The organism is Acinetobacter sp. ACIN00229 (genome assembly GCF_016106645.1).
In the GTDB taxonomy this organism is placed as follows: Bacteria; Pseudomonadota; Gammaproteobacteria; order Pseudomonadales; family Moraxellaceae; genus Acinetobacter; species Acinetobacter oleivorans.
Genome location: NZ_JADWOM010000011.1, coordinates 1 through 115,343, shown reverse-complemented (window position 1 = coordinate 115,343; position 115,343 = coordinate 1). Strand labels below are relative to the sequence as shown.

General features: G+C 37.6%; 116 protein-coding genes (1 of these 116 running past the window's edge). 49 read left to right on the top strand and 67 right to left on the bottom strand.

Going from position 1 to position 115,343, the window contains the following annotated elements; all coding sequences use genetic code 11:
• On the top strand, positions 1-871 hold the 3' portion of the coding sequence (locus tag I7H67_RS12060) for an acyl-CoA dehydrogenase family protein (protein WP_198307967.1). Its footprint begins 413 nt before the window's first position; only the last 871 of its 1,284 coding nucleotides appear in the window; the start codon falls outside the window, past its left edge; it ends in the stop codon at positions 869-871.
• Between the two features lie 23 nt (positions 872-894).
• On the top strand, positions 895-2,100 hold the full coding sequence (locus tag I7H67_RS12055) for an acyl-CoA dehydrogenase family protein (protein WP_191899184.1): 1,206 nt from the start codon (positions 895-897) through the stop codon (positions 2,098-2,100).
• A gap of 107 nt (positions 2,101-2,207) precedes the next feature.
• Here the strand turns inward: I7H67_RS12055 and I7H67_RS12050 are convergent, their stop codons facing one another.
• Positions 2,208-3,431, bottom strand: coding sequence for an alkane 1-monooxygenase (locus I7H67_RS12050; RefSeq protein ID WP_198307941.1), 1,224 nt, complete (start codon positions 3,429-3,431; stop codon positions 2,208-2,210).
• A 189-nt stretch (positions 3,432-3,620) separates the two neighbouring features.
• Between I7H67_RS12050 and I7H67_RS12045 the strand changes: the two genes are divergently transcribed.
• Positions 3,621-4,565, top strand: a complete 945-nt coding sequence (locus tag I7H67_RS12045; protein WP_013198047.1) for an AraC family transcriptional regulator — start codon at positions 3,621-3,623, stop codon at positions 4,563-4,565.
• Between the two features lie 48 nt (positions 4,566-4,613).
• On the opposite strand, the gene I7H67_RS12040 is transcribed toward I7H67_RS12045, so the two are convergent.
• The 3 genes from I7H67_RS12040 to I7H67_RS12030 form a co-directional block, all read right to left on the bottom strand.
• Positions 4,614-6,479, bottom strand: a complete 1,866-nt coding sequence (locus I7H67_RS12040) for a SurA N-terminal domain-containing protein (RefSeq protein ID WP_107880057.1) — start codon at positions 6,477-6,479, stop codon at positions 4,614-4,616.
• A gap of 131 nt (positions 6,480-6,610) precedes the next feature.
• Complete coding sequence (locus I7H67_RS12035) at positions 6,611-6,883, bottom strand: HU family DNA-binding protein (RefSeq protein ID WP_001043034.1); 273 nt, start codon at positions 6,881-6,883, stop codon at positions 6,611-6,613.
• Positions 6,884-7,051: 168 nt separating this feature from the next.
• Positions 7,052-7,507, bottom strand: coding sequence for a phasin family protein (locus I7H67_RS12030; RefSeq protein WP_005304825.1), 456 nt, complete (start codon positions 7,505-7,507; stop codon positions 7,052-7,054).
• A gap of 208 nt (positions 7,508-7,715) precedes the next feature.
• Here I7H67_RS12030 and I7H67_RS12025 point away from each other — a divergent pair, with 208 nt between their 5' ends.
• The 8 genes from I7H67_RS12025 (at position 7,716) to fdx (ending at position 13,826) form a co-directional block, all read left to right on the top strand.
• Positions 7,716-8,363, top strand: coding sequence for a hypothetical protein (locus I7H67_RS12025; protein ID WP_013198050.1), 648 nt, complete (start codon positions 7,716-7,718; stop codon positions 8,361-8,363).
• 109 nt (positions 8,364-8,472) lie between these two features.
• Positions 8,473-8,946, top strand: coding sequence for an Rrf2 family transcriptional regulator (locus I7H67_RS12020; RefSeq protein WP_004792640.1), 474 nt, complete (start codon positions 8,473-8,475; stop codon positions 8,944-8,946).
• A gap of 1 nt (position 8,947) precedes the next feature.
• Positions 8,948-10,165, top strand: coding sequence for an IscS subfamily cysteine desulfurase (locus tag I7H67_RS12015; RefSeq protein WP_005304823.1), 1,218 nt, complete (start codon positions 8,948-8,950; stop codon positions 10,163-10,165).
• A 67-nt stretch (positions 10,166-10,232) separates the two neighbouring features.
• Positions 10,233-10,619, top strand: coding sequence for a Fe-S cluster assembly scaffold IscU (gene iscU, locus I7H67_RS12010; RefSeq protein WP_004792646.1), 387 nt, complete (start codon positions 10,233-10,235; stop codon positions 10,617-10,619).
• 30 nt (positions 10,620-10,649) lie between these two features.
• The gene (gene iscA, locus I7H67_RS12005; RefSeq protein ID WP_004792648.1) at positions 10,650-10,970 is read left to right on the top strand and encodes an iron-sulfur cluster assembly protein IscA; all 321 of its coding nucleotides are present in this window, start codon (positions 10,650-10,652) and stop codon (positions 10,968-10,970) included.
• Between the two features lie 83 nt (positions 10,971-11,053).
• The gene (hscB, locus tag I7H67_RS12000) at positions 11,054-11,572 is read left to right on the top strand and encodes a Fe-S protein assembly co-chaperone HscB (RefSeq protein WP_198307940.1); all 519 of its coding nucleotides are present in this window, start codon (positions 11,054-11,056) and stop codon (positions 11,570-11,572) included.
• A 38-nt stretch (positions 11,573-11,610) separates the two neighbouring features.
• Positions 11,611-13,470, top strand: a complete 1,860-nt coding sequence (hscA, locus tag I7H67_RS11995; protein ID WP_198307939.1) for a Fe-S protein assembly chaperone HscA — start codon at positions 11,611-11,613, stop codon at positions 13,468-13,470.
• 17 nt (positions 13,471-13,487) lie between these two features.
• On the top strand, positions 13,488-13,826 hold the full coding sequence (fdx, locus tag I7H67_RS11990) for an ISC system 2Fe-2S type ferredoxin (RefSeq protein WP_004792653.1): 339 nt from the start codon (positions 13,488-13,490) through the stop codon (positions 13,824-13,826).
• Between the two features lie 53 nt (positions 13,827-13,879).
• Here fdx and I7H67_RS11985 read toward each other — a convergent pair whose 3' ends face one another.
• The 8 genes from I7H67_RS11985 to I7H67_RS11950 all read right to left on the bottom strand — a co-directional run bounded on the left by I7H67_RS11985 (position 13,880) and on the right by I7H67_RS11950 (position 23,138).
• Positions 13,880-15,346, bottom strand: coding sequence for an adenylate/guanylate cyclase domain-containing protein (locus I7H67_RS11985; protein ID WP_151823029.1), 1,467 nt, complete (start codon positions 15,344-15,346; stop codon positions 13,880-13,882).
• A gap of 56 nt (positions 15,347-15,402) precedes the next feature.
• Positions 15,403-15,837, bottom strand: a complete 435-nt coding sequence (locus I7H67_RS11980; protein ID WP_004792657.1) for an HIT domain-containing protein — start codon at positions 15,835-15,837, stop codon at positions 15,403-15,405.
• A 201-nt stretch (positions 15,838-16,038) separates the two neighbouring features.
• On the bottom strand, positions 16,039-19,500 hold the full coding sequence (gene mfd / locus I7H67_RS11975) for a transcription-repair coupling factor (protein WP_198307938.1): 3,462 nt from the start codon (positions 19,498-19,500) through the stop codon (positions 16,039-16,041).
• A 134-nt stretch (positions 19,501-19,634) separates the two neighbouring features.
• On the bottom strand, positions 19,635-19,991 hold the full coding sequence (locus I7H67_RS11970) for a hypothetical protein (protein WP_004792661.1): 357 nt from the start codon (positions 19,989-19,991) through the stop codon (positions 19,635-19,637).
• A gap of 82 nt (positions 19,992-20,073) precedes the next feature.
• Positions 20,074-21,006, bottom strand: a complete 933-nt coding sequence (locus I7H67_RS11965) for a Dyp-type peroxidase (protein WP_198307937.1) — start codon at positions 21,004-21,006, stop codon at positions 20,074-20,076.
• Positions 21,007-21,149: 143 nt separating this feature from the next.
• A complete protein-coding gene (locus I7H67_RS11960; protein ID WP_198307936.1) occupies positions 21,150-21,932 on the bottom strand; it encodes a glutathione S-transferase N-terminal domain-containing protein in 783 nt (260 codons plus the stop codon).
• A gap of 21 nt (positions 21,933-21,953) precedes the next feature.
• Positions 21,954-22,460, bottom strand: coding sequence for a ribonuclease E activity regulator RraA (gene rraA / locus I7H67_RS11955; RefSeq protein ID WP_032003543.1), 507 nt, complete (start codon positions 22,458-22,460; stop codon positions 21,954-21,956).
• A 12-nt stretch (positions 22,461-22,472) separates the two neighbouring features.
• On the bottom strand, positions 22,473-23,138 hold the full coding sequence (locus tag I7H67_RS11950) for an NAD(P)H-binding protein (protein ID WP_198307935.1): 666 nt from the start codon (positions 23,136-23,138) through the stop codon (positions 22,473-22,475).
• 212 nt (positions 23,139-23,350) lie between these two features.
• On the opposite strand from I7H67_RS11950, the gene rpsT reads away from it, so the two are divergent.
• Positions 23,351-23,617, top strand: a complete 267-nt coding sequence (rpsT, locus tag I7H67_RS11945) for a 30S ribosomal protein S20 (RefSeq protein WP_004792670.1) — start codon at positions 23,351-23,353, stop codon at positions 23,615-23,617.
• A 57-nt stretch (positions 23,618-23,674) separates the two neighbouring features.
• Here rpsT and I7H67_RS11940 read toward each other — a convergent pair whose 3' ends face one another.
• Entirely contained in the window at positions 23,675-24,409 is a 735-nt protein-coding gene (locus I7H67_RS11940) for a histidine phosphatase family protein (RefSeq protein WP_192833436.1), read from the bottom strand.
• A gap of 57 nt (positions 24,410-24,466) precedes the next feature.
• A complete protein-coding gene (locus tag I7H67_RS11935) occupies positions 24,467-25,324 on the bottom strand; it encodes a 3'(2'),5'-bisphosphate nucleotidase CysQ (protein WP_198307934.1) in 858 nt (285 codons plus the stop codon).
• A 296-nt stretch (positions 25,325-25,620) separates the two neighbouring features.
• Between I7H67_RS11935 and I7H67_RS11930 the strand changes: the two genes are divergently transcribed.
• Entirely contained in the window at positions 25,621-25,989 is a 369-nt protein-coding gene (locus I7H67_RS11930) for a hypothetical protein (RefSeq protein ID WP_004792677.1), read from the top strand.
• Between the two features lie 58 nt (positions 25,990-26,047).
• Here the strand turns inward: I7H67_RS11930 and I7H67_RS11925 are convergent, their stop codons facing one another.
• The 7 genes from I7H67_RS11925 to I7H67_RS11895 all read right to left on the bottom strand — a co-directional run bounded on the left by I7H67_RS11925 (position 26,048) and on the right by I7H67_RS11895 (position 36,313).
• Complete coding sequence (locus I7H67_RS11925) at positions 26,048-26,707, bottom strand: SOS response-associated peptidase family protein (protein WP_198307966.1); 660 nt, start codon at positions 26,705-26,707, stop codon at positions 26,048-26,050.
• A 107-nt stretch (positions 26,708-26,814) separates the two neighbouring features.
• Positions 26,815-28,548 (bottom strand): ABC transporter ATP-binding protein, encoded by a 1,734-nt coding sequence (locus tag I7H67_RS11920; protein WP_198307933.1) that lies wholly within the window; start codon positions 28,546-28,548, stop codon positions 26,815-26,817.
• Between the two features lie 12 nt (positions 28,549-28,560).
• On the bottom strand, positions 28,561-29,703 hold the full coding sequence (locus I7H67_RS11915; protein ID WP_111853781.1) for an ABC transporter permease: 1,143 nt from the start codon (positions 29,701-29,703) through the stop codon (positions 28,561-28,563).
• 7 nt (positions 29,704-29,710) lie between these two features.
• The gene (locus I7H67_RS11910; protein ID WP_005304778.1) at positions 29,711-30,649 is read right to left on the bottom strand and encodes an ABC transporter permease; all 939 of its coding nucleotides are present in this window, start codon (positions 30,647-30,649) and stop codon (positions 29,711-29,713) included.
• 12 nt (positions 30,650-30,661) lie between these two features.
• Positions 30,662-32,695: a M3 family metallopeptidase gene (locus tag I7H67_RS11905; protein WP_198307932.1), complete on the bottom strand. Its 2,034-nt coding sequence runs from the start codon at positions 32,693-32,695 to the stop codon at positions 30,662-30,664.
• Entirely contained in the window at positions 32,696-34,516 is a 1,821-nt protein-coding gene (locus I7H67_RS11900; protein ID WP_198307931.1) for an ABC transporter substrate-binding protein, read from the bottom strand.
• Positions 34,517-34,534: 18 nt separating this feature from the next.
• Entirely contained in the window at positions 34,535-36,313 is a 1,779-nt protein-coding gene (locus I7H67_RS11895; RefSeq protein ID WP_198307930.1) for an ABC transporter substrate-binding protein, read from the bottom strand.
• 528 nt (positions 36,314-36,841) lie between these two features.
• Between I7H67_RS11895 and I7H67_RS11890 the strand changes: the two genes are divergently transcribed.
• The 6 genes from I7H67_RS11890 (at position 36,842) to I7H67_RS11865 (ending at position 42,405) form a co-directional block, all read left to right on the top strand.
• Positions 36,842-37,000 carry a hypothetical protein gene (locus tag I7H67_RS11890; protein ID WP_198307929.1) on the top strand — a complete coding sequence of 53 codons (159 nt, stop codon included), beginning with the start codon at positions 36,842-36,844 and terminating at the stop codon, positions 36,998-37,000.
• Positions 37,001-37,093: 93 nt separating this feature from the next.
• Positions 37,094-39,793: a TonB-dependent receptor gene (locus I7H67_RS11885; RefSeq protein WP_198307928.1), complete on the top strand. Its 2,700-nt coding sequence runs from the start codon at positions 37,094-37,096 to the stop codon at positions 39,791-39,793.
• Between the two features lie 108 nt (positions 39,794-39,901).
• On the top strand, positions 39,902-40,615 hold the full coding sequence (locus I7H67_RS11880; protein WP_198307927.1) for an energy transducer TonB: 714 nt from the start codon (positions 39,902-39,904) through the stop codon (positions 40,613-40,615).
• Positions 40,616-40,655: 40 nt separating this feature from the next.
• The gene (locus I7H67_RS11875; protein WP_004642645.1) at positions 40,656-41,534 is read left to right on the top strand and encodes a MotA/TolQ/ExbB proton channel family protein; all 879 of its coding nucleotides are present in this window, start codon (positions 40,656-40,658) and stop codon (positions 41,532-41,534) included.
• A 15-nt stretch (positions 41,535-41,549) separates the two neighbouring features.
• Positions 41,550-41,972, top strand: a complete 423-nt coding sequence (locus tag I7H67_RS11870) for an ExbD/TolR family protein (protein ID WP_192835936.1) — start codon at positions 41,550-41,552, stop codon at positions 41,970-41,972.
• A gap of 19 nt (positions 41,973-41,991) precedes the next feature.
• Positions 41,992-42,405: an ExbD/TolR family protein gene (locus tag I7H67_RS11865; RefSeq protein ID WP_198307926.1), complete on the top strand. Its 414-nt coding sequence runs from the start codon at positions 41,992-41,994 to the stop codon at positions 42,403-42,405.
• Between the two features lie 51 nt (positions 42,406-42,456).
• On the opposite strand, the gene I7H67_RS11860 is transcribed toward I7H67_RS11865, so the two are convergent.
• The 4 genes from I7H67_RS11860 to I7H67_RS11845 form a co-directional block, all read right to left on the bottom strand.
• The gene (locus I7H67_RS11860) at positions 42,457-42,918 is read right to left on the bottom strand and encodes a GNAT family N-acetyltransferase (RefSeq protein WP_198307925.1); all 462 of its coding nucleotides are present in this window, start codon (positions 42,916-42,918) and stop codon (positions 42,457-42,459) included.
• A gap of 100 nt (positions 42,919-43,018) precedes the next feature.
• Positions 43,019-45,184, bottom strand: a complete 2,166-nt coding sequence (locus tag I7H67_RS11855; RefSeq protein ID WP_111853776.1) for a malate synthase G — start codon at positions 45,182-45,184, stop codon at positions 43,019-43,021.
• A 367-nt stretch (positions 45,185-45,551) separates the two neighbouring features.
• A complete protein-coding gene (zapE, locus tag I7H67_RS11850; protein ID WP_005304748.1) occupies positions 45,552-46,694 on the bottom strand; it encodes a cell division protein ZapE in 1,143 nt (380 codons plus the stop codon).
• 77 nt (positions 46,695-46,771) lie between these two features.
• Complete coding sequence (locus tag I7H67_RS11845; RefSeq protein ID WP_013198070.1) at positions 46,772-47,794, bottom strand: AraC family transcriptional regulator; 1,023 nt, start codon at positions 47,792-47,794, stop codon at positions 46,772-46,774.
• A 121-nt stretch (positions 47,795-47,915) separates the two neighbouring features.
• Between I7H67_RS11845 and I7H67_RS11840 the strand changes: the two genes are divergently transcribed.
• On the top strand, positions 47,916-49,463 hold the full coding sequence (locus I7H67_RS11840; RefSeq protein WP_198307924.1) for a flavin-containing monooxygenase: 1,548 nt from the start codon (positions 47,916-47,918) through the stop codon (positions 49,461-49,463).
• Positions 49,464-49,511: 48 nt separating this feature from the next.
• Positions 49,512-50,423 (top strand): lysine exporter LysO family protein, encoded by a 912-nt coding sequence (locus tag I7H67_RS11835; RefSeq protein ID WP_198307923.1) that lies wholly within the window; start codon positions 49,512-49,514, stop codon positions 50,421-50,423.
• On the opposite strand, the gene pyrF is transcribed toward I7H67_RS11835, so the two are convergent.
• The 28 genes from pyrF to I7H67_RS11695 form a co-directional block, all read right to left on the bottom strand.
• Complete coding sequence (gene pyrF, locus I7H67_RS11830; RefSeq protein ID WP_198307922.1) at positions 50,420-51,118, bottom strand: orotidine-5'-phosphate decarboxylase; 699 nt, start codon at positions 51,116-51,118, stop codon at positions 50,420-50,422. The genes I7H67_RS11835 and pyrF overlap by 4 nt on opposite strands.
• A gap of 185 nt (positions 51,119-51,303) precedes the next feature.
• Positions 51,304-51,669 (bottom strand): lipopolysaccharide assembly protein LapA domain-containing protein, encoded by a 366-nt coding sequence (locus tag I7H67_RS11825; protein ID WP_002121360.1) that lies wholly within the window; start codon positions 51,667-51,669, stop codon positions 51,304-51,306.
• A gap of 25 nt (positions 51,670-51,694) precedes the next feature.
• Entirely contained in the window at positions 51,695-51,997 is a 303-nt protein-coding gene (locus I7H67_RS11820) for an integration host factor subunit beta (protein ID WP_003651488.1), read from the bottom strand.
• Positions 51,998-52,153: 156 nt separating this feature from the next.
• Positions 52,154-53,827: a 30S ribosomal protein S1 gene (gene rpsA, locus I7H67_RS11815; RefSeq protein ID WP_004792715.1), complete on the bottom strand. Its 1,674-nt coding sequence runs from the start codon at positions 53,825-53,827 to the stop codon at positions 52,154-52,156.
• A gap of 111 nt (positions 53,828-53,938) precedes the next feature.
• Positions 53,939-54,619, bottom strand: coding sequence for a (d)CMP kinase (gene cmk, locus I7H67_RS11810; protein ID WP_192833447.1), 681 nt, complete (start codon positions 54,617-54,619; stop codon positions 53,939-53,941).
• Positions 54,620-54,629: 10 nt separating this feature from the next.
• The gene (locus I7H67_RS11805) at positions 54,630-55,070 is read right to left on the bottom strand and encodes an SRPBCC family protein (RefSeq protein WP_013198075.1); all 441 of its coding nucleotides are present in this window, start codon (positions 55,068-55,070) and stop codon (positions 54,630-54,632) included.
• 67 nt (positions 55,071-55,137) lie between these two features.
• Entirely contained in the window at positions 55,138-55,641 is a 504-nt protein-coding gene (gene tadA, locus I7H67_RS11800; RefSeq protein ID WP_198307921.1) for a tRNA adenosine(34) deaminase TadA, read from the bottom strand.
• 4 nt (positions 55,642-55,645) lie between these two features.
• Entirely contained in the window at positions 55,646-56,770 is a 1,125-nt protein-coding gene (locus I7H67_RS11795; protein ID WP_198307920.1) for an enoyl-CoA hydratase/isomerase family protein, read from the bottom strand.
• On the bottom strand, positions 56,767-57,480 hold the full coding sequence (gene ung / locus I7H67_RS11790) for a uracil-DNA glycosylase (RefSeq protein WP_004792723.1): 714 nt from the start codon (positions 57,478-57,480) through the stop codon (positions 56,767-56,769). The genes I7H67_RS11795 and ung overlap by 4 nt, the downstream gene beginning before the upstream one ends.
• Positions 57,481-57,533: 53 nt before the next feature.
• A complete protein-coding gene (locus I7H67_RS11785; protein WP_198307919.1) occupies positions 57,534-58,130 on the bottom strand; it encodes a 6-pyruvoyl trahydropterin synthase family protein in 597 nt (198 codons plus the stop codon).
• 228 nt (positions 58,131-58,358) lie between these two features.
• Positions 58,359-59,318 (bottom strand): type II secretion system minor pseudopilin GspK, encoded by a 960-nt coding sequence (gene gspK / locus I7H67_RS11780; protein WP_005304719.1) that lies wholly within the window; start codon positions 59,316-59,318, stop codon positions 58,359-58,361.
• On the bottom strand, positions 59,318-60,073 hold the full coding sequence (gspJ, locus tag I7H67_RS11775) for a type II secretion system minor pseudopilin GspJ (RefSeq protein ID WP_192835941.1): 756 nt from the start codon (positions 60,071-60,073) through the stop codon (positions 59,318-59,320). The genes gspK and gspJ overlap by 1 nt, the downstream gene beginning before the upstream one ends.
• Positions 60,073-60,453 carry a type II secretion system minor pseudopilin GspI gene (gspI, locus tag I7H67_RS11770; protein WP_004792732.1) on the bottom strand — a complete coding sequence of 127 codons (381 nt, stop codon included), beginning with the start codon at positions 60,451-60,453 and terminating at the stop codon, positions 60,073-60,075. The genes gspJ and gspI overlap by 1 nt, the downstream gene beginning before the upstream one ends.
• Positions 60,443-60,997, bottom strand: a complete 555-nt coding sequence (locus tag I7H67_RS11765) for a type II secretion system protein (protein ID WP_005304714.1) — start codon at positions 60,995-60,997, stop codon at positions 60,443-60,445. Before I7H67_RS11765 ends, gspI begins: the two co-directional genes overlap by 11 nt.
• 9 nt (positions 60,998-61,006) lie before the next feature.
• Positions 61,007-61,615, bottom strand: a complete 609-nt coding sequence (locus tag I7H67_RS11760) for a TetR/AcrR family transcriptional regulator (RefSeq protein ID WP_034591080.1) — start codon at positions 61,613-61,615, stop codon at positions 61,007-61,009.
• Positions 61,616-61,651: 36 nt separating this feature from the next.
• Entirely contained in the window at positions 61,652-62,425 is a 774-nt protein-coding gene (locus I7H67_RS11755) for a TatD family hydrolase (protein ID WP_049836519.1), read from the bottom strand.
• Positions 62,426-62,442: 17 nt separating this feature from the next.
• Positions 62,443-62,784: a PilZ domain-containing protein gene (locus I7H67_RS11750; protein WP_198307918.1), complete on the bottom strand. Its 342-nt coding sequence runs from the start codon at positions 62,782-62,784 to the stop codon at positions 62,443-62,445.
• Between the two features lie 10 nt (positions 62,785-62,794).
• The gene (locus I7H67_RS11745; protein ID WP_198307917.1) at positions 62,795-63,775 is read right to left on the bottom strand and encodes a DNA polymerase III subunit delta'; all 981 of its coding nucleotides are present in this window, start codon (positions 63,773-63,775) and stop codon (positions 62,795-62,797) included.
• A gap of 13 nt (positions 63,776-63,788) precedes the next feature.
• Positions 63,789-64,550, bottom strand: coding sequence for a 3-deoxy-manno-octulosonate cytidylyltransferase (gene kdsB / locus I7H67_RS11740; RefSeq protein ID WP_198307916.1), 762 nt, complete (start codon positions 64,548-64,550; stop codon positions 63,789-63,791).
• Between the two features lie 9 nt (positions 64,551-64,559).
• Positions 64,560-65,570 (bottom strand): tetraacyldisaccharide 4'-kinase, encoded by a 1,011-nt coding sequence (lpxK, locus tag I7H67_RS11735; RefSeq protein WP_198307915.1) that lies wholly within the window; start codon positions 65,568-65,570, stop codon positions 64,560-64,562.
• A gap of 2 nt (positions 65,571-65,572) precedes the next feature.
• Complete coding sequence (msbA, locus tag I7H67_RS11730; protein ID WP_049836516.1) at positions 65,573-67,300, bottom strand: lipid A export permease/ATP-binding protein MsbA; 1,728 nt, start codon at positions 67,298-67,300, stop codon at positions 65,573-65,575.
• The gene (locus tag I7H67_RS11725; protein WP_004642621.1) at positions 67,297-67,725 is read right to left on the bottom strand and encodes an ExbD/TolR family protein; all 429 of its coding nucleotides are present in this window, start codon (positions 67,723-67,725) and stop codon (positions 67,297-67,299) included. Before I7H67_RS11725 ends, msbA begins: the two co-directional genes overlap by 4 nt.
• Positions 67,726-67,739: 14 nt before the next feature.
• Complete coding sequence (locus I7H67_RS11720; RefSeq protein WP_198307914.1) at positions 67,740-68,375, bottom strand: MotA/TolQ/ExbB proton channel family protein; 636 nt, start codon at positions 68,373-68,375, stop codon at positions 67,740-67,742.
• 50 nt (positions 68,376-68,425) lie between these two features.
• Positions 68,426-69,313 carry a ParB/RepB/Spo0J family partition protein gene (locus I7H67_RS11715; protein ID WP_198307913.1) on the bottom strand — a complete coding sequence of 296 codons (888 nt, stop codon included), beginning with the start codon at positions 69,311-69,313 and terminating at the stop codon, positions 68,426-68,428.
• Positions 69,310-70,092: a ParA family protein gene (locus tag I7H67_RS11710; RefSeq protein ID WP_003651453.1), complete on the bottom strand. Its 783-nt coding sequence runs from the start codon at positions 70,090-70,092 to the stop codon at positions 69,310-69,312. Before I7H67_RS11710 ends, I7H67_RS11715 begins: the two co-directional genes overlap by 4 nt.
• 21 nt (positions 70,093-70,113) lie before the next feature.
• Positions 70,114-70,746: a 16S rRNA (guanine(527)-N(7))-methyltransferase RsmG gene (gene rsmG / locus I7H67_RS11705; protein ID WP_003651451.1), complete on the bottom strand. Its 633-nt coding sequence runs from the start codon at positions 70,744-70,746 to the stop codon at positions 70,114-70,116.
• An 87-nt stretch (positions 70,747-70,833) separates the two neighbouring features.
• The gene (murU, locus tag I7H67_RS11700; protein WP_198307912.1) at positions 70,834-71,523 is read right to left on the bottom strand and encodes an N-acetylmuramate alpha-1-phosphate uridylyltransferase MurU; all 690 of its coding nucleotides are present in this window, start codon (positions 71,521-71,523) and stop codon (positions 70,834-70,836) included.
• Positions 71,523-72,536 (bottom strand): aminoglycoside phosphotransferase family protein, encoded by a 1,014-nt coding sequence (locus I7H67_RS11695; RefSeq protein WP_151987963.1) that lies wholly within the window; start codon positions 72,534-72,536, stop codon positions 71,523-71,525. The genes murU and I7H67_RS11695 overlap by 1 nt, the downstream gene beginning before the upstream one ends.
• 120 nt (positions 72,537-72,656) lie before the next feature.
• Here I7H67_RS11695 and I7H67_RS11690 point away from each other — a divergent pair, with 120 nt between their 5' ends.
• Complete coding sequence (locus I7H67_RS11690; protein ID WP_198307911.1) at positions 72,657-75,095, top strand: LPS-assembly protein LptD; 2,439 nt, start codon at positions 72,657-72,659, stop codon at positions 75,093-75,095.
• Positions 75,095-76,405, top strand: a complete 1,311-nt coding sequence (locus I7H67_RS11685; RefSeq protein ID WP_198307910.1) for a peptidylprolyl isomerase — start codon at positions 75,095-75,097, stop codon at positions 76,403-76,405. Before I7H67_RS11690 ends, I7H67_RS11685 begins: the two co-directional genes overlap by 1 nt.
• A 115-nt stretch (positions 76,406-76,520) precedes the next feature.
• On the opposite strand, the gene fba is transcribed toward I7H67_RS11685, so the two are convergent.
• The 3 genes from fba to I7H67_RS11670 form a co-directional block, all read right to left on the bottom strand.
• A complete protein-coding gene (fba, locus tag I7H67_RS11680; RefSeq protein WP_005304678.1) occupies positions 76,521-77,558 on the bottom strand; it encodes a class II fructose-bisphosphate aldolase in 1,038 nt (345 codons plus the stop codon).
• Between the two features lie 121 nt (positions 77,559-77,679).
• Positions 77,680-77,925, bottom strand: coding sequence for a hypothetical protein (locus I7H67_RS11675; protein WP_013198094.1), 246 nt, complete (start codon positions 77,923-77,925; stop codon positions 77,680-77,682).
• 124 nt (positions 77,926-78,049) lie between these two features.
• Entirely contained in the window at positions 78,050-79,237 is a 1,188-nt protein-coding gene (locus tag I7H67_RS11670) for a phosphoglycerate kinase (RefSeq protein WP_198307909.1), read from the bottom strand.
• Between the two features lie 138 nt (positions 79,238-79,375).
• Between I7H67_RS11670 and I7H67_RS11665 the strand changes: the two genes are divergently transcribed.
• From I7H67_RS11665 to putP, 14 genes are all read left to right on the top strand, one after another.
• On the top strand, positions 79,376-79,759 hold the full coding sequence (locus tag I7H67_RS11665; RefSeq protein ID WP_003651438.1) for a DUF2237 family protein: 384 nt from the start codon (positions 79,376-79,378) through the stop codon (positions 79,757-79,759).
• The gene (locus I7H67_RS11660; RefSeq protein WP_198307908.1) at positions 79,759-80,352 is read left to right on the top strand and encodes a Maf family protein; all 594 of its coding nucleotides are present in this window, start codon (positions 79,759-79,761) and stop codon (positions 80,350-80,352) included. Before I7H67_RS11665 ends, I7H67_RS11660 begins: the two co-directional genes overlap by 1 nt.
• A gap of 31 nt (positions 80,353-80,383) precedes the next feature.
• Positions 80,384-81,547, top strand: coding sequence for a cupin domain-containing protein (locus tag I7H67_RS11655; RefSeq protein WP_198307907.1), 1,164 nt, complete (start codon positions 80,384-80,386; stop codon positions 81,545-81,547).
• Between the two features lie 368 nt (positions 81,548-81,915).
• Positions 81,916-82,479 carry a TetR/AcrR family transcriptional regulator gene (locus I7H67_RS11650; protein ID WP_004792769.1) on the top strand — a complete coding sequence of 188 codons (564 nt, stop codon included), beginning with the start codon at positions 81,916-81,918 and terminating at the stop codon, positions 82,477-82,479.
• A gap of 464 nt (positions 82,480-82,943) precedes the next feature.
• Positions 82,944-83,255, top strand: coding sequence for an ArsR/SmtB family transcription factor (locus I7H67_RS11645; protein ID WP_002121379.1), 312 nt, complete (start codon positions 82,944-82,946; stop codon positions 83,253-83,255).
• A 398-nt stretch (positions 83,256-83,653) separates the two neighbouring features.
• On the top strand, positions 83,654-84,856 hold the full coding sequence (gene sstT, locus I7H67_RS11640; protein WP_013198098.1) for a serine/threonine transporter SstT: 1,203 nt from the start codon (positions 83,654-83,656) through the stop codon (positions 84,854-84,856).
• Between the two features lie 4 nt (positions 84,857-84,860).
• A complete protein-coding gene (locus tag I7H67_RS11635) occupies positions 84,861-85,541 on the top strand; it encodes a YoaK family protein (RefSeq protein WP_151768069.1) in 681 nt (226 codons plus the stop codon).
• 3 nt (positions 85,542-85,544) lie between these two features.
• Positions 85,545-86,081 carry a DUF2058 domain-containing protein gene (locus I7H67_RS11630; protein WP_198307906.1) on the top strand — a complete coding sequence of 179 codons (537 nt, stop codon included), beginning with the start codon at positions 85,545-85,547 and terminating at the stop codon, positions 86,079-86,081.
• Positions 86,082-86,447: 366 nt separating this feature from the next.
• Complete coding sequence (locus I7H67_RS11625; RefSeq protein ID WP_198307905.1) at positions 86,448-88,295, top strand: ABC transporter ATP-binding protein; 1,848 nt, start codon at positions 86,448-86,450, stop codon at positions 88,293-88,295.
• Positions 88,295-88,735: a MaoC family dehydratase gene (locus I7H67_RS11620; RefSeq protein WP_004792778.1), complete on the top strand. Its 441-nt coding sequence runs from the start codon at positions 88,295-88,297 to the stop codon at positions 88,733-88,735. Before I7H67_RS11625 ends, I7H67_RS11620 begins: the two co-directional genes overlap by 1 nt.
• A 107-nt stretch (positions 88,736-88,842) precedes the next feature.
• On the top strand, positions 88,843-89,868 hold the full coding sequence (locus tag I7H67_RS11615) for an AraC family transcriptional regulator (RefSeq protein ID WP_004792780.1): 1,026 nt from the start codon (positions 88,843-88,845) through the stop codon (positions 89,866-89,868).
• 37 nt (positions 89,869-89,905) lie between these two features.
• Positions 89,906-90,280: a glycine cleavage system protein GcvH gene (gene gcvH / locus I7H67_RS11610; protein WP_005069578.1), complete on the top strand. Its 375-nt coding sequence runs from the start codon at positions 89,906-89,908 to the stop codon at positions 90,278-90,280.
• Positions 90,281-90,370: 90 nt separating this feature from the next.
• Positions 90,371-91,078 (top strand): SIR2 family NAD-dependent protein deacylase, encoded by a 708-nt coding sequence (locus tag I7H67_RS11605; protein ID WP_198307904.1) that lies wholly within the window; start codon positions 90,371-90,373, stop codon positions 91,076-91,078.
• Between the two features lie 400 nt (positions 91,079-91,478).
• Complete coding sequence (putP, locus tag I7H67_RS11600) at positions 91,479-92,969, top strand: sodium/proline symporter PutP (protein WP_005304658.1); 1,491 nt, start codon at positions 91,479-91,481, stop codon at positions 92,967-92,969.
• A 33-nt stretch (positions 92,970-93,002) separates the two neighbouring features.
• Here the strand turns inward: putP and I7H67_RS11595 are convergent, their stop codons facing one another.
• The gene (locus tag I7H67_RS11595; RefSeq protein ID WP_005304655.1) at positions 93,003-93,491 is read right to left on the bottom strand and encodes an Lrp/AsnC ligand binding domain-containing protein; all 489 of its coding nucleotides are present in this window, start codon (positions 93,489-93,491) and stop codon (positions 93,003-93,005) included.
• 124 nt (positions 93,492-93,615) lie between these two features.
• Here I7H67_RS11595 and putA point away from each other — a divergent pair, with 124 nt between their 5' ends.
• From putA to I7H67_RS11575, 4 genes are all read left to right on the top strand, one after another.
• Entirely contained in the window at positions 93,616-97,368 is a 3,753-nt protein-coding gene (gene putA, locus I7H67_RS11590) for a trifunctional transcriptional regulator/proline dehydrogenase/L-glutamate gamma-semialdehyde dehydrogenase (RefSeq protein WP_198307903.1), read from the top strand.
• A gap of 105 nt (positions 97,369-97,473) precedes the next feature.
• A complete protein-coding gene (locus I7H67_RS11585) occupies positions 97,474-97,947 on the top strand; it encodes a GrpB family protein (protein ID WP_198307902.1) in 474 nt (157 codons plus the stop codon).
• Positions 97,948-98,053: 106 nt separating this feature from the next.
• Positions 98,054-99,139, top strand: a complete 1,086-nt coding sequence (gene trmA, locus I7H67_RS11580; protein ID WP_198307901.1) for a tRNA (uridine(54)-C5)-methyltransferase TrmA — start codon at positions 98,054-98,056, stop codon at positions 99,137-99,139.
• Between the two features lie 248 nt (positions 99,140-99,387).
• Positions 99,388-99,618 (top strand): hypothetical protein, encoded by a 231-nt coding sequence (locus I7H67_RS11575; protein ID WP_003651412.1) that lies wholly within the window; start codon positions 99,388-99,390, stop codon positions 99,616-99,618.
• Between the two features lie 35 nt (positions 99,619-99,653).
• Here the strand turns inward: I7H67_RS11575 and I7H67_RS11570 are convergent, their stop codons facing one another.
• The gene (locus I7H67_RS11570) at positions 99,654-100,400 is read right to left on the bottom strand and encodes a phosphodiester glycosidase family protein (RefSeq protein WP_198307900.1); all 747 of its coding nucleotides are present in this window, start codon (positions 100,398-100,400) and stop codon (positions 99,654-99,656) included.
• Between the two features lie 192 nt (positions 100,401-100,592).
• Between I7H67_RS11570 and I7H67_RS11565 the strand changes: the two genes are divergently transcribed.
• On the top strand, positions 100,593-101,183 hold the full coding sequence (locus I7H67_RS11565; protein WP_013198108.1) for a lecithin retinol acyltransferase family protein: 591 nt from the start codon (positions 100,593-100,595) through the stop codon (positions 101,181-101,183).
• A 45-nt stretch (positions 101,184-101,228) separates the two neighbouring features.
• Here the strand turns inward: I7H67_RS11565 and I7H67_RS11560 are convergent, their stop codons facing one another.
• Complete coding sequence (locus I7H67_RS11560) at positions 101,229-101,819, bottom strand: YceI family protein (protein WP_005304638.1); 591 nt, start codon at positions 101,817-101,819, stop codon at positions 101,229-101,231.
• Between the two features lie 216 nt (positions 101,820-102,035).
• Here I7H67_RS11560 and I7H67_RS11555 point away from each other — a divergent pair, with 216 nt between their 5' ends.
• On the top strand, positions 102,036-102,443 hold the full coding sequence (locus tag I7H67_RS11555; protein ID WP_198307899.1) for an OsmC family protein: 408 nt from the start codon (positions 102,036-102,038) through the stop codon (positions 102,441-102,443).
• 57 nt (positions 102,444-102,500) lie between these two features.
• On the opposite strand, the gene tkt is transcribed toward I7H67_RS11555, so the two are convergent.
• On the bottom strand, positions 102,501-104,489 hold the full coding sequence (tkt, locus tag I7H67_RS11550) for a transketolase (RefSeq protein WP_198307898.1): 1,989 nt from the start codon (positions 104,487-104,489) through the stop codon (positions 102,501-102,503).
• A gap of 538 nt (positions 104,490-105,027) precedes the next feature.
• Here tkt and metK point away from each other — a divergent pair.
• The gene (gene metK / locus I7H67_RS11545; RefSeq protein WP_004792802.1) at positions 105,028-106,194 is read left to right on the top strand and encodes a methionine adenosyltransferase; all 1,167 of its coding nucleotides are present in this window, start codon (positions 105,028-105,030) and stop codon (positions 106,192-106,194) included.
• Positions 106,195-106,319: 125 nt separating this feature from the next.
• Here metK and I7H67_RS11540 read toward each other — a convergent pair whose 3' ends face one another.
• On the bottom strand, positions 106,320-106,568 hold the full coding sequence (locus I7H67_RS11540) for a hypothetical protein (protein ID WP_005304620.1): 249 nt from the start codon (positions 106,566-106,568) through the stop codon (positions 106,320-106,322).
• Between the two features lie 258 nt (positions 106,569-106,826).
• On the opposite strand from I7H67_RS11540, the gene I7H67_RS11535 reads away from it, so the two are divergent.
• A complete protein-coding gene (locus tag I7H67_RS11535) occupies positions 106,827-107,021 on the top strand; it encodes a hypothetical protein (protein WP_005304619.1) in 195 nt (64 codons plus the stop codon).
• Positions 107,022-107,086: 65 nt separating this feature from the next.
• Here I7H67_RS11535 and I7H67_RS11530 read toward each other — a convergent pair whose 3' ends face one another.
• Positions 107,087-107,650 (bottom strand): FxsA family protein, encoded by a 564-nt coding sequence (locus I7H67_RS11530; protein ID WP_151823111.1) that lies wholly within the window; start codon positions 107,648-107,650, stop codon positions 107,087-107,089.
• 497 nt (positions 107,651-108,147) lie between these two features.
• On the opposite strand from I7H67_RS11530, the gene blaOXA reads away from it, so the two are divergent.
• Positions 108,148-108,969: an OXA-213 family carbapenem-hydrolyzing class D beta-lactamase gene (blaOXA, locus tag I7H67_RS11525; protein ID WP_151827819.1), complete on the top strand. Its 822-nt coding sequence runs from the start codon at positions 108,148-108,150 to the stop codon at positions 108,967-108,969.
• Between the two features lie 77 nt (positions 108,970-109,046).
• Here the strand turns inward: blaOXA and I7H67_RS11520 are convergent, their stop codons facing one another.
• Together I7H67_RS11520 and I7H67_RS11515 are read right to left on the bottom strand one after the other, a co-directional pair.
• Positions 109,047-109,592: a GNAT family N-acetyltransferase gene (locus I7H67_RS11520; RefSeq protein WP_107880112.1), complete on the bottom strand. Its 546-nt coding sequence runs from the start codon at positions 109,590-109,592 to the stop codon at positions 109,047-109,049.
• Positions 109,589-110,182: a helix-turn-helix domain-containing protein gene (locus I7H67_RS11515; protein ID WP_107880113.1), complete on the bottom strand. Its 594-nt coding sequence runs from the start codon at positions 110,180-110,182 to the stop codon at positions 109,589-109,591. The genes I7H67_RS11520 and I7H67_RS11515 overlap by 4 nt, the downstream gene beginning before the upstream one ends.
• Positions 110,183-110,380: 198 nt before the next feature.
• Here I7H67_RS11515 and ruvC point away from each other — a divergent pair, with 198 nt between their 5' ends.
• Positions 110,381-110,926 (top strand): crossover junction endodeoxyribonuclease RuvC, encoded by a 546-nt coding sequence (gene ruvC / locus I7H67_RS11510; protein ID WP_002121356.1) that lies wholly within the window; start codon positions 110,381-110,383, stop codon positions 110,924-110,926.
• Positions 110,927-110,933: 7 nt separating this feature from the next.
• On the opposite strand, the gene I7H67_RS11505 is transcribed toward ruvC, so the two are convergent.
• On the bottom strand, positions 110,934-112,391 hold the full coding sequence (locus tag I7H67_RS11505) for an NAD(P)H-hydrate dehydratase (protein WP_198307897.1): 1,458 nt from the start codon (positions 112,389-112,391) through the stop codon (positions 110,934-110,936).
• A 26-nt stretch (positions 112,392-112,417) separates the two neighbouring features.
• Here I7H67_RS11505 and queG point away from each other — a divergent pair, with 26 nt between their 5' ends.
• A complete protein-coding gene (gene queG, locus I7H67_RS11500; RefSeq protein ID WP_198307965.1) occupies positions 112,418-113,518 on the top strand; it encodes a tRNA epoxyqueuosine(34) reductase QueG in 1,101 nt (366 codons plus the stop codon).
• 87 nt (positions 113,519-113,605) lie between these two features.
• Positions 113,606-114,595: a biotin synthase BioB gene (gene bioB, locus I7H67_RS11495; protein ID WP_004792815.1), complete on the top strand. Its 990-nt coding sequence runs from the start codon at positions 113,606-113,608 to the stop codon at positions 114,593-114,595.
• A gap of 47 nt (positions 114,596-114,642) precedes the next feature.
• Here the strand turns inward: bioB and I7H67_RS11490 are convergent, their stop codons facing one another.
• Positions 114,643-114,855 carry a hypothetical protein gene (locus tag I7H67_RS11490; protein ID WP_005304605.1) on the bottom strand — a complete coding sequence of 71 codons (213 nt, stop codon included), beginning with the start codon at positions 114,853-114,855 and terminating at the stop codon, positions 114,643-114,645.
• Between the two features lie 63 nt (positions 114,856-114,918).
• Positions 114,919-115,269 (bottom strand): hypothetical protein, encoded by a 351-nt coding sequence (locus I7H67_RS11485; protein ID WP_004792817.1) that lies wholly within the window; start codon positions 115,267-115,269, stop codon positions 114,919-114,921.
• Positions 115,270-115,343 lie beyond the last annotated feature (74 nt).

The window sequence follows — 115,343 nt, the reverse complement described above, 5'->3', positions numbered from 1 at the left end:
TGTAAGTAATCTATTAATAGCTGAAAAACTAGCTGAAGGTGATTTTAGCCTCACAGCAGGATTACTCAGTACATTTAGCGTTATCAATGCAATCACACGTTGGGGTTCTGCTGAAGTTCAGTCAATGTACCTACCCTGTTTTGCAGAAGACTCAGACATTACAGCAACCTTTGCAGTTCAAGAAGCAACTCCGGCATTTAATCCTTATGCTTTAAAAACAAAAGCATCACTTGAAAATGATCAGTTTTTTATTAATGGCGAAAAAACATTAGTAATTTTAGGTGATTTAGCTGATGTATTTTTAGTAAGTGCAGACTTTAACGGCAAGCCAGACGTATTTGTCGTGCAATGCGGTGACACAATTTCAATTAAAAATACTCCAGCCATGGGCCTTAAAGCCACAGAAACAGCAACTCTTCGCTTTAATCACACACCTGCTCTACGCTTAGGTGCAATAGATTTTGATTACACTGCTTTTTTAGATTTGGGTAACTTAATGTGGTGTGCAATGGCTGTAGGTACATGTGAAGCTGTTAAAGCTTATTGTATTAAATATGCCAATGAACGAACTGCTTTCGGTGAACCAATTTCTCATCGCCAAAGTGTCGCTTTCATGATTGCAGATATGGCTATCGAAATTGATGCGATGCGTATGTTGATTTTAAATGCGGCAAGTCTTGCAGAGTCAGGCAAGCCATTTCACCGCGAAGCTTATCTAGCCCAACTACTCTGTGCTGAAAAATCCATGAAAATCGGTACAGATGGTGTGCAAATTCTTGGTGGACATGGTTTCACAAAAGAACATCCAGTTGAACGCTGGTACCGTGATCTACGCGCTACTGCAATTTTACAATCTGGCTTACATGCTTAAATGATCAATCAGAGGATACTTTAATGAATTTACAAAATCCTAAAAAATTCAAAATGATGATTGATCAAGCACATGATGTTGCGATCAATGTTTTACGCCCCATTTCTCGTAAATATGATAAGGCTGAGCATGCGTATCCCAAAGAGCTGGATATGCTCGCTTCACTCATTGATGGTATGAATGAAGGTGGCGAAGGTATTAATGCTGGAGCTGCAGGTGCTGGAAAGCGCGGTGATACAGACAGTGAGGGTGTTCGTAACGGAACCAACATGTCGACCGCTCTTGGTATTATTGAGATGTGTTATGGCGATACAGGCTTATTGCTGAGTATGCCACGTCAGGGGCTTGGGAACTCAGCAATTGCTGCTGTCGCAAATGATGAGCAATTAGAGCGGTTCAACGGAACATGGGCAGCAATGGCAATTACTGAGCCAGGATGTGGCTCTGACTCTGCTGCTATCCGCACCACTGCAACAAAAGATGGCAATGACTATATTTTAAATGGTGAAAAGATTTTTGTGACCTCTGGCGAACGTGCAGATTCTGTCGTCGTTTGGGCCACGCTTGATCGCAAACTTGGACGTGCAGCTATTAAGTCATTTGTGGTACCCAAAGGTACACCGGGAATGAAGGTTGAACGTCTCGAACATAAATTAGGAATTAAAGCTTCAGATACGGCAGTGATTAGTTTTATTGATTGCCGTGTGCCAGCCGAAAACCTTTTAGGTAATGCCGAAGTAGATGTCGCTAAAGGTTTTGCTGGAGTAATGGAAACTTTTGACAATACTCGCCCCTTAGTTGCAGCAATGGCGATCGGTTGTGCCAAAGCTTCACTAGAACGTATTAAAGAGATTTTTAAAGATCAACTCGATCCTAATTACTCTACCCCCTACCTACATGCTTCTAACCTTGCAGCTCAAATCTACCGTATGGAAGCTGAGTGGGAAGCCGCTCGCCTACTCATGTTAAAAGCAACGTGGATGGCAGATAACAAAAAACCAAACTCTAAGGAAGCTTCTATTGCAAAAGCAAAAGCAGGTCGTGTGGGTAATGAGATCACTTTAAAATGTGTCGAATTGGCAGCAAGTGTTGGCTATAACGAAGATGAGTTACTTGAAAAATGGGCACGTGATTCGAAGATTCTCGATATCTTTGAAGGTACTCAGCAAATCCAGCAATTAATCATTGCCCGCCGAGAACTGGGTAAATCCTCTAGCGAACTAAAATAATAATTAAGGGAAATTTCCCCTTCTTTTATTAGTTTTTATGTAAAAACTTAAAAGCCCTCTAGCGATTAAACTAGAGGGCTTCGTATTTCAGGAATTAAATTTTTTATTTATTCGGTAGTTGTACTGTCTAACGCTTTATCAACTACACCAAATTTCTTAAAGATTTTTGCACGTCGTTTTGACGAAATATTTGCTTTGTTTAAATCACCTTTATAATGATCAAAAACTCGCTTATCCATTATTTTAAACCATAATGAAGGGATTAATGCTGGTAATAACATACTGGCATAACCGCTTGGTAGCTCTGGTGCCTCATCAAAATGACGCAATGCTTGGAATGGACGAGTCGGATAAGCATGATGGTCTGAATGACGCTGCAATTGGTACAAGAATAAGTTTGTTACTACGTTATTATTGTTCCAGCTATGCTCTGGCATTGTACGTTCATATTGACCATTTTCTTTTTTCTGACGTAATAAACCATAATGCTCAATATAGTTAATAATTTCAAAAAGACTAATGCCATAAAATGCTTGTGTCGCTAAATATGGAATTGTACTTTTACCAAAAATTCCAACCATAGAACCATGAAAAGCAGCAGTCATTCCCCAACCTTGTAATAGTTCATTATCTGAAGACCAGAACTCTTTACCTTTACGTTTTAAACGATTTTTTTCAATTTCAATTGCAGACTTAAAAGAACCAATAACAGTACGTGGCCAGAACTCATAGAATGTTTCACCCATACGTGATGAAGCTGGATCTTCTGGTGTTGCTGCACGCTTATGATGACCGTAAGGATGCTCAATACGGAAATGATTATAGCCAGTTGGAACTAAAGCAAGATGAGACAGAATATGGTCTATACGATCATGCTTATGACTTAACTCATGGGCTGTATTAATCGCAATACCATTGATTGCACCCATTGAGATACCAAGTAAAATCTTATCAATAAAAGATGTTGTTTTACGACTTGTTAAATAACATGCATAAACATTTGCAGCATACTGTAGAGGAATAAAGCTCTTCACAAGACGTGAGTAATATGGGTCTTTTTCTAAAAGCTTAATTTCTTCATCTGTCGGATTTCGAGCATCTTTCCCAATAATAGTATCAATTGCAGGAATCACGACATGTAATAAAAGTGGACCACCTAATGCGAAGACTTTCTTCAAAGGGCGTGGACCAAACTGATAACCAGCTAAAATAGCTAAACCGATAGCAGGTAAAGCAGGACTAATCATCCATAAAAAGCGTTTGCGATCTATTTCACGCATAGACGCAGGCACTGGCATAAGTTCTTGATGAACATTTACTGGTGCATTCATAGCTATATTTCCTTTTTCTATATGTCTATATAGTTAAAGAAATAGTGTTTAGTTAACAGTAGTAACCGTCCAAAAAACCTATGTTAAAGTCTTTGGCATTTTCTTCCACTTTTCTGTCCTAAAAACACATGTTGATCTATTCTTATAGCTCACTATAATTTTATTAAAATAATGATTGATCATTTAAATATGGATGCACTAAGTAAATTTTTTGATGATATTCACCTGAATAAGTCTGAATACATCTATTTAAAAGCGCAAGGAGAATGGGCTTTTAAAACACAAGATCAATCTGCTTTACTTGCTTATATTGTTTTAACTGGTTCAGTATATATTCAACTTAACACTTCAGAAAAAATAACTGCGACTGCTGGCGATATTATTTTGATTCCTTCGGGGAAAGCACATAGTGCGACTGACTCAAAATCAACAGCGAGTAAGTTGGTAGATTCTTTAGATATAACGTCGCTTTTTAATGGTCATAGACAGGATGCCATCGAATTTGGTACTTCATCTCCAGATAATACATTATTGCTATCTTTACGCTGCCAAATCGATACTCATATGGCTGGGCCACTCATTAATGCCTTGCCGTCCATCATGCATATTCAGCATGAAAATCAAACTACCCCACCTGAATGGCTACAAATTGGACTTTATTTTCTAGCAATTGAAACTCAAAAAATCAGGCCAGGTCACGACAAAATTATTGATCACTTAGTCAGTATTTTGCTCATCGAATGCATTCGTGATCATATTCAACAAATGACAGATCAACAAAACTGGTTAAGTGCTTTAACTCATCCCGAACTAAGCAATGCGCTATCTGCTATTCATAGCCAGCCAGAAGTCACATGGACAGTTGAATCTTTAGCTGAACAATGCTGTATGTCACGTTCTAAATTTGCAAACTTATTTAGCAGTATTATTGGTGAGCCCCCCCTAACTTATTTACAGCATTACCGTTTCCGTTTAGCCAGTCAGTATTTACGCACAAGTAACTTATCAATTCAGCAAATATCAAATAAGGTTGGCTATTCATCCGAAACAGCATTTAGTCAGGCATTTAAACGAATTTTTGATTTATCTCCTAAACAATATAGACAGCAATATATTGGGCACAGCTTAGATTAACTGCCAATAAAAAAAGCGCCGAGGCGCTTTTTTTATTGAATCAAATTATTATTTAATTTTCGCATGTGATTTTAAATATTGACTGTAATCTTCCAATATTTGTTGACCACGTGACTGACGATAAAGTTGCTTTAATTGCTGTAACTGATCAGCAGGAATAGCATTAGCAGCAGATGAATTTACATTTGAAACCGCAACAACAACTAGCTCATTTGGTAAATTTGCAGTTGTAACAGACCACATACCAGGCTTAGGTGTAGCTGCACTAAATGCCGCGCGCTCAATTTCACGCTTTAATCCTTGTGAACGACTAAATACGCCAGCCGATTCAAATGCTACTTTATTTTTAGCAACTACTTGATCTGCTGGTTGAGTTTTAAATTCAGCTAGCATTGTAGCAATTTTAGCTTGAACAGCTTTACGCGCTTTTTCATCGATAACTTTTGCTTTTGCTTCATTCATCGCCTGTGCTAAAGGTTTTACACCAGCAGCATGATAATCACGTACTTTAACCCATACCGTATCACCATTCGCTAACTGAATATTAGATGATGCATTACGATCACCATTTTTCACGTCATCATTAAACAATTTAATTTTAACGTTTGGATCGCTTAAATATGGATTTTGTGTAGCTAAAGTTACGCCATTTAATGATTCAACTTTTGTACCTTTTACTTCTTGTACAACAGCTTCTAAAGAGTCATTACCAACAATCGTTTCATTTAAACTGTTTACGGTATCTGAATAAACAGTCGCAACTTTATTCTTTTCAACCTCAGCAGTTAAACGCGCCTTTTCAGCTTCAAATGAAGGGATTTGATTAGCTTGAGTTTCTGCCTCAATAATATGATAACCATATTGAGTTTTTACTGGTTGAGAAATCTGTCCATTTTTCAGGCTCACTACAGTTTTATCAAATGCATCGGAAAAAACACCTGGTGCATATGCTTCAACTAAACCACCTTTTGCTTTCGAACTTGGATCTTCAGAGAACTGAGATGCAGCTTGTGCAAATGTCAGACCGCCTTGAATTTTCGCATATACTTCTTTAGCAAGTTTTTGAGCTGCGGCATCATCACGAGCATCTGTAGTAATTAAAATATGCTTCACAGTACGTTTAGCATCTTTTTTCTGAGTTTCAACAAACTTGCTATACGCTTGTTGAAGTTCAGCTTCAGTTGCAGGAGCTGGTTTAGCCATTAGTGATGGCGACACAACCACATAATCCACATCAACAGAAGATTGTTGTTTAAACTCATTTTGGTGTTTGTTGTAATAATCTGTAGCTTCTTGATTAGAGGCAGTTAAACCAGTTTTATAACCATCTAATTTTATACTAGCCAAATGTAATGTACGTTGTTCAGTTTGCAAATTCGCAATTTGCATTAAATCAACTTTACTTACTAAAGAGTAATCAGAAAAAGTTGACGTTAGCATTTTTAAAGCATGATCTTGACGAAGACTAGCAATTAAGCCCTGACTTGTCATACCAATAGAACGTAAGTAATTTTCATAGAGTTTTTGCGAGAACTGTCCATTCTCTTGCAAACTAGGCTGTTGAGCTAACATTTGCTCAATTTGAGTATCACTAAGTGAGATACCTAATTTTTCAGCTTGTTGAATTAGTAAATTACGTGACACTAAAATATCGAGTGCCTTAGCCTGAATAACAGGCAAATTAAGTAAACTCTCATCGCCTTTAACAGCAGCTAAATATTGTTCTTTGTAAGACTGAGTTAAAGTTTCAAGGTCTTTTTTAGATATTTCTTGACCATTTACTGTTTTTGCAACATCAGCCTTGTTTCCCCTATTAAAATATCCTTCAATACCTACAAGTGCTAAAGGGGTCAAAAACAAAATTAGAAGGACTTTGCCGAGCCAACCCTTAATGACTGTACGAAACGATTCCATAAGTATTCCAATATTTTATTTCGAGGAGAATTTTAACTGAAAAACCACAATCAATGAATGAGCAATATTGGTCAATTCAGATTTTTAATAAAAAACGCGCCTATATTGGCGCGTTTAATCATCTTAAAAGATTAAGCTACTGAATCTTTAAGACCTTTACCAGCTTTGAAGCTAGGTACTTTTGTTGCTTTAATTTGAAGCTCTTCACCAGTTTTAGGGTTACGACCAGTGCGTGCAGCACGTTCTTTAACACTGAAAGTACCAAAACCAACTAAAGTTACTGTGTCACCTTTTTTAAGTGCTTCAGTAATTGACGCAATTGTCGCATCGAGTGCCTTGCCTGCATCAGTCTTAGATACTCCCCCTTTTTCAGCAATTGCATCGATTAATTCTGATTTATTCATGAATAAAACATCCTCTTAATATCGTTTGTTTAAGGTCCAAGGCTATAGTTTAAAAGGCCATGACGCCTTTATAGCAATGCTTTGGGGGGAAACGCAATACTAGAGCAGGGCTTTTAGCGAAAATAAATGCTAAAAAACTGTTATATATTTGCTAAATCCCAACATTTTTTACTTTTTATTCAATTTTTCTTTCAATTGCTGGTTTTCTTCTATTAAAGCATCCACCTTAATATGAAGCTGTACTAAGAGCTGTTCAATGTGCTGTAAATCCTTCGGAGTGACCAATCCAATCCGGTTTAAAGAATGGTTCACACTGGTATCAAGAATTTTCTCTACTTTATCTTTTGTTTCAGATACAGATTCTTTTGCTTTTTCTGTGACTTTGCCTACAGTGTTATCTGCTAAGTCTCCAGTTTTTGACTCTAGTTCTTCACCAACTTTGACTAAGGAATCAAAGAGTTTGTTGCCCTCTTCTTCTGCGCGTGAAAAAGCTCCTAGTCCAGCTAGCCAAATTTGCTTAGTATATTTTCTAAAATCCAGAGCTGATTTTCTTGAACTTCTTGATTTTAATTTATTTTTTTCTTCTGACTCTTCTGCCTGCGTATCTATATTTGCATTATCCATTAATCTAAACTCCTAATCAGATGAGAGAGATGATGACTGATTTGACCACAAAATATTTCTATAATATCAAAGTAAAGACTTGATCCATTTACAAAACTGTTCTACAAAGCAATTAAGTCATGTAAATATATTTAACACGACATTGTGTTAAGTTTGGGATAGGATGTCTCATTCTTCGGTTAACTGCTATTTGTAAGGATAAACTTTTATGAGTGAAACGCAACAAAGACAAAAACATCCCCGTCTGTTGCTGAATATCGTTCTAATTATTTTAGAAACTTTCTTTTCATTTATTCTTACCCACGATGGTGTTCTTCGCTTGCAAGCGAAAAAGTTTATTTCAAACAAAACGACTATTCGTATCAATAGCTATCTACCTTTTTTTGACTTTTATGTTCAATTTACAGAAAAGGGTTTGTTGTTCGATATCCATTCTTTTGACCGACGTATTGATCTTGAAATCAATAGTACACTTATCGATTTAATTAAGATTTTCGCTTTTTCAAACCAGCGCAGTCTTAAAAATATGCGTATTGATGGGGATGAAGAAACTAAAAAAGAGTTATTAGACTTAATTTCACACCTTACTCTGCCTAAACTTCTAGCAGATTGGAAGCAATGGTTTAATACACCTGATGATGAGGCTGAAGCCCTTGCTTCACGCAAAAGAATTGCCCCTTTGCTTGAAAAAATTGATCAACAACGATCAGAAATCAATTCACTTCATGTGGAAATTAAACAATATCAAAATCGAATTACTCGCTTACAGCAGCGTCAACGGAATATTAACTTCTCCTTTGGTATAATTAGCCTGATATTTATTGTTTATTTCATATATAATTTGTGGGTTGCTTAAATTATTTTTCCATTTTGTTCCTGCACTTGAATTAAAAATAAAAAAACTTGACTATTTTAGTCGGGATTCATAAAATCCTATTATCTAGTCTTAACATGTGTATCGAATCATGCGCCTTACAACTCGCGGTCGCTACGCAGTGACTGCTCTACTTGATTTAGCTTTGCAGCCAACTGAACAAACGATCACGCTCGCCGAAATTGCAGCTCGCCAATCCATTTCAGTTGCTTATTTAGAACAGTTATTCGCAAAACTTAAGCGTCATGGGTTAGTTTCTAGTGTTCGTGGTGCAAATGGTGGTTATCATTTGGCTCGAAATGCTGATGAAATTACTGTGTTAGAAATTATTGAAGCTGTAAATGAAACTGTTGATGCAACTCGTTGCGACCATAAAGGTAACTGCCAAAATGGTGCAATGTGTCTCACACACGATTTATGGCAAGAACTCTCTCATCATATTGCCGACTATTTAGCAAAAATCTCTCTTGCCGACCTCATTAGCCGAGACAACGTTCAAACTGTTGCATTACGCCAAAATGTGACTGGCATAGATTCAGCTCTTTTATCGGGTACAGGTATTTGATATGAAACGTCCAATTTATCTTGATTACGCAGCAACCACTCCAGTAGATCCGCAAGTTGCAGAACGTATGATGGAGTGTTTAACTTTCGACGGTACCTTTGGTAATGCTGCATCTCGTTCCCACGCTTATGGCTGGCAGGCAGAAGAGAAAGTTGAATATGCACGTGAGCAAGTTGCAAATTTAATTAAAGCTGATCCACGTGAAATCGTTTGGACTTCTGGTGCAACTGAATCAGATAACCTTGCTCTAAAAGGTGTAGCACAATTTTATGCATCTAAAGGCAAGCATATCATTACAAGTAAAATTGAACACAAAGCTGTTCTAGATCCTTGTCGTGAATTAGAAGACCAAGGTTTTGAAATTACTTATTTAGAACCAGAACCACAAACTGGTTTAATTACACCTGAAATGGTAAAAGCTGCCCTTCGTCCTGATACTGTTCTTGTTTCTCTTATGATGGTAAACAACGAAATCGGTACAGTTACAGATGTAGCAGCAATTGGTGAATTAACACGTGCCAATAAAACCTTCTTTCATGTAGATGCTGCTCAAGCTGCTGGTAAAGTTGAAATTGACCTATCTACTATGAAAATTGACCTAATGAGTTTCTCAGCTCATAAAATTTATGGTCCAAAAGGTATCGGTGCATTATATGTACGTCGTAGTCCACGTGTTCGTTTAAAAGCACAAATTCATGGCGGTGGTCATGAGCGTGGTATGCGTTCTGGTACTTTGGCGACTCATCAAATTGTAGGTATGGGTGAAGCTTTTGAAATTGCTGGCAAAAGAATGCAAGCAGAACAAGAGCGTATTCGCAAGCTTCGCGACAAGCTTTGGAATGGTTTACAAGATCTTGAACAAGTTTTCTTAAATGGCCATCCAACTCAAAACGTTGCTAACTATTTAAATGTCAGCTTTAACTTTGTTGAAGGTGAATCTTTAATGATGTCGCTCAAAGATGCTGCTGTATCAAGTGGTTCTGCTTGTACTTCTGCAACTTTAGAGCCTTCATACGTTCTTCGCGCATTAGGTTTATCTGATGAGCTAGCACACAGCTCTATCCGCTTCAGTTTTGGTAAATACACAACTGAAGAAGATATTGACCATGTGCTTACAATTACCAAAGCCGCTGTTGAGAAATTACGTGAACTTTCTCCGCTTTGGGATATGTACAAAGAAGGTATCGATCTTTCTACAGTTGAATGGGCTGAACACTAATTCATTGAAATTAGTGTTTTTACCCTCATATTAATATTAGGCTGACCCCGAGGTTTGGAGAAGCGAAATGGCTTATAGCGAAAAGGTAATTGATCATTACGAAAACCCTCGTAATGTTGGTGTTTTAGACAAAAACTCTGAAAATGTAGGTACAGGCATGGTGGGTGCACCAGCATGTGGCGACGTGATGCGATTACAAATTCAAGTAAACGATAGCGGTGTGATTGAAGAAGCACGCTTTAAAACTTATGGCTGTGGTTCAGCAATTGCTTCTAGCTCACTTGTAACTGAGTGGTTAAAAGGCAAAACTCTTGATGAAGCTCAAGCAATCAAGAATATTGATATCGCAACTGAGCTTGCTCTTCCACCAGTAAAAGTTCACTGCTCTGTACTAGCTGAAGATGCGATTAAAGCTGCGATTGAAGATTACCGCACTAAAAAATCAAAAGCTTAATTTGTTATTACTGTAAACGTTGGAGTTTTCATGATTCATTTAACTGAAAATGCTGCGACTCATATTAGCAATTACCTCAAAAACCGAGGTAAGGGTGAAGGCATTCGCGTGGGTGTGAAAACTTCTGGCTGTTCTGGGTTGGCTTACGTTCTTGAATTTGTTGATTCTGTCGATGAACATGACGAAGTTTTCGAACAATTTGGCGTTAAGGTATTTGTAGATCCAAAAAGTCATGTCTATTTAGAAGGCTTAGAAATGGACTACGTCAAAAATGGCCTTAATGAAGGGTTCGAATTTAACAACCCCAATAAAAAAGGTGAATGTGGTTGTGGTGAGTCTTTCACTGTATAACCCTTCTCCTTCCATCTCTCATTAAAACAGTGTCTTTTATAGCACTGTTTTAATGTATTTAATTAACGTGGACCTCCTTTCTAATGAATCATTTTGAGTTGTTCAATTTACCCGTAGAACTCGATATCGATTTGGCGAGCTTAAAATCTAATTTCTTGAATTTGCAGCAGCAATATCATCCAGATAAAGCAGAAGATAAAAATCAGGCATTGATCAAATCAAGTGAAATCAATCAAGCTTTTAAAACATTATCGCAAGTAGATAGCCGCGCAGCTTATCTTTTAGCATTAAAAAAGCAAGATCATCACCTTGATCAATCTATTAGCGATTTTGAGTTTTTACAATCAGCTTTGGAACTTCGTGAGCAACTTGATGAAGCAACCTCCCCAGAACATCTAAGCACTCTTAAACAAGAAGTGTTTCAATGGATAGAAAGTTTAGTTCGCGAATTTAAAATTGATTACTCAGATGAAGACTGGGGTGAAGCTCGCGATACTGTACGTAAATTACGGTTCTTTCAGCGCGTTCTTAATGATATTGAAAAAGCAGAAGATCAAATGTTAGATGACGAAGACAACTTTGATTTAGACGACGATTTTTAATTTTGCTTTTTCCATTTTATATTCAAGGGATTTAACTCATGGCACTTTTGCAAATTGCTGAACCGGGTCAATCCAGTGCCCCACACCAACACCGCATTGCGATTGGTATCGACCTAGGAACAACACACTCCTTAGTTGCGACAGTGTTATCAGGCAAGCCTAAAGTACTCAATGATGAAAAAGAAAGAAGACTCCTTCCTTCTATTGTGCACTATGGAAATGATGCAACTCACTACGGTGAAGAAGCAAAGCCTTTCCTTATTGCCGACCCGAAAAATACAATTGTTTCTGTAAAACGCTTTATGGGTCGTTCAAAAGCAGATATCAAATTTCAGCATCCATATGAGTTAATCGGTTCTGAAAATGAGATGCCAGCTTTTGAAACACGTGCTGGTCGTAAAACCCCTGTTGAAATTTCTGCAGAAATTTTAAAACAATTAAAAGATCGTGCTGAAACTAGCCTACAAAATCCAGTAAATGGTGCAGTTATTACTGTTCCTGCCTATTTTGATGAAGCTCAGCGCCAAGCAACTCGTGATGCAGCACAACTTGCTGGTTTGAATGTATTACGTTTATTAAATGAGCCAACCGCTGCTGCTGTGGCTTATGGTTTAGACCAAGAAACTAATTTAGCTACAGATCATAACTATGTAATTTATGATTTAGGTGGTGGTACTTTTGACGTATCAATCTTGCGTTTTTCACAAGGTGTCTTTGAAGTATTAGCTACAGGTGGCCACACTGCTCTAGGTGGTGACGATTTAGACCGTCTCATTGTTAAATGGGCTAAAAAGCAGTTAGATATTGATACTTTGAGTGATGAAGCATATGCAGTATTTATGGTTGCTGCTCGTCAAGCTAAAGAACAATTATCTACTCAAGAATCAGTTCAGTTAAAATTACTTGAAAATGTATTAACACTGGACCGTCCAACTTTTGAAAGTATTATTCAAGTTGCTTTAGATAAAACAATCAGTGTTTGTAAGCGTGTTTTACGTGATGCAAAACTTGAATTATCAGATATTCAAAATGTTGTTTTAGTGGGTGGCTCTACGCGTTCGTATGCTGTTCAACAAGCGGTTCGTAATGTATTTAACCAAGAACCCCTTTGCACGATCAACCCTGATGAAGTGGTTGCAATTGGTGCTTCGATTACTGCCAACCAATTAATTGGAAACAGTCAAGACGGTTCATTACTTTTAGACGTAACTCCTCTTTCACTTGGTCTAGAAACCATGGGTGGACTAGTAGAGCGCCTTATTTCACGTAATACTGCTATTCCTGTTGCTCGTCGTCAAGAATTCACAACTTATCAAGATGGCCAAACCGCCATGCTTATTCATGTGGTTCAAGGTGAACGAGATTTGGTAGAACATTGTCGTTCATTAGGAAAATTTGTCCTTCACGGCATTCCACCAATGACTGCTGGTCAAGCACGTATTGAAGTTACCTTTCAGGTAGATGCAGATGGTCTACTTACTGTTTCAGCTCGTGAAACAACTTCTGGTGTACAAGCTCAAATTGATATTAAACCATCTTATGGCTTATCAGAATCTGACACTGAGCGCTTATTAATTGAAGGTTTCCAACACGCGGAAGAAGATAAAAATCTACGCCATTTAAAAGAAACCAAAGTTGAAGCCCAACGTGAACTTGAAGCATTAGAACAAGCTCTCAAAGTTGATGCTGATTTGCTTAATGATGAGCAGCTTGAAGCACTTAAAACTGCTGAAAATTTGCTAAAAGTTCAGCTTGAAGGCAATGATATTCAAGCAATTGAAAAAGCTGTAGAACAACTTAAAGTACATAGTGATGCTTTTGCCGCACTACGTATGAATCGACATATTGACCACGCCTTAAAAGGTACAAAACTTGAAGATTGGTCAAATTCAAACTAAAGGTATAGGTGATCAATATGCCCCGTATTAAAGTACTTCCTCATGCTCAGTTCTGTCCTGAAGGTGCAGAATTTGAAGTTGAACAAAATGCAAATCTTTGTCAAAGTTTGCTTGATCGAGGAATTAAAATTGAACACGCTTGTGACATGTCGTGTGCATGTACAACTTGTCACGTAGTCGTTCGCAAGGGTTTTGACAGCCTAGAAGAAATGGATGATGTTGAAGCAGATCTTTTAGATCGCGCTTGGGGTCTTGAACCAGATTCTCGACTCTCTTGCCAAGTGAAGATTGTTGATGAAGATTTAGAAATTGAGATTCCTAAATATACAATCAATCACGCATCTGAAAGCCATTAAAAATAAAAAAGCTGCTTTTAAAAGCAGCTTTTTTTTACTTCACATTTTAAGCTTTAAACCTGATCTTGCTGATCAATTTCAATAGGTTTAATTTCATCTTCAAGTCTTAAACGTGCAATACCTTGAGTATTAATTAAAGTTTGTTGAACTTTAAGTCGTTGAATCATTTTCTCGAGTACTTCTACTAATTCAGGATACTCATAGTTTTGTACTTCTTCTAAATTAAGTACTAAATGAAAGCCTTTATATTCATAGTCGAACCATTGCTGATGATCTGACTTATTCCCTGTATATTTCTCCATTACCTGCCATGTCTTCACAGCACCTTGAATACCTTTTAAGTAAATTGGTGTTTTTGGAGCACAAAGAAAATCACTTTTGATTAATTGATAAGTATCGTCTGAAATTAAAATTTCATCTATTTCAGCAGCATATTGTAAACGAGCTGCTAAATTCACATCACGACCTACAATAGTATACGCCATACGATGTGTTGCCCCATAATTCCCTACGTGGCAGTAACCAGTACTAATTCCCATGCGAATATGTAAGGCTGAGTAGCCCATTTTTTTCCAGCGCTCACGCAGTAATTTCATTTGCTGACGCATAGCAATTGCCATTTCTACACAGGCTTTTGCATCTTGCTCTACACCCTGAGAGTTCGGATCACCAAAAAATATGAGGATCGCATCCCCCATAAATTTGTCGACAGTAGCCTCATACTGCTTAGCAATTTCTGTCATATGGCTTAAATAGTCATTAAGCAAAAATGCTAAATCATCAGGAATTAAAGTTTCTGATAATTCTGTAAAACCCTGAATATCAGAAAAAAATACTGTCATTTTTTTTCGTTTATATTCAATTTTTGCTTCTGCCTCACCGCGCATGATAGATTGCCACAACTGTAGTGGCGCATAACGGCTTAACTGATTAGCAAAAGCAATATAGCGGGTCATTTGGTCATAGTAATGTTGACGCTGCTGACTGATTTTTTTAACCCAACGATGCTGGTAGTAATTTCCAATCGTAATAAACATGACCAAACCCAAGAGTGTAATTACAGTTAACTCTTGGCTAGTAGGTTCAAAATATGTATAAAAACCAAATAGAAAAAAAGTACTTAAATAAAAAATAATCGCGCCTAATAGGCTCGTCAAACAAATAACTGCGAAAGAAATACGACTATTAATTGCAGAATAAAATAATGCGAATACCGCAATAAATGTAGGCACTAAATTAAGATGCAACCCTGCCAAGGTAACCGCTACAACAATTGCATCAATTGCAAAAAAGACACTTTTTTGGGTTTTCTTATCGAATTGGTATTGAAGCCAATGTTCTAACTTCGAACTAATAAAAAGTAAAAAGAGAAAAAAAGGTGGAACGTAGATCTGATAATTTGTATTTGGTGAGGTAAAAGCATAGATCACTAAAATTAAGGACAGAATTGAATATCCCATCAAACGATGAAAATATGCAAACTGCTTAGGCTCTCTATCGATAAACCTCTCTAATTGCACCCTGTCCTCCATACCTCAATGTAGCCACATTCATATAAATGTGGCATTGCATTGATTTAATCCATGCGCCAATCAAAAGGCATATCACCTTGACCACGTAAAGCAAGCATAAGAGTTTGACGCATATGAGCCAGTACATCATTCGTGTATGGAACTGCAGGTGTTCCCCAAACTGGCTTAGGCCATGCAACATCATTTTGATAACGTACAACATGATGGAAATGCAACTGAGGTACCATGTTACCTAAAGCTGCAACATTCATTTTATCAGCACGGAATACTCGAGCTAGCTGGCTAGATAACCAACTTGATTCACGTAAAAACTGTTCTTGATCAGCTTGGCTCAATTCATATAATTCTGTGATTCCCGGTACACGAGGGATTAAAATCAACCACGGGAATTGCATATCATTCATTAAACGACATGTTGAAAGCGGAAAATCGCCGACAAAAAAAGTATCTTGAGCAAGTTGTGGATGCAAACTAAACATATCTTTTATAAATGACAATAAACAATAATGGCTAATACTATCACATCAGTTTTGATGTGAGTATTGCTAGTGGCTGGTTTGATTACAAATAACAATGATTTTATGCACTTATTCCTCCTATGATCCGAGAAATCGTGCATAAAATTCTGATATCAGCTTTTAAAAAATTTGTATGGGATTAAAATCACTTTGAAACATTATTTAAGCATGTAATTCATTTAATAATTTAGCTAATAAATCATTAATAAATTGAATGCGCTTTTCCTGTTCTTCTAACTGAACCATAACTTTTAAACGCTGTCCGCCCTCCATACGATAATAGGTCGGATGCTTTTGCATCAGCTGAATAATGCTAATCGCTTGAACAGGTGTATCAGGTGAAAATTCAATATTACCACCTTGAGTATTAATATCGATTTTTGTGATACCCAGTTGCTCTGCTTTCAAGCGGATCTGATGGACAGTAAACAAATGTTTAACCGATTGCGGAGGAACCCCAAAACGATCAATGAGTTCCATACGGATATTATCGAGTTTTTCTTGTGTATCTGTATTACTAATACGCTTATAGAATAATAAACGCTGATGCACATCTCCTAAATACTCATCTGGAATGAGTGCCGGAATATGTAAATTAATTTCCGCAGTCAGCGATAAAGGTGCATCAAAATTCGGTGTTTTTCCTTGCTGAATCGCCTTAGTGGCTTTTTCGAGCATTTCCATATACAAACTATATCCGATTGCCTGCATTGAACCGCTTTGTTGTTCACCTAAAAGCTCACCAGCACCGCGAATTTCTAAATCCTCTGTAGCTAACATAAAGCCAGCACCGAGTGTAGAGGCACGTTGGATTGCATCCAAACGTTTTTCTGCATCACCTTTCAAGTGCTTTATAGAAGGAACTAACAAATAAGCATACGCTTGGTGATGTGAACGCCCTACACGTCCACGTAATTGATGTAATTGAGCCAAACCGAGTTTGTCAGCCCTTTCTATCAAAATTGTGTTGGCATTTGGAACATCAATTCCGGTTTCAATAATGGTTGAACATACCAATACATTAAACTCTTTGTGATAGAACTGCTGCATCACTTGTTCGAGCTCTCTTTCTCGCATTTGTCCATGAGCAACGGCCACACGAGCTTCAGGTACAAGAACGCGGATGTTTTCAGCAGCTCTTTCAATCGTATCGACTTCATTATGTAAGAAATATACTTGGCCACCACGTAATAGCTCACGCAAAATCGCTTCTTTAACAGAGGCTTCTGTATGCTCTTGCACAAAGGTTTTAACAGCTAATCGACGGGCTGGCGGTGTAGCAATGATAGATAGATCACGCATTCCCGAAAAAGCCATATTTAAAGTTCTTGGAATAGGCGTTGCTGTAAGCGTCAACATGTCTACATCTGCTCGTAATGCTTTGATACGCTCTTTATCACGCACACCGAATCGATGTTCTTCATCGACTACCATTAGGCCCAGATCTTTAAATTGCACATTTTCTTGTAAAAGTTTATGTGTTCCCACCACAATATCAACTTTACCAGCAATTAGATCTTCAATATTTTTTGTATGGGTTTTACTTGAGCCAAAGCGTGATAGCACTTCTATACGCACAGGCCAATCAGCAAAACGATCTTTAAAAGACTCATAATGTTGTTGTGCAAGTAAAGTCGTAGGCACTAAAACAGCAACTTGCTTGCCATTTTGCACAGCAACAAATGCGGCTCGCATTGCCACTTCAGTTTTACCAAAACCTACATCACCACAAACAAGTCGATCCATAGGTCTAGATTGCTGCATATCGTGAAGCGTCGCTTCAATAGCATTCGCCTGATCGAGTGTTTCTTCGTAAGCAAATCCACTGGCAAATTGCATATAAAGCGATTGATCGAGTTCGAAGCCAAAACCAGGTTTTGACTGACGACGTGCTTGTATATGTAATAATTCGGCTGCAACATCATGAATTTGTTCTAAAGCTCTACGTTTAGCTTTACTCCACGCATCACTTCCAATTTTATGAAGTGGTGCTAGATCGGGATCGCCACCACTATAGCGACTGATAAGATGCAAATTAGTCACAGGAACATAAACTTTTGCCCCTTCAGCATAATTGAGTTGCAAGAATTCATAATCTTGCCCTTCAATTGCTAAAGTAACTAATCCTGCATAACGTCCCACACCATGATCAATGTGAACAACTGGGGCATCAATACTGAGTTCAGTCAAACTGCGAATTAAGAACTCTTCTGAAACTTCTTGCTGACGTTTACGACGACGCTGAACTACCCGATGTTCATATAACTGATTTTCTGAAATAACCGTTAATTGGTCTGTTAAAAGTAAGCCACGGTCAAGCGGTGCATTTGTAATAGCAATCGCAAACTGACTCGTTTGAAATTGTTCAAAACTGTCTACACTAGGGATATCTCCCAGACTGGCACGCAAACCATCTCTTAGGCTTTCACGTCGGCCTGCACTTTCTGCAACCAATAAAACGGGATGATTGGCTTCATCAATATATTTTTTGACGACGGTAAACGGTTTTTCTTTTTTCGGATCGACTGCTAACTTTGGTGGCTGCTCAGCCTTAAGATTTAATGCGCCAGCTTTTTCTTCAACCAATTCGGCACTTACAAGCATACGCGGAAACTGGTTTAAAGCACTGAGTAAATGGTTTGGAGCAATAAATAATTCTTCAGGAGGAAGAATTGGCTGATCTACATTATGACGTCTGTCTTCGTAGCGACGGACAACTTCTTTCCAAAAATTAGTTAAATCAGAGTCTACATCATTGGTTGTAATTACAATGCAATTCTTTGGTAAGTACGTTGTAAGTGTACTTTGCGATTGCATTTGTGCTTTATCAAAAAATAATGGTAAATAAAATTCAATTCCTGGTGAAGCAATTCCCTCTAAGACATCTTGATAAATCGGGTTTTTCTTAGGATTAGCGGTAGGAAAAAGTTCAGAGTACCGATCTCTAAAAATTGAACGAGCTTCTTTTAATGGGAATTCTTTTGCAGGTAAAACTGTAAAACTTTTTAAAGCTGTAGTTGTTCTTTGTGTTTCTGGATCAAAGAATTTTAACGTATCAATTTCATCATCAAACAGATCAATACGGATAGGTGCTTCTTGTCCTGAGGCAAAAATATCCATAATACTGCCACGCACAGCAAACTCACCGTGATCATAAACAGTATCTACCAAATGATAACCAGCTTGTACCAAACGTAATTTTTGCTGTTCTAAATCAAATTTTTGACCTACACGAATATCAAAATGTTCACCCAAAACCCATGAATATGGCGCAACTCTTTGAGCTAAAGTACTTGCTGAAAGGAGTAATACACCCTTCTGAGGCATATTAGATAAAATTGCGAGGCGTTCTGAAACAATATCTTGATGAGGTGACAAACGATCATACGGTAAGATTTCCCAATCAGGGAAAATTGTTGGTTTTATGCCATAAAATTCAAGTTCACTTTCTAATTGAGCTACATGCTGGTTATTTCTGGCAACCACAACAAGTAAAGACGAATGCTGAACAGCAATTTCCTTAAATAGTAATGCAGCAGATGAACCTAATAACGACCCCACCCAACGCTTTTCACCGGCCTTGAGCTGTTGTAAATTCAATTGAGAGATTTCTTGTTGAAACATGTATATGGCTTTTATCAGCTAAGAAGATATAGGCCTAATAGTAGCATGATGTTTTTAGTGAATTGAGTTATTTTTTTGAAAATCAAACTACTAGTTAGCTCTACTTTTTATATTTTTTAATCAATCAACTATGATTATTTATCACGCAAAAACAAAACGTAATATTGATTTAATATTTGTATAATCGCTTTAAGCTGAAGTAGCTTTTCTTGCGTATTTCCTAATCTTTCTACATAACGCTGTGTTGCGATTTCCAGATCAATTTTTTCATTAATTTGTGGAGTAATGAGGAATAACTTCTGAAGATTATCAAAATTTTGTAATTTACGGTTTGAGAAATACTCAAGATGTTCTGACCATTTCTCATTGATTACTACATCGTTAATGATAGGTCCTCGTTCAGAATCAAATTTTAACTGATTCTCTTGCAAGTAAAGTTGTTCTGGCGTCTCTTTTGAGCCTTGAAAAAGCTGAGTTATCTTCTTAAACATTTCATCACATCATATTAATTTTAAATTTAAGTCATGGAAGCAACCTAATTACGTCCATGACTTAAGCCTTCTAATTTAACGACTATTCATCGCCTAAATCATCAAGAAAATCGACAGTCGGTACAAAAAACAAGGTACCTGTCTCGGCAGTACTAAAGTCAAGTAACCGATCAAGATTACCCTCCTCATTGCCTAAAAACATGTTTTCAAGCATTTGTCGGGTTGTACTAAATTTACGAGAGTAACCAATAAAGAATGTGCCATATTCATTTCTAGACGGATTTGAAAAAGGCATATTAGCTCGCATAATTTTAAGTTCATTGCCTTCTGCATCATGAGCTTTACTTACAACATTATGGGCAGTTAAAGGCTTTTCATCATCGCCGAGTTCAACATCATTGAATTTTTTGCGCCCAATGACTTTTTCTTGCTCTTCATCGGTTAATAAACGCCATTTTTCCATGTCATGTGTATATTTTTGAATAAAAGCATAACTTCCCCCGATAAAATCAGGATCTTCATTCCCCACTAACGCCCACTGCGCTGCAATAACGGGTTCAGGGTTCTCAGTCCCATCAACAAAGCCAATAATTGCACGTCCGTCAAAATAACGAAAACCATGAACTTCATCAATTGGATACGTTACTTTACCAAGCTGTTGATTAATTATATTGCCCAGCTCGTAACATAAAGCCTGGCGATCGGCACGAATATGAAAAAATAAATCACCCGGAGTTGATACAGCCGTATATTTCGGGCCTCTAATTTCTTGAAATGGCTGTAACTCTTGAGGCTTCGCTTGCTCTGGGAATAAAATATCCCATGCATTTGAACTAAAACCCAACGTCGCATTAAATTTACTTTCTGGGTAACGATTAGACAGACTTCTGGTTAGCGCTGAAAAATTAGCAGCAAAATCTTTTACTTTTTCTATTACAGAATCACCTTGAGCTAGTCCCAATACAATAAATAATGCATTTTCACCAGGAGCGCTCGTTACAGGCTGAATTCTCATACATTCCATAAAATATGCCTTTTAGGTATTTAACCTTATTAATTTAGCATACTCACTTTCTTTTCATACATTTTGTAATGAAATCTGATGTTGTAAAGAGTTTAAGTAAAGCACCTTAAGCTCTTACCAAATATAGATATTAATTAACGCCCATATTGCTTCTTTAAATATTTTACGATTTGAGCAGACTCAAACATCTTCACTCCTGTATTTGGATCTACCAAATACGGCACCTGCATTTTACCTTGCATAACAGGCAATATTTTTTCTCTTTTTCCATCTTTTAAAGGTATATATTTACCCGGCTTTAAACGAAGTATGGCAGGTCCCATATCTTGCCATCTTTCTTTTGCCACATTATGTAAAATATATGGAAGCTCAAGTTCACAAAGTAAACCTCTTACGACTCTTGAATAAGGACTTGCCTCAAAACTCCATAACTCAAGTTTTTGCTCAGGCGCAGCTCTATCAACAATTTTTTTATTTATCCAAACTCCACGAGCACCATTTAATATGGTCCCTGCAAATGCCACATAAGGCATGTTCGGGTAACTCGAAAATTTCTGAGGTGTCTTTCCAGTCTTACCGTAGTGTTTAAATAGATGATAAATAATATCTTGTGACTCATATAGCTCATCACCAGTATTTTCATCAATTAAAAAAGGAAATTGTAATTTCCCGCCTTTTTCTTTTACAACTGAACGATACTTTGTGCCCCCTTTAGGACATGGATAAATTTCGACATCCAGATTTAAAAGTGTAATCACTTCACGAACGCGGCGGCAAAATGGTGAACCTTCAAATTCATATAGTTTCAAAGCTTTCACAGGTTGCTGAGGAAAAGCAGTGCCTGTTACGCCCCTACCACCTTCAGCAATTGCAGATACAACTGCTTGAAGTACTTTAATTTGATGAATCACCATCATGCGTTCCTTTATATGAGAGAATTAGACTAATTTTTCTTTTGCAATCACAATTCCATTATTATCAGCATAGATAAAATCACCAGATTGAATTGTGACACCACCAAAATACAAATTAATATCTACTTCACCAATGCCTTTACGATTACTTTTTTGCGGAATTGCAGCCAATGCATGTACGCCTAAATCCAAAGTTGCAAGCGCATCTACATCTCGTACACAACCGTAAATCACGACACCGTTCCAGTTATTTTTAACCGCTGATTCAGCAATCATATCTCCCATAAGCGCACAGCGCATAGAAGCACCACCATCTACCACTAACACTTTATCTGTACCATCTGTTGCTAATAACTCTTTTACACGTGAGTTATCTTCAAAGCACTTTACTGTCACGACCTGTCCGCCAAAAGTTTTACGTGCTCCATAACTTTGAAAGAACTTTCCATCCATTGAAGGAATTACAACTTGTAAGTCTTTTTCAGGGTTATCATCTAATAAATCACATGTTACGAATGGTACTGTCGACACTTTTATTCTCCCTTATCGAGTTTTCTGTATGCTCAGATTATCATATCGTTTAAAGGCTTCAATTTGCGTTAGCGCCGCTACGACCATCGTATGAGCCAATTGCTCCGCAGTTACAGGTTTATATTTGAATGGTTTTTGTAATTTATTCTCAATAAATTTAAATAGACTTTGCCCTAAATCTTCTATAAACCGTACGTCACTGCGTTTACCAATAAGTAAAGATGGTCTAAAGATAGATAATTTCTCGAGTTGTAGACTTTCAATATAATCTTCTAGTTGTCCTTTCACTTTATTATAAAAAATCGGTGAATTGGCATTTGCCCCAAGTGCACTCACTAACAATAAATGAATATGTTTATCTTGTACTAAATCTGCCAAATGAGCATTGATTTCATAATCCACAGCGTAAAAGGCCTCTTTTGAGCCTGCATTTTTTAATGTTGTTCCCAAACAGCTAAATGCATGGGTATGACCGTTCACATCTTCATCATTCAACATTAAGAAATCTTCTACAACCAGCTGATTAACTTTTTTATATGTATTAAGTAGTTGTGATTCTTTTCTTACCACAACAGTAATCTCTTCAAATTCTGGTATTTGCTCAAGCTGTTCGACAAGAGCTAAACCCACAAGTCCTGTAGCACCTATCACAATTGCTTTTTTCGTACTTATAGTCATTTTTTATCCAACCCTATTTAAGTTTGTATCAAATTTAACCTTTTCTTACGGTTTTAGCAGCCCCTAAAACCGCTTAAAATGCTCTCAAGGCTTGACTTCACGGTGTGTATTCATCACAATATGGCACTTGTTTACGGGCTGGTGATGGTTGCACCAGTTTACTGGATTGACCACAGCCCGCCCAGACCAACTTATTTTCAAGGAGTGCAAGAGTGGCAAACTCTGCTCAAGCTAAAAAACGTGCGCGTCAAAACGTTACTGCACGTAAACACAACGCAAGCTTGCGTTCTATGGTTCGTACATACATCAAACGTACTTTAAGTGCAATTGCTGGTGGTGATCATGCTGTTGCTACAGAAGCTTACAAAAAAGCTGTTCCTGTAATCGACCGTATGGCTGATAAAGGCATCATCCACAAAAATAAAGCTGCTCGTCATAAGAGCCGTTTAAATGCTCAAGTTAAAGCGTTAGCTAACTAATTGAAGCATGTAAAAAAAGCCCTATTGGGCTTTTTTTATTACCTATCTTTTTTGACCTTATAGCCCTGTGTTAAATTTGGCTACATTCAGCTCATAGGCCTTACCTCGCCAAATCCATTTCAATTTACAATTTGGAAATTCATCCCCTTCAAACCACACAAACAGGCCTTCCATCATTTCTGGCCAATCTGCTTTTTGTATTTGATTGTTGCCTGAAATTACGGCAACTATGGCAGCAATAATTGTGTCATGACTAACAGCTAAACTCAGCCCACTTTTTGTTTTAGGATGAGTCTGATAAATAAGTTCCAACACATCTAAAACCCCGGTAATGGGATGTTTCATACCAGGTAATGCATTATTAACAAAACTATTAATAAAACCCAAAGCGCCTTGTTTTTTAAAATAAGGAGCAGCTTGCTGTATATCTAGTACAAAGCTACCGGGTTCAACCAATAGTCCTTGCTCAATAATTTCAATAGTATGCGTATTAGATTCGGGACTTACATCATCAGCCCCTTCAATCATGAGCGCAGCCGTATCGACACAACGTTGTATTGGACTTGAAATACAATGCTGGATAACACGATCTGTATTTTTAATTAAATAATTACCCCATGCCTGCGCAAGCTCACGCCCTTGAGGAGTAAGTTGGAGGTCATATCCTGCTAAACCCTGCCCATCCACAAGTTCTCTTAAAGAATGGCGCGTAAATAAGGTCACGGGAGTTGAAGCATCGGGCAATAAATCAATTGCTTCAAACATACTTTTAGGCAATAAATCGAGTGCCATTGTTATCTTGTCATCTTTTTTCAATACTTTGCCACTATAACATGTCTGGCATAACTCTCAATCTATAACACCTGATTGGGCTAATGCTTCAAATGCTATTTTTTTGCTTTCCTGATCACGAAATGCGATAAAGCCCTTATTTAAAACCGTGTGTCTCTGGTTATATTCAAAAGGTTTTCCATCAAGAGTAAGTAAACCACCACCTATACTTTCCAACAACCCTTGACCAGAACTTGTATCCCATTCAGAAGTTGGATGGAATCGCGGGTAAATATCTATTTCACCTTCCAGCATCATGCAAAATTTATAGGCACTTCCTGCTTCTCTTCTAATAATGTTATGTTCTTTTTCGATAGGCTGAATAAATCTTTGATATTTCGGATTTTTACTGCCATGACTAAGTCCTATTTGTATAGGTGCATCTAGCGAAGGCGAAATTATCTGATATTGATACCACTGCTTTTGACTAAAACTATATTTAAAAGGTAAATCTTGCAGATATCCTAAATACACGACTTGTTCACATGGCACCGCAATAACTGAAAAGATTGTCTCTTTACCCTTAATCAAGCTTAGGTTTATCGTAAATTCATCACGCTCATGAATAAACTCTTTAGTTCCATCAAGAGGATCTAACATCCAGCATGTAGACCAGTCATGGCGAGAACTATAATCGCTTTCTTCAGACAAAACAGGCAAGTCTGGGGTAATCTCTGCCAAGTGCTTTAATAAGAAAAGATTCACTTTTAAATCTGCTTGAGTTACAGGTGAATCGTCTTGTTTTTCATGAATAGTAAACTCATAACCCGCAGAATAATTTTGATATTCTTGTAATAGGATCTGACTCGCTTGTTCCAAGACTGGAAGAAGCTGATTAATCAAAGTATCTTGTGGGCGCGTAGTTGTTATAAACATAAATATGCTCTACATAGTTTCATTTCTATTATAGGTGAATTATGAACAATTCAATATTCGCCAACAGTTTGATTTACTAAAAAAGTAATTTATCTTAATGATTAGATGAACGAGACTTTGTATGCACACTATATAGTTAATATGAATAATGATGAGGTTAAAAAAACTATTATTGTGTACAAAAAACAATCTATAAGTTATGAAAAATAAACAACTTAAATCAGATTCATCCATTTCCTTTTCATTTATTTCTTGTTATGTTCAATCACACAATAACAAGATGGAAGAAAGCGCACATGATGCTATATGGATATCATTTCTCAACAATAGAACGTAACTGGGAAGAACTTACGCCCTTAAATGAGTTCCTACAAACATTTGCAGATGATGATGGTGACGTTTCAACAAGAGATAAAGAATCTCTTAAAGAAATCATTGCAAAATCAGATACAGCTTTAGCTTTAGCAAGAGAAATGGGTTGGGATGGTAGTTATACAGGATGTCCTTATCTATTCTGGTTACCAAACAAAAGTAGCCAGTCTTTTGAATATGGTTTTGTATTTAAACAAACCTCAGATAATACAACTTTTGTTATTTCACCCATTGAATTGAGTTATCTAGCTCAAGATTCTGAAGTACAAACATTAAGTAAAAATATTGAATAAACAATATAGGTTATTGATTCAGAGTTGATATCAATAACCTCATCTTATTTTAGATAGATTAGTCAAACATGCTTAACTGTGGTGTCGGTTTTATAACTTTTTCTTTTGGCACATGAGAGCATTCAAATTCTTCAACCGGAAAGCCTTCGATAAAGCTGGAAATATCAGGTGATTCTAAACTTAACCACTCTTCTAGTCGGTCATGTGGAATCACAATCACTGATCTTTTGACATCGCCTGGTTCGTGAAAGTCTTTCATCATGGGATGGTCGATGGCATCCATAGTTAACATGCTTGCAGAACGAATAACCGTCTCATTAATTTTGCAAATTTCATAAATCGCTGCAATGAAAAAAGCTTGCCCATCTTTACGGCGTACACCCCATCGTTCCGGCTTATCATTTATATATTTACTTTCATAAAACTCGGTCACTGGAATTACCCCAAACTTACATTTAAGAGCAGCTTCTTGAAAACTCGGTTTTTGGAAAATCGTTTCATGACGGGCATTGTAAGTATGTTTCGCTATGTTGGTATCTTCAGCCCACTTTGGAACCAAGCCGAACATGACTTCACGCCATTCAAGACCTTGTGGTGATTTGAATAATAGTGGCATTGTTCCCGCAGGATAAACCTCTTCGGCATAGCTAAAGCCAACCAAAGGCAACTGAAATTGCTGTAATTGAGCAAGAGTTAAAGGTTTAAAGTTGGCACACATAGCAAGAATAAAATACTCTATATTTACTTCTGTTATTTTATAAGCATTTAGGCAATAAACCAAATAAAAAGGCACTCGAAAGTGCCCTTAACGACATAACTTTACGCTTATGAAATGTGTTGAATCCCTTGAGGAATCGCCTGCAATAGACGTTTAGTGTAATCATGTTGAGGATGTGCATAGAGCTCATCCGAATTGGCAATTTCCACAACCTCTCCATGATTCATGACCATCACCTGATCAGAGATATATTTCACAACCGATAAGTCATGTGAAATAAAGATATAACTCAGCCCAAACTCATCTTGTAAATCTTGTAATAAGTTAAGTACCTGCGCTTGGACTGAAACATCGAGCGCTGAAACAGATTCATCACAAATCAAAATTTCAGGCTTTAGCGTTAAACAGCGTGCAATCGCAATACGTTGACGTTGCCCACCTGAAAACTCATGCGGGTATCGATAATAAGCTTGTTCAGGTAAATTCACTCTATCAAGTAAACCAAGCGCAATTTGTTTGCGCTCAGCATCATCTTTACCAATACCATGAATTTGCATAGGCTCTAATAATATCTGCCCAATGGTAAAACGTGGATTAAGAGAGGCATATGGGTTTTGAAAAATGATCTGAATCTTTCGTTGATATTTAGCAAACTCTTTTTCAGTTAATGAAAGGATATCTTTACCTTCGATGAAAGCCTGCCCACCAGATGCCTGATGTAAGCGCATGAGTAATAGCCCAACAGTCGTTTTACCTGAACCTGACTCACCGACTAAACCCAAGGTTTTTCCTTTAGCAAGTTTAAAAGAAACTCCTTTAACGGCCTGAAACTCTTCTTTGCCAAATAGGCCTTTACGGCTATAAAAGCTTTTTTTCAGGTCTTTTACTTCTAAAATGATTTGTTCATCACCATTTAAGCCACGTTTGCGCTCGGGAATTTCTGAAGCATCAAAGCTTTGTTCGACCAAGATGTTGTCTTCTTGACGCATAAAATCGCTGGTCACTGGTAAACGATAAGGTCGTTGCGACATTTGCGGGCGACAATAAAGTAATGCTCTCGTATATACATCTTTAGGCTGTTCAAGAACCTCTTCAGCAACGCCTTGCTCTCTAATCTCGCCATGACGCATCACAATGACTTTATCTGCAATTTCACCAACCAACGCTAAATCGTGAGTAATGAAAAGCATCGACATTTGACGGCGCTTACGCAATGACTCAAGTAAATCAATAATCTGTTTTTGGATCGTGACATCAAGTGCCGTAGTCGGCTCATCGGCAATGAGCAGTTTAGGCTCACACGCAATCGCCATAGCAATCATGACACGTTGTTGTTGACCACCCGAAAGTTGGTTTGGATAGGCATCAATTTTAGTTTCAGGTGAAGGAATACCTACTTCTTTAAGCAACTCTAAAACGCGTTGTCGGGCCTGTTTACGGCTCAATCCCATATGCAAACACAACACTTCTGCAATTTGATTGCCAACCGTAAAAACAGGATTTAATGATGACATCGGCTCCTGAAAAATCATCGCAATATCTTTGCCACAAATTTTACGCATCTCTGTACGAGATAAGCTCAGTAAATCTTTACCTTCAAATATAATTTTACTTTGCTCATCAATTTTACTCTGACCTACCGGCAGTAATCCCATAGTTGCCAAGGAAGTAACCGATTTTCCGCTACCCGACTCACCTACTAAAGCAACCGTGGTGTTTTCTGGAATGTCAAAGCTAATTCCTTTCACAGTTTCAATATATTGTTTATCTTCATCTTTAAAACTTACTCGTAGATTTTTAACATGCAGTAACGGCGCATTCTTATTTTCATGTTCTGACATTAGGATTTCCTCTTATTTTAGTTTTGGATCTAATGCATCACGGAGTGCATCAGTAAACATTGAAAATGCCGTTACCAAAACAGCCATCGCGACAGAGGCTGCGACAAGCTGCCACCACTTACCTAAAAGAAGTTCACTTTGTGCTTCATTTAACATACTCCCCCAAGACACTACGCCTACTGGCACACCAAAACCTAAGAAACTCAAGATGACCTCAGATTTAATGAAAGACACCACCAAAATTGACATTTGGACCAAAGCGATATGGCTGACATTAGGGAAAATATGAATAAACATACGACGGAAGTGTCCAACGCCAATTGCTTTAGCAGCAAGAACATACTCACGTGCAGTATGTTTCATATATTCGGCACGAATTAAACGATAAACACCCGTCCAGCCCGTTAAACCTAAAATCAGAACAATGGATAAAATGCCTTTTTGTTGAAGTACGGCAGCAATAGCAAGCACTAATAATAAATATGGGATTGAAGTAAAAATGTTATAAAACCAGTTGAGAATGTCATCAACCCAACCACCAAAATATCCAGAAATTGCGCCTAAAAGTGTACCGATGCCTACCGCAAGTAAAGCGGATATCACCCCAACAATAATTGATGTTTCAGCACCTTTAATGGTCTTTTTAAGGACGTCTTGTCCCCATTTGTCAGCTCCAAATATAAGTGTGCTTTTAAGTTCACTTTGCTGATCAAGTAAATGTCCTCCCAGTTGCTGATCAATTGCTTTCATATCATCAGCTAAAGGGTCAGCTACACCATAATAATCAATTGCACTTCCAGCACTCTTTTCTTGTTTAATTTCAGCCTTGAGTTGGTGAATTACATCTTTTAAAGGATCAACTGGATTTATCGGTAACTCTTCTTCAATCGCTGCTGCATTTTGCCCTGCACCTGTTGTCTTATCTGCGCCTATAAATGTAGGTGGTGCATAACTTACCGCAACCTCTTTATTCCAGTCAGATGCAATCACACCCGTCATTGATAGAACTAAGATAATAAAATAAAGCAATACAATCACTAGCGATGACATTGCGATCTTGTCGGCCCGAAGACGACGCATGGCAAGTTTCCACAGGCCAGATGAATGAGCTTCGGCTTTTGTTTGTTGTTTTCTTTTTGATAAAACGCTCAGCATAGCCCACCTACTTCAACTGTACACGTGGATCAACCACTTTGTAGACCAAATCGGCAATCAGGTTAAAAATCATAGTTGCAGCGGCGATGTAAACTGTAATTGCCTTAATTACAGGAAAATCACTCCGCTCAACTGCAATAATCACCTCTCGACCAATCCCGGGAATGCCAAAAAAACGTTCAATTAAAAATGCGCCTATGAGCAATGCAGGTAAAGTTGACATCACATCGGTAATAATAGGAATTGAAGCGTTCCGCAGTACATGTACACCTAAAATTCGGCTTTCACCTACACCTTTAGCACGTGCTGTTCGAACATAGTCCTGATTAATTTCATCAAGCACAAAGCTACGATATAAACGTAAAGTCGGTGCAATACTCACCACCAGCATGATTAGAATCGGCAGTAAGGCAAACTTAAATAAATTATCAGTAAAGCTATCGCTCCAGCCTTGTACAGGAAACCAACTTAGCTGATAAGCCAGAACATATTGAAAAACGATAATGTAAACTAAGATGCTGATCGACATGCCGATGGTACATAACATCATGACCATACGGTCGGTTAGAGAACCACGTACAGCTGCAACAGCTAATGCCAAAATAATTGAAATAACCGTCTGTAAAATAGTCAGTGGAATTAAAAGCGTGAGCGATGGCCCTAATCGAGTTAAAATAATTTGAGAAACAGGTTCGCCAGTACTCCAACTTGCACCATAGTCAAAAGTCAGTATTTGTTTAATGAAAATCCAGAGCTGAACGTAATAAGGCTGATCGACACCAAGCTGCTTACGAATGTTTTCAATCTGCTCAGGATTAGACATCTTGCCCGCTAAAATATAAGCAGGATCGCCACCTACCCAGTTAAAAAGAATAAAAATAAGTAAGACTACCCCCAACATGGTTGGAATCATCTGCCATAAACGCCGAATAACATATGCCAGCATAGTGATAATTCCTTATTTAACCCGTTGTCCGGTAATTTCATTAAAGAACGCTTTGTTATCAGGTTCACGGCCAAGGAAATCTTTAACTAATTCAGCTGCCGGTTTTTGGCTACCTTGTGACAAAATGGTTTGACGGTAACGCTGTCCAACTTGCGGGTTATTAAGGTTGTCCCCATAGGCAGAAAGCATGTCTAAAGCTAAAACCTCAGACCACATATATCCGTAATAACCTGCTTGATAACCACCCATCAAATGCCCAAACTGCCCCGGGAATTCGGTTGTTGGTACATAACCTAAAGCTGTAGCAGCTTCCATTTTTTGCCAATTTTCTAAAGGTTTTACTTTTAAGGCATCAGCAGTATGCAATGACATATCGTACTGTGCATAAAGAGTCTGACGCGCATAGCGCAAGCCACGACCATAGTTATGTACAGCTTTTAAACGGGCAATTAGTTCATCATCAACACGTGGACATGCTGGATCACAATAATCGGCCACTTTAGATAAAGTCTCTTTACGGCGTGCCCACTCTTCATACATTTGAGACGGCGCTTCTACAAAATCACGCTCTACGGATGTTCCTGACTGACTGGCATAACGTGTATTTGATAAAATGCCATGTAAGGCATGACCAAACTCATGAACAAAAGTTTCAAGCTCGTCACTGTTTAAACCTTTACGGTTAAAATTGGTGACCAAAGCCGAAATGGGCAATCGATTGGTTAAAGTGCTGCCACCGTATACTCCCCAAACGGCAGCATGGCCATACTTCCCTTCACGAGGAAATTTATCCATATATAAGCCGCCAAGAAGCTTTCCTGTTTTTCTGTCAACTACATCGTAATATTCAACTTCATCCTGCCATGCTTTCACTTTGACAGGTTTAAAATCAATGCCATAAAGGTCAAATGAAATGGCAAATAACCATTTTTGAGAAGCTAAAGTGGGGAAATAATCACGAAGTTTTTCCTGATCAATCTGATATTTATTCTTACGAAGTTTTTCACTCCAGTAAGCTTCACTCCAACGTGTGATCACGGTTTTTTCTAATGGCGTTTTTAAAATTTGTGCTTTAAATGCACGGAGTTCTTCTACTTCTTTACGTTCAAGTGGTGCTACCGTTTTTTGGACTTCTGCTAAAAATTGATTTACAGCTTCAGGCGTTTTAGCCATACGGTCTTTTAAAACCCAATCTGCATAACTTGCTTTTCCAAATAACTGAGCAAGCTCATAACGCAAATCAATTGCTTGTTTAAGTAGTTTTAAATTTTGCTCAGTACCACGTCGAGTAAAGGCAATTTGATATCTTTTCCGAGCATCATCATTATCTGCCAACTCCATAAAAGGACGATATTCAGGATATTCAAACCCTAATAAATAATTGCCTTTAGCATTTTTCTTTAATGCTAAAATATAACTTTGAGGTAAGCCTTTCATCTCTTCCGGAGTAAACTCAAGTTTCTCCGGATTATCACGGACGTTACGGGCATATTCTTGTTCGAGTTTGGTCAGCTCATCCAGAATGGCCTTCATTCGTGCACGCTTCACTGGTTCAAGTTGAACACCTGTGTCTTCAAACTGATCTAGAATATCTTGGCGGTATTTTTGGTCAATTGGGTCTGTTGCTTGTGTATTTTTAATTAAGTTATATAGCTTCGGGTTCTGAAATATATCAGTGTGAAACTGATTAATTTTGATTTCACAGTCTTCAGATGCCTTACGTAACTTTGCATCTGGATCTACATTACTATATAGACTTATCGGACCTGAGAAATCTTCAAAATGCGCAAAAATTTTATCCCATTTTGCCAATATAGGTGCCGCTGCTGCATTATCTTTCACAGGCGTTTTTTCAAAAATAGTAATCTGTTGTTGAATCTTTTTTAAATTAGCATCACACCATGCTGGGAGTTGTTGTGCTTTAAGTAATGGCAAAGTAGGACGTGTTGTCTCTGCCGTTGCAAACTGACTTATACCTATGGTTAACATACATAAAGTTGTCATTTTTAATGCATTATTTTTCATCATATCTCCAATTTTTTTCATTTAATGATTAGATTTAGTATGTGTATCGATATCAAAATACATCCACTCAGCATGTAAAATTGGATGCTTTTTATATCCAATGATTTGTGGTTGAGCCAGCATATTTCGGTAGCGTGCATAAGAGACCTGAACAGGCATATACACTTCTAATAAACGTGTCATTTTTCGATAAAGCGCATCTCTCTCAGGACCTGCTTGCATTTGTTGTGTCTGACGATATAACTGATCAAACTCTGGTGTCGAACCACAAGACCAGTTCGTCATATGCGTATTGGGTCCATAAAAATTCTGCATAAAATTATCCCCATCTGGATAATCTGCTATCCATGCAGAAGAACCAAACATACCTTCACATTGTTTTTGCGCTCGAATGAGGTCTGCAAAAAGCATGGGTTTAAAGACCATGCGAATATTTAAACTATCAAAGTTCTTTTTCCAAAGTTCAGCACTTTGCTGCCCGATACTGTCATTACGCGCCATATATTCAATGACCAGAGGCTTACCATTTGGCTGTGTACGCCAACCTGAGGCATCTTTTTTATAGTGATATCGATCTAATAGTAAATTTGCTGCTTTCACGGAATATGGTGTACTGCTTCTATACTGTGGATCGTTACCCACTACCCCAGGTGGAACTGGAAAATCTAAATGCTGAGCATCATCATTTCTTACTAATTTAATTTCTTGATCTATTGAACGAGACATTGCTATTGCACGGCGCAAAGCAATCTTTTCTTTACTCATTCCGCCAACGACCGGATTTTTAAGGTTCCAATAGATATAGCTAATTTCAGGATCAACAATACGAGATAGCTGCACACCTTCTTTAGCAAGTTCAGGTCTTAATTTACCGTCTTTAATTGCTTTTGCGATCAGTTGACCTTCAAGTTGAAATATATCAACTTCACCACGCTGAAATGCCAGCCATCGTGATTGATTTTCTTCCATAACCTGAATATCAATTGTGCCTATTTGAGGCATTTTTTTACCTTTAAGGCGTTTTACAATTGCCTCATCCTCAGGGCTACTGGCAGCAAAGTTCCAAGTAAAACCACGGAAATCAGGATTCGCTTTTAAAACAATTCGTGATGCTGGTACCCATTTACTGAGTACATAAGGTCCAGTCCCTACAGGATGGCCCATTACATAACCTGCTTTATCTTTATATTTTTCGATGACTTCACGTGCCACCGCACCTGTAGGGTCATGTGCCAGTAACAAAGGAAAGTTATAATCTGGCTTAACTAAACGAATCACCAAGGTATATCTATCTGGTGTTTGTAAACCAATTACCTTTTCGTCATAGTTAAATTTTCCAGTTTTATTGGCTGCATTTATTAATGCATCCATACCTTCAATTTTGTTCTCTAACAACCAGCTATTTGGAGAACGTAAATTCGGGTCCAATAAACGCTTAAAAGAATAAGCATAATCATTGGCTGTTAATTCTCGTGGTTTACCTTTAAAAACAGGGTCCGGTGTAAAATAAATACCCTTTTTTATGTGAATGGTATAGGTCAGACCATCGGCACTAACTTCTGGCATGGCTGTGGCTATTTTCGGAACAAGTTTTGCTGGCCTTGCTAAGTAGTCATAGGTATATAAAGTTTCAAATATTGAAGTGGTTACATGTGCCGAATATAGATCATGGATATAAGCTGGGTCGAAACCTGTTTCTGCTGTCGGGAATACGTAACGTAGAACTTTATTGGGATCGGCTGGGCTTTTAGCACCTAGAGCTGTAGAACCAGTTAATGCCATGCTAGCAAGTAAAAAACCGACACCACAATGCTTGAGCTGTTTTATCAAATTTTCAGTCATATTTATCTTTATCTAAAATTATTTTTTAACAGGGGTAATATCAAGATATTGCCAGTTTGTGTTCATTATTGGATGAGGTTTAAAACCCTGAACTTGTGGCCGTATCAACCAATTACGAATTCGCGTTACATGAATAATCCAGGGATTATCAGCTTCAATCTGGCGGTTAAGCTTTTCATAATATGGTAGACGTTGTTGGGGTGGTAAATGAGTGGCTTGATTATAAAGGGCATCATATGTTTTAGACTGGTAACAAGCATGGTTTCCCTGACCAGCATTTGGTCCATACAGTAATTGTGCAAAATTGTCTCCTTCAGGATAGTCAGCAATCCATGCGCCGCTCCAAATCATATATTTACATTGAGTTGCAGCCTTTAAGTTATCTGCAAAATTACTCACTTTGAATTCTGCGCGAATACCAATCGCGTCTAGATTTTTTTTCCAGAGTTCAGAGTGAATAACCGATGCTGAGCTATTTTCATTATTAATTTTTAAAACTAAAGGTTTTCCGTTTGGCAAGTTTCGATAGCCATCAGCCCCTTTTTTATAACCATAATAATCAAGTAATTTATTTGCCAATAATGGATTGTACCCTACACTACTTCTGTACTTGGGGTTATATCCATTTACACCTTCAGGTATGAACATTTCTGCTCTAACAGCTTGGCCTTTGTAAGCCAGTCTTATACTTTCTTTTTGATTATATGCCAACGTAATTGCTCTACGAAGTGCAATCTTTTCTGGGCTAAAACCACCAATGACCGGATCACGCATGTTCATCATCGTATAGGTCATTTCAGGTTCTTTATTTGGAAAATGCTTAATTCCCCTTTTCTGAAAAGAAGTCTTAAGTTGATTTCCATCTAAAGCTTGAGGAACAGCATCTGCTGTAAGTCTGTCAAAATCTAATTGACCAGACTGAAAAGCTAACCATCGTGACTGTTGTTCCTCAATAATACTGACTACAACCTTACCAATTTGGGGCATTTTCTTACCGCTCATTTCTTTAATAAGCTGGTTATCCCACGGCGTGCCTGTTGACTTAAAATTCCAGACAAAACCTCGATAATCAGGATTGGCAACTAATTCGACCTTACTTCTCGGTACATATTTACTTAACATGTAAGGTCCTGTACCTATCGGATGCATGCCGATACGGTCACCGTAATAGTCAACAGCCTCTTTAGCAACGGCCCCAAATGCAATATAAGCAAGAATATAAGGAAGATTAAAATCTTGGCGAGTCAAAGTAAATTGTAGAGTATATCGATCAAGTGCTTTGACCCCAGCAATTGGAGTAGCATAATTAAACTTTCCCGTTTTTTTTGCTTGAGCTACAACTGCATCTGCACCTAACAACTTACCCTCAATAAAAGAAACTGAAGGTGCCCTATTTTCAGGATCTAAAATGCGTTTAATTGTATAGACGTAGTCTTCAGCTACCAGCTCACGGCGTTTACCTTTAAAAGCAGGGTCATTGGTAAAATAAATACCAGACCTAATTTTAAATGTATAAACTTTACCGTCTTGTTCCACCTTAGGCAGGCTTTCAGCCGTATATGGAACTAACTGTACGGGACGAGCTAAATAATCATATTTGAGTAAAGGCTCAAATATAGTTTCCGCGATACTGGCACTATAAAAATTGGTGGTTTTAACCATGTCAAAACCATCATCAGGGGCTTCATAGGCAACGTGTAATATTTTGTTTGGTTGCGCAGGCGTTTGGGCGAAAGCACAAGAAACTGATGTAATAGCCAGACTTAAAATGGCGAGCTTAAAAATTTTTAATTTCAAGTTCCTACCTACTTAATTAATTTTTTAAAGATATTATCCTTTTGAGTAACATCTAAATCCGAATAAGAAAAGTTCTTTCTCAATGGACTACTTTCTTCTTTGTAAATTATTAACCTTTCTATTCAATCTTTTATTTGATCGAATGGAAAACATCATAATGAAATTAGAAAGCTGTAACTATCTAATATAAAGCGAATTTCATGCCATATTTTATGATCAAGAATAATTCATATAGAAATATTTAAAATTTACATTTTAATTAGGCACTTAAAACTTCTGGGACTATATAAATAAAAGTAAGTTTTTGCCAAATATTATATTTATATAACTTATCCATTATTAGCCCATAATGCACAATTAAAAGTCATGAATGTTTCATTCTAGTTCATAATTTTTTTATAGATCAAACAAAAAATATCAACCTAAGGCACTAATTTATATTAAAAAATAATAAAATAAAAGAAATGTTACATTATACAATTACATTTAATAAAGTTCTAAAAAGATACAAAAGATACGAATCGATACATGAAAAATCCAACAATGATTACTTTTTGTACAAATATTTTTGGAACTTTTGGCCACTGTATAAAAACTTACCAAATGGAAAATTTTTTAGGTGAAGATAAAACACTAAATCCTCACCACAAACATAATAAAATAAATATATATCAATATTTTGCATAAACTAAAAAAAGAAAAATATATAGTTGGCACTTGCTTTGCTTAAAAACTTTCCAGCAATATCGCTAACTACAACAAAAAGGGATCAAATCCACGATGAAAAAAAAATACAATGTTCGATCTCAGGTAACCCCCAAGATTGGCAAAACAATTCTTAAATTAAGCACCCTTAGTTTAAGCATAATGTGTCTTACCCTGGCACAAGCAGCAGAAACTGAACCATCAAGTAATGATGATAAACCAACAAAAGTTGTCAAAGTTGCCGTTACAGGTTCTTCAATCAAAGGGGTTGCAGCACAAAGTGCTTCACCCATTACCATTATTAAAGGCGAAGATCTCGCAAATGCTGGCGTTACTACAGTTGAAGAAGCATTAACCCGTGTAAGTTCAAATCAGGCAGGTTTTTCAACTGACCAGAACGTGGGTGCCACTAATACTGATGGCTCTACCGCTAACCTCCGGGGTTTAGGTAGCGATAAAACACTCGTTTTACTTAATGGACGACGCCTCGCAGCGAACCCTTTTGGTACTTCCACCGTAAACCTAAATATTATTCCTTTAGCAATGATTGATCGTATTGAAGTTTTACGTGATGGTGCTTCAGCTGTATATGGTGCTGATGCTGTTGCAGGGGTTATTAATTTCATTACAAAAAAAACATATCAAGGTTTGGGTATTAGCGCAGGCTTATTACAACCAGAACACCAAGGTGGTGACAAACAAGATATTTCTATCTTTGGTGGCTACGGTGACTTAGATGAAGATGGTTTTAATATTTTCGGTGTTATAGATTATCGTCGTACTAACGGCATTATGGCAAAAGACCGAAAAATTTCTGAACGTGGAGGAGTATTACCAGAACTCGGTCTTGATGGACGCTCTGCTAATGCCTTTACCTCAAATTTTTATGACCCTATATCTGGAGTTTCAGGAAATCCCTATGCTCAAAATGGTCAATGTTTGGGCCCTACAGAGTCAGCAGAAGATGGATTCTGTTATGCAAATACTCAAGCTTTGATAGGTATCAAACCAGACGTAGAAAACGTTTCTGTTCTGGGACGTGGTACATTCAAAGTTAATGATAATTTAAATGCTATTGGTGAATATATTTATTCACGTAGTGAAGTTATCACCTCTGTTGCCCCTGACCCATTTAGTCGTAGCAATCTTTCAACTCGCGTCACCCTTCCAAGTGATAGTCCATATTATCCAGGCAATGGTATTGTTCCTAGCGTTAATGGGTTAAGTGGTGCCCCCCTAGAACTCTATTTACGCTCACATGCAGGGAACCGTATAGCTAAATCAATTAATGAATCACATAGGCTTTTTGCTGGTCTGGAAGGTGAAGTATGGGGATGGGATTTAAATACAGGTGTTACCTATGCAAAAAGTGAAGCCTCAGATAATTTCGTTACTGGTCAATTAAATAAGACTAAATTACAAGATGCCTTAAATAACGGAACATTAAACCCATTTGGTGAAAGTAGTGTTCCTAATATCTGGAATACTTTATCAGTTAAAGGAAAATACAATGAAGCAACTTTAGAATCCACTACTGCTGACTTCAGTATTAGCCGCCCTATATTTACTTTACCTGCTGGTGAAGTTGGTTTTGCCTTAGGAGGGAGCTTTACTAATCAAGATTGGAAACAACATATTAATGCAGATTTAGTCCGTCAAGCTCCTAGTAGTGGTACAGATCCTAATACACCCGATAATTCTGGTGACCGAGATATTACCTCTGCATTTGCAGAATTACAAATACCTATAACCAAAACGATCGAAGCACAACTTGCAGCCCGTTATGATGACTATAGTGACTTTGGCGATACTTTTAATCCTAAATTCGCGATCCGTTGGGAGCCATTAAAACAACTCATGTTCCGTACCTCATATAGCACAGGTTTCCGTGCACCAAGCCTATATGAGATTAATGCGGCTCAAAGCAAAACTTATACTGGTGCAAAATATAATGACCCACTTTACTGCCCAGGCGGTGAGGTCGTAGAAGGTAAAAATAAAAATGACTTTTGTAATACTCAATTTATGAAATTACAGGGAGGCTCAAAAGATTTACAACCAGAAGAATCAAAATCATTTACTGCCGGCTTTGTTTTCGAGCCAATTAAAAACCTTGTACTAACGGTTGACTATTTCAACATTAAAATTGACGACCTGATTGCTCAGGTGGGAGAAGCCACCATCTTTGGAGAACCTGAAAAATACTCTGCTCTTTTTGTAAGAAATGCTGATGGTACTATCGACTATATAAAAACCAACTTATTCAACTCTGGTGGTATGAAAACAGAAGGTTTTGATATTAGCCTGAATTATTTAACTCCAATGACATCCACTGGCCGTTTTGGCTTTGGAATTGATGGGACTTATGTATCCAAACTAGATTATCGCGACTCAAAAGGTGAGCCATGGACAGGACAGGTTGGCCTATATGAAGACCCTGCTGTTGTCCGATGGAAACACACAGCTAATATTAACTGGGCATATGAAAATTGGAGATTAGTTTTTGAACAACAGTTTGTACGTGGTTACGATGATCAAAATCAGATAGGTGAAGAACAATATGATCATCACAAAGTTAGTGATTATACCCTCTACAATATTTCTGGTACCTATAAAGGCTTTAAAAATCTTGAGCTAACAGCGGGTATTAAAAACATTTTCGATGAAGACCCGTCTGCTTCAAACGTTTTAGATAATTTCCAATACGGATATGACCCTCGGTATGGTGACCCAACAGGACGTACATACTATTTACGTGGTACATACAAGTTCTAATTGGTTATTTTGCAAACACGACTTTAGACATCGTGTTTGCAGACCGAATACTCACCCTTAGTCAAACATTAATTTAAGAATTGTTTGTCTCAAGTTTCAGGAGTAACTATGGGCATGACTTTTACAGACATAGAAAATAAATCTGCAAAGCGCCTTATTGGTATTGCCGCAGTACTTTTTCTGCATCTTATTGTTGCCTATATTCTGATGTCAGGTTTAGCAAACAATATTCAAAAACCAGCAGAAAAACCTGTGGAATTACAAATTATTCAAGATATTAAACCACCTCCTCCACCTAAACCAGAGGAGCCAAAACCTAAGGAAAAACCGCCTGAGCCACCTAAAATGGTAGAAAAAGTTGCCAAAGTTCCTGAGCCGCCTAAACAAGTAGAGAAAATAGCGACACCGGTACAAAAAACGGCACCGGTAGCTCAACCAACTAAAGTGGCTACTCCAGCTCCTGCTGCACCTAGCACCCCATCACCAAGCCCTGTTGCCGCACCTGCTCCAGTGGCTGCTGCGCCGGCACCCAAACCAGCTGGTGTAAGTCGTGGTGTTTCAGAGGGTTCTGCTGGCTGTGAAAAACCGGAATATCCTCGTGAAGCATTGATGAATGAAGAACAAGGGACAGTGCGTATACGTGTTCTGGTTGATACATCCGGCAAAGTTATTGATGCCAAAGTAAAAAAATCGAGTGGCAGCAAAATTTTAGATAAGGCGGCAACTAAAGCTTACAGCTTATGTACGTTCAAACCAGCAATGAAAGATGGCGTGCCTCAGCAAGACTGGTATGAAATTGAATATCCATTCGTAATTGAATAATCAACTGAATTAGCAAGAAATTAAAAATATTGGAGATAATATGATGAAAAAACCAACTCAACACCTAGTACGCTTCGCTTCTGCAAGTTTAATCGCAGCATGCTCTTTACTTCCATTAAGCTCGGTTTTTGCAGAAGAAACGAATACTCCTGTTGCAACAGCAACTACTGAAGCCACTTCAAATGCAAATACTCCAACTCCACCACCAAAGCCAGCAACTAGCGAAACTGTTAAAAATCCCTATGGCCTAGAAGCGCTTTGGCGTGAGGGAGATTTAGTTGCTAAATCTACTTTATTTATATTAGTACTCATGTCGATTGGTACGTGGTACATCATTATTTCTAAATTCTTACAGCAAGCTAAAGTAAAGCGCCAAGGTAAAGAAGCAGAGAAAAGTTTTTGGGAAGCAACTTCACTAGATAATGCAGCCGACAATCTAGAGCAAAGCAGTGCATATCGCTTTATTGCAGAAAAAGGCATTAATTCAACCAAATCACACGGCGGCTCTTTACTTGAACGTATTGACTTTAATACATGGGTAAGCATTTCAATTCAACGCGCAATTGAAAAAATTCAAAATCACTTAGGTGGTGGTTTAGCTTTCTTGGCAACAGTTGGATCAACGGCACCATTTGTTGGTCTTTTTGGTACGGTTTGGGGAATTTATCACGCATTAACAGCTATCGGCATTTCAGGTCAGGCATCTATTGATAAAGTTGCTGGTCCTGTCGGTGAAGCTTTAATTATGACAGCTATTGGTCTTGCAGTCGCAGTACCCGCTGTACTTGGTTACAACTGGCTAACTCGCCGTAATAAAGCAGTTATGGAAAATGTCCGTTCGTTTGGTTCAGATTTGCATGCGGTTTTATTAAGCGGAGAAATTAATACCAATAACTCCATTAACCGCAGCATTAAATAATCAGGAGTAAACATTATGGGTATGAGTGTTGGCTCTGAAGATGATGATGAAATGATTGGCACAATTAACACGACGCCTCTCGTGGATGTCATGTTGGTTTTACTTATTATTTTTCTCATTACAATACCGGTAGTTACACATACGGTTCCTGTGAAACTACCAGAAGAAAAAAATACGCCATATGCCACCACACCTGAAAATATTCAACTTTCTGTGAACAAGAAAGGAGATATTTTCTGGAATGAAAACTATGTGCCTAATAAAGAAATATTGCTATCAAAGCTTCAAGCAGTTGCACAAAAAAGGCCTCAGCCAGAGGTACACATTCGTGGAGATCAGCTTACCCATTTTGAGGCAATAGATCAGGTTATTAGCACCACCAAACAAGCCGGTATTGGCAAAATTGCCTTTGTTACTAGCCCTCCAGCCTCCCCGTAATTAACTTAAGGAGAATTTTATGGGTATGAATGTCGGCTCAAATAATGATGATGACGTGATGTTAGAAGTCAACATGACACCTCTTATTGATGTCATGCTGGTACTCATTATTATGTTTATTATTACCATACCTGCGCCAAACAACGCGATTAATATTAATTTGCCAAATGGTACACCGCCACCAACAAATGAAAAGCCACCTGAAGTCATTGATGTTCGTATTGATGCTGCTGGCAAAGTATTTTGGAATAACCAACAGGTTTCTGACCGCAAGGCACTAGAAACTTTATTTCAAGGTGTTATTGCCAAAAAAGATCAAGACCAGATCAAACTTAAACCTGACCAAATGGCTGAATATAAAAACGTAGCAATGGTTATGGCTACAGCACAGCGTTTAGGTGTCACTAAAATTGGAATTGTGAGCAGTAACTAATATTGCTTTTAAATCTATTCTATTACTTCATACGCTAACTGGAATTTTCGGTTAGCGTTTTTTTTGAAGGGAAATATTCAACTCTAAAATAATATCTCCACATTCATCATATTCTCCAGTTTCTATAAAACCCAATTTTTTATAAAGTTTTCCAGCATAATGATTAGATGATTTATACATAGTTCGAATTCGTTTAGCTCCTTTTGTAAATATTTCATCAATTGCAATTTGTAATGCTTCGGTACCATAACCTTTAGCTTGATTATTTTTATCAATCATAAAACGAAATAACCAGAATAATGTCTCATCAGGTGGATCAATTTCGACGCAATACATTAAGAACCCAATGACGTCATTATTGAAACAGATCACTCTTGGACAGTAATGTTCTTCCACTTTAGACTCAGCAATAGAATAAACATTTGGTTCAACATAGTCTTTTTGAGATTCATCCAATGATAATTTTGCGCATAGAAGCCAATTCTCACGATCTAGACTTTTCAAGTTAATCAAATTCAAAAATCCTTTAGAGATACATTTTCTTAGTTTAAGCAAAAAATATACCGAGAATAAAAAAAGCCTCCGAAGAGGCTTTTTTTATGACAGGTTAAAATTAGTCACCTGTATAACCTTTTAACTTTAAACGAGCAGCATGAAGTAACGGCTCAGTATAACCTGAAGGCTGTTCACAACCTTTAAAGATGAGATCAGAAGCTGCTTGGAAAGCAATGTTAGTTTCAAAATTAGCAGCCATTGGTTTATACAATGGATCATTCGCATTTTGCTCATCAACAATTTTTGCCATGCGTTTAAGTACTTCTTCAACTTGTTCACGAGTCACAATACCGTGACGTAACCAGTTTGCTACGTGTTGAGAAGAAATACGTAATGTTGCACGGTCTTCCATTAAGCCTACATTATTAATGTCAGGAACTTTCGAACAACCCACGCCTAAGTCAACCCAACGAACAACGTAACCTAAAATACCTTGGCAGTTATTTTCAAGCTCATTGTTGATTTCTTCTGCTGACCAGTTTGTTTCTGGTGCAAACGGAGGAGTTAACAAGTCATCTAATGACAACATTTCTTCAGCTTTCAACTGATCTTGACGTGCTTTAACATTCACTTGATGGTAATGCATCGCATGAAGTACTGCACCTGCTGGAGATGGAACCCAAGCACATGAAGCACCCGCATTTGGATGTGCAGCTTTAGTTGCCAACATATCTTTCATGCTATCTGGTTTTGGCCACATGCCTTTACCAATTTGTGCTTTACCTTGTAAACCAGTCTTCAAACCAATTGCAACGTTACGGTTTTCGTAAGCAGCAATCCATTTTTGTGTTTTTACGGCTTCTTTACGAACAACTGGTGCAGCTTCCATTGAAGTATGAATTTCATCACCAGTACGGTCCATGAAACCAGTATTAATAAAGATCGTGCGGTCTTTTGCAGCAGCAATACAGTTTTTCAAGTTTACAGATGTACGGCGCTCTTCATCCATAATACCGATTTTTAACGATTTAGGTGGTAAGCCAATCGCCTGTTCAGCACGTTCAAATAGCTCTACAGCAAACGCAACTTCTTCTGGACCATGCATTTTCGGTTTAACAATATACATAGAACCTTTACGAGAGTTCTTGTTTTCGTTTTCACTACGAATGTCCGCAACTGACAACAATGGCGTTACCAATGCATCCATAATACCTTCGAAAATCTCTTCCCCATCTACTAAAATTGCTGGGTTAGTCATTAAATGACCTACGTTACGAAGCAACATAAGTGAACGACCATGAAGTTTCGTTGTACCACCAATTAAATTTTTAATTTCGCGATCTTTATTTAAATCACGAACAATCGTTTTACCATTTTTCTCGATAGATTCTTGAAGCGTACCCTTCATTAAACCTAACCAGTTACGGTAACCTTCAACTTTTTCTTCAGCATCTACTGCCGCAACAGAATCTTCTAAATCCTGAATAGTAGTTACAGCCGCTTCGAATGTTAAGTCTTTAACACCCGCTAAATCAGTTTGACCAATTGGGCTAGATGCATCAATTTCGATAATGACATGAAGGCCATTACTTAAAAGAACAACTTCTGTAGGGTTCGCTTCTTCACCATTGAAACCAACGAACTGAGCTTCATGAGCTAAACCTGTTTTTGAACCATCTTTCAAAGTCACAACAAGTTTGTTTTGCTCAATCGCATATTTTGTCGCATCTGCATGTGAGCCTTGTGCAAGTGGGAAAACTTCATTTAAGAAGTTTTTAGCGAACTCAATCACTTTTGCACCACGTACAGGGTTATATCCTTTACCTTTTTCAGCGCCACCTTCTTCAGAAATTACATCGAAGCCGTAAAGTGCATCATATAAAGAGCCCCAACGCGCATTTGCTGCATTTAAGCTATAACGTGCATTACGTACAGGTACAACTAACTGTGGCCCTGCCAATAATGCGATTTCTTCATCAACGTTTTCAGTTGTAATTTGAAAATCTTCAACTTCTGGCAATAAATAACCAATTTCAGTTAAGAACGCCTTATAAGCACCCAATTCAAATTTATTGTTACGGTGCCATTCATCAATTTTTGCTTGTAATTCATCACGCTTAGCCAATAATGCTTTATTTTTTGGGCTAAGATCGACAACAACTTGCTCAAAGTTCTTCCAGTAAGTTTCACTATCTAAACCAGAACCTGGTAAAGCTTCATTTTCGATAAAATCGTAAAGTTCTTTAGCAATCGCTAACTTGCCTTTTTGAATACGTGCAGTCATTGTCTTTCCTGAAGTTGCTACTTTTTATACCAAGAGAATCCTAGTATACCGATTTAAATTAAGCTGAATACTAATATCACATTCCTAAATAGTAAGCATTTTCCCTTGTAAAACTATTGACAAAGATAAATTTTCCTATATAGGAAATATTAAAATTCTAACTAGGATTCCCAACAATTTATTCAATATTTAAAGATACTGAAACTAGACTTTTTGTTAACAGACAAAAAATTTCACTATCTTATTTTTCTAAAGCGTATTTAGTTATATCAAACTTTGCAGTCTGAAAAAGCATTATTTAACTAAATTTATCTATTTTTGTTGTAAAAAAAAACGCCCTATAAAGAGCGCTTTTCATATCTATTTTTTATGCGTTTTTAGTTTCATCAATATGGCGATGTTCAGAATGCAAATATTCATCCGATTGCATTTCCAATAAACGCGAACGAGTACGCTCAATCTCAAAGGCTAATTTTTCACCTTGATAAATATCAATAATACTATCTTGCGAAGTTAAAAGTAACTTTACTCCACGATCATAAAACTCATCGACTAGATAAATAAAACGACGTGTACCTTCAGATAAGAAATCTGTTAAATGCGGAACATTACTTACCAGAACCGTATTATAGATATTTGCAATTTCAATAAAATCTGCTGGGCTACGTGGTTTAAAGCAAAGTTCAGAAAACTCACACCACAACACATCTTCTGTATGTCCTAGAGTCTCGACAACACGATTATTAATCACAATCGGTTCTTGAGAATGAGCTTGTGTGTGTGTTAAAGCACTAAAACGTTCCGCCATCCAACTTTGCACTTCATTACTTAATGGTGATTTAAATAATTGAGCTTGTTTTAAGACACGTAAACGATAATCCACACCTGCATCTACGTTTAAAACAGTACAGTTCTTTTTAACCATTTCAATTGTTGGCAAGAAACGGTCACGATGAATACCGTTTTTATATAAACCGTCTGGTGCAATGTTTGATGTAGCAATCAATGTCACGCCACGAACAAACAATTTTTGGAATAAATCACTTAAGATCATTGCATCAGTTACGTTTGATACAAAGAACTCATCAAAACAAATAACGACTGCATCTTTATAAATTTGGTCAGCCACAATTTCAAGTGGATTACGTTGACCAGAAAGCTTGTTTAATTCTTTATGAACATGTTGCATGAAATGATGAAAATGCATACGTGTTTTACGACGAAATGGCACTGACTCATAAAATTGATCCATAAGCCAAGTTTTTCCACGGCCTACTCCACCCCACATATAGACACCTTTAGGTGAGGTTTGGCGGCGAAAACGACGGAAAGCTTTTTTAGAGGCTTTATAACGGTTTAAAAGTTCTTTCCATACACGGTCTAATTCTTGCACTGCCTGTGCTTGCGCTTCATCTGCCATAAACTGGCCTGAAGCTAAAGCCTCAGCATAGCGTTCTGCTGGGGAAGAAGGTGAGAATGCAGTACTATGAGAAGATTTTAAATTTAACATATCGTTTTATTTCAATTTTAACTGATAGGAGTATAGCGAACATTTTGTTCAACCACATTAGCTTTTAGCATCAAGAATTACGAAGATGACTCTTTGCCATATTGTCGAGGACTCTGTCCAAACCATCGTTTAAATGCATGATTAAATGCCGCTGGTTCAGAATAACCGAGTAAGTCGGCAATAACTTCTATTGAGTATTCTCTATATTCCATAAGCTTTAATGCCTTATTCTTGATAATTTGTTCACGAATTTGCTTATAACTCGTATTTAACTGTTGCAATTGATGCCTTAAAGTCCTTTCAGGCATTTTCAATGCAAAAGCTGTTTCCGCCATGCTCGGGATAATTCCTTGTTGCAACTCAAGATAATCTTGCACACATTGTATGATATGTGGAGTTTGGTGATCTTGTTGATTTAATCTTGTTATTTCTGTAATACATTTTGATTCATAAATACGATGTGTAATGATATCCGCAGAAGGAATTTTGATTTCAAGCACATCCTTGCTTAGGCTAAATGCTGCATATTTACCATTAAAGTGCACATCATCGCCATAGTATGCAAAATAGCGAGATAAGGTCTCTGAATCTGTTGGTTTTTCAAATGGAAGTTCTATACGCATAGCGGGCATTTCTAATCCCATCATCATATAAATATCTTGAATAAATTTATAAGTTCCTGAAACTTCACATTGTGCCCGCAACTGTCCCACTTGGGTTTTCAAATCAACAGGCAAATAATTTAAGATGGTACGCTCATCCGTTTCATAAAGCCCTAAAGCACCAAACAAATGTGTAAGTCTTTGATATTTTATCCCTTTACTTAATGCAGTTTGAACATCATTACTTGTTACAAGCAACATAAGTAGTGGTCCGTAACCGGCCAAAGCATAATGCTGTCCAATGAATAGACCCTTTTCAGGTTCAACATTTTCGCTAATAATTTGTTGTATATCCCATTCTAGGCGATCATGAATTGTGGAGCTCGGATCTAAAGCATCAACCTTAATTCCTATACCAGCCAAACGTGAGTCGACATCAATGCCCGCATTGCGCATTCCTTGAATTAAATACATTAAACCAAGTATCGACCGTTTCATTCTTCTATCAATTTCCCTAGACTCAAATGTTTTACTATAAAGAAGAAAGAAAATTAATTGCCGAATCTATCAATTTTCACGTCGATACAATCATGTTTAAACTGATCAAAAAACGTTAGTCTTGCCTGCAATCCTCTTTTCAGCTTATGCAGGGTTTCCAATGCTAAACACAAAGCAAGATGCTATTCAAAAAACTAAAATCGCTATTATTGGTGCTGGATTTGGTGGCCTAGCAATGGCAATTCGCTTACTGCAAAATCAACAGCAAGACTTTGTTATTTTAGAAAAATCAGACGATGTCGGCGGAACTTGGCGCGAAAATCGCTACCCTGGTGCGGCATGTGATGTTCAATCTCATATGTATTCTCTCTCATTTGCCCCTAAAACAGACTGGTCGAAACGTTATGCTGAGGGACCAGAGATATTTGAATATATTCAAGATATTACAGAAAAATATAAGATTAAAAATTACTGTAAGTTCAACCACGATGTAACTCATGTCCAATATGATGAAATGCGTCACGTGTGGACTCTTGATTTTAAAAATCAGCCTTCGATTAAAGCTCAATTTGTTGTTTTTGCATCAGGCCCCCTACACATCCCACAAATCCCCCATATTCAAGGCATCGAAAAATTCACAGGAAAAGTTTTTCATTCCTCACAGTGGGAACACGACTATAACCTAAATGGTAAATCAGTCGCATCTATTGGTACTGGTGGTAGCGCGATTCAATATATTCCAGAAATAGCTGGAGATGTTAAACAGCTCTATGTATTCCAAAGAACGGCAGCTTGGGTAATACCACGAGATGAACGTAAATACTCTCGTTTGAGTAAAGCATTATTCAAATCTTCTAATCTTTATCGTCAAATTCATCGTAGTCGTCTTTATTGGAGTAATGAGTCGCGCGTTGTACCCATTGTTCAACCCCAAATTATGAAATATGGTCAAAAATTGGCAGAAGCTTTCATTCGCTTCCAAGTGAAAGATAAAGAAGTAGCCAAGAAACTTACACCTGACTTTGTGATGGGATGTAAACGTATTCTTATTTCAAATAAATATTTCCCTACATTTAACCGTAAAAATGTTGAGCTAGTAACGGATAATATTCAAGAAATTAAAGAAAACAGTATTATCACTAAAGATGGTAAAGAACGATCTATTGATTGTTTAATTTACGGTACAGGTTTTATTACTGACCCACGTATTTATTTGAAACATTTCACATGTATTGGACGCAATCAAATCGAGTTAAAACAGGCGTGGAAAAAAGGTGCTGAAAGTTATTATGGCATTATGACTAAAAACTTTCCTAATCTGTTTCAATTGGTCGGCCCTAATACAGTATTAGGTCATAATTCGGTTATTTTTATGATTGAATCTCAAGTAAATTACATTTTACAACTCATTCAACTCGTAGAAAAGTCTGGGCAAAAAGCAATTGAGATCAAACCGGAAGTTCAAGATGCTTTTAACGAACGGGTTCAAACTCAGCTTCAAGGAACTGTGTGGCAAGCTGGAGGTTGTAGTAGTTGGTATCAATCTGCCGATGGAAAAAACTTTTCACTATGGCCCACCTATACATGGAAGTACTGGTTAGAAACGCGCAAAGTTAATCCTAAAGATTATTTACTCTTAAATAAAAGCGCACAGAGCTATGCAGCTTAAAATGTTCAAGACATAATAGGTGGGTTAAAACAATCCACCTATTATTATATGCAATCTTTTTATCTCATCATTCAAATTTTTTTAGCACTCGCTTCCGGCTATTTTCTAGCACCCAAACTATCTTTAAATATCCAAAAGTTTATTTTTAAAATACTGCCCTATTTTTCGTATATTCTCTTAGCTAGTGTAGCTTTAGAATTAACACTAGCACTTGATCAAATTGAGAATCCTTCTGCCATAATTCCACCCGCTATCATTATTGCACTTACAACATCTTTTGGTTCTTTCTTTACCTGTTTATTAGCTTATACAATTTTTGATAAACAGAGTGTCAAAGGCAAAATTTCACTTCAACTTTTTGTAAATGCTTTAAAAAATATTGCAAAGGCCTTTCTTGCTTTAGGCGTCGGTGTTCTATTAGGAGCTATTGCCACTCAATTCAACTCACATATAGCCTTTAATAGTTGGTATTTATTATTACTATTTATTTTCTTAATTGGTATTGAACTTGCCTTCACTCATTTCAACCGTATGTGGTTAAGCTGGAAGATTTTAATTGTACCTTTGGCTGCATTTATCGGCTCATGTATAGCGGGCTTCTTTAACTACTTTTTTCTTAGCAAGCATTTTGCACTGAATGAGACGTTAGCATTAGCGCAAGGTTATGGCTGGTATTCAATGTCAGGGATCTTATTTACGCAATTACACTCGGCAGAACTAGGTGGTATTGCATTATTAACTGATTTATTTAGAGAAATTGTGGCTATATTTTTAATGTATACAATGGGATGGCGTTTTCCACGCCCTGCTATCTCAAGTGCTGGCGCAACATCAATGGATGTTACTTTAGCCATGGTAAAACAGTCATGTGGTACACATTATGTACCACATGCCATGATGAGCGGCTTATTATTAAGCCTACTCGCCCCGCTATTAATTAGCTTATTCCTAAATTTTTAAGCAATTGAAGTAAGAATAGACTTCAACATTTCTGTTGGATTTTCTGCTTTAGTAATCGGTCGACCAATAACCAAGTGTGTAGAACCATCAAGCATAGCTTGCTTCGGAGTCACAATACGTTTTTGGTCATCTGCATTTGAACCTTCCGGACGAATACCGGGTGTTACTAAAGAGAAGTCTTGTCCAATCAAGTCGCGAAGAATTTTAGCTTCTTGTGCAGAACAAACCACACCATCTAATCCACTTTCTTTAGTGAGTTTAGCTAAGCGTTTTACCTGCTCTACTGGCTCAATATCTAAACCAATATCTTTTAAATCTTCACGTCCCATTGAAGTTAACACAGTAACCGCAATTAGTTGAGTTTGATAGTTACCTGCTTTTAAGCGTTCTACACAAGTTTCCATCATTTTACGGCCGCCTGAAGCATGGACGTTGACCATCCACACTCCTAAATCAGCTGCTGCACAAACAGCCTGAGCGGTAGTATTTGGAATATCATGAAATTTAAGATCAAGAAAAACTTCAAAGTTTTGTTCTTGAAGTTTTTTTACAACAGATGGGCCTTCATGAGTAAAAAGCTCTTTACCCACTTTTACACGACATAAAGTAGGATCAAGTTGTTCAACAATTTTTAAAGCGTCATATTGGCTTTTTGCATCTAACGCAACAATGATACTCAAGAGACTTTCTTCCATCACATAAAATCAGCATCATTATAATAGACAAGTCATCAAGTAATAAAGGAATGTATAAGGAAGGCTTTCAAATTTAGAGACAATAATGTTATAGAGACTTATTTTTAGAAAAATACAAAGAAGAACAGTCTAATAAATTAAGGAAAATACTACTCTTTACTCATTAATAAAGAGTAGTACGGGGATTATAGCGGAGTAGAGTTTTTATCTTGCGGATAAATATCTACAACGGTTTTTTCATGTCTTACATTTGCAGCTGCCTCAGCTGCTGCTAATTGAGCACTTTGGATTTGTTCTTTTCTTAAATGGTCAATATCTTTACGCAGGCGTTTAATTTCCCAACCTTTTTGGAATACTCTGAAAACCTGCACACCTAATAAAAGACCAACCACAGTTCCTAGTACCAATGTGAGTAGCAATAATAAGCCTAAACGCATAGCTGGAACTTGGGTAAATAACAAATCAACAGAAAGTTCTGTTGGATTCTGCAAAACAAGTGCTAAAGAATAGCCAAATACAACAATAAGCAATGCAATTAAAATATAACGCATAGGCACCCCGCTTATAAATTTTTATTTATTTCCCGGATTCGTTGACTGCATCACGCAGTGCTTTACCGGGTTTGAAATGTGGAACAGCTTTAGCTGCCACTTCTACTGATCTTCCTGTTTTAGGATTACGACCAACTCTTGGATCACGGTGGTGTAAAGCAAAGCTACCGAAACCACGGATTTCAATTCGATTATCAGTTGATAGGGCCTCTATCATTTGATCAATCATAATTTTAACCGCCTCTTCCACCAAAGGTTCAGCTAAGTGTGGGTTTTTCAGCGCAATGCGTTCAATCAAATCAGACTTATTAAGAGCTTCAGTAGTCATCTACGACCTCGTTATTTATTGCTACTCTATGTCGTCTGATAATAACCTGTTTAAATACAAAACGGTAGCGCAGTATGTTGAATACTAGGCTACCGTTTACAGTAATTTGTATAAAAAGTACAATTCCGTTACATGAAACTGTACTTTGTTAACCTATTACTTCATTTGTGCTTTAATCAAATCACCAATAGTCTTAGGACCATTTTCTTGATTTGTTGTTGCTGTACGCAAGCTAGCAACTGCTTCTTTCTCTTCAGCTTCATCTTTTGCTTTAACAGACAAGTTAATAGAGCGAGATTTACGATCAACGTTGATGATTTTCGCTTCAACTTCTTGACCAACTTCTAAGAATTTAGTTGCATCTTCAACGCGGTCACGGTTGATTTCAGAAGCTTTAAGAGTAGCTTCTACTTCGTCAGCCAACTTAACAGTTGCGCCACGAGCATCAACTGCAGTTACAGTACCTTTAACTAAAGCACCGCGTTCGTTAGCAGCTAAGAAATCATTGAACGGATCGCTGTTCAATTGCTTGATACCAAGGCTGATACGGTTACCTTCAGCGTCTACAGACAAGATAACAGCTTCAACAGTGTCACCTTTCTTGTAACGACGAATAGCTTCTTCACCTTGCTCGTTCCAAGAAATATCAGACAAGTGTACTAAACCGTCGATACCGCCGTTCAAGCCAATGAAGATACCAAAGTCAGTGATAGACTTGATAGTACCAGATACTTTTTCGCCTTTCTCATGAGCTTTAGCAAACTCTTCCCATGGGTTAGCACGAGTTTGTTTGATACCAAGGCTGATACGACGACGTTCTTCGTCAACTTCAAGAACCATAACATCAACTTCATCACCAATCTGAACAACTTTAGATGGGTGGATGTTTTTGTTAGTGTGGTCCATTTCAGAAACGTGAACTAAACCTTCAACGCCTTCAGCGATTTCAGCGAAACAACCGTAGTCAGTTAAGTTAGTTACACGAGCTTTAACGATAGAACCTTTAGGGTAACGGCTCATGATCGCTAACCATGGATCTTCGCCTAATTGTTTAAGCCCTAAAGATACGCGGTTACGCTCACGGTCAAATTTAAGTACTTTAACAGTAACTTCTTGACCAACTTCAACAACTTCTGAAGGATGCTTGATACGTTTCCAAGCCATATCTGTGATATGGAGAAGACCATCAATACCGCCAAGATCAACGAATGCGCCGTAATCAGTAAGGTTTTTGATTGTACCTGTAACTGTTTGACCTTCTTCAAGTTGAGCAAGTAATGCTTCACGGTCAGCAGAAGATTCTGCTTCCATAACAGCACGACGAGATACAACAACGTTATTACGTTTAGCATCAAGTTTGATTACTTTAAACTCTAACTCTTTACCTTCAAGGTGAGTAGTGTCACGGATAGGACGAGTGTCAACTAATGAACCTGGTAAGAATGCACGAACAGGACCGATGTCAACAGTGAAACCGCCTTTAACTTTACCAGAGATAACACCAGTAACGATTTCGCCATCTTCAAAGATTTTTTCAAGTTTAGTCCAAGTTTCAGCACGCTTAGCTTTTTCACGTGATAAAACTGTTTGACCCATACCATTGTCAAGAGCTTCAACAACTACGTCAACAGTATCACCAACCTGAACTTCAAGTTCACGTTGTTCATTTAAAAATTCAGCACGGTCAACAATGCCTTCAGACTTTAGGCCAGTGTCAACAGTTACCCAGTCGCTATCGATGTTTACAACAACACCTTGGATGACTGCACCCTTTTCAACGTTGAGGTTTAATTCACTTTCTTCAAAGAGGGCTGCAAAAGATTCGGTCATGATATACCTGATAAATTCAGCGGTCTTGGATCAGACAAGGCCGGTTTAGTTAAGTATCAACATAGTCTTTATAGACTGATCAAGCTATGCGTCAACTGATAATTCTATTTGCTAAATGGTACGGCTATCGACATAATCAACCATCAACTTAAATACCTGATCGATCGTTAATTCCGAACTATCAATGATATAAGCGTCTTTGGCTGGCTTGAGCGGAGCAACTTCTCGCTCCATATCTCTTTTGTCACGCGCCTGTATATTAGCTAAAATGTCGTTTATTTTAGCATCTAGGCCCATGCCCTGCAACTGTTTTACTCTTCGCTCAGCACGCGACTCAGCAGAAGCAGTCAGATAAATTTTTGCATTTGCTTCTGGAAAAATAGCTGTAGCCATATCACGGCCATCTGCAACTAAGCCAGGTTTTTGTGCAAAAGCTCTTTGTCTCTCAAACAATGCCTGTCTAAGTTCAGGAATTGCTGCAACTTTCGATGCATATTCACCCACACGTTCTGTACGAATTGTTTGAGATACATCTTCGCCATCTAGAAAAACTAGAATGCCTGCTGGGGAAGTTTCAAATTTAATATCCAATTGACGTGCATATTGAATACATTTGTCGAGTTGACTGTCTAATTTCTCTAATAAATCGTGCTTATGTAATGACAACCCCAATAAACGATATAAGGCACCAGAATCGAGTAAATGATATTGATAATATGCTGCAAGTTTTGCCGCCAATGTTCCCTTACCCGAACCACTCGGACCATCAATAGTAATAATTTGAACTGTCATTGAACTCTCACTAAGAAGCAACTGCTTTAGCTAATCTCGAAAAGCCTAGTGTAATGGCTAGTTTTAGCTGTGCAAGGATTAATTTACTTACCACTGGAGCTTTTGCCGTTAACTCGATGCGATATGTAACTAAAGTTATGTATGGGGTGATTTCAGAAAACTCGATTCGACCTAAATGGTGTTTAATCAAAGGATTGTCTATTAATTTATATTCAATGCTTTTATTTTCTTCAAGCAAGGTAATTTCTTCTTTAATTGGCTTGATTGGGCCAAACCCCATACGACGAACTGAACCTAAACCATCAGGTCTTTTAGAATCTGCTGAGTCTTTCACACGTACGACTTGTAATGGCGCAAAAGCAGTATTGTAAGTTGCATGTTTAGAAAGCAAATTAAATACGTCACTAAGAGGAGCGTTAAATTCTTTTTTTACGGTAATTACATTACGCATTGAATATTCCTTATTAAAAAACATGGCAGTAAAATCGCGTTAGTTTGCCATAAGCTCGTGTTACTTTTTAATCATTTAAGGACGTTTTCTGTTGTTTTTCTTGTTTCTTTTGCTCGCGTCTTTGTTTAAAAAAATGACTGAGTTGTTGAGCACATTTTTCTTTTAAACAACCTTGTTGAAAGGTAAATCTATGATTGTAATAACCATCTTGTAGTAACTGACGAGCACTTACCAATGAACCTGCTTTAGGTTCTGTTGTACCAAAAACCACATGTTTGATTCTTGCATGTACTAATGCACCTACACACATTGTGCACGGTTCAAGAGTGACATATAAAGTCGCATCGTCAGGTAATCGATAATTATTTAATGATAAGCATGCTGCACGGATAGCTTGAATTTCTGCATGTGCAGTTGGGTCTAACAAACTAATTGGAGCATTATAGCCAGATCCAATCACTCGATTTTGGCTTACTACAATCGCACCAACAGGAATTTCACCCTGTTGTGCAGCTAATTCAGCTTGCTCGTAAGCAAGCTGCATCCAATATTCATCACTATATTCAGTCATGTATTTAGATGATCACACCGTGTTGTCTAAGTAACGCATTCCAGCTATCTATTGAAGTCACTGGCGGACAATCAGCTAATATGCCTCTTAAGCTTAAGTCTTCACATGGTTTCCATTCTGGTGATAAATCTTTATCAACCAACCGCGCACGAACCCCTTCAACAAAGTCAGGATGACGAATTTTCCACTCAGAAATCTGAGCTTCAAGATCAAAAACCTCATCCCAAGAATGTATCTGTTTACCCCATTGCCACAACAACCAAGTGATTGCCGCAGTACTAGGAGATCCTTTTTGTAAGTTCTCACTCGCTTGACGTAACCAATCACTGCTCGCATCACGCAAGCTCACAATAGCTTGATAATCTTGTTCAAAATTAAAACCGCGGCAAACGCTATGAATCACATCAAGTGAGTTTTGTAATGGACCTGCCGCAACCGGACGATGCAAACTATTTAAAGTATCATCAATTGCGCGGAAATCCCCTGCAGGATAATGAGCCCAATTAATATTTAAAACTTTTTGCAAAACATTATCACGCTGTGCTTCACAAATATGTGTAGCCCAACCGATGCTATATGCGCCAGCGGCTGTCATGATTGAACCAGTTAAACCAGTAAACAAGCCTATTGGACCACGATCTGCCAAGAAGCGGCTCGCCCCCACATCTGGATATAAACCAATATTAATTTCAGGCATTGCTAAACGAGAATATGGAGTTACTAGACGGAATGGTGCTGCCATAAACAAGCCCAAACCACCACCCATAACATAACCTTCGCCCCAAACAACCACAGGCTTAGCATAATTATGTAAGAGTAAATCTAAAGCATATTCTTGCTGGAAAAACTTATTCGCTGTGTCTACTTCTTGATTGATAACAAGTTGACGTAATTTTCTAACATCACCACCTGCACAAAAAGCTTTTGGTGTAGTTGAATCTAACCAAATTGCCTTAACGCTCTCATCATCACGAAAATCTTCAAATACTCGTAATAATGCCGTTACGATTGATTCATCTAAAGCATGCAATGATTTAGGACGATTCAAACGTACTATACGCCAGCCGTTTTTTGCTTCTTCGACCACCAAGTCTGGGTGATAGTTATTTAGATTGGGAGAGTTCATCATGCGTCCAATTGCCAGTCTATGGGCTCAATGCCATGTTGTTTCAAATATTGATTTGTTTTTGAGAACACTTTGCATCCAAAAAAACCACCTCTGTTTGCAGCAAGGGGCGATGGATGTGCTGCGGTTAAAACCAAGTGTTTATCTCTATTTATACGTTGTCCTTTGCGCTGTGCATAAGCACCCCACAAAATAAATACTACATGTTCTCTTTGCTCATTCAGGACATCAATGACTTCATCAGTAAATGCTTCCCAACCTTGCTTTTGATGTGAGGTTGGCTGTCCAGCTTCGACAGTAAGCACACTGTTCAGTAAAAGCACACCTTGTGTAGCCCATTTCGTTAAGTCGCCATGACGAGGAGCTGGAATACCCAAATCTGTATGTAATTCATGAAAAATATTACGTAAAGATGGTGGTAATGCAATACCTTTTTGAACGGAGAAACTTAATCCATTTGCTTGGTTTGGTCCATGATATGGATCTTGTCCAAGAATAACGACCTTCACATCAGCCAATGGTGTCGTATTTAGAGCACTAAAAATTTGTTTACTCGGTGGATATATTATTTTTTGTGCTTGCTTCTCTTGAAATAAGAAATCGCGCAAATTATCCATTTGAGGGCTTAACAAAAAAGGCGCTAAAGATATTTTCCAGCTTTCTTCTAATTGAACTTTACTGAGTTTATCTTGCTGTTGCTCAGTTAATTGCATTAATGTCATCCTAGATCAATTTTCAATTCTACAAATACTGTAAGTAATTCGATTTATACTTCGACTTGTAAATCAACTTGAGGATTATTAAATTTAATCCCATTTTTCAAGTCTTCATACATTTGAGGATTTGCCCACTCTATCTGAATTTGTTCTGAAAAAACAATTCCATCGAGACTTAAAATCCCCATTTGTTCATTTTCAATATCTTCAATAAAGCTTTGTGCATATCCAGTATCAGTCTCATGAACAATAACTGAATAAACCTCAACATCACCTTCCCCATTTTGAGTGATGGTTGATTGTAAAACTTGCTGAGCTAGATAAAAGAAAATACGTGAAAACTGTTCAGCCGAAGGCGAAACAGGTAAAGAAATCCAACGAGCACTAAAAGTCTGACAAGCATCAATGTATTGAGAATCATCTTTTTCCCAAAAACAGATTGCATGATCAAAGCTGTCAATAAGGTCTTTTATTACCCCTTTTAGAAGCCCAAAATCATAAACCATTTGTCCATGATCTAATTTCGAAGCTTTAAGCAATAATTCGACTTTATAGCTATGTCCATGAATTGATCGCTTACAACGATCCGATGTACAGTTTCGTACAACATGTGCATTTTCAAACTTAAATAACTTACGAATTAACATGTGCCAAATCGATCATTCCTTCTAGGAACATTATTATAAAGCAAAAGACGAAAACTTCGCACCACTTTTCAATTAGAAACAATTAGCGAAAAGTATGATAAGACTTGTGAAGAAATATTGAAGATAAATATATAGAAAACTTATCTTCATTTTATTTTGTCATTAGAGAAGTTTCTAAATATGACTTTTTAACAACATGATAAAAACAAATAAACCAAAATTTTTCAATCAGTTAAATGGTGACATGTTTCTAGAATAAACATAAACCTGCTTATCATTACGCATTAGTGCACTTGTAAATTGTCTTTTTCGATTATTTAGCACGACCTCAATTTGTGCTTGAAAAAAACTCGACTTTACATCTAATAAGCTATTCACTTCAGTTCTCTTTTGAGTGTCGACTGTTGAAAAAGCATTCAATTGCCATAATTCATCAACATTTTGAAAGAATTTTAAATTTTGTTGGCGCATCTGAAGCTCTTTTTCTACCGCCCCTAAATCTAATTTTGGATCAATACTCGCTAAAACTAATGGCGAGGCGGTATTAATATTCACTTTTGTATTTTCAGGTAATGCAGAAATATAAGGAGCAATTAAATCATATTTCTTACCGTCAAACCCTCTTACTAATTTTAACTCTTCAATACGATGAAATTTAGCATTTGAAGCTAAATAGCTAGGATCAAGACCTTCATAATAACTGCTTTCAGCACCCATAGGCCCAGATGGTTCGTCATCTGGATCTTGCCAATCGATGACTGCTTGACTTAACTCTGCTGGCAAGCCTACACGTACAAGTAATCGCTCAAACCAATTTTTAGCAGCTTCGTTTACCTTACCTTCATTCGTCGTCAAATTGTTTAGGTTAAATTTGCCTGACTCATCCAATAAACGTCCTGATACTGATCCATCTTCTATTGGAAAAGGTGGCATCGGCTGTGCCCATGTTTCTTTTAAATGATCAACGCCACCTGCATTGTTTGCATCTTGGATTAATAATTCAGAAAAAAAGGCCTCTGCACTTTTTGCATACAGTAATGACTGATTTTGACGCATCAAATAGCCAGTATTTTCCATCGTATTGGTTTGATGCTTTGCAATAGAGGCAGCTAAAATTGTAGCCAAAGCAACCATAATTAGAATGGTGAGCAAAGCAACGCCTTGCTGGCTTTTTTTATAATGCAACACTATCCCACTCCTTTATTGGAGAGCGATAAATCACCTTGATTTAAGCTATAAATCCACTCATAACTTACACCAGCAACTGTGAGTTGTATTTTTATTCCTTTCGGCAACTTTCTAAATTCTTCAGGTTTTGTAGGATCAATATTAATTTCTGGCCACTTTGTCACTTCTTGAGGCGTGAGTACCATAATTTGAAATTGTTCAACTTGGCTCAACAGCGTACTTGATAGTGGTTGCTCTCTGTTTGAAGTATTTAAATTACTATATTTAAGACGATAAAGCTTTTTTTGATCAGGATCATATCGATATTCGATACGCTCAAAAGGTGACAACCCTTGTTTTAAGGGATCCGTAACACCAGCCTTACTAAAGTGAAGAACTTGATTATCAAGTTCTAAGGCTGGACGTAGTTGCCCGCCTTGATTAGCCGATAAAGGTATAATTTGCAACGTATCACGTAAAATTTGTTGATAAGCATCTTGTAATTCGAATAACTGTACTTCGTGTTGTGCATTACGATCACGGACTTTTAATAAATAATCAAAGATCTTCCAACCCAACAAAGATAGAACAGCAAAAATTGCAATTGCAACTAAAAGCTCAACTAAAGTAAATCCTGAGCGAGGATTAACAAAGCGAAGCTTTGTCTGAGCGCAAGACGAAGAGCTGTGCTCGGAGTAACCTCTCATCATCTGCTCCGATCGTGCCGTAAGACGAGAAACTAGACTTCTCGAGCGAAGATATTTATTTTTTATCATTATTTTGCTTTCATTGGATAATTAAAAAATACCAAGTGGGTAATACCATTTTGAACTTTCCCTTTATCAGAATCATATAAGCTAATTTGCAAATCCACTTTCTGAACATTCGGGCTGACTGTAGATTCAGCAGATTTATCAATCTGCCAGGTTTCACCTTGAGAAGTAACTTGTTTACTTTGAGTACCTTGAAGCCATTCTTGATTTATCTCCATTAAGGCAACTTCATTCATTGCTACAAACTGAGCTTTTGTTCTAAGAATTGCATTTGAGGTAGATTGGGTATATTGCATGGCCACTTTAGTTAACGCGACGGCAGCTACCGCAAAAATTGCCAAAGCTACCATTACCTCTAATAGAGTAAAGCCTTTAGATTTCATTTATTTTACCCAAATGATCAATCTGTATTTCTGAACCAATTGGTTTTTGTTCAAAGTAAAACTGTATTTTAACTGTTTTAGCTTCACCATTTCCAAACCAGATTAACTGCGGAGCCTGCCCGCCAATTAAATCTGTATTCGTAGCTTTTGAATAGGTTTGACCATCTAAAGGTTGTACTGTAAACGATACATGTTTAGGCAATTGGCGTGTAGTAAATTCTGGGTATTTCTGCCAACGATTTTTTAAATCTTGTACCTGTAATTTACTCTGATCGTGGTATTCATACAGCTCATAAGAAAATGGAGAAACATCAGTTTCACTCATAGTGGATAGGGCTAAAACACGAGACTGGTCAAGTGACTCTTTACCAATTTTATGTGCATCAAGCAAAAACAACTCTCTTGCTTGCATCGCTTTCTTTTGGTCAACACCACCTATATTAAGTACAACAAGAGAGGTCATAATAGTCATAATAACAATCACCACCATCACTTCAATGAGGGTAAAACCTTTTTGTGATTTAGGCGGTGATTGAGATTTCATATCGACCTATTAAGCATATTGTTCAACAGTTTGTTTAGGTAAGGCTAATGCCTGATCAATATAAGCCACTCTTAAAGTGTCCCGTGAACCTAAATAGCGTTGGTAAAAACTTGAGTTGAGAATAGCTGCTGCACCATGCGTTAACGACCAAATAGAAGCCAGATAATCTCGAGTTGTCATATTGCTTTGAATCGATTCTAAATAGTGATCTGTCATGCGAATGATAATTCGTAATCGCTGTTTACGCACTTGATAAAGCTCATTAAAAAGGTGATGCACACCCTGAGCCGTAATCGAAAGTTTTTCCTCAATTTGATGAAATAAAACTGTCCGTTCAGGATGGTGTAAATGATGCAGCATAAAAAAGGCCAAATGTTCTGGAAAGGCCTTTTCAGTATCTTGAACCATTTCGAGTAACATACGTTCATTACGAATAATCAACAGCATGTACAATTCATCTTTACTTTGAAAGTGTTTGTACAAAGTTCCTTTTGCTAAATCAAGCTCAGCAGCCAAGACATCAAGTGTCATTCCGGCTTCGCCATTTTCTAGCAATAATTGCTCCGCAACCTGAAATATTAATACTTCTCTTGCTCGGAACTGAGCCTGACGATCCATCTTCACGCAATTACTCTCTTATATAGTTTCTATAACTTAAATCGCTTTTAGCAAGTTCTCAAAATTTTGTGAGGTGATCATTGCAATTTCCTCAACCGATTTATCATATACATCGCTGAGCGCTTTGGCTACATAAGGTACATATTTTGGTTCATTTGTTTTTCCACGGTATGGAACAGGTGCTAAATAAGGGCTATCTGTTTCAATTAAAAGCCGATCTAATGGCACTTGTTTGGCTACATCACGCAAGTCTTGTGCATTTTTAAATGACACAATACCTGAAAAAGAAATGTAATAACCACAATCCAGAACAGCCTTTGCTGTTTCCCAATCTTCGGTAAAACAATGCAAAATTCCATGAGTGGAGTTTTCAGCACGAATAATATCTACCGTATCATGCTTTGCTGAACGCGTATGAACGACAACCGGTTTTTTTACAGTTTTCGAAGCTTGGATATGTCTTGCAAAACATGCCTTTTGCTCTTCAACAAAATCTGTACTGTGATAGTAGTCCAGTCCAGTTTCACCCAGAGCCCATACTTTTTTCGACTGAGCCAATTCAATCAAGTATTCGGTCGTGGCACGAGCCATTGTATCGACATCTTCGCAAGGATGAACACCTACTGTATAACCAACGTCTTCATGTCTCTTTGCAATCTCTGCTAGTGCAATGTGGTCATCAAGATCAACGGATATTGCCATAAATTTAGACACACCTTCTGCTCGCGCTGCTGCAAGCGCAAGGTCCAGATCGCCGTTATAAGGCGTTAAATCTAACATCGTTAAATGGCAATGCGTATCAACAAACACTTTTCTATCCTATTTGATTACATGGTATAACTTGGACGATCTAGAGACATACTACCAGCCAAAACTCTTTCTGCCTCAGCTTTATAGTAAATTCCCTTATCTCCACTTAATTGAATAGCAAAACCTTGAGGTTTAAATCCACTCTGCTTGTACGATATCCAAATCACCTTACCCGTAAGAGGAATTTTTTGAGACTGCTCAGGCAAAGTAGCTAAAATGAAAATTTCTTGTCCCATTTTTACTTTTTGTTTTGATGGTACAAATAGGCCTCCACCTTGCACATATCCCATATAGCTTGCTTGTAAAGTAGCTCTATCAGGAATATTTACCTGAATAATCCCCCCCATTTGCGGCTGCATAATCTTCCCCTTAAACATTCATTAACGTTATAAACAATTGATCTATAATAAGTTGACTTTGTACATTTTGCTCAACAAGCTTTTTTGCTTGTTGTAGTTCACTATAAATATTGAATAAGCTTTCTAAATCGTAATATGGAATTAATTGATCAAAATCTAAATCTGTATTTTTCTGCGGTTGATTTAGCTTGACACAAATTAAATCTCCCAACAAGTACTCAAAAAGTACGATAAAATCGCTAAAACTTAATTCTTTTTGCCATTTTCCTGAGAAAAATAAAGGCATATTTTTTTGAGCTACAATTTTTAGCCAGTCATTTAAGAAAGTCTGTCGTTTAGTAAACCAATCACTTTTTGCAATTTCTATAGCTTGTAAAGGCATATCATTAGATAGACCAAGCAATAAATCAGGTTGGACTTCTGCAATTTCAGATAAATGCTCATTCAAATATGAAGTAGCCTGCTCATATGAAATGCGGTCTAAAGCAAAGTGCTGCAATCGGCTACGAATAGTGGCTGGTAATTTAAGATAGTGATCGGCCAATAAAATTAAAACAACACGCTCACCTGGTTCTTCCAAGGTTTTTAATAGCGCATTTGAAGATGCTAAGTTAAGAGCTTCAGCAGGTTCAATAAGAATAACGCGCCAACCCTCTCCTGTTTGTTGCACGAAAGGCAGTAAATCTCGAATCTTTTCGATTTTTATTTTTGCATTTTGCTTTTTATTTTCTTCATCTGTTGTGATATGGACATAATTTGGATGAGTATCCGATTTTAACCATTGACAGCTGCTACATTCACCACAAGCACCATGAGGCTGCTTATTTAGACAAAGCACCCAGGCCAAGAAATGCTTAGCAAATGCATGTTTCCCACAGCCTTCCTTGCCATAGAATAATAGGCCATGTCCAATATTGGGAAACCTTGTTGTTAAGGTATCCCAAGTTGTTTTCTGCCAAGGATAAACCTTTGAAGTTACATTCGGATTCATTAAAAATTAACGCTTATTCAAAAGATTCGACTGGCATATTATTTAAGCGATCAAGATCAGCTTGAGTGTCCACACCGGGTGGTAAATTTGCTTGAGCAACAGCAATCGCAATACGATGTCCATTTTCTAAAACACGTAATTGTTCAAGACTTTCTAATTTTTCAAGCTTACCCATATCCCAGTTCACATATTCTTGTAATAAGCTCACTCGATACGCATATAAACCCAAATGACGAAATGCTTGTGTATGTAAAGTCGGTTCATCATGTTTAGCTCCATCCCGATCATAAGGAATAGTTGCTCGGCTAAAATATAAGGCTTCATTTTGTTTAGAGATGACTACTTTTACAATACTATCGCGCTGAAATTCATCTAAGGTATGAATAGACTCACACAACGTCGACATTGAACAATTTGGTTTATCAACCAAAAGTTTTGCAACTTGCTTAACAAGTTGGGCTGGTAATAAAGGTTCATCTCCCTGAACATTTACAATAATGTCATTAGCATCCCAACCTTTAATACGCGCAACTTCACTTAATCGGTCTGTTCCTGATGGGTGATCAGGACTCGTGAGAACAACATCTACACCATCTGCACGACAAATCTCCGCAATACGTTCATCATCTGTTGCCACACATAGATCATCAAAACCTTCAACTTTTTTGGCTTGATCCACTACACGTAAAATCATAGGACGATCATGAATAAGCAACAATGGCTTACCTGGCAAACGCGAACTTGAGAAGCGTGCTGGAATGACGATGTGTTTCATTTTTTCTTCCTAAGATAATTGGATATCAAGTTGTTGCAGTTGCTGCTTTAAAACCTGATAACACTCTACAGACAGGATAGCTTTAACAGGAACAACCCAAATAGGCTGTTTAAATTCTGGATATTTTTCAAGCAATGGCAATAATTTAACCGCATCTTTTTCAGTTGTAATAAGTGGCAGTTCATCATTAAAAATTAAATCATCGATTGAGTAATCATGATGGTCGCGAAACGCATGTTCTTGAAATTGTTTCAGGCCTAAATCTTTAAGTGTTTGATAAAAACGCTGTGGAAAGCCAATACCCACTACAGCATGATAATTACTTTGAGGATTAAAACTGTGTTCGACCCTTGGCGAAGGATTGAGTAAATATGGCTGTCCAGTCTCAAGATGCATATTTAATTCTGTAGTTGGTTTATACGCATGTTCAATTACTGTTCCAGTTTCTAAACGCTCAACTGGCTCTCTTAAATATCCTTCAGGTAATAGTTTTTGATTTCCTAAGCCGCGATTTTGATCGAGTACAATCCACTCGATTTGTCGTCCCAATGCCCAATGCTGCAAACCATCATCACTAATAATTAAATCTACTGATGTTGATGCTAATAAAAGTTCTATTGCAGCCTGCCTATTAGGACCTACTGCCATTGGCACACTTGTCGATTGAACAATTAATGCAGGCTCATCTCCAACCTGAGTTGCTTGAGCACCCGAAGTAACCAACATGGGAAAAGGACCTGTACCACCATACCCACGGCTAATGACCCCAACTTTGACATTATGCTGTTGTAGATAATTCACCAGTTGTATTAATAACGGAGTTTTTCCACTTCCACCCACAGTAATATTACCAATCACCATGACAGGTACAGGTGCTTTATAAACTTTCTTTAAACCCGCAGTATAAAAATTACGATTTAATAGAAACCCAGCACGATACAAACAAGATAATGGACGTAAAGCAATCAACCAACTCGATTGCTTATTCCATGCATTCTGGATCAGCTGGGCCAATGACATGCTTAGTTATCCTCAAAATTACGCTGATGTAATTGATAATAAGCACCATGTTTCTCAAGAAGCTCTTTATGAGTACCTTGCTCAACGATTTGCCCTTGATCCATCACTACAATACGGTCAGCATTTTCAATTGTTGATAAACGGTGTGCAATAACGATCGTTGTACGGTCTTGCATCGCTTCATCAAATGCTTGCTGAATAAAATGTTCAGATTCATTATCGAGAGCACTTGTAGCTTCATCTAAAATTAGAATTGGAGCATTCTTTAAGATTGCTCGAGCAATTGCAATTCGTTGACGCTGACCACCAGATAGGTTTAAACCTTGTGCGCCTAAAACAGTGTCATAACCGTTTGGCAAATTCATGATGAAGTCATGTGCATAGGCTGCTTTTGCCGCTGCATAGATTTTTTCATCTGATGCACCTTCCAACTGACCATATGCGATATTTTCACGAACAGTACGGTTAAACAATATAACCTGTTGATTTACCATTGCAATTTGTGTACGCAGACAAGAAAGTTCAATATCATTAATTGGCAAATCATCTAAATAAATTTGTCCACTCGATACTTCTTGAAAACGTACCAACATATTCACTAATGAACTTTTACCAGCTCCTGAACGACCAACCAATGCCACTGTTTGACCCGGGAGAATATCTAACGAAAAATCTTTAATAGCTGCTACGCCATCAGCATAATTTAATGTCACATGATCAAAACGGATTGCACCATTTAATTTAGGCTTCAATTGACCGTTATTTTGCTCTTCAGGTAAATCTAGTAATTCAAAAACAGAATGAGCTGCTGCTAAACCACGTTGTAACTTTTCATTAACATCCGTCAAGCTTTTAACTGGTTTTGCTAATAGACCAGCAGCTGTAAGATAGGCTACAAATTCACCAGCACTTGTATTACCTAAAATCTGAGGTCGCAAAGCTAACCAAACAATAAGGGCCATAGCACAAGCCATTACTACCTGAACAACTGGACTATTCAGGTTTTGCACAATCACCATTTTTAAACCGCGTTTTAAGTTCTCTTCCGATGACTTATAAAAACGTTTTTGTTCAGATTCTTCACCAGCAAAAGTTTTTACTACAGCATTACCATTGATACTTTCTTGGACAACATGGTTCACATCCCCCATCGTATCTTGAACTTGTAACGAAAGCTTTCGCATACGTTTCGAAGCTTTACGTACCAATACACCAATTACTGGTAAAAAAACAAAAACGCATAAGGTAAGACGCCAATTGGTATAGAACAGATAGCCTAATAGTCCAATAGTAATCATCCCATCCCTAACAATGGTTCTTAATGATTCCGAAGAAGCAGCTGTTAGCTGTTCAACGTTATACATAATTTTGGCAGTAATATGGCCAGATGAGTTATCTAAGTAATATTGTGCTGGGAGTCTTAAAAGTTTGGCGTAAACTTCCTGACGAATACTAAAAACTAAACTACGGGAAATCACCGCAGTATAGTAGCCGCCCATAAATAGGCCTAAGCCGCGGAAGAATACTAATAAAATAATTAATAACGGGAACCAATCCAAATCTGCTCTACTACTGTTTTGGATTGCATCAATAATAAATTTAATCAATTTAGCAACGGAAACTTCTGTTGCTGAGTTAATACCGAACCCGATAAGTACTAATAAGGCCACGCCCCAATAAGGTTTTAAATAGGCTAAGAGACGCGTATAAACCTTAAAATCTTGATTCACTCAGAAAAACCTCTAGAAGGAACTTTGGTACTAATATTGATGTTAACAAAACCGAGTTGTCCTGCCACATCCATAACGCGAATTACATCCTGATGAGACGCTTTGGCATCCGCAGCAATGATGAACATAAAGTCACGGTGCTCTTGAGCAACTTGCTTAATTGCAGTACTCAGATCAGCAACCTCTTTAGATGAAAGCGCTTGACCATTCACAGCATAATGACCAGCAGAGTCTACCACGACTTCAATTTTATGATCGTACTGTTTTGGTGGAACACCTTGTGCATCTGGTAATGTTAAATTGATGCGACTTGGCTGATTAAAAGTGGTCGACAGCAATAAAAAAACCAAAATGAACAACAAACAGTCAATCATAGGCGTTAAATTGATATGAATGTCTTCAACTTGAGAACGTTTAAACTTCATTTGGCGTCCACCTCTTAACCAACACGGCGGTGTTCAGCTACAGACAAAGAACGCTTATAGAACAATGAAGCATGAAACAAGGTCGATTGCTGTTCTAATTCAGCAATATAATCTTGTACTACTCTTTGGAAATAGCGATAAGCAATTAGAGCAGGAATTGCAATTAACATTCCAACAGCCGTGGTAATTAATGCTTTAGAGATACCAGGGATCATTAAACTTGGACTACCAGCCGATCCAAAATCAATCACAAGAAATGACTCAATAATTCCCACCACAGTGCCAAGCAATCCGAGTAACGGCGCTACAGCACTTAAAGTGCCCAAGAAATTAATATTTTTTTCTAAATAGGAAATTTCTTGAGAAGCTGCAACTTCCATTTGCGCGCGAGCAAATTGCTCACCATGTTCGCGATGCTCAAAGCCTGCTTTTAAAATGTGTCCCAATGCACTATTTTGCACTTCTACATTTTGTTCTAAACTTTCCACTATATCTTCAGCTCTTAAAGAGCACTTACCGCTTAATGCTTCGGGTAGAACTTGTGAACGTCTTAACCGAACAAAACGTTCAATACTGATCGCAACAGTTAAAATTGAGCATAGAATTAAAGGCAGCATCAACCAGCCACCCGCTCTCACAAGTTCCCACATATGTTCTTCCCCAAGAATATAAAATTAGAAATACATGACCCAACTGCAAATTATTCTGGCAAGCAAATATTTAAAATGCCATCTAACTCATCCAAGGTATGGTAATGAATAACAAGTTTACCTTTACCTTTTTGGTTATGATCAATTTTTACATTAGCGCCAAAACGCTCTGATAATTTTTGTGTCAATTGCTCAATATCTGGTGCTACAGGTGCTTTTTCCTTTTCCTGCTTAGGCTCACTTCTATCACGCACCAATTGCTCTGTTTGACGAACGGACAATCCTTTCTCGATTACAATTCTAGCAACTTCTAATTGATCTTTACCTTTCAATGTCAAAATTGCTCGAGCATGCCCCATATCAAGCTGCCCTTGCTGCATGAAATCTTTAATATCATCAGCTAAACTCAATAAGCGCAGTAGATTACTGACAGTAGTACGTGCTTTACCAACTGTGTCAGCAATTTCTTGATGACTTAAACCAAATTCATCATGAAAGCGTTGTAGAGCTATTGCTTGATCAATTGGATTTAAATCTTGACGCTGAATGTTTTCAATTAACGCTAATGCAATTGCAACCTGATCATTTAAGTCACGAACAATTGCAGGAATTTCGGTTAAGCCCGCAAGTTGAGCTGCACGCCAACGACGCTCACCGGCAATGATTTCATATGGATGTGTTTCATCATCAACTGGACGGATTACAATAGGCTGCATCACGCCATGTTTTTCAATAGAAGATGCTAATTCTTGTAAATCATGCTCATGAATAAAACGACGTGGTTGATATTCACCACGCTTTAGTAAATTCACATCAATTTGCTTTAACTGTCCGTGGTCTAATGCCTGTGCTTCCAGTTGTAGTTTTTCTTTTTGAATTGAACCAAGTAATGCATCTAAACCACGTCCTTTAGCCAATCCGCGTTTTTTGATGCTCATACTTTACTTCCTTTCTTCACTTTACTTCTCTTTAACATCTCAGCTGCAAGATTTAAGTATGCAACTGCACCTTTAGAACTTTTTTCGAAATAGATAACAGGTAAACCGTGTGCTGGTGCTTCTGCTAAGCGAACATTTCGTGGAACAACAGTATCATAAAGTTTTTTGCCGAAATATTGCTCTAGTTCTGCAGACACATCACGTGTTAAAGCATTTCGTGCATCGTACATCGTACGTAATACACCAATAATTTCTAAATCAGGATTGAGTGCTTTTTGAATACGATCAATAGTCTGTGTTAAATCAGCCAAACCCTCTAGCGCATAATATTCACATTGCATTGGAATAATTACACTATCTACAGCCGCCAAAGCATTGACAGTAATCAAACTCAAGCTTGGAGCACAATCCACAATGATATAGTCAAATGAATTTCTGATTTCATTCAAAGCATTCTTTAGAATGAATTCACGACCTTCCTGCTCTGCGATAGCGAGCTCTACACCTGAAAGCTCACGATTGGAGCCTAGAACTTTATATCCAACTTCTGCTTTTTGAATGGCTGTTTCAATTGGAACTTCGCCAAGAAGAACATCTGTAATTGAATACAAAAGATCGTTCTTTTGAATACCAGACCCCATCGTAGCATTACCTTGTGAGTCCATATCTACAAGTAATACACGTTTTTTTAATACAGCTAGAGACGCTGCAAGATTTACTGCAGTCGTTGTTTTACCAACACCACCCTTTTGGTTTGCAATCGCAATAATTTGAGCCATGGTAACCTTAATACTTTTTATTTAGATACGTTGAAGTAAAAGTAAATGACGTTGTTCATCAAGTCTTGGTACGCGCAGTTCAATCACTTTACATGAAAAGTCCTGCTTGAGCTGCTCAATTTCCTCAACTGGCACTACACCTTTCATCGCTGCGATTATACTGCTCTGATGAAGATATGGCTGAGCTGCATCTACAAAGTCCGTTAAAGAAGCAAAAGCTCGACTTGTTATGACGTCAAACTGGCCAAGCTCATCAATTGTATCTTGATTCTCAACACGTGTTTGCACTGCCACAACGTTACTCAATTTAAGATCAGCAATAAATTGCTTCAAAAAACGAATTTTTTTACCATTAGAATCTAAAAGAACACATTGGCGTTGTGGCTGACAAAGAGCAATAATCATGCCAGGCATACCACCACCTGTACCCACATCAAGCAGTCTACCTTCAGGTAAGTCATTTAAAATACTTAGACTATCCAACAAATGCTTCACTAACATTTCTTTCGGATCACGAATTGCTGTCAGATTATACGCTTTATTCCAAAGTACCAAAGCATCTTGATACTTTAACAATAATGCCAAAGCTTCATCGCTAAGCGATAAACCTAGTTTTTGACTACCCTGTTGTAACTCTTGAAAAAACGGATGCATAAACAGATAACATCTAAGTAAAATTTAAAACAAAGTATACCCATTTATGCATCGTGGAACACTAGTTAACGATTAGGGATTACACACTTAATCGTAGAAGCCTTCACGAATTTGCAAATCTAGCTCCAATAAACGCTCAGGTGTTCCCACATCGACCCATGCACCTTTAAGCTTTTCACCAGATATTTTTTGATTGTGCATCGCTTGCTTCAACAGTGGAGCTAAAGGACGTTTACCAGGTTCCAATCCATCAAAAAGCTTAGGATGGATAACAGACACACCACTAAAAGTGAGGTTCTCACCCGTCACATCTTGATCGAATGTAAAAGCGCGTCCATTCAATAATGTAAAGTCGCCTTCAGGATGCTGTTTAGGGTTATCAACCAATACAAGATGTGCTAAATCACCATTTAACTTAATATGGGGTAGAACTTCAAAATCCATTGTCGTCCATACATCTCCATTCACCAAAATAAACGGATCTGTTCCAAGCAGTGGCAAAGCATTAATAATTCCACCCGCTGTTTCTAGCCCTTCATCCTCTCGTGTCCAACGGATATCCACACCAAATTGAGAGCCATCGCCTAAGCTACTGATGAGTTTATCGGCCAACCATGCAGAATTGATGACGATTTCGGTCACACCAATTTTCTTAAGCTTTTCAATATGCCACACAATTAGCGGCTTACCGCCTACCTCAAGCAGAGGCTTTGGTGTATATAGCGTAAGTGGACGCATACGATTACCCAAGCCAGCAGCAAGAATCATTGCTTTCATTATGCTGCCACCTCATAGCTACCATATTTCTCGATAAATTTAGGCATCACTATGTTATTGATAAATACCATAAATTCTTCAAGTTCAGCGTAACCACGACTTTCTTCGAGTAAATACCACATGACTCGCGGCAAGTCTTTTAAGTATCCAGACTTACCATCACGCTCAAACAAACGAACAAAAATGCCAAGAATTTTAATATGGCGCTGAATAGCCATTAAATCTGCATCACGCTTAAATTGCTCAAAACTACGGTTCTGTTTGGCAGACTCAGGCAATAAGTCATAAAAGGTTCTAAACCATTGATAAACATGCTCAGCATTCCATTGAACATATGCATCACGAGTAATCGAAATTAAGTCATAGGTATCAGCGCCAATAACAGCATCTTGGAAGTCGATTACCCCAAGCTCTAGTTCATTTTCAATTTTCATCAGATTACGACTGTGAAAATCTCGATGTACAATAACTTGTGGTTGGGCTACTGCGGCACGAGCCAAGAAATCAAATGCATCATCAATCGTTTTTTTCTGCTCAGCAGTCGGCTGAATAGTAAGCGATGGCAACATCCAGTCTGTAAGCAACTGCATTTCCGACATTAATTTATCGTAGGAATAAGCTGGAAACTGGTTAGTCCCATCAATAGATTGCAATTGAATAAGTTGTTTAAAACTTTGTTCATAGTATTTGTCGACTGTTTCATCATTTAATAATGTAGACAACAGTACATCACCAAAATCTTCTAATAGCAGAAAACCTTGAGCCAAATCTTTCGCGACGATCTGTGGTACGCGTACACCATGGCCTGCAAAAAATTCGTCAATGGTCACAAACGGAACACAGTCTTCTTTTTCTGGAGGGGCATCCATAAGCATATACGTTTTATTTTGTAACTGGATACGCGCATAACGTCGGAAGCTTGCATCACCTGCTAAAAAAGCGATCTTAAATTGATCATTTTTAAGAACAGATGTAAGCCATGTATATATCAATTGTTCACGTTGTGTATTCATTTGCAATAAAATCTAAAACAAGCTGAGATTTTTGAAGGGTTAAGTGTAGCCACTTATAAACTTTTTCTCTATGATGCGACAATAATTAATTGTGAATTAGCATACTTGGTTAATGAGACAATGAAGCATCAGTTTAAATTTAATCCTTTAGCGACAGCTATTTTTACGCTCTTATGTGGCTCCATACAATCAAGTTATGCTGAGTCAGCTGATGTTGTCTCCAATATAGACAATAATCAACTTAAAGCGAGCATCAAAGAAGCCTACCCGGGTCAAGAATTCTTTCAACAGTACTATGTTGATAAATCTGCACCTGAGGCCCAGCTTCGTGACAATAAATATTTAAGCTCGGCATTTTGCCAAGGTACTTGGGTTACACCGATTAACCCACAGACCAAAGCCGTAGATGCCGATAAGACGACTTCTGTCGTTACGGCTAATTATGGACATTATAATCCTGCCGGCGACTCGGTTTTAGAAGGCGATGTCGTTATTGATCAGGAAGGACGCACAGTTCGTGCTGACAAGGTTACGATTGATAAGACACAAACCTTTGCACACGCACAAGGCCGAGTACAACTCGCTCAAGGTGGGTTGCTTTCACAGAGTGACGAAATTAATTACAACCTAAAAAACCAAACTGGTAATTTAGAAAATAGTTTTTATATTTCTGAACAGCAACATGCTCATGGTCATGCAGGGAAAATCGAAAGAACATCACCAAATGTGATGGTTCTTAACGATGCGACCTACTCAACTTGTCCACCGGGTCAAAAACCTGGTTGGAAAATTCAAGCAAATAAAATTGAGTTAAATCAGGAAACTGGACGTGGTACAACCCACGGAACAAAACTATATGTTAAAGATGTTCCAGTTCTAGCAATTCCCTACTTTAACTTCCCAATTGATGATCGCCGAACTACAGGTATTCTTAATCCACAGTTTGGTTTCTCAAACGATGGTGGTGTTGAGCTTTCTGTTCCGGTTTATTTAAACCTTGCTCCTAACTATGATCTGACACTTACTCCACGATATTTAGCAGATCGCGGTGCAATGTTAAAAGGTGACTTTAGATATTTAACCGATGGCTTTGGTGCGGGCGAGATGTGGGGTGGCATGTTGCCATCTGATAAAGAATATGATGATAAAGATCGTAAAGATTTCCATTTCTTACATAACTGGAATATCAACGATCAATGGTCGACCAATCTAGAATACAACTACGCTTCAGATAAAGACTATTTCTCAGATTTAGATAGCAGTCCTAACTCTAAAACAGACTTAAACTTACGTAGAGCATGGGAACTTAACTATCAACACGGGATTCCGGGTTTAAAAGCTCAGCTTAAAGTCGAAGATTTCCAGACACTTGACCCTGACATTGCAGATGTTGATAAGCCTTATGCGCGCTTGCCACAATTCTTATTGAATTATGTCACAGGTAATCCATTAGGTTTACAATACGAATTTAATAACGATACTGCATACTTCAAGAAATCAATTAATGATGATTCTGCTCAGGAAAGTAGCGGTACACGTATCTACAACCAGTTTGCGACACGCTACAACTACCGCACACCAGCTGCATTTGTAATCCCTGAAGTTTCAGTACGTTCTATTCAAACATTCTACGATAAAGACAGTATCGCATCTCAAGGTCTGGATGGCGGTTCTGAAAATAAATCAGTCGTTGTACCTCAATTCACATTGGATACTGGACTGAATTTTGAACGTGAGGGCAAGTACCTACAAACACTTACCCCTCGTGTGTTTTATGCATATGCTCCATACAAAAACCAAGACAACTATCCAAATTTTGACTCAACTTCAGCATCAGTAAGTTACGATCAATTATTTAACCCTTACCGCTTCTACGGACATGACCGTCTTGAAGACAACAACTTTCTATCACTTGGCGTAAGCTATAGCCTTTTTGACACAGTCGGCTTAGAGCGTTTACGTGCAAGTGTTGGTCAAAGTTATTATTTTGAAGATCGTCGTGTGACATTAAAGCAACAAGATGAGATTGATACTGAAAGTAACACTGGTCCAGTTGTAAGTTTAACGAGCCAGTTAAACCAAAACTTCACCATTGCTGCTAACTCAGCATGGATGTCTAATGGTGACAATGCTCAGCGTGATTTCCAAGTTTATTATACTGGAGATAAAGGAAACCTATATAACTTAGGCTATTTCTACCGTAAAGACATTGCAGGACGTCAAGATACTTACGATCAGGTTGTTGCATCGTTTATACAACCAGTTAAAGATAATTGGCGTATTATGGGCCACGTACAATATGACATGGACAATGATGTTGCCCGCGAGATATTACTAGGGGTTAACTATGAGTCATGTTGCTGGGGCATTTCTGTCTATGGTCGCTCATACTATAACGATCTAGATGATCCAAAATCTCCAGATGTTAGTGAAAAACGTGCCATTATGGCCGAAATTACGCTAAAAGGTTTAGGTGGTTTAAACAATAAACTCGCGTCTTTACTTGAAAATCGCGTTTTAGGTTTTAACAAAATTAATCAATCTTGGACACAACGTTAATGAAGACAAAGCATCTTAAACAGTTTTTTAAAGCAACTACCCTTGCTGCCCTAATCTCTTCATCAATGCATAGTTTTGCCCAACCCGCTGATGAAGTTGTGGCAATTGTGGACAATAGCGTAATTTTAAAAAGTGATCTTCAACAAGGGATGGCTGAAGCCGCTCATGAACTACAAGCACAAAAAAAAGAGGTTCCACCTCAGCAATATTTACAATTTCAGGTATTAGATCAACTCATCTTGCGTGAGGCACAACTTGAACAAGTTAAAAAATATGGCATCAAACCTGATGAAAAAAGCTTAAATGAAGCAGTCTTAAAAGTAGCAAGTCAATCTGGAAGTAAAAGTTTAGAAGCTTTCCAGCAAAAGTTGGATGCTATGGCACCAGGAACTTATGAAAGTTTACGTGGCCGAATCGCTGAAGATTTAGCGATTAGCCGTTTGCGCCAACAACAAGTCATGTCTCGTATTAAAATTAGTGACCAAGACGTAGAAAACTTCTTGAAATCACCTCAGGGACAGGCAGCTTTAGGCAACCAAGCGCATGTAATTCATATGCGTATTACTGGTGATAATCCGCAGGAAGTTCAATCTGTCGCTCAAGAAGTACGCTCAAAGCTTGCGCAAAATAATGATATAAACGCATTGAAAAAGCTTTCAACTGCAAATGCAAAAGTTGATGGGGCTGACATGGGATTCCGCCCACTTTCAGATATTCCTGCCGAGCTTGCAGCCCGTATTACCCCATTACAAGAAGGTCAAACAACCGACTTAATTTCAGCACGTGATGGTGTACATGTTTTAAAGCTTATTGAACGTAAACAAAATGAGCAAAAAGCTTTAGTACCTCAATATCAAACCCGCCATATTCTTATTCAACCGTCTGAAGTGGTTAGCCTTGATAATGCCAAGCAAATTATTGACAACATCTATAAACGCTTAAAAGCTGGCGATGATTTTGCAACTCTTGCAGCGACCTATTCAAATGATACAGGTTCAGCGCGTGATGGCGGTAGCTTAGGTTGGGTAACTCCAGGCATGATGGTGCCTGAATTTGACAAAAAAATGCAGGAAATTCCTGTAGGTGAAATCAGCGAACCATTCCAAACTCAATTCGGTTGGCACATTTTACAAGTAACTGAAAAACGCGAAAAAGATATGACTCATGAATATCAAGAGCGTATGGCTCGTCAGATTTTAGGTGAACGCCAATTTAATACCGAAATCGACAGCTGGTTGCGTGAAGTGCGTGCGAATGCTTATGTAGAAATTAAAGATCCAAGTCTAGACAAAAAGAACCTACAAAAGTAAGTCTTTTGTCTTCATTAAAACCTGCGTTCATCGCAGGTTTTTTTATGAATAAAATTCACTTAATAAAAAACCGGTTATAAATAACCGGTTTTTTAAAATTAAACCCTAACGGGAATTATTTATAACGATCAACCATTTTCTCTAAAGAAATTGGACGAATCTTGTCAGCATTTCCAGCTGTACCAAATGCTTCATAACGATCGATACAAATTTGCTTCATTGTATCAACGGTTTTAGCAAAGTATTTGCGTGGATCAAACTCAGATGGATTCTCTGCCAAAAATTGACGAATCGCACCTGTTGAAGCTAAACGTAAATCAGTATCAATGTTGATTTTACGTACACCGTGTTTGATTGCTTCTACAAGCTGCTCAACAGGTACGCCATAAGTTTCGCCAATATTACCGCCAAACTCATTGATTACCTTTAACCATTCTTGCGGAACAGAACTCGAACCATGCATTACAAGGTGAGTATTTGGTAATGCCGCATGAATTTCTTTAATGCGGTCAATTGCCAAGATATCGCCTGTAGGTGGACGCGTAAATTTATACGCACCGTGTGAAGTACCAACTGCAATTGCCAGTGCATCAACATTTGTATCAGCAACGAACTGAGTCGCTTCTTCAACAGAAGTTAAAAGTTGTGAGTGGTCTAGCACACCTTCTGCGCCAACACCATCTTCTTCACCAGCCATACCAGTTTCAAGGCTACCTAAACAGCCAATCTCACCTTCGACAGAAACACCACATGCATGCGCTAAAGCAACGACATTACGAGTTACATCAACGTTGTATTCGTAAGATGTAGGGGTTTTACCGTCTACACCTAATGAACCGTCCATCATCACCGAGCTAAAGCCAAGCTGAATTGAACGCTGACAGATATCAGGGCTTGTACCATGATCTTGGTGCATTACCACTGGAATATGTGGCCATTCTTCAATTGCAGCCAAAATAAGATGGCGTAAGAATGGAGCGCCTGCATATTTGCGAGCTCCAGCTGATGCTTGAACAATTACAGGTGAATTGGTTGCATCCGCGGCAAGCATGATTGCGCGCATTTGTTCTAAGTTATTTACGTTAAATGCTGGTACGCCGTAGTTATGTTCAGCAGCGTGATCCAAGAGCTGGCGCATTGAAATGAGTGCCATAATATCCTCCCAGGTAGTGCGGGTTATTCTACCCTTTCATTTATTTCAATTCAGCAACAAATCACAGTATTTCAAAAAAAATCCCCGCAAATGCAGGGATTTTTTAACAAAAAACAACAAATTAATGTGTTTCTGAAGCAGCAGCCTCACTTGATGCACTACCTTCAACCACATCAGTATTCTTTTCATCTAAAACTGGCTTATCAATCGCATCAATTGCTGCTTGTTGCTCAGGCGTTACTTTTTCAGAAACAGCAGTAGAAGCTGCCGATTCTTGTCCAGCCTGAGATGCTTCATCTTTCTTAGCACAAGCAGTCAACATCATCGGTACAATTAACACAGCAGCAAATGTAAGCTTTAAATTCATCACTATTGTCCACAGTCGGTGATTTAATGCTCGCTATTTTATTGCAGATATATGACAGTTTAATGACCTATCCATGAAAAAAGGGACTGGTAACCCAATCCCTTCTTGTTTTTAGATAACAGTATTAAGCACGCTCAAGTAAAACTGCAACTGCTGGCAAAGTCTTTCCTTCAACAAACTCAAGGAAGGCGCCGCCACCTGTAGAAATATAACCAATTTGATCAGCAACGTTATATTTATCAATCGCAGCTAAAGTATCTCCACCACCAGCAATAGAGAAACCAGCAGATTCAGCAACAGCAAGCGAAAGCGCTTTCGTACCTTCACCAAACTGATCAACTTCAAATACGCCTACAGGACCATTCCAAAGAATCGTTTTTGACGTTGTTAAAATATTTGCAAATGCTTTAGCTGTTTCTGGGCCAACATCTAAAATCATGTCATTTGATGTTACATCTTCTACTTTCTTCACAACTGCTTGCGCTGCTGCTAAAGAACCCAAGAAATCTTCAAAATTAATTTGTGAAGCATCCGCAACTACCACATCTGTAGGAAGTGGAACACTTACTTTAGCTGCAATTTGTTTTGCAGTTTCAACCAAGTCAGCTTCGTATAGTGACTTACCAACATTGAAACCAGCAGCTGCCAAGAATGTATTTGCAATACCACCACCAACAATAAGTTGATCACAAATACTAGAAAGTGAGTTTAAAACATCAAGTTTAGTTGAAACTTTAGAACCTGCAACAATTGCAACCATTGGTTTTTCAGGAGTTTGCATTGCACGGCCTAGTGCATCTAACTCAGCTGCCAATAAAGGGCCAGCTGCCGCTACAGGAGCAAAACGAGCTACACCTTCAGTAGACGCTTCAGCACGGTGAGCAGTACCAAATGCATCCATTACAAATACATCGCATAATGCAGCATATTTTTGTGCAAGCTCTGGATTATTTTTCTTTTCGCCATGGTTAAAGCGTACATTCTCAAGCAATATAACTTGACCAGCTTCAACTTCTACGCCATCTAGGTAATCTGTTAACAATTTAACTTCTTGACCCAATACTTCTGTTAAATAAGCAGCGACTGGTGCAAGTGATTGTTCCGGCTTTGGTTCACCTTCAACAGGACGACCTAGATGTGAAAATACCATCACTGCAGCGCCTTTTTCTAAAGCACCCTTGATAGTTGGTAATGCTGCACGTAAGCGAGCATCACTAGTAATCACACCATTTTTGACAGGAACGTTTAAATCTTCACGAATAAGGACGCGTTTACCTGTTAAGTTAAGGTCAGTCATACGCTGAAAATTCATGTAAAGCTCTCTTTATGATTTTAAAAACGGGCCAATTTTAAATGATTACATCAAAAAAGGTTAGTTTTTTTGCATAAAAGCTGTAGAAAGCCTGAGTTTTGATTATGATAGAGATAGTCATTTGATATTTCATCCATTATGTCTATTCATCCAGATCCACAAATCAATCGTTTAAATGTTTTAGGGGAACCTTTAGCAAGTTGTTGTTTCGACCCTATTACTGGCTATTTTAGAAATGGCTTCTGCCACACAGCAGTAACAGACCTTGGTCAGCATACCGTATGTGCGCAAATGACCTCTGATTTCTTAAATTTTTCACAAAAAATAGGTAATGATCTTATTACCCCGTTACCAGAAGTAGATTTCCCTGGTCTAAAACCCGGTGATTTTTGGTGTATCTGTGTAACCCGCTGGGTTGAAGCATATCAAGCAGGTCAGGCGCCTCCTATCAAAATACATGCATGTCACCAAGCTGTATTAAGCTATGTGCCTTTAGATGTTTTAATGGAATTTGCAGTGTAATGGTTCAGCCACAAATTATTTTGGCATCAAGCAGTCAAACGCGTAAAGCCTTAATGGATCGCCTAGGGATTAACTATATCTGTGTTAGTCCTGATATTGATGAGAGCCCTCGCAATGAAACCCATGCTGATGAACTTGCGAAAAGGCTAGCTTTCACAAAAGCTCAAATGGTTGCTGCAAAAAACCCACATGCAATTATTATTGGTTCCGATCAAGTCGCATGGCGAGAACACGATCCTAACGACTTTATTGGTAAACCAATGACCACTGAAAATGCCAAAATACAGTTAGCAGAAAACTCAGGTCGAACTGTCTTCTTTAGTACGGCACTCAGTGTGCAATGGCTTGATGGGAATTTTGAGCAAACGCTTGTTGAACATTATCAAGTTAAATTCCGAACCCTAACTCAAGCTGAAATTGAACGATATATTGCATTAGATCAACCACTCCATTGTGCTGGTAGCTTTAAGTGTGAAAGTTTAGGAATTAGTTTGTTCGAAAAAATGACAGGCCTAGATCAGACGACACTTATGGGTTTACCCATGATTCAACTTTGCCATATTTTAAGGCAGCTTGGTCTACAAATTCCTTAATTTTAGATATTTTTATAAATAGGTTATTTCCATGACAGAACCTTTAGCAGTTTTAGGCGGTATTACTGCCGAACAATTTTTAGCAGAATATTGGCAAAAAAAACCTTTACTGGTACGTAACGGGTTGCCAGAAATTGTCGGTCTTTTAGAACCCCAAGATGTGCAAGAACTTGCTTTGGAAGAACATGCGAGTGCCCGACTCATTCGCCAAAAAGATAAAAATCCAGATGAATGGCACGTCAAGTCTTCACCTCTAACCAAGGGTGATTTTCAAAAGCTACCAAAACTATGGTCGATTTTAGTACAAGCGGTAGATCACTATTCATTTGATCTGTCTGAACTTTGGAAAAAATTTCCATTTATTCCTCAATGGCGTCGTGATGACATTATGGTCTCTTACGCTCCTAAAGGTGGTTCGGTAGGAAAGCATTTTGATTTTTATGATGTGTTTCTAGTTCAAGGTCATGGACATCGTCGCTGGCAGTTAGGACAAATGTGCGATGCAAATACTGCCTTTGTACCCAATCAACCATTAAAACTATTGCCAGAAATAGATGTGCAATTTGATGAAATTTTGGCACCTGGTGATTTGCTATATGTTCCACCTGGAATGGCACATTATGGCGTTGCTGAAGATGATTGCCTAACGTTCTCATTTGGCTTTCGTATGCCAAACATTGCTGGGATGATGGAGCGTATTAGTGATCAATTTTCAGCTAATACTTTATTGCAAAATCCTGTTGTCGACATTGCACGCAAACAGATGAATCAAATTGGGGAAATTAATGCCTCTGAACTTAGCCACCTAAAAGACTTAGTATTAGCTCAATTACAAGATTCGGCAGCACTTGATGCCGCTATCATGTCTTATATGAGTGAACCTAAATATCCAGATAATATTCCAGAGGCTGATGAAATCGAAGTCGATGACTTGAAGGAAATTTTACACGAAGGTTACGAAGTTCTTTTAGAGCCTGCCTCTCGCCTACTCTATACAGAAAAAAACGGAACCCTAAACTTTTGGGGAAATGGTGAAGCCCTATTTATAGCTGAGTCCTTTGAGCAAAAATTAAAAGCAATTGCTAATGGAGAAAGTCTAGCTTTCGATAGCCAATTTAATAATGATGAAACGCTAGAAAACGTTGCTCACTTGTTAAATGAATCTATTCTGATGCTTTTACCTCCTGCCGAGTAAACGTCTTAATAAAGGTGGACTTTTTCATGAACGTGGAAAAGTCTACTTTTTAAATTAACAACCTAACTCAAAATAAACTCGATTATTGCTCATTAAATTTACCTGCAAATCCTTAAATAGCGCGTAATTAAAGTTATTAAGCGTAATAAATTTTGAAATCAAAATTAAAAATAGAAAACCTTATTATTAAAGAAATAGCATACCTCTTACTTACTTTTCCCTTAAAATTTAAACGATACCGTTTAAAAAAATAATATCTTTTTTCTATCAATAACAAACAATACCTTGTAAAATTAAACATCCAGATTCTCATTAATACAGATCACAGTTCAAGCGAATAGCAATTCATTTGTGAGAGGCTAAAAAATATGTCGAAAAAAGATGACATTATTAACACCGCATTAAGACTTTTTAACTCGTATAGCTATAATTCTATAGGGGTAGATCGCATCATTAATGAATCTGGCGTTGCAAAAATGACTTTCTATAAGCATTTTCCATCAAAAGAAAAATTAATTGAAGAATGCCTGCTTCTACGGAATACGCTTTTACAAAACTCTCTGACTTCTGCCTTATCACAACATGATGAGTTGGACCCTCTCGCGAGAATTAAAGCAGTATTCTTATGGTATTCCGACTGGTTTAATAGTGAAGATTTTAATGGCTGTATGTTTCAAAAAGCTTTGGAAGAAGTTTTAAAACAGTATCCGTCAACACACCAACCTGCTACGTTGTATAAAGCTTGGTTGACTCAACTTATGCAAAATCTTCTTAATCAATATGATGTAAAAGAACCAGGTCCTTTATCTTTATTACTCGTTAATATATTGGAAGGTATGACCATTCAAGCTCAGGTCGAACATGGTTCAATAAAAATTTATGATTATTGGAATCGAGTTGAAAAGTTAATCGACTTTGAAAGAGCCGCTTAAAAATAAAGCGTGATTCTTCTTCTTATATTAATGTTCTTCTTATCTATCACGCTGCGTCTGAAAGTCATTTTGGTTCAAAATTAGACGTTTTTTTCGACCCTACCGAACCAAAATATACAGACCTGTCTGTACAAAACAGATTATATATTTAAAAAATAAAAACTCAATCATTTTTTATGATTCATTTAAAGATAAATTAGATTTAACTATTTATCAGAGTGGAATAGCCGTTATTTCATATTAGCTTCAATTCACTTATACTTAACAATTAAACTTATAACACAATGCAACACTTTAGACACAAAAGAACTACAAACAACTGTTTTTAATTAAAAATACTACTTATTTATCAGTTCCCCTTATATTGCTTTTCAACAAAAACAATTGGATTGATTAGTTTTGCTACATTCATTTGTGCAAGATCAATCTATACTATGCCCGCTATATTGATATAGGTATAAAGTATGAAAGATGGACTCCAAATTGAAGAAATGAAAAATGCGGCTGATTCAGTCGTTGGAATTCTCAAATCTTTGGCGAATACAGATCGTTTATTAATTTTATGTCATTTAGCTTATGAAGAGCTAAATGTCTCACAAATTGAAGAGAAGACCCAAATTACACAGCCCACTCTTTCACAACAACTTATGATGCTACGTAAAAGTGACGTTGTATCAACTCGTCGTGATGGTAAGCAAATTTTTTATTCTATTAAGGACGACAATATGCATTCAATTTTAAATACGCTTCACCAACTGTACTGCGCAAGTAAATAATATCTTTAAACTATAAATTTATAATAATATTAGTAATTTCCTGAAATATGCGATTTTTCAGCTTGAAAGCTTAGAGTTTAGTCCAAGCACAGAGTTTTGAAAATTCGCGTAGCTTTTCCAAAGTCTCACTGATCCCCTTTATTATTTCATCTATTCATTTCTCTGCGATTTGATAGTTATTTGATATAACTCTTTTTCTGACGAACAATTAACAAGCAAAACAATTAACGAGAAAAGTTAAATTTCAATAATAAATAAAATTAAAACAATAGTTTAATATTACCAATCACTATAAAAAAATCTAGTTAGCATAAAAAAGCTTAAGATTCACTTAACTTAAGTATAAAATACTCCGCTTGTTCAACCTTTAGCCATGATTAGGTTAATAAGGCCTTTATATGCTTGCATTCTTTTCTCGATTAAGCTTAGTCACTAAGATTATTATCGCCATTATTTTAGGTATTGGCGTTGCATTATTATTTCCAAACGTTACGCCTTATTTAAGTTTATTTGGTGAGCTTTTTATTAAAGCCTTAAAATCGGTTGCCCCTATTTTAGTTTTTGTATTGGTACTTTCCTCTATCGCCAACTTCCAAGTGGGTCATAGTGCAAATTTACGTCCAATCTTGATTTTATATGTAGTCGGTATGTTGCTTGCTGCTTTCACAGCTGTGATTGTGAGTCTTTCTTTTCCTAGCACTTTGTTCCTTAACACTGTTTCGCACAATGATTTGCAAGCCCCAGGAAGTTTAGCCGATATTTTAAAAAATCTGCTTTTGAGCTTTATTGCGAACCCTGTTCAAGCAATCAGTGAAGCAAACTTTATCGGTATTTTAGCTTGGGCAATTGGCTTAGGTTTGGCTATGCGCCATAGCTCAGACACCACCAAAGAAGTAATGCAAGATGTTGCTCATGCTGTCAGCGCTATTATTCATAAAGTAATTGCTTTTGCACCTGTTGGTATTTTCGGTTTGGTTGCAGTAACTTTTGCTGACGCTGGTCTCGCGACTCTTGAAAGTTATGCTCAATTATTAATAGTACTATTGGGTACGATGTTCTTTGTTGCTTTAGTTATTAATCCAATTCTTGTTGCACTTACCATACGCGGGAATCCGTACCCTCTTGTGTTTAAGTGTCTTAAAGAAAGTGGGATTACTGCTTTTTTCACACGAAGTTCAGCAGCCAACATTCCAGTTAACTTAGATTTAGCAGAACGCTTAGGTGTTAATCCGTCTACAGCAAGTGTGTCCATTCCATTAGGTGCGACAATTAATATGGCGGGTGCAGCAGTAACAATTACTGTACTTACGCTAGCAACTGTACATACGCTTGGAATTCATGTTGATTTTGCAACAATGCTTATTTTATCAGTTGTTGCTACAGTTTCAGCATGTGGTGCTTCTGGTGTAGCTGGTGGTTCTTTACTTCTGATTCCAGTAGCGTGTAGTCTATTTGGTATTTCAACTGAAATTGCTATGCAAGTCGTGGCTATTGGTATGATTATTAGTGTATTACAAGACTCTACAGAAACAGCACTTAACTCTTCTACAGATGTTTTATTTACCGCAGCTGTAGATATTCGTTCTAAACAAGCTTCTTAAAGACATGCCATTTCAACGTCTACCAAACTGGTTCCAGCTCGGAGCCTTTTTACTGGCATTCAATGCCGGAATGATTAATGTATTAGGGTTAATTACCCTTTTGCATCAATCTATTTCACATATGACTGGCAACGTTAGTATGCTAGCTATGAGTTTGGTAGAGTGGCAGCCAGAACATATCATTTTCTTGCTTCTGGTAATTATTTGTTATGTTTGCGGTTCATTTTATAGTGGTTTTATTTTAGGCAGCAGCCATTTTCGATTAGGTCGTCGCTATGGACTACCTTTGAGTCTTGTTGCCTTATTCATTTTTCTTTGTTGGCTATTACTTCCTTATTTTCCACGCTATGGATTATTATGGGCTTGTACAGCGATGGGCTTACAAAATGCGATGGTAAGCCATTATAAAGGAACCATTATTCGAACTACTCATCTATCTGGTGTTTTAACAGATATTGGTTTAGCACTTGGATATAAAGCCAGAGGCTTACCAGTAGAAAACCGACGTATTGTTTTACATTTACTTATTTTTACAGGTTTTCTGCTTGGTGGGATTCTCGCAGCGCTAGTACATCCGTATTTAAAGTTACAAGCATTTTTATTGCCAGCAACTTTAAGCTTAGTCTTAAGTATTTCTTACTGGGTAGTTTATCTCTATAGCCCTTCAACATCTCATAAGGATTAAGTCATGGTTAAAAATGCCTTACAAGCACAGCTACTAAAAGCTGGGTTAGTGGATAATAAAAAAGCAAAAAAACTAACAAAACAAGCTCATCATGAGCAACGTATCGGTCAAAGTGATGAACCAGCAATCAAAGCGAATATTGAAAAAGCTCAACAAGAAAAGTTAGCTAAAGATCAGGCTTTAAACTTAGAAAAACAACAACAACTTCAGGAAAAAGCCCTCAAAGCATCAATCATTCAAATGATTAAACATCATAAAATTTCAAATACTGATGGTGATAGTGTTTATCAATTTATTGATGAGGGTAAGATCAAGAAGGTATATATTTCTCAGCAAATATATAATGCACTTGTTTCAGGTAGTTTGCTCATTGCTAAAGATCAAAATCAATACGCATACTTACCTAAACCATTAGCTGAAAAAATTGATCAAAAAATGAAAGGTTTTATTCTATTGAACAATGCTGAGTCCAATGAACAGATCACAAATGAAGAAGATCCTTATGCAGCCTATGTTATTCCTGATGATTTGATGTGGTAATACATACAAGGGCCTTTACGATACAAATCTAAGGGCCTTTTTTGATTTGGGTTAAAAAATATTAATTTAACAAATGTTCAAAATATTAAGAAAAAATACTTAAAGAATAAATTCATTCACCACTTTATCTATTAATCCCGATATAATAAATCATAATTTTTTAAGTCCTCGCGACATTCTTGAAGATTTCTTCAGGTATCCAAATTTTACGTCATGTACAAATGAATGACGTACAACGTAATCAGTTCTGTGTATTTGCACATATTCAAAAGATCGAAAACTAAGTGATATTGATCTGACTGACTTTCTTGTAAATTTAATTGCAAAGATTTAATTAAGTGGCTTTTGTCTTAAAGGTAGTAATTCATGCTGAAGTGGTTTGAAAAACTTGTAGATCCCTACCCAACAAAAGGTCTGGATGAACCTTTACCAACTCGTTTTTTTCCATTTATTTGGCAAGCGACGGAAGGCTTACGCCCTTACTTATTATTACTTATTCTTTTTACAGCAGGTGCTGCAAGCTTTGAAGCTTTACTTTTTTCAAAGATTGGACAACTCGTAGATTGGTTAAGTAAAAGTCATCCTGAAAGTTTTTTAAATCAACATGCAACTGATCTATTGCTTTTAATTGGTGTTTTATTTGCCAATATCTTTTTTGTAAATATTCAATCTATTATTAAACACCAGATTTTATATAGTACTTTTCCAATGCGTTTGCGTTGGCGGTTCCATAATCTTTTATTGAAACAAAGCTTAGATTTTTTCCATAACGACTTTGCTGGAAGACTTTCTGCAAAAGTGATGCAAACTGCTCTGGCAATCCGTGAATTCTGGATTATTTTGGGCGACATGTTGGTTTATGTCGCTATTTACTTTATTACGGTTAGCATTGTCCTTGGGGCTATTTCCCCTATTTTGTTAATACCACTTTTAGTTTGGTTAGCTTTATTTCTCTTAAGTGCATGGTTCTTTATTCCTCGTTTAAGTAAAGTTTCGCAGCAACAAGCTGATGCCAGAGCAGTAATGACCGGCCGCATTACCGATGCTTACACCAATATTCAAACTGTTAAGTTGTTTGCTCATGCGGGACGTGAAAGCCAATATGCCAAAGCATCAATGAAAGAGTTTATGACAACAGTCTATGCTCAGATGCGTTTAGGCACTCTTTTTGAAATAAGTATCAACATGCTATCCGCTGTTTTATTTATTGGCGTTATTGGCACTTCAGTTTGGCTATGGACTCAAGGTTTAGCAGCATTAGGTGTCATTGCAGCGACTACTGCCATGATTTTAAAGCTGAATAGTATGGCTGAATTTATGATGTGGCATATGTCTGCGTTATTTGAAAATGTTGGAACCATTCAAGATGGTATGCAAACATTAGGTAAAAAAATCAATATTCAAGACAAAGCAGATGCAAAAACTCTTGAAGTTGCCAAAGGTGAGATTGTATTCAAAGATGTGAGTTTTGCTTATAACAATAAAAATGTAATTGATCACTTCAATTTACATATTAAAGCAGGCGAAAAGATTGGTATTGTTGGGCGTTCAGGTGCAGGTAAATCAACACTGATCCAACTACTTTTACATTTTTATCATCTTAAAGACGGTGAAATTTTAATTGATGGGCAAAATATTGAAAATGTGACTCAAGATAGTCTTAGAGCAAATATTGCCTTAGTAACCCAAGATACGTCTTTATTACATCGCTCAGTGGCTGAAAATATTAAATATGGCCGTCCAGATGCATCTGATGCCGAGATGGAGAATGCTGTAAATAAAGCAAAAGCAGCCGAATTTATACCTCAATTGGTTGATTTAAAAGGTCGTAATGGATACCACGCCCAAGTCGGTGAACGTGGTGTAAAACTTTCTGGTGGTCAAAGACAACGTATTGCTATCGCACGTGTATTCTTAAAAGATGCACCTATTCTCATTTTAGATGAAGCAACCAGTGCACTAGATTCAGAAGTTGAAGCAGCAATTCAATCCAGTTTAAATGACCTGATGGTTGATAAAACGGTTATTGCAATTGCACACCGATTATCTACTATTGCACAAATGGACCGTTTAATTGTTCTTGATGAAGGTCGAATTGCAGAGCAAGGAACACATGAAGAGTTAATTGCTCAAAATGGAATATATGCACAATTATGGAAACGCCAAACAGGCGGCTTCCTGTTTGAACAAAAAGTTTTACAGGGTCAAGATTAATGCTTTATTTAGAAGATTTGAAAATTGGTGATCGTTTCATTAGCCGTGAATATGAAATTACCTTAGATGAAATCAAAAAATTTGCAAACTCCTATGACCCTCAAACATTTCACACAGATGAAGAGCAAGCTAAGCATGACCCTATTTTTCAGGGGATTGCTGCCAGTGGTTGGCATACGTCAGCCATCACTATGCGTTTATGGACAGAATGCATGCCTATTCATGGCGGCCTCATAGGTTCCGAATCTAGTCTACGATGGCCACGCCCCACTCGACCTGGCGACAGAATTCATGTTGAAGCTGAAATTTCAGCTATCACACCATCCAAAACAAAATTAGATCGTGGTATTGTTAGTTACGTTACTCAAGCCTTAAATCAACACGGGGATGTTTTACTTATTTCAACAACAAAAATTGTTGTCTTTAAAAAAAATGTTTAAAAATGGTTGATATGATTGTCTAACAGTTTTTATAAACTCAGATTATATTTCATGACAAGATGTGTAAGAAATGCATGTGAAAAATTGATGAGAGCAATGGAACGCATATGAAAATTACCTCAGCTCGTCAAGATCAGGGTATTCCGGGTGTCTATGGCTTATTGCTATTAGATGTTGTTTCACGTTGGGGATACAACGACGAAACATTATTTGCTCCATTTCATCTTACCAGCGAGCAACTGGCTGACCCTGACTATCGTATTTCTACACCAGTAGCAAATGAACTAGTAAAACACGCTCTTAATTTAACTGGCGAAACTACGTTGGGTTACCATCTTGGTACTCAAATGCGTATTTCAATTCATGGCTTCATTGGCTATGCAATTATGACAGCCAAAGATATTACTGAAGCAATTGCTCTTGCGGCTCGCTTTATTCAGCTACGCTTACCCTTTTTACAATTATATTTTTCAACTTTTGGGCCTAAAGCAACCTTACAATTACAGTGTGATATTGAACTTGAACCTTTACGTACAGAAATCGTTTTAGGTTTAACCATTGGTATCATGAGTATGGCCAAAGCGATTACTGGTATTGAAGATTTAGCTGGTGATGTAGATTTAGATTTCCCAGAACCAGAAGGTTTTGACAAATATAGAAATAAGCTAAGCAGCACAATTCGCTTTAACCAACCCCATTTAATTTCAAGTTTTGATAAAAAATATTTAGGAATTAAATTGGTTAATGCTGACCCTATCGCAAGTCAAGTTGCTATTAATCAGTGCGAAGCTGAACTATCCGCTTTAGGTGAACGCCGTCGTTTAGCAATGCGAGTTCGTGATATTTTAAGTAATTCTGAACAACATTATTTAAGCATCGAAAATGTAGCTGAATGTCTACATATGTCTGATCGAACGCTCAAACGTCAATTAGCAGCGGAAGGAACATCATTTTCAACGTTAGTTGATGAAGTACGTTATCGACATGCAACATCTTTACTTTCACGTACAGATTATAGTCTTGAACAAATTGCTGATGAACTTGGCTATTCGGATGTCGCAAATTTTAGCCGTGCTTTTAAACGCTGGAGCGGCCGCAGTCCGAGCAACTGGCGTAAAGACCCATACTTATAATTTTTAAAACTATTGGACACAAGCTTAAGGAGTTACCATGAATCATCCTTCAGAACTGAAGTATGCACGTACACATGAGTGGGTAAAGATTGAGGGTGATCTTGTTATTACAGGGATTACCGATCATGCACAAGATGAACTTGGCGATTTGGTTTACGTTGAAACTCCAGAAGTTGGGAGTAAAGTTACTGCTGGCGAACAAGCTGGTGTGGTTGAATCAGTAAAAACTGCTTCTGATATCCATGCTCCTGTTTCAGGCACTGTAGTAGAAGTAAATACTGACCTTGAAGATGATCCTGATTTTGTAAATGATGATCCATATGGTAAAGGTTGGATTTATAAAATCAAACCAGACAACATTGCAGATGTTGAAAAACTTTTAACAAATGCAGAATATGAAGCTGGCTTATAAAAGATAGCTAAAGCTTTTCATATTTAATAAAAACCAGTTTAGTCTTAAACTGGTTTTTCTTTATCTATTCAAATTCAGTTTTACGAATCGGTGACTTCTATGACAAAGCTTGTTGTATTCTCTGGCGCTGGCATGAGTGCCGAAAGTGGAATTAGCACTTTTCGTGACAGTAATGGTCTATGGGAAAATTACGACATCCAACAAGTTGCCACACCTGAAGCATGGCAAAAGAACCCTGCTCTAGTTCAACGCTTTTACAATGAACGACGTAAAAATATTTTAGAATCTCAACCCAATTCAGCTCATCAATATATTGCAAAGTTACAAGACTATTTTGACGTTCAGGTTATTACTCAAAACATTGATGATTTACATGAACGTGCCGGAAGTTCCAAAGTTTTACATTTGCATGGAAATATTCGTTTAGCAAAGAATTCTGGCCCAAATGCACAATTTACAACTCAGTTTTATGACATTAACGGTTGGAAATTAGATTTAGAACATGACCTGTGTCCAAATGGTTATCCCCTTCGTCCACATGTTGTTTGGTTTGGTGAAGCTGTACCTGCTTATGAAGAAGCAATTAGAGTCGTGCAAAGTGCAGATATTTTTATTGTAATCGGCTCCACATTAAGCGTATATCCGGTTGCGGGTTTAGTGCATGAAATTGCAGCACAATGTAAAGCTTACTATATAGATCCCCAAGCAGATCATGGACGTGTTCCTCAACAATACGAATTATTAAAGATGTCAGCGACTCAAGGAATGCATGAACTTTTTGAAAATTTAACCAATTAATTGCTATTTTTAAGGACTAAATAAATTTAATTTGAATAAAAATTACTATTTTTTAGATAAAATTTTTTAACATTGTTCTAATTTTGCTCAATAAAACTTTATCACTTAAGCCCGTTGTAACTAAATTTAGAGTTATTTTTTTAAAAATATTTTTATTTTTCACAAAATCTTTAAAAAATAAATATTAAAAAATTATAAGTTAATGATTAATATTATAATTTTTCTATTAAAAAACCCACTTATTTTAACTTACACAAAGATACAAAAGTACAATATAAAAATAACAGAGCAAAAAAAATCTTTTGTGGTTGAATCTCAACCTCTTGAATGCCGTACAAGAAAACAGCGACCTGGATTAGGTTACAATCACGGATTATGGATATAAGGACACACATCCATCATGAGTTATTTTGATCCCACCCTCATCATGTTTATGGTGTACATCGTAGCAATGGTACTTATTGGCTTATTTGCCTACCGTGCTACAAGCGACTTCTCAGATTATATTCTCGGTGGTCGTAGTTTAGGCAGTTTCGTTACTGCGTTATCCGCAGGCGCATCAGACATGAGTGGTTGGCTACTCATGGGTTTACCAGGAGCAATTTATCTTTCTGGTCTATCTGAAGCGTGGATTGCAATTGGTCTTATTATCGGTGCTTGGCTTAACTGGCTACTGGTTGCTGGTCGATTACGCGTTCATACTGAAATTCAAAACAATGCATTAACTTTGCCAGATTATTTTACAAGCCGTTTTGATGACCAGAAAAAAGTACTTCGTATTTTCTCGGCTGTTATCATCTTGGTTTTCTTCGCTATTTACTGTGCTTCAGGCATGGTAGCGGGTGCCCGTTTATTTGAAAATCTATTCGGCATGTCTTACAACACAGCAATTTGGCTCAGTGCTATTGCAACCATCAGTTATGTTTGTATCGGTGGATTCTTAGCAATTAGCTGGACTGATACATTCCAAGCTGGATTGATGATTTTTGCCCTGATTTTGACACCAATCGTGACTTATCTTGCGATCGGGGACACAACTCATTTTGTTACCCTCATTGAAACTGCACGCCCGCATGCATTTAATCTCATCTCAGATTTTGGTGTGGTAGCAGTTTTATCCTCCATGGCATGGGGTCTTGGTTACTTTGGTCAACCACACATCCTTGTACGTTTCATGGCAGCTGACTCAGTAAAATCTATTCCTGCTGCTCGCCGTATTGGCATGACTTGGATGATTTTGTGTTTAGGTGGTGCTGTCGGTGCTGGTTTCTTCGGTATTGCTTATTTCGAGCAACATCCTGAATTAGCAGCAGTTGTAAGCAAGAACCCTGAAACTGTATTTATGGAATTGACTAAAATTTTATTCAATCCATGGATTGTGGGTATCATTTTGGCTGCAATTTTAGCTGCTGTTATGAGCACACTAAGCTGTCAACTTTTAGTATGTTCAAGTGCTTTAACTGAAGATTTATACAAAGGTTTCCTTCGTAAAAATGCATCTCAAAAAGAACTTGTATGGGTTGGCCGTGTCATGGTTCTTGTTATTGCTGTTCTTGCAATTATTCTTGCAGGCAATCCTGATAGCAAGGTTCTTGGTCTTGTTGCTTATGCATGGGCTGGTTTCGGTGCAGCGTTTGGTCCGCTTATCATCTTGTCATTGTTCTGGAAACGTATGAATTTACAAGGTGCATTAGCTGGTATGATCGTTGGTGCAGTTGTGGTTATTGGTTGGAAAAATCTTTTCGCAAGCACAGGTGTTTACGAAATCATTCCGGGCTTTATCCTTGCATTTATCAGCATCATTGTAGTGAGTCTTTTAACTAAAGCGCCAAATACGACTGTAACTGGACGCTTTGAAGAAGCAGATAAACTCTACAAAGAAAGCGTATAAATCATTGAAATAAATAAAGGGGCTAAAGCCCCTTTATTTATTTTTGGTTTTAATTTTAATTTTTGAAGTATCTTTGACTACCTGCATTACGGGATAACTCCGAGTTTCTTTCACGCCCGGTAACTGCCATAGCACCTGCCCCGCAATACGTCTAAATTCTTCCATACTACCACTTCGTAATTTAATTAAAAAATCAAACCCTCCACTCACCATATGACATTCAACAATTTCCGGATAGTGAACCACAGCATCAATAAACTCATCTAAAACATTAGGCGTGGTTTTATCTAGTAATACTTCAACAAATACCAAAAAATTTGCATTTAATTTGACTGGATTTAATTTTGCTTCATAACCCAAAATGAAATCATCTTTTGTCAGCTTTTGAACTCGGGCCATCACAGCAGTTGGAGATAAATTCACAAGTTCGGCTAATTTACTGTTAGAAATACGCCCATCTGTTTGAAGAATATCCAAAATTTTTAAATCAGTGCGATCAAGGCTTAATATTGGGCCATTCATCTGAATTTTCCTCTAAAAAATGGGCTAAATATAGTGAGTTATTCGGTGTTTCTTCTGTAATGATAAATTATCTAAACCTCTCTACTCAAGATCTTTGTACGAGAGTCGGTTGGCGGAAACAGATATGAACACAATGGATACTTTTCATCAAATGGATAAATCTCACCAAGGCTATATCACCGAATTCAACGATAAAAGTGAGTTTGAACAACGCATCAATACAGCTTGGCGACGTGCTGAACCAGAAGCTGTAGAAGAGCTATTACAAGCTGCTGCGGTATCTGATGATTTAGATCATAAAATTTATGACCTTGCTTTTAATCTTGCTAATAATTTACGTGAACGTAAGACCTCTTCGGGTAAAGCAGGTATTGTTCAAGGGTTATTACAAGAATTCTCTCTTTCTTCACAAGAAGGCGTGGCACTTATGTGTCTTGCTGAAGCTTTGCTTCGTATTCCAGATTCTGCAACACGTGATTTGCTTATTCGAGATAAGATCAATCAAGGTAACTGGAAAGAACACGTTGGCCAAAGCAGCTTAATGTTTGTAAATGCTGCGGCATGGGGCCTCATGTTAACTGGTAAGCTTATGGAAACTCCAAAGCAAACCAGTCTTTCAAGTGTACTTACTGGCCTTTTAGCACGCAGTGGACGTGGCATTATTCGTAAAGCTGTTGACGTTGCAATGCGTATGATGGGTGAGCAGTTTGTAACTGGTGAAACCATTGAAGAAGCTGTAGATCATGCGAAAGTACTCGAAGACAAAGGTTTTCGCTATTCGTACGACATGTTGGGTGAAGCAGCATTAACCGAACATGATGCTGAACGTTACTTTAACGATTATACGCAAGCCATTCATGCAATTGGTAAAGCATCGAATGGTAAAGGCGTTTATGATGGCCCGGGTATTTCAATCAAGCTTTCTGCTTTACACCCTCGCTATCAACGTGCACAAATTGAACGTGTTCATCAAGAACTCTACGGCAAAGTATTTGAACTCGCTCTTTTAGCTAAAAATTACAATATTGGTTTAAATATTGATGCCGAAGAATCAGAACGTTTAGAAATTTCACTTGAGTTACTTGAACGTCTTTGTTTCGAGCCAGAACTTGCAAACTGGAAAGGCATTGGTTTCGTTATTCAGGCTTATCAAAAACGCTGTTTCTTCGTGGTTGATTATATTATTGACCTTGCTAAACGCAGCCAAAAGCGCCTCATGATCCGTCTTGTGAAAGGTGCGTATTGGGATAGCGAAATTAAGAAAGCGCAAATCGAAGGTATGGATGACTATCCTGTCTTCACGCGTAAAGTACATACCGATTTATCTTATATCGCTTGTGCTAAAAAATTACTTGCTGCTCCAGAGTTCATCTATCCTCAATTTGCAACTCATAATGCTCAAACATTGGCAACGATCTATCAATTAGCTGATCCGAGCAAATATTATGCGGGTCAATATGAATTCCAATGCTTACATGGCATGGGTGAACCGCTTTATGAACAAGTTGTTGGTCCACGTGAGCAAAATAAATTAGGCGTGCCATGCCGTATTTATGCTCCTGTTGGTAACCATGAAACGTTGTTAGCTTATTTAGTTCGTCGTTTACTTGAAAATGGCGCGAATACTTCATTCGTTAACCGTATTGCAGACAAAACACTTAAAGTTGAAGATCTTATCCAGTCTCCAATTTACGACATTCGTCATGCAGCTAAGCTTGAAGGCTCAGTTGGTTTAAAACACCCATCAATTCCATTACCTTTAGATATGTACGGATCACTCCGTAAAAACTCTAAAGGCTATGATTTAGCAAATGATGCTCCACTTGAAGCTTTAGATAGTACAGCTCAACAGCTCCGTAATCGTATTTGGCAAAGTCATCCATTATTGGCAAATAACGATTCATTAGAGCAAGGTCATTCTGTTGCAATTACAAACCCAGCACAAAATGATGAAATTGTTGGGCATGTGCAAGAAGCTGATCTTAAGCATGTCGAAATTGCATTGAATGCAGCAGAACAAGCTCAATCTGAATGGTCAAATACGCCTAAAGAACAACGTGCTCAATACTTAAAACGTGCAGCAGACCTAATGGAAAGCCGTATTCAAGAATTGATGGTTTTGCTTTGCCGTGAAAGTGGTAAAACTTATGCCAATGCAATCGCAGAAGTTCGTGAAGCTGTAGATTTCTTACGTTACTACGCAACTCAAGTCGAGAATCTTCCTTCAAATACAGTGATTGAACCCTTAGGTACAGTACTTTGTATTAGCCCATGGAACTTCCCTCTTGCAATTTTCTCTGGTCAAATTGCTGCCGCATTGGTGAGTGGTAACTGTGTTATTGCTAAACCTGCTGAACAAACGCCATTAATCGCAGCTCAAGCCGTTCAGATTTTATGGGAAGCTGGTATTCCACATGGTGCTGTACAGTTACTTCCTGGTCGTGGTGAAACAGTTGGTGCTCAGCTTAGTCAAGATAGTCGTATCGATGGCATCATGTTTACTGGCTCGACTGAAGTTGCCAAAATTTTACAGAAAACTGTTGCGAAACGTTTATCTGATAATGGTCAATCCATTCCTCTCATTGCAGAGACTGGCGGTCAAAACGCCATGATTGTGGATTCATCAGCATTAACTGAACAAGTTGTGCTTGATGTTGTAAGTTCTGCTTTTGATAGCGCGGGTCAGCGTTGCTCTGCTTTACGTATTTTATGTGTGCAAGAAGATAGTGCTGCAAGCGTTATTAAAATGCTTAAAGGTGCAATGCAACAGTTGATCGTAGGTAACCCTGCAATTTTAAAAACTGACATTGGTCCTGTTATTGATGACGAAGCAAAACAGACGATTGACCAGCACATCCAAAAAATGAAATCTAAAGGCTACCCTGTACATCAGCTGATGTTCGGCGCAACAAGCCAAAATGAATTAGATAAAGGAACTTTTGTTGTACCAACGGCAATTGAGTTACCTAATCTTGATGATTTGCAACGTGAAGTGTTTGGTCCAGTTTTACATATCATTACCTATAAGTATGGTGAACTCGAACAACTCATTTCACGTATTAATGCCAAAGGTTATGGTTTAACAATGGGTCTACATACCCGTATTGATGAAACCATCCAAACCGTCATTCAGCATGCTGAAGTTGGCAACCTTTATATCAACCGTAATATTGTCGGTGCTGTAGTTGGTGTACAACCATTCGGTGGTGAAGGTCTATCTGGTACAGGTCCGAAAGCTGGTGGTCCGCTATATATGTACCGCTTAATGCAGCACTGTTCAGACAAAGTACTGGCAACACCATTTGCCATGAAGAATGAGCAAACTGCTTTTGAAGGCTTTAACCGTGAGGTTTATCAGAGCTTACAAAATTGGGCGAAACAGCATTTACAGCAAGCAAATCGTGAGATTGAACCATTTGGTGTGGGTAAATTCTATGAGTTACAAGGCCCTACTGGGGAAAGTAACCAATATATTATTTTGCCGCGCCATCGTGTGCTTTCAATTGCAGACACTGAACAAAATCAATTGCATCAGTTGCTCGCAATTTTTGCAGTGGGTAGCCAAGCAGCAGTAATGCCTAATAGTCCATTATTGGCAAAATACAAACAAACTTTGCCAAAAGATGTGCTTGCAGCAATTACTACGGTTAAAAATATTACATCAGATGATTTTGATGCAGTTTTACACCATGGTAACCGTGAAGAAATCTTCTCATTACAGCAAGAAGTTGCTAAGCGTTCTGGTGCAATTGTTGGTATTACACATGTTGAGCCGAATGAAAATATTCCACTTGAACGTTTAGTGATTGAGCGTGCGATTAGTGTGAATACAGCAGCAGCTGGTGGTAACGCAAGCTTAATGACAATGACTGATTAATCGATAATTTTCTAAAAAAGCCCAAATCTCAGTATTTGGGCTTTTTTATTTAATAAAGTAATCTATTCTTAAATATATAAATTTTATCAAATTGAGATTTTCATTATGGTCTTTTTAGAACCAGAACAATATCAACAAAGATGTGCTCAACTTTTTAATTCGTATAAAAAAGATATTTCCACACTTCTACCATTTGCCCAAATTGAGCACATTGGTTCATCTGCAATACCTAATGCAATTTCAAAAGGTGATCTAGATATTTATGTTGAAGTTGGACCTGATCAATTTGAATTCGCAATAGCTCAGTTAAAAACACTTAATTTTATAGAGAAGCAAAATACTCTAAGGACAGATGAGCTTTGTATGCTCGAATCACTCAACAACGATAATGTAGCATTTCAAATTGTAGTAACGGATTCAGTATTCACATTTTTCTTAACATTTAGAAATAAGCTTATAGACTCACCACTATTGGTCAACGAATATAACCAATTAAAATTAGAGTGTAGCCATTTAAATCATGATCAATATAGAACAATAAAAGCCGATTTTATTAATCGCGTGTTGAAACATCCTTAATTTTAACGTTAGTCTTGCTTATTGATATCTAGCTAAAATTGGCTCCTGTAACCCCGTTTTTTTTGATACCATTCACTATTTGATTCTGTCTAAATTTTCTTTGTCTATGACCTCTTCTTATCATCAACAACTTCAAACTAAAATTGACCGCATTACTGCCCAATTTTCTGAACTTACTCCACCTACATTAGAAGTGTTTGAGTCACCTGAACAACATTTCCGCATGCGTGCTGAGTTTCGTATCTGGCATACAGAAAATGACATGTTCTATGCCATGTTTGAACGTAACGATGATGACAAGCAAAAAACAGTTGTACGCATTGATGAGTTTCCTATTGCGGACCAAAGCATTAATGATTTAATGCCAAAACTTTTGGAAGAACTCAAAGCGGAACCCAAACTTTCTAACCGTATATTCGAAGCTGATTTCCTCGCTACACTTAGCGGAGAAATGTTAGTTACCTTAATTTATCACCGTAAACTAGATCAAGAATGGGAACAGGCAGCTAAAGCGCTTGCTGAGAAATTAGACATTAAAATTATGGGCCGCAGTCGTGGCCAGAAAATTATTATTGGCGATGATTTCGTCGTTGAAGAATTTGAACTTTTAAACCGTTCATTTAAATACAAACAAATTGAAAGTAGCTTTACTCAGCCAAATGCACAGGTTTGCAAAAAAATGCTGCAATGGGCATGTGATGCGGCAGAAGGATCGAAAAAACATTTATTAGAGCTTTACTGTGGTAACGGTAACTTTACTCTTCCACTTTCTTTAAAGTTTGAACGCGTTTTGGCAACAGAACTTGCAAAATCCTCTGTTTATGCTGCTCAATGGAACATCGAACAAAATCAGATCGATAATATTCAAGTAGCCCGTCTTTCAGCTGAAGAATTCACTCAAGCTTATCAAGGTGAGCGCGAATTCCGCCGTCTACAAGAAGCAAATATTGATATTCAGAGCTATGACTTTGATACCGTATTTGTTGATCCCCCACGTGCAGGGATTGATGATGAAACTTTGAAATTATTACAGGGTTTTGAACGTATTATTTATATTTCATGTAACCCAGATACACTGTATGAGAACTTAAAAATATTAGGTTTAACTCACCGTATTACTAAGTTTGCATTGTTCGATCAATTCCCTTATACGCATCATGTTGAGTCAGGTGTATTACTTGAGAAGATTTAAACAAAATCTTTCATTGTAAAGTTTAAAATAAGGAGGTTTTGTACCTCCTTATTTTTTAACACTTTATTAGTTAAGTATTTAAATTTTCAAAAAATATCAAGTCATCTATCCGTCATAATTTCGTTTAACTCGAGCATTCCTATCGAAAATTCTTGAGTTCAATTGGTGGATTTATCACTTATAGAGACTTGTATTTTATTTTAAATTGGCTATATTTCGAGCTATGTTAGGTTGTATATGAAGGCTCTATGAGTTTTTGGCAAAAGCTGTTCTTAGCAGATCAACAGCATAACGAGCATAAAAACCAAACTGCTTGTGTTGAAAATGACTGCTCATGTAAAACAAATGAACAACTTCTAAGTGCTCTTGCACTAGCAACAGATGAAGATGTCATTAAGGGAATAAAAAAAGTTCTTATTTCCCGTGGTTATAGCCGAAAAGAGTTAAATGAACTCACTCAAAAACCATCTATTCACTAATAAAAAAGCCAGTCTTGTACTGGCTTTTTTATATTTCACTTTATTTGGCAATCTGTCTGATCAACCGAACCAACAATTGGCCCCATTTGAAATAATTGATCATTACGCTTGTTTTTTTGAATATATAAACTAGAAATAGAACCATCGAGATATAAAGCCTGCTCTACCTTAAGGTTTCTTTTAAAGAACTGAGCAAATCTATAGAAACTCACGCTATTTTTCGATATTACAAAGTAGAGCTTATTATTTCGAATACCAACACCATTACGAATTTTATTCGATTGAGAGTCTGGTAAAAAAAGGGAGTTTATCTTCCCATCAATAACTAACATTGGGCCAGATTGTGTCGCATACTCAACATTGAAATCGCGTCGACTATATTGCTGCATTGTTAAAATAAAGGCCTGTTTTTTATTCCAACCCAGCACACCATTCGGCTGTAAAAAGAAATTTCCCAATCCTTTATTTTCATTTAATGGCTGAATTACTTTAGCTTGCTCAACATACAGCCCTACTGGAGAAAATCCTGGATGAAACATCCCTGCATTCATTGCAAAAGAAAGACGCTCACACTGCTTTAAATTTTTCTGAATATTATTAAAGCTTTTGTAATACTGTTGATTAGTGGAATTCTTAAGAAAAAGACGCAACTGTTTTAAATTGCTAATTGCAATCACATCATATTGATCGCCTTCCGCCGTTTTAACTTGCTGATGTTCTATGGCATAGACAGACTGAATCAAAAGACCATATATCGTTAAGCACCACACCAACCATTTCATTTAGTACCACCAAGCATGACATTTTTCCTTCATATGAAATCTTTAAATTATATACAATAAAGACAAATAGATTGGGTATGAGCCAAACTCATTCATTCGACGTAATCAATACACTTACATTGCTGATATTGGTTATAATAGTTGGCAGCTTTTCAATAAAAGCCATTTACACTTTATTGGATCAGCGTAAGCATGCAGCAATCGAATAAACGCTACCCTCTAGGGGCTCATCTCATCGTAAAGCATCTCGGCTATAGCCATCACGGTATATATGCTGGGAGAGGTCGAGTTATCCATTATTCTGGCTTAGCGCATTTCATCAAAAAACGTCCGATTGAGATCACCTCAATAGATGCATTCTCGCATGGCAAAAAAATTCACGTTCGCTCTTATGACACGCCACGCTATAAAGGAAAAGCAGTCGTGCGTCGTATGCGTTCACGCATGCATGAAAATCACTATCATCTCATTATTAACAACTGCGAACATTTATGTAGCTGGGCAATTACTGGAATTGAAAGTAGTACTCAGGTTGAACGTATGATGCACCGATTAACGACCATCGGTTATGTCAGTTCAATCATGAGCTATATGAATGGTATGATGCTCACTGTTGCAACAACATGTTTTGCTCTCGTTCTCTATATTAAAAAGAAATTGCGTGATCAAGCAAAAATGAAAGTCCCTACTTACCAATTCCTAAGAGAAAAATCTGAAAAAAGGAATATTGATCCTTCAGTCCCTTTAGTATTTATAGATCCAGATAAAAAAGAACCAATCTAAATAAAAAAGCCCTCAAAGATGAGGGCTTTTGAGAAAACTTATAGCTTATTTTTTAGCTGCATTAGCAACAGTTGCTTCAGTCGTAATGTTTACAGTGATTTTATCACCCACGTTTGGAACGTAGTTACCTAGACCAAAGTCAGAGCGTTTGAATGAAGTTGTAGCATTGAAACCAATCGCTGGAACTTTTGCCATTGGGTGTTCGCCTTGCTTGTTTAAAACAGCGTCAAGTACAACAGGCTTCGTTACACCTTTAACAGTTAAGTCACCAGTAATTTTAAAGTGCTTTTTGTCTTTGGTTTCAACTTTAGTACTTTTAAAAGTAATGTTTGGATATTTAGCTGCATTAAACCAAGCTTCTTCTTGGAACTCTTTATCCAAAGCAGGAACGTTTGTATTTACGCTGCTTAAAGGAATAGTTACATTAACAGATGAGTTTGCTGGTTTAGCATTATCAACTTTAATTACACCTTGGATATCCGAGAAGTTAGCGCTTGGAGTAGAGAAACCAAAGTGATTCCACGAGAAAACAGTAGCTGTATGTGTTGGATCAATTTTGTAGTCGACTGGTGCAGCTAAAGTAACTGAACTAGCTAATGCTACTGCCAAACCGAAGCTTAATGTTTTAAGATGCATTTTTCGTATCCTTTATTGATATAGTCGTTAGTGTATACATCAAGTAATTTAATTCACTATTCTTTATAAAACGATATGTTTCATCCATGCAACAATAAAAGCGTTACAGTTATTATTTAAAAACAATATTATAAAGTATAGGTACTATCGTACCGTGTCTGCACTCTTAAATTAATTCGTTTTTACTTCGATTTTTGATTAATAATAAGGTAAAACATGGCTAACACTGCTCAAGCACAAAGTACTTCCACTCCATATCGAGTAACTCTGACCGATCCTTCAGGTCACCAATGGTTTGCTGATGAACCTACAGACAAAGGTGGGCAAGATACTGCACCAAACCCAGTTCAAATCTTACTGTCTGCTTTAGGTGCTTGCACTACCATCACATTAGAGATGTATGCAAATCTTAAAGGTATTAAGATTGATCATGTTCAAGTGGACTTAGCATTAAACCCAAATGGTGAACCAGAGAAACGCCAAAATAATATTGAACGCAAAATCACACTCAAAGGTGAATTCACGGAAGATCAACACAAGCGCTTATTAAAAGTTGCTGAAAACTGCCCTATTCATAAATTACTGACGTCTCAAATCAATATTCAAACCGAACTTAGCATTTAATCTCCAAATATAAAAAAAGCGCTCCATGAGGAGCGCTTTTTTAAACTCCTTCAATATTTAAGCAGTTAACTCTTTTACTGCTGCAACAACAGCTTCAGTTGTAATACCAAAGAATTGGAACAAGTCTTTTGCTGGTGCAGACTCACCATAAGTTGTCATACCAATTACTTTGCCATCAAGACCAACAAACTTCCACCAGTAGTCAACATGAGCTGCTTCAACTGCAACACGTGCACGGATATGAGCTGGTAATACAGCTTCACGATATGCAGCGTCTTGTTTCATAAACTCTTCTGCACATGGCATAGAAACTACACGCACACCGTCAAGTTGAGCATAAGCTTCCATTGCTAAAGAAATTTCAGAACCAGTTGCAATAATGATTGCTTTCAATTCGCCTTTTTCTTGAGCAAGAACGTAACCACCTTTTGCAACATTTTGAATTTGTTCTTCAGAACGTGTTTGGAATGGTAAGTTTTGACGAGAGAAAATAAGTGCTGTAGGGCCATCTTTACGTTCTAAAGCAGATTTCCACGCAGTAGCAGTTTCTACAGTATCAGCAGGACGCCATGTATTTAGGTTCGGTGTACCACGTAAAGAAGCAATTTGTTCGATTGGTTGGTGAGTTGGACCATCTTCACCTAGACCAATTGAGTCATGTGTATAAACATGAATTACACGTTGTTTCATCAATGCAGACATACGTACTGCATTACGCGCATATTCCATAAACATTAAGAATGTTGCAACGTAAGGAACAAAACCGCCATGCAATGCAACGCCATTCGCAATTGCAGTCATACCGAACTCACGTACGCCATAATATACGTAGTTACCAGCTGGGTTTTCTTGAATGCCTTGGCAACCTTTCCAAAGCGTTAAGTTAGAACCAGCTAAGTCAGCAGAACCACCTAGTAATTCAGGCAATAAAGGACCAAATGCTTGTAATGTGTTCTGGCTCGCTTTACGTGTTGCGATAGTTTCGCCTTTCGCATTTGTTTCACGAATGAATGCATCTGCTTGTGCTGCAAATTCAGCTGGTAAATCACCGCTAATACGACGAAGTAACTCAGCTGCTTCAGTTGGATATTTTGCTTGATACTGTGCAAATACCGCATTCCAAGCTGCTTCAGATTCAGTACCTTTTGCTTTCGCGTCCCATGCAGCATATACATCAGCAGGAATAACGAATGCTTCTTCTTTCCAGCCTAATGCTTCACGAGTTAAAGTAATCTCATCTTTACCTAATGGCGCACCATGACAGTCTTCTTTACCTTGCTTATTTGGCGAACCTAAACCAATAATCGTTTTACACATAATGATTGTTGGTTTTTGAGTCTCAGCTTTTGCTTCGATTGTTGCTTGACGAATCGCATCAGCATCATGCCCATCAACACGAAGAACTTGCCAACCATAGGCTTTAAAACGCTCTTCTGTATCATCGCTGAACCAGCCTTCTACTTCACCATCAATTGAAATGCCATTGTCATCATAATAAGCAATCAATTTACCAAGCTGTAAAGTACCTGCTAAAGAACATACTTCGTGAGAAATACCTTCCATTAAACAGCCATCGCCCAAGAAACAATAAGTAAAGTGATCAACTACTTTTAAATCATCTTTATTGAACTGAGCAGCTAAAGTCTTTTCTGCCAATGCAAAACCAACAGCGTTTGCAATACCTTGGCCTAAAGGACCAGTCGTAGTTTCGATACCTGGTGCATAACCATATTCAGGGTGACCAGGAGTTTTTGAATGTAATTGACGGAACTGTTTTAAATCTTCAATTGAAAGATCATAACCTGTTAAATGAAGCAAAGCATATTGCAACATTGAACCATGGCCGTTTGATAAAACGAAACGGTCGCGGTTTGCCCATTGTGGGTTAGTTGGGTTGTGATTTAAAAACTCGCGCCAGACGACGTCAGCAATATCTGCCATCCCCATTGGAGCACCAGGATGCCCTGAGTTTGCCTGTTGCACAGCATCCATTGCCAATACACGAATTGCATTTGCAATACGACGTTCGTTTAAAGGGGTCGTCATAAGATCAGAATCCAATTTTAATAGATTGATGAAAAGAAGAAGATGAATAACAATTCAATGCCGCTATATTGTCTTAAAAAAAAGGCTGAGGGTAAACCCCAACATAGTATATTTCTTTATTTTTAACCGTTTCTTGGTTACACAAAAATCATTTGGACCTTTAAGTTATACAAAACAGTGCTCATTTTCTTAAATACTACTCTCCTATACGAACAGACCGTTCTATTAGACTTTGATATATAGATAAAATATTTTGAAACCTCTATCTAGGTTGATCATGTTTCTTTTCTTTAAAATCCCACTTAGAAGACATAATCTTTTTGTTAATTCATATGTCTAAAAAGTACTCTAATAACTTGTTATTAAAATACCAATACTTTAAATAAACATTCTTTATATCAATTTTACTAATACACTTATCAATTAAAACACAGTATAAATGAAACAAATTCATGCTTTTTGGTCAGTATGAACTGGTCCTTAAGCTCAAGTCGATGTAACATATTATGTCTTTTGAAATAACCAAGATAGGACTTTCATGCGCGAGTACGCTGTTTTTACCTCGGAATCTGTAAGCGAAGGTCATCCCGATAAAATGGCCGACCAAATTAGCGACGCTATTTTGGATGCAATCTTAAAAGAAGACCCATACGCACGTGTTGCATGTGAAACACTGGTAAAAACAGGCGCTGTTGTACTTGCTGGTGAAGTAACAACGACTGCTAATATTGATGTTGAAGCTGTTGTTCGTAATACTGTTAACGGTATTGGATACCACCACTCTGATCTTGGCTTTGATGGATCAACATGTGCTGTAATCAATATGATTGGTAAACAATCACCAGAGATTGCACAAGGTGTAGACCGTCAAAAACCTGAAGATCAAGGTGCCGGTGACCAAGGTTTAATGTTCGGTTATGCAAGCCGTGAAACAGATGTTTTAATGCCTGCTCCGATTTCTTATGCTCACCGTTTAATGGAACGTCAGGCTGAACTTCGTCGCTCAGGCACACTTCCATGGTTACGCCCAGATGCAAAAAGCCAAGTTACTTTTGCATATGAAAATGGCAAGCCTGTACGTCTAGATGCAGTTGTTTTATCTACTCAACATGATCCTGAAATTACTCAAAGCCAGCTTAAAGAAGCTGTTATTGAAGAAATTATCAAGCCGATCATTCCTGCTGAAATGTTCCACGCTGCGACTAAATTCCACATTAACCCAACAGGTATGTTCGTTATTGGCGGCCCTGTAGGTGACTGTGGTTTAACAGGTCGTAAAATTATTGTTGATACATACGGTGGTATGGCTCGTCACGGCGGTGGTGCTTTCTCTGGTAAAGATCCATCTAAAGTTGACCGTTCTGCTGCATATGCAGGCCGTTATGTTGCAAAAAATATTGTAGCAGCTGGTCTTGCTGACAAATGTGAAATTCAGGTGAGTTACGCAATTGGTGTAGCAGAACCTACTTCAATTTCAATTAATACATTTGGTACAGCAAAAGTTTCTGATGAGTTGATTATTCAACTTGTACGTGATCATTTCGATTTAAGACCGTTTGGTATTACTCGTATGCTGGATCTTATTCAGCCAATGTATAAACAAACTGCGGCTTATGGCCACTTTGGTCGCGAAGGATCAGATACTGCATTTACATGGGAAAAAACTGATAAAGTTGAAGCTCTTAAAGATGCTGCTGGTCTCTAATATAAAGTCATAAAAAAAAGCCCGCCAATGAGCGGGCTTTTTTTAGTTCAAATTTCATAATATGTAGGGTTTACGCTTCTAGCAACCATCCTTGATGCCATATCATTTGTAGCTCTGATCAAAATTTATTGTCTTGTGGTTTTATCATCCTGATTTAATACATCAAGTAATGTTGACTGCGTCGGAGTATCTTGATGATTCTGGACATAAATATGGACAACTTTAAATACAACGACAACCGCTAGACAAGCCATCACACAAAACATCCACAAACCATACGGGCTTCGAATATGTTGCGAACCACAATATGGACATGATTTATCAGTTGATGCCACAACTTTGTCGCAACACGCACAATGGTATTGATATAGCATAGGTAACCCTCCTTCCCTCATTTCAACCGTTGTTTTTTTAATAGGTTTGCTGCATTTTTAATTTATACATCCTTTATATTTATCCTATGTGAAATGAAAAGATAATTCAATCTGAATGAACAATTGAGTCAATTAAAAAATATTATTAAAATACAGACAGATAAGTTAAATATTATTTTTTTGGCACTATTTTTCTTATTTTGATATTTTGCCAAATTTGCTAAAATAAGCGAATAATCTCACATTTTAGGCAAATGCATGTCTCATACACAGCTGATTAATAAAGGTGGCTTTCGCGAAAGAGCAAACCGAAGTCGAGGTTATCAACAATCTGAAAACAAGCAAACCGCTCTATCTTCAAATAAATATCAACCACAGCCAAAACCACAAGAAGAAACTAAATTAGAAATAGACGATAGTGATTCATCTACTTCGGTTTCTCAGAATCAATAATAATTTTAGAAATAAAAAAAGCTTAAACCCATGAGGTTTAAGCTTTTTCATAACATAATCACTTATTAATCTTTATTTTTATGCTCAATTGTTTTGTGGTTTGGCGTAACATCTCGCGCTTCGCCATCAATAATGTTTGAGTCATGGTATTGGCCTTGACCACCACCTTGCTGATTTTGCATATCTTGCATTTGACGCATTAAATCAGCAAATGGATTTTGTCCTGAAGCATTACCGCCCATACCACCCATCATTTTATTCATCATGGCTTGTTGGCGTTTTGCAAGAGTTCTCATCGCTATGTTACGAAATGCGGTTTGAACACCAGGAATCAAAATTAAAACAGCCAAAACATCAGATACAAGACCTGGTAACATTAATAAGAAACCTGCAAAAGCGTAAGCAAGTTTTTTAGTTACAGTTGGGTCACTACCTAGCTGGCCTGTCATCTGCATTTGCTGTAATTGAGGCATAATACCAGCAGTACTTCTGCGAATAAGCCCCAAACCAATAAAGAAAGCAATAATGAACCAAAAGAACACGTACCATCCACTGATGAACTGTGCTACGCCAATCCATACGGCAATTTCAACAATCGCGCCCAGAACTACAATAAGAAGTAAATTCATGTAAAACTTTATCTATCTCAAAAAGAAAATTCATTGCAGTTTTATTTGACCTAACCTTATCTAAGTTTCAAATAAGGATTAAGCATTTCTCTTAACTTTGATTGTTTTGTCTAATTTCTAAAAAATTAACAATACCATCGGATCAATAAGAGTCTGCAATACTGGAGTACATTTGATTTTAACTCGATAAAAACAAACATGCTTTCTTATTAATGAGTGCTGTATCAGGTTTATCAAGTGCCACTTCAATCAGATTTTAAATTTTTTGCTTTATTTGAGCGAAAAGCTCTTTGAAAAAGAACGTATTTAGTCAAATAAAGTCTTATTTACTTAGTAACGTTATGTGTATTCCTTTACTTCCGCTGTATCTTTTGAGAACTTTAAAGATACTACCGACATGTAGATCTCGCTAAATAGCTTACATTTTACCTATCTAGAGATAGCTCTATTCAAGTTAAATTAATTAATAACACTTCAAATTAAACTTAGTCAGAATTATGTATAAAAAAGTCCTTGTCGTTGCGACAGCTACTCTATTTTTATCTGCCTGCTCTTCTAACACGGTAAAACAACACCAAACACATTCTATTTCCGCCAATAAAAATTCAGAAGAAATTAAATCTCTGTTTGATCAGGCACAGACCACAGGAGTTTTAGTGATTAAGCGTGGGCAAACTGAAGAAATTTATGGCAATGATCTTAAAAGAGCATCAACCGAATATGTTCCCGCCTCTACCTTTAAAATGTTAAATGCTTTAATTGGACTTGAATATCATAAAGCAACGACAACTGAAGTATTTAAATGGGACGGGCAAAAGCGTTTGTTTCCTGATTGGGAAAAGGACATGACTCTAGGCGATGCAATGAAAGCTTCTGCTATTCCAGTTTATCAAGAACTAGCGCGAAGAATTGGCCTTGATCTTATGTCTAAAGAGGTAAAACGTATTGGTTTTGGTAATGTGGACATCGGTTCAAAAGTAGATAATTTTTGGCTTGTCGGCCCACTTAAAATTACTCCTGAGCAAGAAACCCAATTTGCTTATGAATTAGCTAATAAAACTCTTCCATTTAGTAAAAATGTACAAGAACAAGTCCAATCAATGGTGTTCATAGAAGAAAAAAATGGACGTAAAATTTATGCTAAAAGTGGTTGGGGATGGGATGTTGAACCACAAGTTGGCTGGTTAACCGGTTGGGTCGTTCAACCACAAGGAGAAATTGTGGCATTCTCACTCAATTTAGAAATGAAAAAAGGAATTCCTAGTTCTATTCGAAAAGAAATTGCTTATAAAGGATTAGAACAACTCGGTGTTTTATAATTTAGGCTCTATAGCCCTGTTTTTATTTCATCATAAACTGGGCTATTTTCTTAAACTTGAGATTTGAGCTTTATGATTTACCCATCAACTGGCTGCTGTGGCGTATTTAAATTTAACTGATAAAAAGCGGCATCCAACCATTGTCCAAACTTAAACCCAACCTGTTTAAAAGTACCTGCATGGATAAAGCCCATTTTTTCATGTAAACCAATGCTTGCCTGATTGGTCGCATCAATACAGCCTATCAATACATGTAGCTCAGCCTCTTGAGCACGCTTAATCAACTCTTGCATTAAAATTTTGCTTAGCCCACTACCACGATGCTCATGATGAATATAAATACTATGTTCAACAGTATATTTATAGGCAGGAAAAGCCCTGAAGGTTCCCCAGCTCGCAAAACCCAATAACTTATTTGTTTCATCAATAATACCAATTACTGGAAAACCATTTTCTTTTTTAACTGAAAACCAGTTTTTCATCGATTCTTCAGAGCGCGGTAAATAGTCATATAGAGCGGTAGAATTAATGATTGCCTCATTCAGAATCTCTAATATAGCCCCAGAATATTCTGCTTCATTACAATCAATTAAACGAAAATTAGAATTGAGGGAATAGGTCATAAAGATTCCTTAACGGCAGAAACAAGTTGATTAGAGACGACTAAAATATAGCGAGCGACTTGAGATGAATTATTACTGTATATAACGGGCTGGTTGAGTTGCATTGCCAAGCAATCCCCTGTGCTTAAAGCATAAGAAGAATCACCTAATTGAATATCAATTTCTCCTTCAACTACCCAGAGTTGCTGTTGTACCACCTTCGAGGTTTCACTAATTTCATACGTAATTCGTGACTGAGGCGGGAATTCGATTTCAACGATTTGAAATGGAGATTTCCAATTTGGCGGTGAAACCTGACGGCGAATATAACCTGTTTCGGGATCTTTCCATTCTGATTGTTGAGTACGCCGAACCATAGGCTGAGGTGATTGATCGTTTTGTGGGATATCAAATAGCTGAGTCAAAGGCACACCTAAACCATTTGCCAGCTTTTCAAGGACAACAGCTGTAGGACTCGCCTCACCTCGTTCAATTAACGAAATTGCAGAACGACTTACCTGACATCGAGTTGCAAGAACATCTAAGGTATATCCACGGGCTAGACGCAATTCACGTACTTGCTGCGCAATGCGTATATTTATATCTTCCATCTGCCGACAGACTTTAATTCCAAAATTATAGATAAGTATTCCATTAAAATAGAATTACATCAAATGATTTTAGAAAATATAAATTGGTTCGATAAAAACCGAAAAATAACCATTCATCACAGCATTCTTTAAATTACTCATGCATAACTGTTTTGGCTATGTAACAATACCCACTGAACTATTTATATAAGTCTTCACATGGCATTAATTATTGGAATTGACCCAGGTTCACGCTTAACAGGTTATGGAATCATTGAAAAAGATGGTAGTAAACTGCGTTTTGTTGATGCTGGTACAATCCGAACTGAAACTCAAGAAATGCCAGAACGCTTAAAACGCATTTTTGCTGGCGTTGAGCGAATTGTGAAATTTCATGGTCCCACTGAAGCTGCTGTTGAGCAGGTCTTTATGGCTCAAAACCCAGACTCTGCTTTAAAACTGGGACAAGCTCGTGGTGCTGCCATAGCCGCATTAGTTAATTTAGATTTACAAGTTGCAGAATATACTGCCCGTCAAATTAAACAGTCTGTCGTTGGTTATGGTGCCGCAGATAAAGAACAAGTACAAATGATGGTCATGCGATTACTTAACTTGACGATTAAACCTCAATCCGATGCAGCCGATGCTCTTGCTGCCGCTATTTGCCATGCTCATGCATCGGGAAGTATGAGTAAACTTTCTGTCCTTAATGCCTTAGGTGGTATGGCGCGTGGACGAAGCCGCTCTAGTAGTCGTAGACGTTAAAACTTTCTTAGTTCACTACTTGAGTAATTGCTTCATTCATTTGATAAGCCTGTAAACCACGCATACCTTGTTTTGCAAGTTCATCACCTGCCTGAGCATGAAGGGTAACAATCTCATGTAATGCAATTGCCTTATGGAACTGAGCTTTTAGGCTTGCAATCATTCCAGCTAATACATCACCCATTCCACCAGTTCCCATACCGGCATTACCTTCGGTACAAATATACAAGTTATCCTCTAAAATTAAGCTACCTGCTCCTTTAAGTACCCACTGACCCGCATATTTATGTTGCAAGGCATAAATTGCAGCAATTCGGTCATTTTCAATTTGCGCTGTAGAGGAACCAAGTAAGGTAGCAGCTTCTCCCGGATGAGGCGTCGCATAAACATGTGTACCCAATTTTTCAGGCTGCTTGGCAAGAAGCCATAAAGCATCCGCATCTAAAACAGTTTCTAGGTGTGTACTCTGATTTAACAAAGTAAACCATTGCTGATAAATTTGCTGTGCCCAATCATCTCGCCCTAATCCCATTCCAAAACATACTGCATCAACTTGAGATAAAATCTCTCTAATATTTTCTTCATCTAAAGCATTAATATCACGGAGCATAATATTAGGTGCCCGCGACAAAATAGCTTGATGATGGTTGCGATGACAAATCACGGTCACCTTACCTGCACCTGCATGAAAAGCAGCCTCAGCAGCCATAATGACAGCGCCACCCATTTGCTCATGTCCACCTATCACCAAAACATGTCCATAGCTCCCTTTATGACCAAAAGCCAAACGTTTAGGAAGCTTAATATTTGTAGATGTCAAATAAGCTAAAGGTTTCAGCTCTTGGTCTATTGGAATTAAATTAACTAAATGAATTTGTCCCACATATTCTTTGCCTTGACCTGTAAATAATCCTGCCTTAAGACCTAAAACAGTAAAGGTATGATCAGCTCGTATTGCAAAAGGTAAAGCACAGCCTGTATTTGCATGTAAGCCACTCGGTATATCAATCGAAACTTTTAAGCCAGATTGTTCATTAAATTGATGAATGGCCTGTTGCCAATTAGTATTTAATTCGCGATTTAAGCCTATGCCAAATAGAGCATCAATATGGCAATCGAATGTTTTTTTAATATCAAAATTTGAATGAATTTGAACTTTCTTTTCTATAGCAAATTGTGCTGCACAATGTAAATCGGTTGATTCACCCAATGGAGCTGCAAATATTTCAACGTGAAATCCAGCTTGTTTTAGATAACCTGCTATAAAGTAGCCATCACCTGCGTTATTGCCTTGCCCGCACCAAACAGCAATATTATTAATGGTACGATTTTTAAAAAGCTCGATGAACTGCTGAGCGATTGACCAAGCTGCTTGTTGCATTAAACCTAATGAGGAGTTTTGTGCAGCAAACCAACGCTGCTCCCATGCTCGAATATCATCGCTATGGTAAACTACCGCCTGCATATTATTATCCTCTTGCATTTTGGTTTATGACATCTTCCGACACATCACGCATTGCAGTGCAACAACTTGATCCTCATGAATTAAAAGCATGGATCAAAGCTCAAGCCTTAGACTTGGGTTTTGCTGATTGTGTCATTGCAAAACCAGATGCTCAAGAGCAAATGCCACGTTTTTTAGAATATCTAGAACGTGGTTATCATGCAGACATGACCTATTTAGAAGAAAATCTAGAAAAACGAGCCGACCCTACATTATTAGTTCCTGGCACAAAAAGTATTATTTGCGTTCGTATGAATTATCTTGTGGAATCTCCAAAACCTCGATATGTACCTTTCGAACCAAATTCTGCGATTATCGCCCGTTATGCACGTGGCCGTGATTACCATAAAGTCATGCGTGGCAGATTGAAAACTTTAGCAACAAGAATTCGTGAAAAAGTCGGCGATTTTGAATCTCGCCCTTTTGCCGATTCTGCTCCTATTTTTGAGAAATCATTAGCTGAAAGTGCAGGAATGGGTTGGACAGGTAAGCATACGTTGCTCATTCATAAAAAGTCGGGTTCTTTTTTTGTATTAGGTGAGCTATTTACGTCACTCGACTTACCTTTCGACGAACCTGCAACAGCACATTGTGGTTCTTGTAGCGCTTGTATTGATATTTGCCCAACGCAAGCGATTGTCGAGCCTTATATGCTAGATGCAAGACGATGTATTGCTTATTTAACTATCGAATACAAAGGAATTATTGCTGAAGAATTACGTGCAGGGATTGGTAATCGAGTTTTTGGTTGTGACGACTGCCAATTAATTTGTCCATGGAATAGTTTTGCCAAAACTGCGTCCATTAGCGATTTCAATCCTAGAAATGGATTAGACAATATTAGTCTACTAGATATCTGGCAATGGGATGAAACCACTTTTTTAGCAAATACAGAAGGTAGCCCTATCCGCCGGACAGGTTATCAGTCATTTAAACGTAATATTGCGATTGGTTTAGGAAATGCTCCTTATTCAAAAGAAATTGTAGATCAGCTACACAAAGGCAAAAATTTACATGACGAAATCGTCAATGTGCATATTGATTGGGCAATTGAACAGCAACTTAATCAACTTCAGCTATCAAATTAAAAAAATGATGTTTTTTGCCCTATAGCTTTAATACGAATTCTGTATGATTATGTGTAGTGAATTAATGCCATCATCATGGATATGACAATGACTCTACGTAATGATTGGAATCGTGAAGAAATCCAAGCTTTATATGAACAACCTTTTTTGGATTTAGTTTTCAAGGCTCAGCAAGTACATCGTGAGCACTTCACTGCCAATTCGATTCAGGTCAGTACCCTTTTATCTATTAAAACGGGTAAATGTCCTGAAGATTGCAAATACTGCTCACAATCCGCACATTACGAATCAAAATTAGAAGCAGAAAAACGTATCGCTGTAGAAAAAGTGATTAGCGAAGCAAAAGCTGCAAAAGATTCAGGTTCGTCTCGTTTTTGTATGGGTGCCGCTTGGCGTAACCCACATGAGCGCGATATGCCTTATGTATTAGAAATGGTACGTGAAGTAAAAGCTTTAGGTTTAGAAACATGCATGACTTTAGGCATGCTTAACCAATCTCAAGCAGAGCGTCTACAAGTTGCTGGTTTAGATTATTACAATCACAACCTAGATACATCTCGTGAGTACTACTCTCACATCATTAGCACACGTACTTTTGATGATCGTTTAAATACCCTAGATTATGTTCGCCAAGCTGGTATGAAAGTTTGTAGTGGCGGTATTGTAGGTCTAGGTGAAAGCCGTGATGACCGTGTTGGTTTATTGCATGAACTAGCTACCTTGCCAATTCATCCTGAATCAGTGCCAATTAACATGCTTGTTCCAATTGAAGGAACACCTTTAGCAGATGTTGAAAAGCTTGATGTAATTGAGTGGATCCGCACTATTGCTGTTGCACGCATTATTATGCCGCATAGCTATATTCGTTTATCTGCTGGTCGTGAGTCATTAAGTGATTCAGATCAAGCATTAGCATTTATGGCGGGTGCAAACTCACTATTCTCTGGTGATAAATTACTCACCACACCAAATGCTGGTGAAGGTAAAGACCAAGCGTTGTTTAATAAACTTGGCTTAACCGCAGAAAAACCAAAACCTACAGTTGCTGACTTATCAGTAAATGCAATGAGTGCATAACTTAGTGCAGTAAAATAAAAAAGCCCTGATTTTCAGGGCTTTTTTATTTAAACAGAAGTAACTAAAATTCCGTAAGTGGCATTAAGAAATGTCCCTACTCGAATAATGTCTTTTCCTGCTGCATGCGTTACAGACAATTCCTGGCTCAATACATCAAAATTAAAAGAATCGAAAACATCTTGATGGTGTAAGAGCCAAGTCACTGTATCTGCTATCTTATCATCCGCAATATAAGTTAAGGCCTTAAAGTCTTTACTCATAAATAACTCTTAAAAATAAATTTTATGAATTTTATATGAGTTCACTCTACCTTAAAAGAAAATCTAAGCTGCTTTAGGATTCACTAAAGAGCGACCTGACAATAAGCTTGTCAAAGCTTGTGGTGAGAATTCCAAAGAAAGTACATGATTCTTGAGATTAACAGAGTGCTTACTAATCAATGGAAGTAAACCATCTTCTGTTTCAAAGACGTATTCATCTGCAATATTTAAGATACCCTCAAGATTAGTTGTACTTGAAGCAAGATCATGACTGAAGATGTCATAAATCGTCTGTAGGTTAAACGTTGTCTGCTGCTCCGTTGGGTGCTTAATCAGATAATCCTTTAAAAACAAAACTAGTTTATGAGCAAAGAAAAAGTAATTTGGTTTATAGCTATACTTCATACTATTCATGGAACGGAACTCCAGATTATCTTTTATTGAATTACAACTAAAACAGTAGGAATTGAATCTTAAAAAATTCTTAA

Bases quoted from the DNA above. Each gene is read 5' to 3' on its own strand.
- I7H67_RS11710 (WP_003651453.1), bottom strand. From the start codon at position 70,092: ATGGCTCAAATTATTGCGATTGCAAACCAAAAGGGTGGTGTTGGTAAA.
- I7H67_RS11620 (WP_004792778.1), top strand. From the start codon at position 88,295: ATGCTTTATTTAGAAGATTTGAAAATTGGTGATCGTTTCATTAGCCGT.
- I7H67_RS11660 (WP_198307908.1), top strand. From the start codon at position 79,759: ATGGTTCAGCCACAAATTATTTTGGCATCAAGCAGTCAAACGCGTAAA.
- I7H67_RS11720 (WP_198307914.1), bottom strand. From the start codon at position 68,375: ATGTGGGAACTTGTGAGAGCGGGTGGCTGGTTGATGCTGCCTTTAATT.
- rsmG (WP_003651451.1), bottom strand. From the start codon at position 70,746: ATGCATCCGTTTTTTCAAGAGTTACAACAGGGTAGTCAAAAACTAGGT.
- I7H67_RS12045 (WP_013198047.1), top strand. From the start codon at position 3,621: ATGGATGCACTAAGTAAATTTTTTGATGATATTCACCTGAATAAGTCT.
- I7H67_RS11930 (WP_004792677.1), top strand. From the start codon at position 25,621: ATGATGCTATATGGATATCATTTCTCAACAATAGAACGTAACTGGGAA.
- I7H67_RS11560 (WP_005304638.1), bottom strand. From the start codon at position 101,819: ATGCATCTTAAAACATTAAGCTTCGGTTTGGCAGTAGCATTAGCTAGT.
- mfd (WP_198307938.1), bottom strand. From the start codon at position 19,500: ATGTTTCAACAAGAAATCTCTCAATTGAATTTACAACAGCTCAAGGCC.
- I7H67_RS11875 (WP_004642645.1), top strand. From the start codon at position 40,656: ATGATGAAAAAACCAACTCAACACCTAGTACGCTTCGCTTCTGCAAGT.
- I7H67_RS11750 (WP_198307918.1), bottom strand. From the start codon at position 62,784: ATGCAGCCGCAAATGGGGGGGATTATTCAGGTAAATATTCCTGATAGA.
- I7H67_RS11535 (WP_005304619.1), top strand. From the start codon at position 106,827: ATGTCTCATACACAGCTGATTAATAAAGGTGGCTTTCGCGAAAGAGCA.
- I7H67_RS11625 (WP_198307905.1), top strand. From the start codon at position 86,448: ATGCTGAAGTGGTTTGAAAAACTTGTAGATCCCTACCCAACAAAAGGT.
- I7H67_RS12015 (WP_005304823.1), top strand. From the start codon at position 8,948: ATGAAACGTCCAATTTATCTTGATTACGCAGCAACCACTCCAGTAGAT.
- I7H67_RS11715 (WP_198307913.1), bottom strand. From the start codon at position 69,313: ATGAGCATCAAAAAACGCGGATTGGCTAAAGGACGTGGTTTAGATGCA.
- I7H67_RS11795 (WP_198307920.1), bottom strand. From the start codon at position 56,770: ATGATGAACTCTCCCAATCTAAATAACTATCACCCAGACTTGGTGGTC.
- murU (WP_198307912.1), bottom strand. From the start codon at position 71,523: ATGAAAGCAATGATTCTTGCTGCTGGCTTGGGTAATCGTATGCGTCCA.
- gspJ (WP_192835941.1), bottom strand. From the start codon at position 60,073: ATGATAAAAAATAAATATCTTCGCTCGAGAAGTCTAGTTTCTCGTCTT.
- I7H67_RS11670 (WP_198307909.1), bottom strand. From the start codon at position 79,237: ATGAATTTTCAGCGTATGACTGACCTTAACTTAACAGGTAAACGCGTC.
- lpxK (WP_198307915.1), bottom strand. From the start codon at position 65,570: ATGTCATTGGCCCAGCTGATCCAGAATGCATGGAATAAGCAATCGAGT.
- I7H67_RS11690 (WP_198307911.1), top strand. From the start codon at position 72,657: ATGAAGCATCAGTTTAAATTTAATCCTTTAGCGACAGCTATTTTTACG.
- I7H67_RS11555 (WP_198307899.1), top strand. From the start codon at position 102,036: ATGGCTAACACTGCTCAAGCACAAAGTACTTCCACTCCATATCGAGTA.
- pyrF (WP_198307922.1), bottom strand. From the start codon at position 51,118: ATGGAAGAAAGTCTCTTGAGTATCATTGTTGCGTTAGATGCAAAAAGC.
- I7H67_RS11575 (WP_003651412.1), top strand. From the start codon at position 99,388: ATGAGTTTTTGGCAAAAGCTGTTCTTAGCAGATCAACAGCATAACGAG.
- I7H67_RS11650 (WP_004792769.1), top strand. From the start codon at position 81,916: ATGTCGAAAAAAGATGACATTATTAACACCGCATTAAGACTTTTTAAC.
- gspI (WP_004792732.1), bottom strand. From the start codon at position 60,453: ATGAAATCTAAAGGCTTTACTCTATTAGAGGTAATGGTAGCTTTGGCA.
- I7H67_RS11935 (WP_198307934.1), bottom strand. From the start codon at position 25,324: ATGTTTATAACAACTACGCGCCCACAAGATACTTTGATTAATCAGCTT.
- I7H67_RS11570 (WP_198307900.1), bottom strand. From the start codon at position 100,400: ATGAAATGGTTGGTGTGGTGCTTAACGATATATGGTCTTTTGATTCAG.
- I7H67_RS11485 (WP_004792817.1), bottom strand. From the start codon at position 115,269: ATGAATAGTATGAAGTATAGCTATAAACCAAATTACTTTTTCTTTGCT.
- putP (WP_005304658.1), top strand. From the start codon at position 91,479: ATGAGTTATTTTGATCCCACCCTCATCATGTTTATGGTGTACATCGTA.
- bioB (WP_004792815.1), top strand. From the start codon at position 113,606: ATGACTCTACGTAATGATTGGAATCGTGAAGAAATCCAAGCTTTATAT.
- I7H67_RS11615 (WP_004792780.1), top strand. From the start codon at position 88,843: ATGAAAATTACCTCAGCTCGTCAAGATCAGGGTATTCCGGGTGTCTAT.
- I7H67_RS11910 (WP_005304778.1), bottom strand. From the start codon at position 30,649: ATGCTGGCATATGTTATTCGGCGTTTATGGCAGATGATTCCAACCATG.
- I7H67_RS11595 (WP_005304655.1), bottom strand. From the start codon at position 93,491: ATGAATGGCCCAATATTAAGCCTTGATCGCACTGATTTAAAAATTTTG.
- I7H67_RS11665 (WP_003651438.1), top strand. From the start codon at position 79,376: ATGTCTATTCATCCAGATCCACAAATCAATCGTTTAAATGTTTTAGGG.
- I7H67_RS11520 (WP_107880112.1), bottom strand. From the start codon at position 109,592: ATGACCTATTCCCTCAATTCTAATTTTCGTTTAATTGATTGTAATGAA.
- sstT (WP_013198098.1), top strand. From the start codon at position 83,654: ATGCTTGCATTCTTTTCTCGATTAAGCTTAGTCACTAAGATTATTATC.
- I7H67_RS11765 (WP_005304714.1), bottom strand. From the start codon at position 60,997: ATGAAATCTCAATCACCGCCTAAATCACAAAAAGGTTTTACCCTCATT.
- I7H67_RS11915 (WP_111853781.1), bottom strand. From the start codon at position 29,703: ATGCTGAGCGTTTTATCAAAAAGAAAACAACAAACAAAAGCCGAAGCT.
- I7H67_RS11825 (WP_002121360.1), bottom strand. From the start codon at position 51,669: ATGCGTTATATTTTAATTGCATTGCTTATTGTTGTATTTGGCTATTCT.
- I7H67_RS11970 (WP_004792661.1), bottom strand. From the start codon at position 19,991: ATGTTTAAGAAGATAACTCAGCTTTTTCAAGGCTCAAAAGAGACGCCA.
- hscA (WP_198307939.1), top strand. From the start codon at position 11,611: ATGGCACTTTTGCAAATTGCTGAACCGGGTCAATCCAGTGCCCCACAC.
- I7H67_RS11725 (WP_004642621.1), bottom strand. From the start codon at position 67,725: ATGAAGTTTAAACGTTCTCAAGTTGAAGACATTCATATCAATTTAACG.
- I7H67_RS11585 (WP_198307902.1), top strand. From the start codon at position 97,474: ATGGTCTTTTTAGAACCAGAACAATATCAACAAAGATGTGCTCAACTT.
- I7H67_RS11745 (WP_198307917.1), bottom strand. From the start codon at position 63,775: ATGAATCCGAATGTAACTTCAAAGGTTTATCCTTGGCAGAAAACAACT.
- I7H67_RS11505 (WP_198307897.1), bottom strand. From the start codon at position 112,391: ATGCAGGCGGTAGTTTACCATAGCGATGATATTCGAGCATGGGAGCAG.
- I7H67_RS11805 (WP_013198075.1), bottom strand. From the start codon at position 55,070: ATGCGTAATGTAATTACCGTAAAAAAAGAATTTAACGCTCCTCTTAGT.
- I7H67_RS11950 (WP_198307935.1), bottom strand. From the start codon at position 23,138: ATGACTATAAGTACGAAAAAAGCAATTGTGATAGGTGCTACAGGACTT.
- ruvC (WP_002121356.1), top strand. From the start codon at position 110,381: ATGGCATTAATTATTGGAATTGACCCAGGTTCACGCTTAACAGGTTAT.
- I7H67_RS11490 (WP_005304605.1), bottom strand. From the start codon at position 114,855: ATGAGTAAAGACTTTAAGGCCTTAACTTATATTGCGGATGATAAGATA.
- I7H67_RS12020 (WP_004792640.1), top strand. From the start codon at position 8,473: ATGCGCCTTACAACTCGCGGTCGCTACGCAGTGACTGCTCTACTTGAT.
- I7H67_RS11960 (WP_198307936.1), bottom strand. From the start codon at position 21,932: ATGATGGTGATTCATCAAATTAAAGTACTTCAAGCAGTTGTATCTGCA.
- fba (WP_005304678.1), bottom strand. From the start codon at position 77,558: ATGGCACTCATTTCAATGCGCCAGCTCTTGGATCACGCTGCTGAACAT.
- ung (WP_004792723.1), bottom strand. From the start codon at position 57,480: ATGCAATTAACTGAGCAACAGCAAGATAAACTCAGTAAAGTTCAATTA.
- tadA (WP_198307921.1), bottom strand. From the start codon at position 55,641: ATGACTGAATATAGTGATGAATATTGGATGCAGCTTGCTTACGAGCAA.
- I7H67_RS11695 (WP_151987963.1), bottom strand. From the start codon at position 72,536: ATGAATACACAACGTGAACAATTGATATATACATGGCTTACATCTGTT.
- I7H67_RS11870 (WP_192835936.1), top strand. From the start codon at position 41,550: ATGGGTATGAGTGTTGGCTCTGAAGATGATGATGAAATGATTGGCACA.
- rpsA (WP_004792715.1), bottom strand. From the start codon at position 53,827: ATGACCGAATCTTTTGCAGCCCTCTTTGAAGAAAGTGAATTAAACCTC.
- I7H67_RS11845 (WP_013198070.1), bottom strand. From the start codon at position 47,794: ATGAAACGGTCGATACTTGGTTTAATGTATTTAATTCAAGGAATGCGC.
- trmA (WP_198307901.1), top strand. From the start codon at position 98,054: ATGACCTCTTCTTATCATCAACAACTTCAAACTAAAATTGACCGCATT.
- I7H67_RS11785 (WP_198307919.1), bottom strand. From the start codon at position 58,130: ATGTTAATTCGTAAGTTATTTAAGTTTGAAAATGCACATGTTGTACGA.
- I7H67_RS11540 (WP_005304620.1), bottom strand. From the start codon at position 106,568: ATGCTATATCAATACCATTGTGCGTGTTGCGACAAAGTTGTGGCATCA.
- I7H67_RS11820 (WP_003651488.1), bottom strand. From the start codon at position 51,997: ATGACTACTGAAGCTCTTAATAAGTCTGATTTGATTGAACGCATTGCG.
- I7H67_RS11980 (WP_004792657.1), bottom strand. From the start codon at position 15,837: ATGTTTAGTTTGCATCCACAACTTGCTCAAGATACTTTTTTTGTCGGC.
- I7H67_RS11515 (WP_107880113.1), bottom strand. From the start codon at position 110,182: ATGGAAGATATAAATATACGCATTGCGCAGCAAGTACGTGAATTGCGT.
- I7H67_RS11920 (WP_198307933.1), bottom strand. From the start codon at position 28,548: ATGTCAGAACATGAAAATAAGAATGCGCCGTTACTGCATGTTAAAAAT.
- I7H67_RS11925 (WP_198307966.1), bottom strand. From the start codon at position 26,707: ATGTGTGCCAACTTTAAACCTTTAACTCTTGCTCAATTACAGCAATTT.
- I7H67_RS11900 (WP_198307931.1), bottom strand. From the start codon at position 34,516: ATGACTGAAAATTTGATAAAACAGCTCAAGCATTGTGGTGTCGGTTTT.
- I7H67_RS11880 (WP_198307927.1), top strand. From the start codon at position 39,902: ATGGGCATGACTTTTACAGACATAGAAAATAAATCTGCAAAGCGCCTT.
- I7H67_RS11685 (WP_198307910.1), top strand. From the start codon at position 75,095: ATGAAGACAAAGCATCTTAAACAGTTTTTTAAAGCAACTACCCTTGCT.
- kdsB (WP_198307916.1), bottom strand. From the start codon at position 64,550: ATGAAACACATCGTCATTCCAGCACGCTTCTCAAGTTCGCGTTTGCCA.
- hscB (WP_198307940.1), top strand. From the start codon at position 11,054: ATGAATCATTTTGAGTTGTTCAATTTACCCGTAGAACTCGATATCGAT.
- I7H67_RS11905 (WP_198307932.1), bottom strand. From the start codon at position 32,695: ATGAAAAAAATTGGAGATATGATGAAAAATAATGCATTAAAAATGACA.
- I7H67_RS11890 (WP_198307929.1), top strand. From the start codon at position 36,842: ATGAAAAATCCAACAATGATTACTTTTTGTACAAATATTTTTGGAACT.
- I7H67_RS11760 (WP_034591080.1), bottom strand. From the start codon at position 61,615: ATGGATCGTCAGGCTCAGTTCCGAGCAAGAGAAGTATTAATATTTCAG.
- I7H67_RS11630 (WP_198307906.1), top strand. From the start codon at position 85,545: ATGGTTAAAAATGCCTTACAAGCACAGCTACTAAAAGCTGGGTTAGTG.
- I7H67_RS11940 (WP_192833436.1), bottom strand. From the start codon at position 24,409: ATGGCACTCGATTTATTGCCTAAAAGTATGTTTGAAGCAATTGATTTA.
- iscA (WP_004792648.1), top strand. From the start codon at position 10,650: ATGATTCATTTAACTGAAAATGCTGCGACTCATATTAGCAATTACCTC.
- zapE (WP_005304748.1), bottom strand. From the start codon at position 46,694: ATGTTAAATTTAAAATCTTCTCATAGTACTGCATTCTCACCTTCTTCC.
- cmk (WP_192833447.1), bottom strand. From the start codon at position 54,619: ATGACAGTTCAAATTATTACTATTGATGGTCCGAGTGGTTCGGGTAAG.
- iscU (WP_004792646.1), top strand. From the start codon at position 10,233: ATGGCTTATAGCGAAAAGGTAATTGATCATTACGAAAACCCTCGTAAT.
- I7H67_RS12055 (WP_191899184.1), top strand. From the start codon at position 895: ATGAATTTACAAAATCCTAAAAAATTCAAAATGATGATTGATCAAGCA.
- I7H67_RS11645 (WP_002121379.1), top strand. From the start codon at position 82,944: ATGAAAGATGGACTCCAAATTGAAGAAATGAAAAATGCGGCTGATTCA.
- I7H67_RS11885 (WP_198307928.1), top strand. From the start codon at position 37,094: ATGAAAAAAAAATACAATGTTCGATCTCAGGTAACCCCCAAGATTGGC.
- tkt (WP_198307898.1), bottom strand. From the start codon at position 104,489: ATGACGACCCCTTTAAACGAACGTCGTATTGCAAATGCAATTCGTGTA.
- I7H67_RS12050 (WP_198307941.1), bottom strand. From the start codon at position 3,431: ATGAATGCACCAGTAAATGTTCATCAAGAACTTATGCCAGTGCCTGCG.
- queG (WP_198307965.1), top strand. From the start codon at position 112,418: ATGACATCTTCCGACACATCACGCATTGCAGTGCAACAACTTGATCCT.
- metK (WP_004792802.1), top strand. From the start codon at position 105,028: ATGCGCGAGTACGCTGTTTTTACCTCGGAATCTGTAAGCGAAGGTCAT.
- I7H67_RS11675 (WP_013198094.1), bottom strand. From the start codon at position 77,925: ATGAATTTAAAGCTTACATTTGCTGCTGTGTTAATTGTACCGATGATG.
- gcvH (WP_005069578.1), top strand. From the start codon at position 89,906: ATGAATCATCCTTCAGAACTGAAGTATGCACGTACACATGAGTGGGTA.
- putA (WP_198307903.1), top strand. From the start codon at position 93,616: ATGAACACAATGGATACTTTTCATCAAATGGATAAATCTCACCAAGGC.
- fdx (WP_004792653.1), top strand. From the start codon at position 13,488: ATGCCCCGTATTAAAGTACTTCCTCATGCTCAGTTCTGTCCTGAAGGT.
- I7H67_RS11865 (WP_198307926.1), top strand. From the start codon at position 41,992: ATGGGTATGAATGTCGGCTCAAATAATGATGATGACGTGATGTTAGAA.
- I7H67_RS12040 (WP_107880057.1), bottom strand. From the start codon at position 6,479: ATGGAATCGTTTCGTACAGTCATTAAGGGTTGGCTCGGCAAAGTCCTT.
- I7H67_RS11855 (WP_111853776.1), bottom strand. From the start codon at position 45,184: ATGACTGCACGTATTCAAAAAGGCAAGTTAGCGATTGCTAAAGAACTT.
- I7H67_RS11565 (WP_013198108.1), top strand. From the start codon at position 100,593: ATGCAGCAATCGAATAAACGCTACCCTCTAGGGGCTCATCTCATCGTA.
- blaOXA (WP_151827819.1), top strand. From the start codon at position 108,148: ATGTATAAAAAAGTCCTTGTCGTTGCGACAGCTACTCTATTTTTATCT.
- I7H67_RS12035 (WP_001043034.1), bottom strand. From the start codon at position 6,883: ATGAATAAATCAGAATTAATCGATGCAATTGCTGAAAAAGGGGGAGTA.
- I7H67_RS11835 (WP_198307923.1), top strand. From the start codon at position 49,512: ATGCAATCTTTTTATCTCATCATTCAAATTTTTTTAGCACTCGCTTCC.
- I7H67_RS11635 (WP_151768069.1), top strand. From the start codon at position 84,861: ATGCCATTTCAACGTCTACCAAACTGGTTCCAGCTCGGAGCCTTTTTA.
- I7H67_RS12030 (WP_005304825.1), bottom strand. From the start codon at position 7,507: ATGGATAATGCAAATATAGATACGCAGGCAGAAGAGTCAGAAGAAAAA.
- I7H67_RS11530 (WP_151823111.1), bottom strand. From the start codon at position 107,650: ATGAATTTACTTCTTATTGTAGTTCTGGGCGCGATTGTTGAAATTGCC.
- I7H67_RS12025 (WP_013198050.1), top strand. From the start codon at position 7,716: ATGAGTGAAACGCAACAAAGACAAAAACATCCCCGTCTGTTGCTGAAT.
- I7H67_RS11965 (WP_198307937.1), bottom strand. From the start codon at position 21,006: ATGAGAATTCAGCCTGTAACGAGCGCTCCTGGTGAAAATGCATTATTT.
- I7H67_RS11655 (WP_198307907.1), top strand. From the start codon at position 80,384: ATGACAGAACCTTTAGCAGTTTTAGGCGGTATTACTGCCGAACAATTT.